Here is a 114,544-nt window from a genome sequence, read left to right as displayed (position 1 = left end):
AAGGTAACGCGGAACAGTAGTTTCGGCTCGCCGGTGCGCGACCGTGTCGACGACAGCTTTGGCCACGACCTCGGGTTCAACCGTCGGCATGCCCTTTCCGAGTGGCACACCGGAGGAGAGCCCGGTGCGCACCGCGCTGGGCAGGATGGCGCTGACGCTGACGCCGGAATCTGCGAATTCGACACGAGCAGAGGCGGAAAGGCCCACCGCACCGAACTTGCTTGCGTTGTACACGGCCATTCCTGGCACCGGTAGCTTGCCTGCCATGGATGCGATGTTGACGACGTGGCCGCGTCGCCGATCCACCATGCCGGGCAGCACGGTGCGCATCCCGTGAATCGGGCCCCAGACATTGACGTCGAGGGTTACTCGACTGGTGGCGTCGGACTCGTCGAGGAAGCTGCCGAGCGGCATCACGCCCGCATTGTTGACCAGAATGTCGATGTGACCGAATCCGCCGATCACTGTGGAGACGAACACATCCCAGGATTCGCGTGAGGTGACGTCCAGAGCGTACCCGCGGGCCCGTGCGCCGATGGATGCGGCGGTGTCGACGGCCGTCTCCTCGTCGAGGTCGCCGACGCAGACGAGTGCGCCGCGAGCTGCGAACAACTCCGCTGTGGCCCGGCCGATTCCGCGGCCACCTCCGGAGATGACGACGACTGCTCCGTCGAGATCGATCGGCGGGTAGGTGGTGCCGAAAAGGCTCATGTGGTGTACTCCGGTTCGGGGGTGGTGGTGGGCTCAGCGGCGGTGTCGTCTGACGCAGGGTTGTCGGACAGCGTGTGGTTGTAGGCGTATGGATCGAAGGCCCGTAGCCGTCGACGCATGGCTCCTGACGACCACGGCCAGTTGAAGCTGTTGCGGCCGTTGACGTCGAAGAAATAGCTTTCGCAACCACCGGCGTTGTAGACCGTGGTACCCAATGCCTCCTGAACTTGAGAGTTGAAGGCTGCCTGTACTTCCGGGCGCACGTCGATGGTTTTCCAGCCGTGCCGACGAGCGTGGCCGATCGCCTGTGCCACATAGTTCAGTTGGGCTTCCAGAATCATGAAGGCCGACGTGTGTCCGGTGCCGAGGCTCGGGCCCAGCAGAAAGAACGCGTTGGGGAATCCGCTGACGGCGGAACCGAAGTACGCCCGCGGGCTTCCCTGCCAATGATCGTCGAGTGATCGACCTTCTCCGTCGAATACCTTTGATGCAATGGGCATGTCGAGGATGTGGAAGCCCGTTCCGAAGATGATCGCGTCCACTTCCGATTCCACTCCGTCGGCTCCGATCACGGTGTTGCCGTGGATCTCTTCGACTGCGTTGGCATGGACGGTCACGTTGGGTCTGCCGAGGGCCGGGTAGTACGAGTTCGACATGAGTAGTCGCTTGCAACCGAGGGTGTAGTCGGGAGTCAGCGCCTTGCGTAGCTTCGGATCGCGCACCTGCAAGCGCAATTGGGCCGACCCGAGTTTCTGCACGATACGCAGGATCCACGGATTGCGGAACCCCAATCCAAGCGCTTCCATGATTCCGTATTCGATGCTGCGTAGAGCCTTGTGCGCTCCCGGTACGAATCGCATGACGGACCTTTCGATCCGCGGTACGTAGTGATCGGGTTTGGGAAGGACCCATTGAGCGGTGCGTTGGTAAAGGTGAAGGGCGGACACGTCGGAGACGATGCGCGGCACGAATTGGACTGCGGAAGCGCCGGTACCTACGACGGCGACGCGCTTTCCGATCAAGTCGTAGTCGTGATTCCACTGCGAGGAATGAAACACCTCGCCCTCGAACGTTTCCAGCCCGGGGATCGCCGGCGTCAAGGGTTCGTTCCACGGGCCGGCGGCGGCTATCACGAAACGAGCAGTGAGTTCACCGCTGGAAGTTGTGATTTTCCAGAGTGATTGCGATGCGTCCCACTGTGCGGAGAGCATTTCGACCCCGAAGCGAACGTGCTTGTCGACCCCGTGGCGGACGGCCGTGTCCTCGATGTACTCGCGGATCTCCGGCTGCTCCGCGAACAGTCGGGTCCAATCCGGATTGGCGGCAAAGGAATACGAGTACAGGCCGGACGGGACGTCGCAGGCGCAACCGGGATAGGTGTTGGCGCGCCAGGTGCCGCCGAGGGAGTCCGCTTTCTCGAGCAGGACAAAATTGTCGATCCCGAGGCGCTGCAGGTGAATTGCTGCACCGATCCCGGAGATCCCGCCACCGATGATCACGACCTCGAAGTGGTCAGTTCTGTTGTTCACTGAGTCTGCGCTTTCACTGGTGGGACGGGGTGGAGTGGAACGGGCGCGCATCGAGTTCGCGTTTCACGCTCGCAGGTGTTGTACGTAGGGATGATTCGAAGGTGGCGAGCCGCCGTCGGCCGTCCATGAAGTTGGCGCCCATGACGGCGAGATCGTCGTCGGTGGCGTCTATGCGCAAGACCCTGGTTCCCGCAGCGCGCACCAGTTCGATTTCCCGGTCGAGGCCCTTGGACATGGAGTTCCGCAGGGCGCCGCGTTCGATACGGGCGGCGCCGCGCGCCGGCTTCAGTGTTCGAGATGCCATGGGCGCCAGTACAACCAGCTCGTCGAGTTCGAGGGGGAGCAGGAGGTCTACCGATGCCGTGGACGCCGCGCCGCCGTCGATGTACCTGACGCCGTCGATGGTGACAGGTGGGAACCAGCCGGGAATCGCCCAAGACGCTCGAAGCGCTTCACCGACTGTCGCTTTCGGAGCCCCCTGTGCCCCGAACGCGACCCGTCGCCCGGTTCTGTAGTCCATGGATACCATGTACGCGCACGGATGTGGGAGCCACGAATCGCCAGGGGCAAGAGATTCGGCGAGCGTGGTGAGCCAGGACGGGTCGCCGCCACCAGGCGGTGCGATACCGCTCATCCGGCTCAGAACGGGAAGATCTCGACGCGTCACCAGTCGTGGATTGCCGATCCCCAAACTCGGAAGTGGCGGGATTCTTCCGGGCGCCGATGCTGTGTGGGCGAGGAGTTCGGGACGTGCGGCGGGCTCTCCGAGTTGCATGGCTACCAACTCGTCGACGCCGACTCCGCTGCCGAGCATTGTCACGAACTCGGCTCCGGCGGACGTGCCGATGATGGCGGTGGCTTCGCGGGGATCCCAGTCGAGGGCGTCCCGAACCGAGGCGAGGGCAGCAACGGTCCAGGCGAAGCCGAGGGTGCCGCCGCATCCGATTGCCAATCCCCGTCTAGGCGCGCTGTGTCGTCCGGACCCGGGCGCGGTGGTGCCGGTCACTTCTGAAGTCATATTTCGGAGACTATCAGTATCTGAATAACGTGGGTACCCCAAATTGGGGTTTCGGGAGTGCGCCTGCGATGCGCTTCCGGTATTCGGCTACCGTTGGAATCTCGATACTCAGAACCGCGAGGAGGTTCCGATGGCGCGATTGACCAGGCAGGAAGCGCAGGCGATGACCCGCGAGACCTTGTTGGCGACGGCCGTCGAACATTTCCTCGATCGCGGGTACGCCGCCGCGTCGCTCGATCAGATCGCTGAGGATGCCGGTTATTCCAAAGGTGCGGTGTACTCGAACTTCAAGAACAAGGACGAGTTGTGCGCCGAGGTGCTCGGCCGAATCAGGTTGACCAAGGTCGGCGAGATCACCTCACAGCTCGGAGCCAATTCGACGCTCGACGACGCGGTGGCCGAGTTCGCGCGATGGGCCGAGCGAACCATCGGGGACAAGAGATGGACGTTGCTCGAAGTCGAGTTCTCGGTGCGATCGCGGCACAGCGAAGAGATCCGCGAAAAGATCGCGACGGGTGCCGATCAGGTGCGCGGATTGATTGCCGGAGTGGTGCAACATCTTGCCGAGTCCAACGGCGTGACGCCGGCACTGGACCCGAACGCCGCGGCACTGCGCATACTCAGCGTCGGAATCGGTTTGGGGCTACAGCGTGCGATCAGCCCTGAGCTGCCGGTTGATCCGCTGGTGGATACGTTGCGGGAGATTTTGCTGGGTGGGTGAGTAGAACGCGGAGCATTCCGCCGATCTCGGCGACGGCGGTGCGCGAACCCACGCTCGGTCCCAGAACGTTGACGAAGCCGTGGATGAACCCGCGATAGCGTCGATCGGTCACGTGAACACCGTTGTCGCGCAATCGAGCTGCGTAGGCTTCGCCTTCGTCCCGGAGTGGATCGAATCCCGCCGTGATCACGATGGCCGGCGGCAGTCCGGTCGCGTCGGGGGCGCGTAGCGGCGACACCATCGGATCGAGTCGATCGGCATTGCTGCCGAGGAAGCTGGACTCGTAGAAGTTCATGTTGGCCTCGGTCAGGAAGAAACCTTCACCGAACGTCGTTCGCGAGGGGGCCTTCTCGTGAAAGTCGGTCGCGGGGTAGATCAACAGCTGCGCCGCCGGTGGGGTCTTGCCGTCGTCGCGGGCACGCAGCGCGACCGTTGCGGAAAGATGCCCGCCCGCGCTGTCGCCCCCGACAGCGATGCGCGTCGGGTCTGCGCAGAACTCGTCGGCGCGGTCGACGATATCGAGGTAGGCGGCGTAGGCATCGTGTACCGGTGTGGGGAAAGCGAATTCGGGTGAGAGCCGGTAGTCGACCGAGATGACCCGTGCGCCGGAGGTTTCGGCCAACAGGCGGCACGGGGCATCGTGGGATTCGATGCTGCCCTGTACCCACCCGCCGCCGTGGAAGTAGACGAGCAGAGCGCCGGTGTCGGCTGTCGGGACGTAGAGCCGGGCGCGAAGCGGGCCGTCGGCACCCGAAACGGAGATCTCCTCGGTGTGGACGGGCGTGGGCCTGCCGCCCATCATGATCGCGGTTCGGGTGAGATTGGCGCGAGCAGCGGCGAGTGACTGGGGATCGGTTGAATGCGAGGGGAGTGGCCGCGTCTTCGCGAGCGTGAGCAGAAGGTGTGCGTCGGCGTCGAGCGTGTTGCCCTCGATGACGACGGGTGGTCCGGTGATTCGACGTTTCACCGCGCTGGGCAGTGCGAATGCGGCTGCCACCAAGGATGCTTCGGCGCGATCTCGAATGCTGCGGCTGCTGGCCTGCTTCACGGATTCCGACACGTGGCGCAGACTACCAAGCATGACTACTGCGGCACTGTCGATCACGCAGATCGAGAACACACATCTGGTTCGGTGCGGTCACGTCAATTGGGTCCTGGTCGAAGAGGGGTCCGATCTGACCTTGATCGACGGCGGATATCCGGCCAACGGCACCGACGTCGAACGCTCGATCGAACAGATCGGTCACCAGCTCGGGGATGTTCGGGCAATTCTCGTCACTCACGCGCACATCGATCACATCGGTGGGATCGCGGACATCGTGACTCGGCTCGAGGTTCCGGTCCTGATGGATCCGTTGGAAGTGCCGCATGCGAAGAGGGAGTATCTGCAACAGTTGTCGCCGGCCGGAGTTCCGTTGCTGTTGTGGCGGCGAGGTGCTCCGAAATGGCTTCGCGACGTGATCGGAGTCGGCGCGTTGAAAGGTGCGGAACTGCCTCGGGCACAGTCCTTTGCGTCCGGTGGTGCGCTGGACGTTCCCGGTCGGATCGTGCCGATTCCCACTCATGGGCATACCGACGGCCACAGCGCTTACCTTGTTCCCGACGCAGGAGTGATCGCGTCGGGTGACGCTCTGGTGACCGGACACGCGACGTCGAGTGTCGCCGGACCACAATTTCTGGTGTGCCCCTTCAATCATGACCGTGAAGCGACCGACCAGGCGTTGGACAATATCGCCGGTGCACCTGCCGGCGTGCTGTTTCCCGGACACGGTCCGGTTTACGAGGGCAGCATGACTGCCGCGGTCGAACAGGCCCGAGCGGGTCGGACAAGGATGCGTCCATGACTACTGTCGAAACGGTCGACGAAGGTGCGGTGCACGGTTTCCTTCATCGACCTGCTTCTGTGTCCTTCGCGTCGCCCGTCGCCACGCTTGCACTGACTCACGGCGCAGGAAGTAACTGCGACACCGTGCTGTTGCGTGCTGTTGCCGACGGCTTTGCTGCGGCAGGAGTGCAAGTTCTGCGCTTCGATCTCGCGTTTCGGGTGCGTCGAGCTTCGGGGCCTCCGCATCCGTCGCGTGCTGCGGAGGATCGCGCGGGCATTGCCGAGGTGATTGCTGCTGTTCGCAAGGACTACTCGGTGCCCGGACCCGTTCTGCTCGGCGGACATTCGTACGGCGGTCGGCAGGCGTCGATGCTTGCGGCGGAGAACCCGGGACTTGTCGACGGCCTGGTCCTTCTCTCCTATCCACTGCATCCACCGAAGAAGCCCGAGAAGCTCAGAACCGAACACCTGCCCGAACTGAACACACCGACCGTTGTCGTCCACGGTTCGAAGGACGAGTTCGCGACAACGGAGGAGATGCGGGCAGCACTCGCCTTGATTCCCGCCGCGACGCGTCTGGTGGAGTTCGAAGGAGCTCGACACGACTTGTCCGTGGTGAAATTTCCGGTGGTGGAGGAGACAATCGCGGCCGCATCGGCGGTGTTTGCGTTCTGAACGCCGAGCGGGCGGTTGCCCGTGTCGGTGGTTCCTGGTGAGATCGAACCATGAGTGCCCAGCCGTATCAGCCCAGTGCCCTGTCCGACGTCACGGTGAGCGTCGACGGTGACGACACAGTCGTCAGCTTTCCTCGGGTGCTGCCGTATTCCGTCGAGAAGATGTGGGAGGCGATCACCGACCCGGAGATGTTGGCGCAATGGACGCCGTACACCGCCGATCGGAATCTGAGCCGTACCGGTGATGCGGTGATCACCATGCTCACCGAGGACGGCGCCCCCGAAATGTCGCTGCCGGTCACCGTTCACGTCGTGGAGACCACTCGGCGGCTCGAACACGAGTGGGGCCCGGACGAATTGGTGTGGGACCTGACCCCGATCGAAGGCGGTACCCGCGTCGTGCTGACGCAGAGGTCGCGCGCCGAGGGGATGGCGTCGGCGCTCGCTGCGGGGTGGCATCTGTGCTTCGACGTACTCGATGCCCTTCTGGCAGGCGAGCCCTTCGGGCCGATCGTGGGTGAACGGGCGCGCGAGTACGGCTGGGACGCACTCAACTCCGGTTACGCGCGACAGTTGGGCATCGACGAATCTCAGGTCTGGTAGCTGCTCAGAGTTTGTGACTGGCAGGCTTTCTGGTGGAGGCTCGCGCGATCAGTTCGACGGGAAGCTTCACGGATTCGACGTTCTTGCCGGAGATCAGTGCGAGTAGGTGCTCGAGCCCGGTCGCACCGATCTTTCGGGCGGGGGACCTGACCGTCGTCAGGGGCACCGGGAGTTGGGAGACAACCGGAATGTCGTTGTAGCCGACCAACGCAAGATCGTCGGGAATGCTCAACCCGAGATCACGGGCCACACCGAGTACGCCGATCGCGATGGTGTCGCTCACCGTGAAAACGGCGTCAGGGCGCGTGTTCCCGCTGAGCAGTGTGGCAGCCGCATCGACACCCCCTTGAACTTCGAACTCGGAGGCCACTATTCGGTTCGGCGGCAGTTCCAGACCGGCTTCGGCCAGGGCATCGCGGAAACCCGCGACGCGTTCCCGCGACGTGCTGGCGTGATCCGGCCCCGCGATCACTCCGAGATCGCGATAGCCGCAGTCCAGTAGATGCTTCCCCGCGAGGTAGCCGCCGAGGCGGTCGTCGCCGCTGACAAAGGGAAGGCTTCGGTTGACGGATGACGTCGCCGAGTCGATGTGCCGGTTCAGCAGCAGGATCGGCAGTGAGCGCAGGGGGAGCGAGTCGACGAAATCGGTACCCGGCAGGTGGATGCTGCTCAGCATGAGACCGTCGACCTGTCGGCTCACCAGGAACTCGACCGCTTTGCGTTGCGCTTCCAGATCGTCGGGCGGGCTGGAGAGCAAGACGGAGTACCCGGCTGCGGTGGCGGCTTCCTCGATGCCTTGGAACATGGTGGCCACTACAACGTCTGTCAGTCTCGGCATCACGACGCCGATAGTGGTGGTCTTGCGGGTACGCAGGCTGGCCGCCCACAGGTTCGGTTGGTAACCGAGTTCCTCGGCAACCTGACGAACTCGGAGTGCGGAGTCGGACCAACCGTCGGCGGGCTCGGGCTGACGGAGGACCCGCGACGCCGTCGAGATGTGGACCCCGGCCTGGTCGGCGATTTCGCGCAGCGTCGGCGGACGGCCGTTGCTGCGGTTCGACGGATCGGGCGTCATCTGCGTCGTGGCTCCTGGTCTGCGTCGGTTCTGAGTTGGTTCGGTGTCGGTCGGCAGTTCGGGGATTGACGGGTGCGCAACCGGGCTCTATTCTAGGCGATGCAAACGATTGCGCAATCGTTCTCGCAAAGGATTGCGCCCGAGAACACTGGAGGCCCCGTGACCACGCCGCAGTCCCTGTCCGAGCTTTTTGCCATCGACACCCTGCTGGACGCCGAGGAGATCGCGATCCGCGACACGGTCCGCAAGATGGTCGACGATCGCATTCGCCCGCACGTAGGTGAATGGTTCGAAGCGGCAGCACTGCCGGCTCGTGAGCTGGCCAAGGAACTGGGCGCGCTCGGCGTACTGGGCATGCACCTCGAGGGCTACGGCTGTGCCGGGATGAGCGCCACGGCGTACGGGTTGGCCTGCCAGGAACTCGAAGCTGTCGATTCGGGCATTCGCAGCCTCGTCTCGGTCCAGGGCTCGCTCGCCATGTTCGCGATCCACCACAACGGAAGTGAAGAGCAGAAGGAAGAATGGCTCCCGCGAATGGCGGCGGGTGAAGCCATCGGCTGCTTCGGTCTCACGGAACCCGATTTCGGATCCAACCCCGGCGGTATGCGAACCAACGCCAAGCGCGACGGCGACGACTGGATCCTCAACGGCACCAAGATGTGGATCACCAACGGCTCCATCGCGGACGTCGCCGTGGTCTGGGCTCGAACCGACGACGGCGTGCGCGGATTTGTCGTTCCCACCGACACTCCGGGATTCTCCGCCCCCGAGATCAAGAACAAGATGTCGCTCCGGGCGTCGGTCACCTCGGAACTGGTGCTCGAGGACGTGCGTCTGCCTGCCTCGGCGATGCTGCCCAAGGCTCGCGGACTGTCCGGCCCGCTCGGCTGCCTCAACGAGGCACGCTTCGGCATCATCTTCGGGGCAATGGGTGCAGCACGTGACTGCCTCGAGACTGCGATCTCATATGCACGTGATCGCAAGGTCTTCGACAAGTCGCTCGCCGCGTATCAGATCACCCAGGCCAAGATCGCCGACATGGCAGTCGAATTGGGCAAGGGGCAGTTGCTCGCCATCCACCTCGGGCGCCTCAAGGACGCCGGGACGGTTCGCCCCGAGCAGGTCAGCACCGGCAAGCTCAACAATGTCCGCGAGGCCATCAAGATCGCCCGTGAATGCCGAACCATTCTGGGCGCCAACGGCATCACGCTCGAGTACCCCGTGATCCGGCACGCCAACAACCTCGAATCCGTTCTCACCTACGAGGGCACGTCCGAGGTTCACCAGCTCGTGATCGGCCGCGCTCTCACCGGTGAAGAAGCTTTCCGGTGACGGCAGACGCTGTCGGAGCGCTCGACGGGTTGGTGATCGCTGATTTCGGCCGCGTCCTCGCCGGTCCGTACGCCACGATGATTCTCGCCGACCTGGGTGCCGAGGTCGTCAAGATCGAGCGGCCGGGTGTCGGGGACGACACTCGCAGCTGGGGCCCACCGTGGGTGGGGGACGAGTCGAGCTACTTTCTGTCGGTGAACCGTAACAAGAAGTCGGTCACTCTGGACCTGCGCGAGCGCGAGGATCTGGAGAGTGCACGCGAGCTGGTTCGCAATGCGGACGTCGTGGTGCAGAACTTCCTGCCGGGAACGATGGACCGTCTGGGGCTGGGCTACGACGCTGTCCGAGAAATGAATCCGCGTGCGGTCTACTGCTCGATCAGCGGCTTCGGTGGCAACAACTCTCTGCCGGGATACGACCTGTTGATTCAGGCGGTCGGCGGATTGATGAGTATCACCGGACCCGATCCCAAGACTCCCACCAAGGTCGGTGTCGCGGTGGTCGACGTCATCACCGGCCTGCATGCCAGCGTGGGAATCCTTGCAGCGCTGCGCCATCGCGATCGCACAGGCGAAGGGCAGCACGTCGAGGTCAATCTGTTGTCCTCGTTGCTGTCCGCACTGGCCAACCAGTCGTCCGGCTACGTGGCCGCGGGCGTGGTGCCGCAGGCAATGGGCAACCGGCATCCGAGCATCGCACCATACGAGGTATTCGACACCGCGGACCGTCCGCTGGTCCTCGCGGTCGGCAATGATCGGCAATTCAGTTCGTTGACAGAGGTTCTCGGAGTTTCCGAACTTGCCGCTGATGCGCGTTTCGCGTCCAACAGCGACAGGGTTGCGCATCGAGAAGAACTGTTCGACGCCGTCACTGCTGCATTGGCCAAGTGCTCTGCGGACTCGTGGTTCGAGGCACTGACCGAGCGAGGTGTTCCGTGTGGGCCTCTCAACGACATCGCCGACGCGATAGCGCTGGCGGAACGGCTGAATCTCGATCCGGTGGTGTCCATCGACGATCCGCGTCGCGATGCACCGACTCGGCAGGTAGCCAATCCGATTCGGATGAGCGGTACGCCGGCAACCTATCGGTCGGCCCCGCCGCGGTTGGGTGAGGACAGCGTTCCCACTCCGTCCGGAGTCAGTTGACCCAAGCGAATCGGCCACCGGAATACCGGTGGCCGATCTGCGTGTGTGGCCGACTCAGCTGACCTTCAGGACCAGCTTTCCGGTGTTCGCTCCGGCGAAGAGAAGATTGAGGCTGTTGCCGAACTCGTCGATACCGCCGTCGACGACGTGCTCGCGAGCAGTCAATTCGCCACTCTCGATCCACTTTCCGATCTGCTCTTGTGCTTCTGCGTAGCGGTCGAGGTAGTCGAAGACCACGAAGCCGGCCATCGTGGCGCGGTTGACGAGAAGTGACAGGTAGTGAGCAGGGCCTGGCTGAGGTTCGGTGGCGTTGTAGCCCGCGATGGCGCCGCAGATGACCACCCGAGCGCCGAGGCGCAGACGGGAGAGAGCGGCGTCGAGAATTTCTCCGCCGACGTTGTCGAAGTACACGTCGATACCGTCGGGAGCGTTGGACTTGAGCGCCTTGTATACGGATTCGTTCTTGTAGTCGATGGCGACATCGAAGCCGAGGTCCTCGGTGAGCCACGCGCACTTCTCCGGACCGCCGGCGATGCCGATGACCTTGCATCCGTGAAGCTTTGCGATCTGGCCGACCAGACTGCCGACCGCACCCGCGGCACCGGACACGACGACGGTGTCACCGTCTTTCAGCTTTCCGACGTCGAGTAATCCGAAATACGCAGTGACGCCGGGGAAACCGAGAGCGCCGAGCCAGGTCGGTAGGGGAGCGATCGATTCGTCGACCCGAGTGACGTCTGTACCGTCGGAAACGCCGTACTCGGAAGCGCCGAAGGATCCGGCCACGATGTCCCCGACCTGGTAATCGGGGTGCTGTGATTCGGTGATGCGTCCGACGCCGTGGGCGCGCATGACGGAACCGAGCTTGACCGGCGGAACGTACGACTTGACGTCGTTGAGCCAACCGCGCATCGCGGGGTCGAGGGAGAGGTATTCGACCTTGACGACAAACTCGCCCGGTCCGGCGGACGGGATCTCGGCATCGACGTATTCCCAGGTGGAAGCGTCGGGAAGTCCTGTCGGGCGGGCGGCGAGGCGTACTTGGCGGTTGGTCATCTCTCCCCTTCGGCGAAACGAATTGAACTTGAGGCCGGATTCAATATAGGTGATGGATCACGAACTGGGAAGAGTTGGATGAACCGATTGACGACTATGTATGTTCGATCGATGAGCAATGTGGTCGAAGACGCGCCTGGTTGGTTCACTCGGGCGTTGGCAGCGCCGGTCGAGACGGGGTCGGTGGAGGTCGAGGGTGCCTCGGTGCACTTTCGGGCTTGGGGGCCGGCGGGGCCGGGAATCGTGCTGATTCACGGCGGCGCCGCCCACAGTCGCTGGTGGGATCACATTGCGCCGCAGTTCGCCGAGGGGCGCCGCGTCGTCGCTCTCGACTTGACGGGCCACGGCGACAGTCACACTCGCGACGCCTACGCGATGTCCCAGTGGGCTCGCGAGGTGCTGGCGGCGGCCGAGGCAGGGGGAATCGACGGCAAGCCGATTCTGGTGGGGCACAGTATGGGTGGGATTGTTTCTTTCGTGGCCTCGCATCTGCATGGCGAACTGTTGGACGGGGTTGTCATCATCGATTCTCCGCTCAAGGCGCGTACGCCCGAAGAGGAGGCAGCTCGACGCCAGAATGCGTTCGGCCCCAAGAAGGTTTATCCCACCAGGGAAGACGCGATGGGCCGGTTCCGCTTCGTTCCGCCGCAGGATTCGGGTCTGGCTGCGGTGCGTGACCATGTGGCGGCCACGTCGATGGAGGAAGTCGAGGGCGGTTGGTCCTGGAAGTTCGATCCGAATTTCTTTCTCCGAGTAGGCGCCGAAGATGTTCTCGACAGTGAACCACGTTGCCGCGCAGCCTATTTCCGAGCCGAGAACGGTATCGTGTCCGATCGACTCATGGAGCACATGCGCGGATTGTTCGGGCCGGAGGCCATCGTGGCGGAGATTCCCGAAGCCGGACATCACGTCATGATCGATCAGCCGTTGCAACTCGTGACCGGGGTGCGAACTGTGTTGAGTGCGTGGTCCGTCGCAAGTCAAGTGCCGGTAGAACAAGCGGCAGGTAACGTCGAGGGAAGGGTAGAAGCATGAGCACGGAATTGACGCTCGAACCGAAAGTCGAAGCTGCACTGAAGTTGTGGCACACCATGATCGAAACCGGCGATCTGTCGGCGCTACCGACGATCGTCGCGCCCGACGCGCAGTTCCGATCGCCCACGGGATTCAAGCCGTACCAGTCCGCGGATGCCGTTGTGCTCATTCTCGATACGGTGATCCAGGTGTTCGAGAACTTCGAGTACCACCGTCAGTTCGCCGGAGCCAACGGTCGGCAGGTCGTGCTCGAATTCAGTGCGAACATCGGCGACAAGAGTCTCAAGGGAATCGACATGGTCGAATTCGACGAGGACGGCAAGATCGTCGATTTCGAGGTCATGGTGCGTCCGGCCAGCGGGCTCGCGGCTTTGGCTGCCGAAATGGGTAAGAGGCTCGGGCAGACGCTACCGACCTACAAAGCCTGAACTGAGTCCGGCCAAGGCTCAGTTCGTACTGAATCCGCCGTTGGAGTGAAGGAGTTGTCCCGTAATCCAGCCTCCGGCGTCGGACATCAGAAACCGAACGAGGTTTGCAGTGTCGCCGGGAGTACCCAGCCGGCCGGCAGGAGTCTGGAGGGTTGTGGCCTGTCTGATCTCGGGTGTCATCCATCCTGTGTCGATAGGTCCTGGGTTGACGACGTTGGCTCGTATGCCGCGTGATCCAAGTTCGACTGCGGCGGCGATGACGATGCGGTCGAGAGCGCCCTTGCTGGCCCCGTACGGAAGATTGTGGGCCGCATGGTCGCTGGTGAGTGCGATGATCCGCCCGGCCACCTGACTGACGTCGCGCTGTTCCGGAAGCCGTTCAGCGAACGCTTTGATCAGCAGCCAGGAGGCGCGAGTGTTGACGGCGAAATGTCGTTCCCAGCTCTCGACGGTGGTATCGAGGATCGAGCTGTCGACGCTTTCGCAATGTGAGAGCACCAGCCCACGGAGGTCGTTCCGCGCTGCGGCAGCGTCAACGAGCTGATCGGCCACGTCGGGCGAGGCCAGATCTCCGGGAACGAGGTCGACACGGCTTCCGAGTGCGCGACACTTCTCGGCAATGTCTTGCGGATCGTGCGCTCCGCGCCCGAACCCGACGCGTTCGTCGTAAGGCTCCCAGTAGCCGATAGCCAGATCCCAACCATCCTCGGCAAGGCCCAATGCGAGGCCCGCTCCGATCGACTTGCTCCGACCGACACCGGTGATCAATACGGTCCCGCGCTTGTCAGACACTGCTCGCCTCCAGAGATGTCCTGCAATTCAAATGGGGTGAGGTCACTTCAGATGGAAGCATCACTGTAGCGGGCGAGCTGTCGCCTGTATCGAGCGAGCTGTCGCCGTGCCTCGACCTGACCTGTGTCTTGACACGGCGCTGTTCACAGCGTTTGACTGAGATGCAAGCTCGAGTTGATTCGCCCGACTGCGTTCCGGGAGGTTGACCTATGCGCGGCAATGGAATTGCAGGCAAGGCTTTCTCAGGCGAGGGCTGTAGACGTGGAGCACGGTCTCATCGCGGGACCGTCTCGGTTCTGGCTTTGGTTGGGGTGTGCGTACTTTCGTTTGCCACCACTCAGATGGCCGGCGCGCAACCGGTTGCAGAGAATGTCGATACCGGGTTCGTGATCCCTTTTGCCGGGGCACCGGTCTACGAGAGCGTCGCGCCCACGCAGATGACTACTCCGGATCAACTCAACCAGCCACTCGGTCAGCAGACTGCGGAAGAGATTGCCGCGCAGATCGGACTCGAGCCAGCCGACGCTTTGACCGAGGAGCAGTATCGCGACCTCATGGCCGGTGGTGGGGTCGGTGGCAATCTCGAGGATGCCGAGGTGATCGACGAATGCGCCCGGATTCTCACCAATACGAACGGGCGGCCCCTCTATTCCGGCACTACGCCGTCGGTTCTGGCCAGTTACGGGTTGTACGTGAATCCCGACGGATTGCTGGAGAGTCCGGCCAACGCGGATGCGCCGACGCGACAGGTGAATACGCTGATCGCCCCTGGCGGTTTCGTGGGCACCTGGTTGCGCAACAACGGTGCAACGCACACTCTGATTGCGCTCTATCAGTCGGCATACACGGTGCAGGCAGTCTACGGATTTGCAGCGCAACAGATTTCGGGAGCAGCGCAGCTGGTGGCCAACACCAAAGGCGATGTGAATTCGGAAGTCGGCATGTCGATGGCACCGCCGCTCTGGATAGTGAACTTCGCACTGCTCTACATCTTGAAGCCGTCACTGGCGGCGGCCATGCCTGCGCACTGGGCTCCCATTCCGCCTGCCGTTGCCGACGCCGTGAAAGCGAGTCCCACCGGTCAAGTCGCTTTCAGTGACTACGCGTCCTATTTCGAGTGATCGGTCTGGCGGACAGCGCTCACGAACTTCTCGATCAACGCGTGGTCCTTGACGCCGCGGGAGGATTCGACGCCGCTGGAGACGTCGACGCCCCAGGCTCCGGTGGCATCGAGTGCGTCGCGAACGTTGTCCGGGGACAGTCCGCCCGCCAGGATCCACTTGCCTTGCGGGCGCGATTGCTGTTGGGCCCAGTTCCACGGCACCCCTGATCCGGCGTCTGCGCCGTCGATCAGGAGTTCGTCCTCGCCGAGGTCGAGATTGTAACCGTCGCGGATGTTGCTGGAGACGACCGCGCGGATGACGGTGAGGCCGGCATCGTGCAGCCGCTGCACTTGCTCGGCGTCGACAAGATCGTGAACCTGTACGGTGCGAAGCCCGGTGATCTTCGCGATCTCGAGGATCTGTCCGATCGGGTTGCCGAGAAAGACTCCGATTGCACGGATGTGATCGGGAACTCGCGCGAGCAGAGCGACTGCGAGTGTGGGGTCGACTTTGCGGACGCTCTCGGCGAAGACGAAACCGATGGCGTCGACGCCCAGGCCCACCGTGAGGTCGACCGTGTCAACGTCGCGTAGGCCACAGACCTTGATGAATGTCACCTGATACAGAGTACTAGCGTCGTCGTCTAGCCTCGTGCGTGCGACATTTCTACGCGCGAGAGGTTTGACGTGGACTGGCTCTACCGAATCAGTTTGATCTCGGGACCGCTGCCGGTGATCCTGACTGTCCTTGGGGTCCTGGGTGGCGTGTGGCTGCTCGGTTCGAACGTGCGCTGGTACTACCGCAGAGCGGTGCCGATCGCGGGGCTGATTGCGCTGGTGATCATGATCGCCGTGTGGATCACCGTCGAAAAGGTGATCGTGCCGTTCCCCGATCCCATCGAGATGTCGATCTACGTGTGGATCGGTCTCGGTATCTACGCGCTGCTACTTCTCGGGCCGCGAATCAAGGCGGGCGGAACCGTCGCGAAAGCGCTCCTGTCCGTGATCGCGACGGTTCTGGTCGTCATCACTGCCGCGACGCAGATCAATCTGGTTTTCGCCGCGTATCCGACTGTGGGAATTGCGTTCGGACACGACGATTTCGACCGCATCTCACTCAGTGAAGTTCCCGGTCCGACCGATCCTGTTGTCACCGGCGATCCCACCGACACTGTGTGGAAAGCGCCGGAGGGCATGCCGATTCGCGGACGGGTCACGACTTTGCCTGTCCCCGGGACGATTTCAGGATTCTCCGCGCGCGACGCGCAGGTGTATCTGCCGCCGTCGTACTTCACCAATCCGCGTCCGCTTCTTCCCGTGCTCGTGCTCATGGCAGGTCAGCCTGGCAAGCCCGAGGACTGGCTCCAGGGCGGAAAGCTGACCGCGACAATGGATGCCTTTGCACGAGATCACGAGGGGTTGGCTCCAGTCGTCGTGATAGCCGATGGAACAGGGTCGCAGATGGCCAATCCGCTGTGCACCGACTCGTCACAGGGCAAGGTCGGCACGTATCTGGCAAAGGACTTGCCCGCTGCGGTGGCGAATGCGTTCCAGATCGACACGAATCCGCGAGCGTGGGCAATCGGCGGGCTCTCCTACGGTGGCACCTGCTCACTGCAGATGGCGACCAATTACCCCGAGGTGTACCCGACATTCCTCGATCTGTCCGGTCAATTGGAGCCTTCGCTCGGTGACCGACAGCGAACCGTCGACGAGATATTCGGCGGCGACGAAGCGGCGTTCGTGAAGGTGAATCCGATGGACCTGCTGGCGACTCGGAAGTTCCCGAACTCGGGCGGAGTGTTCGTCGTCGGAACAGATGACAATGAGTTCAAGCCCGGTCAGCAAAAGGTGTACGAAGCGGCCAAAGCGGCCGGAATGGACGCCAGGTATCTCGAGCTTCCCGGTGGTCACAGCTTTTCGGTGTGGTCGGCCGGCGTCGAGCAGGAGCTGACGTGGATCTCGCAGCGAATGGGACTGATCAGCTGAATCCTGTTCCGGTTTTGGAACGTGTTCTATATTCGGTGTGTGGCTGTCGTTCGGCAGTCTCTCGATCGTTCACCGACTGGAGTTCAGGCACATGTACGAGTGGTCCGACACCGACCTGATGTTCCGCGACGCCTTGCGGGGCTTTATCGACAAAGAGGTGCGACCTCACGTCGACGAGCTCGAAAGCGGTGCGCTGCCGCCGTTCGACATCATTCGCAAGCTGTACTCGACCTTCGGTCTGGCGGACATGGCACGCGAGGGCCTCGAGAAGTCGCTGGCACGCGAGCGCGGCGATGCGCCCTCCGGTGACGGTGAGAAGTCGAGCGCCTTCAGCGGCGCCGGCAGCATGGGCGTCGTGCTCAACAGCGAATTGGCCGGAGTCAGCCTCGGCCTGGTCGCATCGTTGGGTGTCAGCCTCGGATTGGCCGCCGGAACTATCCGCAGCCGCGGCACACTCGCGCAGAAGGAACGCTGGCTCCCCGGCCTGGTGACATTCGAGACCGTCGGCGCCTGGGCGATCACCGAACCGGACTCCGGCTCGGATGCCTTCGGCGGCATGAAGTCCTACGTACGCCGCGACGGCGACGACTACATTCTCAACGGCAACAAGACCTTCATCACCAACGGTCCGTACGCCGACGTGATGATCGTGTACGCAAAGCTCGACGAGGGCGATGCGTCGGTTGATCGTCGCGATCGCAAGGTGCTCGCCTTCATCCTCGACAAGGGCATGGAGGGTCTCACCCAGAGCCCGCCGTTCAAGAAGATGGGCATGAACTCCTCACCCACAGGTGAGCTGTTCTTCGACAACGTCCGCATCACCAAGGACCGTCTGCTCGGCGAGACCGAGGACAGCGGAAAGTCGGACGGCAAATCCAGCGCCAAGGAGAGCTTTGCCGCCGAACGCATCGGCATCGCGTCCCTGTCTCTCGGCATCATCAACGAATGCCACCGTCTGAGTATCGAATACGCGAAGTCCCGCAAACTGTGGGGACGCGAGATCGGGCAGTTCCAGCTCATCCAGCTCAAGCTCGCCGAGATGGAGGTCGCTCGAATCAACGTGCAGAACATGGTCTTCAATGCGATCGAGCGCACCGCAGCCGGAGACAAAGTGAGCCTGGCGGAGGCGTCGGCGATGAAGCTGTACTCCTCGCGCGCAGCGACCGAGGTCGCGATGGAAGCCGTGCAGCTGTTCGGTGGAAACGGCTACATGGCCGAGTACCGAGTCGAGCAGTTGGCGCGTGATGCCAAGTCGCTCATGATCTATGCGGGCAGCAACGAAATTCAGGTCACCCATATCGCCAAGGGCCTCCTGGGCTGACACCGGTACGTTTTCGCTTGTCGGTCGATCGCAGCAGGAACCAGATAGTCTTGCTGCGGTCGGCGACACCGCGCCGACGGATCGGAGTAAGCAGTGAACGCGCCGGATCCCACAAATGTTCATCCGATGGCCGGGCAACCGCGTGTGGTGTTGCTGAGGCCGTTGATCGACAACCCGTTGATCGAGGTAGGGGAGTACACCTACTACGATGATCCGGAGTTCGCCGAAGAGTTCGAGACTCGAAACGTGTTGCATCACTACGGTCCCGACAAACTGGTGATCGGAAAGTTCTGCGCCCTGGCCACCGGTGTCACCTTCATCATGAACGGCGCGAACCATCGTATGAACGGTGTCTCCACCTACCCGTTTCCGATCATGGGCGGTGATTGGGCCAGGCACATGGATTTGGTGCAGGATCTGCCGTCACGCGGTGACACCGTCGTCGGGAACGACGTGTGGTTCGGCGGGAACGTGACAGTCATGCCCGGTGTCCGGATCGGTCACGGGGCGATCGTGTCCACTGGCGCCGTCGTAACGCGCGACGTCCCGGACTACGCAATTGTCGGCGGCAACCCGGCAACGGAGATCAAGCGCCGCTTCAGTGCCGAAGACATCGAGAAGTTGGTGCGAATTGCATGGTGGGACTGGCCGATCGAGAAGATCACCCGCCACGTCCGGGTGATCTCGGACGGGAGTGTCGCGGAACTCGAAGCGGTCGAGTGATCTCCGCGCCCGCTAGTTCGTTCGTGTGAGCGAGTAGTTCCGGACATAAAGCAGGGCGGCCGCGAGAAGGCCGACGGCAAGACCTGTTGCGGTGAAGGTGATCAGGTTCGGCTCGAGGTCGAAGTGGATGATGGCCGATTCGGGGTAGGGCTTCTGCGGGTCACGAGGTTCGGGAAGGACCACCGAATAGAAGGTGGGCGGCCAGATTCGTCCGACAACGGCGACCGCGAGTCCGTAGGCTGTGCCGAAAGCTGAAAGTGCAAACGGAAGAGCAAATTTTCTACCGCGTGTGTCACGGGCCAGCCGCCATCCCGTCGCGTTCAGTATCGCCGAGACGGCAACGGCGACAGCGGTTCCGACTGTCAGAAACCACGCAGTTGCGGGGAACCAATGTGGCGCGTCAGAGTAGCTGTAGCCGTCGATCACCCACATGTATCCGGTCTTGCCGTCCTCCATCGGCGGCGGTGGTGGGGGTTGGATTCCGACATGTTCTGTTCGCGTGGATGGCGTGGCAAATCGCCAGGCGAGCACTCCGAGGATGCTCAGGAGCAAGCCGGTCGCGATGAAAACTGCGAAGAGTAGTTCTGCAACACGGTCGCGCAGCGTTGTGAGTCGCATTCGACGATCGTCTCATCTCAGCCCGAGATCGAGAGTCTTTGTCGGTGGCTTCCATTAGCGTGTGCGCATGACTCTCACACTCGGCATGATCACCTTCGACAGTCTCGATCCCGGTCCGCTCGCAACGTGGTGGGCAGCGCAGTTGGGCGGAAACATCGTCGAGGAAAACGACGGTTGGTTCTACATCGTCGCGGTCCCTGACAGCGCCACCAACTTCGCATTCCAGAAGGTCCCGGATCCCACCGCCGGCAAGAATCGCATCCATCTCGATTTGGGGAGTCCGGATCTCGACGCCGAGGTGGCGCGGCTCGTCGAGGCCGGAGCTACCGAGCACCACCGCGAGAACATGGACGGTTTCCGCTGGGTGACGCTCCTCGATCCTGATGGGAATCAGTTCTGCGTATCCGGTCCTCACGCCTGAGCTAACCGATTCTGTGCCCACCTGATTCGTGGCCACTGATATCCCGGACACCTGTTCGGGCATGATGAGAGGCATGACTTCTCAGACTTCTCGGACGGCTCGGGCCGGGGCGGCTTCTCCGACCGGGGCCGACGCAGACGGCTTGTGCAGCTTCGTCGATTCGTCACCGTCGCCGTTCCATGTGTGCGCGACGGTGGCGACCGAGCTGACGGCCGGCGGGTTCGTCGAAGTCCACGAAACGCAGTCGTGGCCAGCCGAGCCCGGACGGTACTTCCTCATGCGAGGCGGTTCGCTGATCGCCTGGAGCACCGAGGGCGTGGGAAGTACCGCTCCGTTCCGGATTGTCGGAGGTCATACCGACAGCCCCAACCTGCGGGTCAAACAGCATCCCGACCTCACTTCGGCCGGGTGGCAGATGGTGGGCCTCGAACCGTATGGCGGTGCGTGGCTGAACTCCTGGCTCGACCGCGATCTCGGTATCTCCGGACGATTGAGTGTCCGGGTGGGAAACACTGTGGAGCAGAAGCTGGTTCGCATCGACGACCCGATTCTTCGTGTTCCGCAGCTGGCTATCCACCTGTCCGAAGATCGCAAGGGTGTGACGCTGGATCCGCAGAGGCACGTCAACGGAATCTGGGGCGTGGGTTCGAAGCCCAAGTCGTTCATCGGCTTTGTCGCCGAGCGTGCGGGTGTAGCCGCGTCGTCGGTTCTCGGCTGGGAATTGATGACACACGACCTTGCGCCCAGCGCAGTCGTGGGGGTGGACAAGGAATTGGTCAGCGCCCCCAGGCTCGACAATCAGGGCACGTGTTATGCAGGGACACAAGCACTTTTGGCCGCGGCTGAGTCGCCCGGTCAGCAGGTCCCAGTGCTTGCTCTCTTCGATCATGAAGAGGTCGGCAGCATGTCCGATCGCGGAGCTTTCTCGGACCTGCTGAACACCGTGCTCGAGCGGATCGTGTTGGGACGCGGTGGTGGCCGCGAAGAATTCCTGCAGGCGATGGCCGGCTCGGTATGCGCGTCGGGCGACATGGCACACGCGACGCACCCCAATTACCCGGACCGCCACGAGCCCGCTCATCGGATCGAGATCAACGGTGGGCCGGTACTCAAGGTGAACCAGAACCTGCGCTACGCCACCGATGCGGCCGGTGCCGGCGAATTCGCGCTCGCGTGCGATCAGGCGGGAGTGCCGATGCAGCGCTACGTCCACCGCGCTGATCTGCCGTGCGGCTCCACCATCGGACCGATCACGGCATCACGCACCGGACTGTCCACCGTCGACGTCGGCGCGCCTCAGCTCGCGATGCACTCTGCCCGCGAGCTGATGGGCGCGGCAGATGTCCGCATGTATGCCGACGCGCTCGGTGCGTTCCTCACGCCGCGTAGTTAGAGGGTGGGTAGCTGGGAGCGGGCAGTCAAACGGCTGAGAGCCCAGCGGGTGTAGCCGGTAGATCCTCGAAGAAGTCGGCGCTCGGAGTGAAGAACATCGAGCCCGTCACGGCCGTCGAGAAATCGAGCAGACGGTCGTAATTGCCGCGAGGGTTGCCGAGAAACATGTTCTCGAGCATCCGTTCGGTGATCGCCGGCGTGCGGCAGTAGCCGATGAAAAAGGTGCCGATCTCGTCGTCGCCGAGGCGCCCGTACGGCATGTTGGCACGCAGGATCTCGAGAGCCTTGCCGTTCTCGTCCTTGATTGCGTTGAGGGCTACGTGCGAGTTGGCCGGCTTCACTTCGGACGTCATCTCGATGTCTTCGAGCTTGCTGCGTCCGATCACACGTTCCTGCTCGTCGACGGTGATTGCTTCCCAGTCCCGCATCTTGTGGATGTAGCGCTGGATATGGACGTAGCTTCCTCCGGTGAACGCAGGATCTTCGTCTCCGACAGTCACGGCGGCGACGGCGTCGCGGCCCACCGGATTCTCGGTGCCGTCGACGAAGCCGATGAGGTCGCGGTTCTCGAAGTACTGGAAGCCGTGAACCTCGTCGACCACCGTGGCTGCGCCGTGCAGTCGCTTCGTGATCTGCCGAGCCACCTCGAAACACGCATCCATGCTCATCGCGCGGATGTGGAAGAGCAGATCGCCGGGAGTCGACGGCGCCCAGTGAACGTCGCCCTGCAAAGCGGTGAACGGGTGCAGTAGCGCGGGGCGCGGACCGGCGAACAGTCGATCCCAAACCGACGAACCGATGCTTGTCACCACATCCAAACCTGATCCGGGGACGCGCAGCCCCACGGCGCGCTGTAGGCCGGCGACGTCGGCGAGTAGTTCTCGTGTGGTGTTCTCGCCACCCGGATTCACGGTCGCGACCAGGAAAATCGCAGCCGGAGTGAGGGGAGTGGTCACCGACTGGGACTGTGCCGTGAGGTCGGACTGACGAACATCCTGGGGCATGCGAGACCTTTCGAGGGAGAGAGTGGACCGGCCCTGACTTTAGGAAAACCGACCGGATCACCCAACCGGGGCGGGTGTGACCGGCGATACTTCGCAGGCCCGGAGGTGTTGCGGGTGCTGCCGTCTGCGGAAGTCGTCGGCCCACACCGATAGACTGTCCCCCGGCACGTTCTTTCGTTGGGCACATTCGTGGTGTCCCGCTCCGCGCCGGCTTGCCTCTTGACTCCCGTAGGGAAGGGACCACTCTCCAGTGTCTGCTCACCAGGTCGATACCGTCACGCACGCATCGGCTGATCCCGATGCCGCTCAGCCGTTCAAGGAGCTCGGTCTCAAGGACGACGAATACGCACGCATCAAGGAGATCCTGGGCCGCCGTCCCACGGACGCCGAACTGGCGATGTACTCGGTGATGTGGAGCGAGCACTGCTCGTACAAGTCCTCCAAGGTCCACCTCGGATACTTCGGCAAGACCACCACCGACGAGATGCGCGCCAACATGCTGGCCGGTATCGGTGAGAACGCCGGCGTCGTCGACATCGGTGACGGCTGGGCAGTCACGTTCAAGGTCGAGAGCCACAACCACCCGTCGTACGTCGAGCCTTACCAGGGTGCGGCGACCGGTGTCGGCGGCATCGTCCGCGACATCATGGCCATGGGTGCTCGTCCGATCGCCGTCATGGATCAGCTTCGGTTCGGTGCTGCTGACGCCCCTGATACCCGTCGCGTCGTCGACGGTGTCGTGCGCGGTGTCGGTGGATACGGAAACTCCCTCGGCCTGCCGAACATCGGCGGCGAGACGGTGTTCGACGAGTCCTATGCAGGTAACCCGCTGGTCAACGCCCTCGCTGCCGGCGTCATGCGCGTCGAGGATCTGCATCTGGCCTTCGCTTCTGGCGCGGGCAACAAGATCATCCTGTTCGGCGCACGCACCGGTCTCGACGGAATCGGCGGCGTGTCGGTCCTCGCGTCGGCGACGTTCGACGACGAGGGTGGAGACACCGGCGGACGTAAGAAGCTGCCCGCGGTTCAGGTCGGCGACCCGTTCACCGAGAAGGTGCTCATCGAGTGCTGTCTCGACCTCTACAAGGCCGGCCTCGTCGTCGGCATCCAGGACCTCGGCGGCGCCGGGCTGTCCTGCGCCACCTCCGAGCTGGCTGCGGCCGGCGACGGCGGCATGCACATCAACCTCGAGAAGGTTCCGATGCGCGCCACCGGAATGACCCCGGCCGAGGTGCTCTCGAGCGAATCGCAGGAGCGCATGTGCGCCGTGGTCACGCCCGAGAACGTCGATGCGTTCATGGAGGTCTGCAAGAAGTGGGACGTCCTGGCCACCGACATCGGCGAGGTCACCGACGGTGAGCACCTCACCATCTCCTGGCACGGCGAGACCGTCGTCGACGTTCCCCCGCGCACCGTCGCGCACGAGGGTCCCGTTTACCACCGCCCCGTCGAGCGTCCGGCAACGCAGGATGCCTTGATCGCGAATACGACCGCCGGACTGAAGCGTCCCGAAACCGACGCCGAGCTCGAAGCGACCCTGCTGAAGATGATCGCCTCGCCTGCCCTGTGCAGCCGCAAGTGGATCACCGAGCAGTACGACCGCTACGTCCGCGGAAACACCGTCCTGGCCGAGAACGCCGACGGCGGTGTCATCCGCATCGACGAGAAGACCGGACGCGGGATCGCACTGTCCACCGACGCTTCGGGCCGCTACACCGCGCTCGACCCGTACACCGGTGCGCAGCTCGCGTTGGCCGAGGCTTTCCGCAACGTGGCAGTCACGGGCGCAACGCCCAAGGCCGTCTCCAACTGCCTGAACTTCGGTTCTCCCGAGGACCCGGGTGTCATGTGGCAGTTCCAGCAGGCCGTTCGCGGCCTTGCCGACGGCTGCGCCACCCTCGGCATCCCCGTCACCGGCGGCAACGTCAGCTTCTACAACCAGACCGGATCCACGGCAATCCTGCCGACGCCGGTGGTTGCCGTCCTCGGTGTGATCGACGACGTTCACCGCCGCATCCCGACGGGCCTCGGACTCGAGCCCGGCGAGACGCTGATCCTGCTCGGCGACACCCACGACGAGTTCGACGGCTCCATCTGGTCGCAGGTCGAGCACGGTCACCTCGGTGGCGTGCCACCGAAGGTCGACCTCGCCCGTGAGCAACTGCTCGCCGACATTCTGCTCGCCTCTTCGCGTGACGGTCTCGTCACCGCAGCCCACGACCTCTCCGAGGGTGGACTGGCCCAGGCTGTCGTCGAAGCCGCGCTGGCCGGCGAAACCGGTTGCCGCATCCTGATTCCCGAGGGCGCCGATCCGTTCGTGACCTTGTTCTCGGAATCGTCGGGACGCGTCCTCGTTGCAGTTCCGCGTACCGAGGAGACTCGCTTCACCGGTATGTGCACCGCCCGCGGCTTGCCGTGGACGCGTATCGGGGTCGTCGACGAGGGCAGCGACTCCGTCGAGGTCCAGGGACACTTCTCCGTCACGATGGCCAAGCTCCGTGAGGCCTTCGAGGGAACGCTGCCCGCACTGTTCGGGTGATAGATGGTCGATTCCGGAGAACTGACTTCTTCTGACAGCCAGCCGCAGGAACACCACCTGCGGCTGGCTGTTCCCGCACCCCTCGAGAAGCTCGACAACCGCTTCACCGAGTGGGCGTGGGGGCTCCTCAAACTCGACTTCACCGGCATCGCGTTTGCCGCGTTCTTCTTCTGCTGGTCGTTGACCCCTTCGCTGTTGCCGCGCGATTGGCTTTTCCAAGGTCTGATCGGCGGAATCAACTCGGCCATCGGCTACGGCGTCGGTACTGCGATCGGTTGGGCTGTCGAGCGATACCTGCTCAGCGGGCGACGGTGGTGGCCACTGCCCGAGCCGGTGCCTTCCGCGATCAAGGTCTTCGTTCCGGTCGCGTCCATCGTCGCGGCGATCATCATGCTGGTCTACGCGGCCGGGTGGCAACGTGAAATCGCGGCACTGACCGATGCCGAAGGCACGACCACTTCCGGCTACATCCGAACCCTCGGACTGAGCCTGCTCGTCGGTGGCCTGCTCATCTCGATCTGGCGGGTCCTCCACGATCTGGTGAAACTGATTGCCCGACAGCTGATGCGGCGGTTCCACTGGTCACGGTCGGTGGCCAATGGCGTCGGTGTCCTGGTTGTCACCGTCCTGTTCTTCATGCTGGTCGACGGCGTCCTGGTCCGCGGAATCTATGCAGCGACCAACTCGATCTTCAGTCTGCAGAACTCGACCACTCGCGACGGCGTCGTCGAACCGCAGGATCCGATGAAATCGGGTAGCCCCGAATCAGCCGCTCCCTGGGACACATTGGGGTTCGAGGGACGAAACTTCGTCTCGCGCGGACTCGACGCGCAGGAACTCGAAGCGGCAACCGGTAAGCCTGCGATGGATCCGATTCGCGTATATGCCGGACTTGAAAGCGCCGAAGATCCCGAAGAGCGTATGGATCTGGTCATCAAGGAGCTGGAGCGAACCGGCGCCTTCCAACGCAAGGTCCTCGTGGTCATTCCGACGACGGGTACGGGGTGGGTCAATCCCACTGCGGCACAGGCAATCGAACTTGTGCATGACGGCGACACTGCTCTTGTCGCCAGCCAGTACTCGTACCTGCCGAGTTGGATCTCGTTCCTCGCCGACCAGGAGAAGGCGCAAGCTGCCGGACGCCTGTTGATCGAGCGGGTACACGAAAGATGGCTCCAGGAACCGGAAGCCACCAGGCCGAAGTTGATGGTCTACGGCGAGAGCCTCGGCGTCATGGCCGGCGCCGGAGCCTTCGACACACTGCAGGCGGCACGCGATACCGCCGACGGAATTCTGTGGGTTGGCCCACCGAACGCGACGCAGTTGTGGCGTTCGATCGAGAAGAGGCGCGATCCAGGCACTCCCGAAGTAGCTCCTGTCTACGCGGACGGCTTGGCCGGTGTGCGGTTCGCGGATCGCTCCGAAGACATTCCGACCGACGGGATGACGTGGCCGCAGCCGCGGGTTCTGTTTGTCCAGCACCCTTCCGATCCAGTGGTGTGGTGGTCACCCGACCTCATGTTCAATCGGCCCGAGTGGCTCAAGGAAGTACCGGGATTCGACCGCTCGCCGTCGATGAAGTGGTTCCCGGTCGTGACGTTCTGGCAGGTGTCTGCAGACCTCGGTAACGCCGCGGGAGTTCCGGACGGCCATGGTCACAATTACGGAACCTCCGTTCTGGACGCCTGGATCAGCGTTGCCCAGCCCGAGGGATGGACGGCCGCAGAAACCGAGCGGGTGCGATCGGCTTTGGTTGTCGCCGTGAAATCAGAGGGCCCCGAGAAGTGAGGGGAGTCGCCTCGATCGCGCTCTCCGCTACCGCGATCACCTGGAGCAACGTCGTGCTTCCGGCATTCGGTCTTTCGCCTCGTGCCCGCGCCGTGGTCAACACCGCGGCCGGTCTGTCGGCGATCGGAGTCCTACTCGCACGTGGTTACACCCGCGAGGAACTCGGCTTGGCGCACACCGGCATTCGTGGTGGTGCTCAGTTCGGCGGAGCCGCGGCGGGGGCGGTCCTCACCGGCTACAGCGTCGCTTTGGCCGTTCCGTCCTTGCGCGCGACTCTCGCTGCCGACGAGCGAGCAGACGGCCGCGAAGACTTCCTCGAATGGATCATCCTGCACATCCCGTTCGGGACGGTGCTCTCCGAGGAACTGTTGTTCCGTAGCGCGATGTCGGCCGTCTGGAGCCGCGAACTGAACAGGCCGACCGCGCAGGCTGTTCACGCACTGACCTTCGGGCTGTGGCACGTCGCCCCCGCCCGCGGTGCCGGCGACAACGTTCCCGCAGCCGTGGCGTTCACCGGCGCTTCGGCATTGCTGTTCGAGTGGCTGCACCGCCGTGGCGGCAGCGTACTTGCCCCCGCCCTGCTGCACCTGGCCACGAATGCCGGTGGCGCACTTGCCGTTCGTATCGCTACTCGCAGACAGGGAGTGAACTGATGCCGCCCCGCCGCGCCGTCGACCCCGCCGAATTTCGTGCCGCCGTCCTGGCCGTCGGCCCGTGGCTTCGAGATCCGGAACTGCCGAAGCCTTCGCGCAGTGAACTCGGTGCGGCAGTGAAGATGAGTGCGCGCACTCTCGAACAGATCGCCCCCGGATCGAGCGTCGAGGTGCGGGTCCCACCGTTTGTTGCGGTGCAATGCATCGAAGGTCCGCGTCACACGCGCGGAACCCCGCCCAACGTCGTCGAGACGGACGCTCGGACGTGGTTGCAGATGGTCACCGGATTGCTCGAGTTCTCCGACGCCTCCGGTGACGGAAGAGTCGACGCCTCAGGTAGCCGCGCTCCCGAAATTGCGCACTGGCTCCCACTGCTGCGGTTGACCTAGCAACAGAGGGGTTGGCGCAGCAACAGAGTGGTTGACGCAGTAACAGTGAGAGACCATCCGGTTCGCTTCGGCGTGATCTGAGAGCCAAGGCAGCCCTCAGGGGAAGTGAGTCCCAAAATGGCCGTAGACTGTGGATGCCCCCCAACCCCTGCCCACAAAGGGAGCGCCCGGTGACTCGTGCCGATCTGTCGGTCAACAGTCCAAATCTCCTCGCTTCGAACCCGTCCGACGAGGACGAGAACGAGCCCCGCGAAGAATGCGGTGTATTCGGCGTCTGGGCGCCGGGAGAGGATGTGGCGAAGCTCACTTATTACGGCCTGTACGCACTTCAGCACCGTGGTCAAGAAGCTGCCGGCATTGCGGTAGCCGACGGCTCCCAGGTGCTGGTGTTCAAGGATCTCGGCCTGGTCAGTCAGGTATTCGACGAGCAGACCCTCGCAGCGATGCCAGGTCACGTCGCCGTCGGACATTGCCGTTACTCCACCACCGGTTCCACGACGTGGGAGAACGCGCAGCCCATCTTCCGTACGACCACTGCCGGCACCGGCATCGCGCTCGGCCACAACGGCAACCTGGTCAACACCGCTGAACTCGCGAGCCGCACCCGTGCAGCCGGCCTGGTCAACGACAAGCGCCCCAATGCCGCGACTTCCGACTCCGACCTCATCGGTGGTCTCCTGGCACACGCTGCCGGCGACAGCACCATCGAACAGGCCGCGATGGAATTGCTTCCCACGTTGGAGGGCGCGTTCTGCCTCACCTTCATGGACGAGCACACGCTGTACGCAGCGCGGGATCCGCACGGCATCCGCCCGCTCTGCCTCGGTCGACTCGACCGCGGTTGGGTAGTCGCCAGCGAGACCGCAGCACTCGACATCGTCGGTGCGTCGTTCGTTCGCGACATCGAACCCGGTGAGCTACTCGCGATCGACGCCGACGGTGTCCGCTCCTCACGTTTCGCGAATCCGACGCCCAAGGGATGTGTCTTCGAGTACGTCTACCTTGCCCGTCCCGACAGCGTCATCGGTGGCCGTTCGGTCCACTCGACCCGCGTCGAGATCGGCCGTCTGCTCGCCAGCGAGCATCCCGCCGAAGGTGACTTGGTCATCCCCGTTCCCGAGTCCGGCACCCCCGCAGCAGTCGGGTACGCACAGGGCTCAGGCATTCCTTACGGCCAGGGTTTGATGAAGAACGCCTACGTGGGCCGTACCTTCATCCAGCCGTCGCAGACGATCCGTCAGCTCGGTATCAGGCTCAAGCTCAACCCGCTCAAGGAAGTCATCCGCGGCAAGCGCCTTGTGGTGGTGGACGATTCGATCGTCCGCGGTAACACCCAGCGTGCGCTCATCCGGATGCTCCGCGAAGCCGGCGCCCTTGAAATTCACGTCCGTATCGCCTCGCCGCCGGTCAAGTGGCCCTGCTTCTACGGCATCGACTTCGCCTCACCGGCCGAATTGATTGCCAACGGCGCGGGCGGACAGGATGCGACGTTCGAGGAGATGCTCGACGGTGTGCGTCGTTCCATCGGAGCGGACACCCTCGGATACATCTCCACCGAGGGCATGATCGCCGCCACCGAGCAGCCGGCCAGCCGTCTGTGCGCCGCGTGCTTCGACGGGACCTACCCGATCGCGCTTCCCAAGGAAACGTCGATCGGCAAGAACGTCCTCGAGGGGATGCTCGAGAGCACCGCAGGTTCGACGGCCACTCGCGACAACGACAATGCGAGCGCGCTCAGCCGCCCCTGAACATCAGAATCGTTGAAATTCGACAGCCGAGAATCTGCCGTCCACAGCATGTGGGCGGCAGATTTTCTGTTCACGACTTTCTGTTCCACGACACGGCATACGTCGCGAGCATCTGGCATAGTGCCCTCCGTGGCGCAACTGAGAATGGATGGGCACCGGGTACTGGTCGCAGACCTGGTGGGGGACACCATCAAAGCGATCAACGGCTCGATGGTGGCGTACGAGGGTGCGATCACCTTCAAGAACGCCGGAATGGGCGGTGGTGGCGGGCTGCGTGCTGCGCTGAAACAGAAGGCGGCAGGTGAATCACTGTCCCTGATGGAAGTCAGTGGTCAAGGCACCGTCTATTTCGCGGTCGATGCCCAGGACATCACGATCATCGAGCTCAACAACGACGCTCTGCACGTGGAAGCGTCACAGTTGCTCGCATTGGTCGGCCAACTGCGAACCGACGTGAAATTTGCCGGTCTCCGCGGCGCAGGTTCCGGACAGGGCTTGTTCACGACGGTCGTCAGCGGCACCGGTCTGGTGGCGGTGCTGTCGAAGGGCGGACCGATCATCGCGCTCGAAGTCAGCCCGCAGTATCCGCTGGTTGCCGATCCCGACGCCTTCGTCGCTCACCGTGGCCAGCTGAACCAGAGCTTCGTCACCGACGTCACCTGGCGCTCTGCGATCGGCGGTGGCAGCGGTGAAGCGTTCTCGCTGCGATTCGACGGATCCGGAGTCGTCTACATCCAGCCTGAGGAGCGCTGACCCATGCCGTTGGAATTGGTGAACAGCAAGGTCGTCAAGTCGACCCTCGCACCGGGACAGAACGTGCTCGCCCGCACCGGGTCGATGCTCTACTACACCGGTGACGTCCGCTTCATCCCGCACAGCATGGGCGGTGGGCCCGGCGCCATGCCGAACATGGGCGGTATCGCCGGGATGGCCGGCCGCATGATGTCCGGCGAACACGCACGCATGATGGCCGCCGAGGGAAACGGTGAGGTTTTCTACGGGCACGCCGGTCTTTACGTCGAGGTCATCCACCTCGACGGTTCCTCGATGCTCACGGTCGAAGCCGACCGGCTCCTCGCACACGACGGTTACCTGCAGAGTTCGATAGTCGCTCTCACGTCGCAGGGCGGTGTGCGCGGAGCGGTACGTGGCGCCATGACCGGTCAAGGCCTGTTCACGACGCAGTTGCACGGACAGGGAAGCGTCGCGGTTCTCTCGCACGGGGGCGCGATTCCGTTGCAGGTCGGTCCGAACAATCCTCAGGTCGTCGTCGACCCGCAGGCATACGTGTGCCACATCGGTCAGATCAACGTCGACATCTCCGCGAACGTCGGCTGGCGCGAGGCCGTCGGCAAGGGCTCGGGGGAGTCCATCCAGCTGAAGATGACCGGCGCCGGCACCGTCTGGGTCCAGGCGTCCGAGCAGAAGTTCTGAGAGGGCACAGAGCATGGGTATCGAAATTCACAATCCGGCAACTCTGCCCGCCAACGACAACGTCCCGGGTAACGATTACGCCTTCTGCGTCGAGATGGCCGGGCAGCCGTGGTTCACGTCCAAGGGCGCGATGATCGCGTACTACGGAAACATCAACTTCGAGCCGCTCGGGCACACGAGCATGACGGCGATCGTCGCGGCCAGGTTTTCTTCACCGCTCTACGCGGACGACTGGGTGCTCGCTCAGGGACAGGGCAAGTTGATCCTCGGGGACCGCGGATTCAACATCAACTCCTACGACCTCGACGACGGCAACCTCACGATTCGCGCGGCCAATCTCCTCGCCTTCGAGACCAGCCTGGACCTCAAACAGTCCATCGTCCCAGGCTTTTTGACGCTACTGGGGACAGGCAAGTTCCTGGCGTCGTCCAATGGCCCGGTCATGTTCGCGGAGCCGCCGCTGCGCATCGACCCGCAGGCGTTGGTGGGTTGGGCCGACTGCCCGTCGCCGTCCCACCACTTCGATGCCGACTGGATGCAGAGCTTCCTGGGCGCGGTTCGCGGAAGCATGTTCGGCGCGAACACCGGTGAAGAACGCCAGTTCGATTTCACCGGAGCCGGGACGGTACTGATCCAGTCGAGCGAGAAGGTCGTCCACGACGGACACCTCCTCAAACACATCGAATCCGAGACGGTCGCACTCGGGCAGAACAGTCTGCGCGCACTGCACGCCTCGATCGGTGCGCGGCTGCAGAACTGACGTCTCGGGGTACGCGAGGTCTCACCGAGGGGGCCGGTCCGGTAGCGTATGGGCGTAATCGTCGGTATTTGTGTGCGCGCTCTGGGTCTCGAGTCGAACGATCCATCTCGCGTCACGAGGATTGCAAACACTTCACATTGCAAGACCACTTACCTGTGCACGAGCAATACGTGCTCGCGAGAAATACAAGGCTGGAGTAGTAACCCGATGACCGAGGACAGTCACCGCACCGCAGGCGCCTCCTACGCGGCAGCAGGAGTCGATATCGCCGCAGGCGACCGGGCGGTGGAACTCTTCGCCCCTCTGGCCAAGAAGGCCAGCCGCCCCGAGGTCATGGGTGGCCTCGGTGGTTTCGCCGGCTTGTTCTCCCTCAAGGGTGACTACAAGGAGCCGTTGCTCGCCGCATCGACCGACGGCGTCGGAACCAAGCTCGCTGTCGCGCAGGCGATGGACAAGCACGACACGGTCGGACTCGACCTCGTCGCCATGGTTGTCGACGACCTCGTCGTCTGTGGCGCCGAGCCGCTGTTCCTCCAGGACTACATCGCTGTCGGCCGGGTCATCCCCGAGCGCGTCGCGGAATTGGTCAGCGGTATCGCCGAGGGCTGCATCCAGGCCGGTTGCGCTCTCCTCGGTGGCGAGACCGCCGAGCACCCCGGCATCATGGCTGACGGTGACTACGACCTCTCCGCCACCGGCGTCGGTGTCGTGGAGGCCGAGAAGCTGCTCGGACCGGATCGCGTTCGCCCCGGCGACGTCGTCATCGCGATGGGTTCTTCGGGACTGCACTCCAACGGTTACTCACTGGCCCGCAAGGTCCTGCTCGAGATCGACCGCATGAACCTGAGCGCACACGTCGACGAGTTCGGCCGCACGCTCGGTGAAGAGCTGCTCGAGCCCACCAGGATCTACGCCAAGGACTGCCTGGCACTCGCTGCCGAGACCGACGTGCGCACGTTCTGCCACGTCACCGGTGGCGGCCTCGCCAACAACCTCGCGCGCGTCATGCCCAAGGGCTTGGTCGCCGAACTCGATCGCGGAACCTGGAGCCCCGCTCCGGTCTTCGCCATGATCGCGCAGCGCGGACGCGTCGAGCGCGCCGAGATGGAGCAGACGTTCAACATGGGCGTCGGCATGGTCGCCGTCGTCGCACCCGAGGACGTCGACCGCGCACTTGCCGTCCTCACCGCACGCCACATCGACTGCTGGACGCTCGGTAGCGTCAAGAAGGCGTCGGACGCCGCTGCAGAGCGTGCGTTCCTGGCCGGAGACCACCCGCGCTTCTAGACCGCAACGTCAGCTGCCCCATCGGAGAGATCCGGTGGGGCAGTTTTGTGTGTCCGTGCAAGCAGACGCGAGGCGGAAAATGGAACGCAAAAATGAGGAAGAGCGATCAGCTCTTCCTCATTTCACAGTCTGCGCGGTGGCAGTGCGCGGTCAACGCCGCCAGTCGTCGTAGTCGTCCTCTCGCGCATGCCCTTCCCTATCGGAAGTCTGGTCCGATCGGACACTGCTCCGATGCGAGTTGGTCGATCCACCTGCGAGCTCTCTTTGCAGGCTGTCGAAATCCGTGGTCGGTACGCTGTATTTCAATTCGCGTGCAACCTTGGTCTGCTTTGCCTTAGCCCGGCCGCGGCCCATGGCTGACCCCCTCGCGCTTTCGCGGGGCGGCCTGGGGAATTTGGCGGCCCCGTTTGAGTGTGTAAGTTTCCTGACACACACTCTAGCGTGGAAAAGTCGCTTCCGCTTCCACGAAGGCCTCACCGCCGTGTCTGATTGCTCTCACTATGGCCGCGAGCTGCCAGGATGCTGAAAGAACTCGTCAGAACTTTGTGAGAACTGCTCAGAAGTTTCCGGGAATTGCGCGAATCGTCCCCACTCGGGCGTCGCCGCCGAAGACCGGAGCGGATGCGAGAGCCGCCAACTCCTCGGTCCACTCGGTGTTCATCCGCTTGAGCAGAGCTGCCGCCAAGGGCAGGAGCGCCCGCTCGTGACCGTCGTCGATCTTGAGGGCGAAAGCGGACCCGTCGGGAAGCGCTCCGGCGTAGATGCCGTCGTATCCGGTCTTGGAGAACAGACCCGGCACTGCGGACATCAGGCGCTGATCGTTGCGGCCGGTGCCCGAGACGAGGAAGGGGTTCTCGCGGACCGCGTCGGCCACAGCTCGTTCGGGTGAGTCGGGCTCAGCCGAGGGCAGGCGTCCGAATGCCCGAGCCAGGTTCGTGAGCGAAAGCGGGACGATCGGGAGACCACAACCGTCGATGCCGAGTTCCTGCTCTTCCTCGCCGCTGAGATCGAAGATCGTCTCCTGGATCGCGAGTTGGAGGGGATGAGTCGGCTCCATGTACGTCTCGAGCGGCCAGTCGTTCACGACGCACGTGGCGAGCATCGCGGAGTGCTTGCCCGAGCAGGTCATGTAGATCGGGCTGGGAAGCTCGCCCGCTGCGATCAGTTCGGCTCGGGCCAGTTCGTTGCCCGGCAGATCGGAGGGGCACTGCAACTGGTCGACACCGAGTTGGTAGCGAGCGAGAAGCGCTGCGACCAGTTCGATGTGATCGGCCTCGCCCGCATGTGAGGACGACGCGACGGCCAGCTCTTCCGGGCTGGTGGGTGCAAAGCCGTTACGAAGCGCAGCGACGGCTTGCAGCGGCTTGTTCGCCGAGCGCGGGTAGATGGGTGTGTGAATTTCCCCGAGTCCGACAACGACCTCGCCGTCGGCGCCGAGAATGACGGCCGATCCGCGATGCACGCATTCGCGGAATCCGGAGCGGACCACTTCCACCAATTCGATACTCACGAGTGCACCTGCGCTTCTGCTTGTTCGATGAACCTCTGGACGCGCGCGGTGACGTTCGGTGCAAGGTCGGTGTGTTCTGCGAGCAGCCGTCGAAGCCGCTCAGGGTCCGTTCCGGCGAAGACCTCTCGAACAGTCACTCCGTGATCCGGTACGTGGACTCGGGTGACCGAATCGCCCGCGGCGATCGTGCCGGTCCGGTTGACGCGAAGGTAGGCGCCGACGTCGGTCCGCTCGGTGAATCTTTTGACCCAGCCCTTTTCCGCGGCCCAGATGCCGAAGGTGCCGCACGGGACGCGGGGAGCAGTCACCTCGAGTTCGAGAACGTCCGACGCCTCGGCTCCGGTGATGTGCCAACGCTCGCCGATCACGGCGTCCGTGACGAGCATCCCGATGATGTGAAGATTCTCGCCGAACCATCCGGGGCCGAGAGGTCGGCCCAATTCGTCCGACCAGCGCTGCGCTTCGTCGCGCTGATACGCGTAGACAGCTTGGAAGGCGCCGCCGTGGAACTCGGTGTCGCAGACGTAGTCGCCACCCAGACCGAGTCGGCCGACCGCGACGCGGCCGTCGACGGGACGCTTGTCGATCGCGGTACGGGGGACTCGCCTGACGCCACTGTCACGTTCGGTGTGGACGACGCAGACCGCGTCGACCGTGCCCGTCACTTTCCGCGCAATCGGTTGACAGCCTCACGTCCGGCCTGGGGTGCGTCGTCCGCCACGATCGAATCCGGATCGATGGACGCAGCGCTGGGGCCGGCCATCAGTTCGGTGTCGACCGGGATGTTGCGCTTGATCAGAGCGAGTGCGATGGGGCCGAGCTCGTGATGATTGACGACGGTCCCGACGCGTCCGACGGCCCGTCCGCCCGCCGTGATCGGGTCACCCGGTTCCGGGACGGCTTCGGCGCTGCCGTCGAGGTGCAACATGACGAGATGGCGCGGGGGCTTGCCGAGATTGTGAACTCGGGCGACGGTTTCCTGACCGCGGTAGCACCCCTTGTCGAGGTGGACGGCGCCGTGCTCGGCCGGCCCACCGATCCAGTGGACCTCGTGCGGGATGGTCCGTTCGTCGGTGTCCAGTCCGAGGCGAGGCCTCGTCGCTTCGACGCGCAGTGCCTCGAAGGCCCAACTGCCGGCGGGCTTGGCGCCGGCATCGGTCAGCCTGGTCCACCACGCTGCCAGTTGCTCACGTGGGACGAGAAGATCGAAAGAGTTCTCGGTAGGCCACGGCATGCGGCGGACAAATCCGCCGTCGGCCAAGGCGTGAGCGTCGTAGGCCTCGGTGGGTGTCTGAACCTCGAGTGCGGCGAGGACAGTTGACGCTTCGGGTCCGATCAGGCTCAGGACCGCGAGTTCGTTGCCGTCTCGAGGTTCGGCCTTGGACCAGAACACCATCTTCTTCAAGAAGGAGAGAAGGTCGGGTCCGCGGTTCGCCTCGGTGTCGATCCAGGTGACACCTGCCAGGTCCGTCTGCACGAAGTGGTGCTCGACGCGTCCGTTGACGTCCAGGCTCAAGTTCTCGGCACTCTTGCCGTCGGGGAGCGCGGCGATGTGCTGGCTCGAAATCGTGTGCAGCCACGTGAGGCGTTCGTCGCCGGGAATGGCGATCACGAATCTGTGACTGCGGTCGACCACCACTGCTGCGCGCTGCGCGGTTCGCTGTTCGCCGAGAGGATCGCCGTAGTGCCACGCGACACCGATGTCGGCCGAACCGTCCGGTGCGGTGACCGCGCCGGGGGAAGTCAGAAGTGGGCTGTTGGGCACAAGAGCGTTGTCGACCACGAGACCAGTCTAGGAGTGTGGGCGGGATCGCGGTTACAGGGCGGCCCCGGCGGCTTGGCGGATCGTTAGGGTTGATGGCATGCCTGATCGCGTATTGGTGACTCTCGACCATGAGGTGCTCGATGCTGACGCACCGTTTCTGCACGCCGACGACCTGGCGGTGGTGCGCGGCGACGGAGTCTTCGAGACGCTGTTGGTACGCGACGGCCGCGCCCGGGTGGTCGAGGGACACCTGAGTCGACTGGTTCTGAGCGCGCGGGCACTCGGTCTGCCCGCTCCCGTTCTCGATGATTGGCGTCTGGCGATCGAGATGGCTGCCGAGGAGTGGGGGACCGAGAAGGAAGGCGCTCTTCGTCTTGTTCTGACCCGCGGCCGTGAGAGCGGTGACAAGCCGACAGCCTTCGTGATGGTCGGTCCGGTGGCCGATCGGGTCAGACAGGTCCGCGAATCGGGGTTGTCGGTGATGACTCTCGAGCGAGGTTTCTCTGTCGATCTCTCTGCCCGGGCACCCTGGCAGCTACTGGGCGCGAAGACGTTGTCGTACGCAACCAACATGGCAGCGCTTCGATATGCGGCGAATTTGGGTGCTGACGATGTGATCTTCGTCAGTTCCGAGGGCAATGTGTTGGAGGGGCCACGCTCGACGGTGGTGATCGTTCGGGACAGGACTTTGATCACACCGCCTCCCGCACAGGGCATTTTGATGGGCACTACGCAGCGCGCCCTGTTCGACGTTGCCGGCAGTGCTCGCTTCGATTGCCGATACGAAACCCTCCGACCTGCGGATTTGATTGCGGCCGACGGAGTGTGGATGGTTTCGAGCGTCACGCTGGCCGCACGCGTCCATACACTCGACGGGCTCACATTGCCAGAGCCGAAGGTCTCCGGGGAATTCGCGGAATTGGTTGAACGTGCAATTGATTCGGATTCAGCAGGGCGATAGGCGAATAGGATTCGCGACAGGTCTCTACTACATTTGGTAGTAGCAAAGTCCTGCGGTCCAAACCGGACAGCAGTACCGTGTCCGCAGGGGCCGAGCGACTGCCCGCGTCTCGAACCCCGAAGCCTGTCCCAGGGCCCTACTCTCGGAGTAGCCAATGGATACTTTGGACGTCTCCAGGTGGCAGTTCGGTATCACTACCGTCTACCACTTCATCCTTGTTCCGCTGACCATCGGACTTGCGCCGATGATCGCGATCATGCAGACGATGTGGGTGGTCACCAAAAAGGACCACTGGTATCGGCTCACCAAGTTCTTCGGCAAGCTTTTCCTCATCAACTTCGCACTCGGTGTAGCCACCGGCATCGTGCAGGAGTTCCAGTTCGGCATGAACTGGAGCGAGTACTCGCGATTCGTCGGTGACGTCTTCGGAGCTCCGCTCGCATTGGAAGGCCTCGTCGCCTTCTTCATGGAGTCCGTCTTCATCGGACTCTGGATCTTCGGTTGGGGCAGGCTGCCCAAACTTGTACACCTGGCGTGCATTTGGCTCGTGGCGATCGGCGTCAACGCGTCGGCATTCTTCATCATCGCGGCCAACTCGTTCATGCAGCATCCGGTCGGTGCGACGTACAACCCTGAAACGGGTCGTGCCGAGCTCACCAGTATCTGGGAGCTGCTGACCAACAACACCGCTCTCGCTGCCTTCCCGCACGCGGTTGCCGGCGCCTTCCTGACAGCGGCGACGTTCGTCGCCGGCATCAGTGGTTGGTGGATGGTGCGGAACATGCGCCGCGCCAAGCAGGCTGAGGCCGCCGAAGCCGAGCGCCTCGAAGCCGACGCACGGACGATGTACCGCCCGGCAACACGATTCGCGTTGCTCGTCATGATCGTGGCCGGAATCGGCATCATCTATACCGGTGACGTCCAAGGCAAGCTCATGTTCCAGCAGCAACCCATGAAGATGGCGTCGGCGGAATCGCTGTGCGACACCGAGATGGATCCGGACTTCTCGATCCTCACTATCGGCACTCACAACAACTGTGACAGCGTGACGCACGTTCTGAAGGTGCCGTTCGTTCTTCCATGGTTGGCCGAGGGCAAGTTCACCGGCGTCGAACTGCAAGGCGTGAACCAACTGCAGGAGCAGGCGGAGCAGGACTTCGGACCGGGTAACTACCGACCGAATCTCTTTGTCACGTACTGGTCTTTCCGCGCCATGATCGGCCTCGCCGCCGGTTCGGCAGCACTGGCTCTCGCGGGACTGTGGGTCACTCGTAAGGGGCGGGTCCCGGACCAGAAGTGGTTCGGAATACTCAGCCTGGTCGCGATCCCCACTCCGTTCATGGCGAACAGCGCCGGTTGGATCTTCACCGAGATGGGCCGTCAGCCCTGGGTGGTGCATCCCAACCCGACCGGCGTCGACATGATCAGACTTACTGTCGACCAAGGTGTTTCGGACCACGCGTCGGCTACCGTCTGGGCTTCGCTGATCACCTTCACCCTGCTGTACGGAGCGCTGGGAGTCGTCTGGTTCAAGCTGATCGTGCGGTACGCGAAGGAAGGCCCGTTGGAGCACGACATGCATCCGCCGGGCGATACAGATCATGACGAGCCGGAAGATCCGGACAAGCCCAAACAACTGTCGTTCGCGTACTAGGAGGCGATCATGGGACTTCAAGAAGTATGGTTCGTGCTCGTCGCAGTACTGTTCATCGGTTACTTCGTCCTCGAAGGGTTCGACTTCGGTGTCGGGATGCTCATGCCGATCGTCGGCAGAGGCAGTGACCTCCCGGCCGATACGCGTCGACGGGTGGCGCTCAACACGATCGGCCCGGTGTGGGACGGCAACGAAGTGTGGCTGATCACCGCAGGTGGCGCGATGTTCGCGGCATTCCCGGAGTGGTACGCGACGTTGTTCTCCGGGTTCTATCTACCGCTGCTGATCATCCTGGTGGCCTTGATCGTTCGTATCTGTGCCATCGAATGGCGAAGCAAGATCGACGACGACAAATGGCGTCAGCGTTGCGACTGGGGCATCATCTTCGGCTCCTGGGTCCCGGCAGTTCTCTGGGGCGTGGCTTTCGCGAACATCGTTCGGGGCGTGGCGATCAACGCAGACAAGCAGGTCGAGTCGGGATTCTTCGATCTGCTCAATCCGTACGCGCTGCTCGGCGGTCTGACCACCGCGCTGGTGTTCGCTCTCCACGGTGCAGTGTTCCTGGCACTCAAGAGTGCCGACGAGGTTCGTGAAGATGCCGTGAAGATTGCTGCACGACTGGCAATTCCGGCTATTCCGGTCGCCGGCGGATTCGTCCTGTGGACGCAACTCGCCTACGGCAAGGGATGGACGTGGATTCTGGTAGCTGCCGCTGCTGCGGCACTGATCGGCGTCGTCTTCCTGACGCGGGCCGAGCGCGAAGGCTGGGCTTTCGTTCTCACCTGTGTGGCCGTCATCGCCACTGTCGTGCTGCTGTTCGCCTCGCTGTTCCCGAACGTCATGCCGTCGACGCTGGATCCGGCGTACAGCCTGACCATCGAGAACGCGTCGTCGAGTCCGTACACGCTCAAGGTGATGACGTGGGCCGCGGCATTCATGACACCGGTGGTGATCATCTACCAGGGCTGGACGTACTGGGTGTTCCGACAGCGCATCTCCTCCAAGCAGATTCCGGCGTCGATCGGTCTCCGATTCAAGGAGAAGACTTGGTAGTCACGAACCCTGAATCACGACACATTCGAAACACGAAAGAACTGACGGTCGAATTCACGTGACAATCGAAGTAGGCGACGCTCCCACCACTCGGGAGCGTCGCCGGGGGCCGATCGACCCGCGGCTGTGGCGACATTCCGCTTCTGCGCGCGGCTACCTGATCCTGACTGTTGCTCTGTCGATGGTGAACGTCGTGATGGTCATCGTCGCGGCGCTCATGATCGGCCGGGTGCTGGCCGGAGTGATCACCACTCGAACTGTGGATGTTTCCTCGTGGACAACCGAATTGGTTGTTCTCGCCGCAGCTGTGGCGGTCCGAGTTCTGGGGACTTGGCTGCAGACCAGGTATGCGCACCGGGCGTCGACTCGCGTCGTTGCCGAGATCAAGAACGGCGTGCTGACGTCGGCGACGGCGATGAGTCCTCGCGATCTGGATCCGCGGCGTGACGAGATCGCGACCGTGGTCACCCGAGGTGTCGACGGCCTTGGTCCGTACCTGACGGGATACCTTCCGGCCCTGGTCTTGTCGGTGACGCTGACACCCATCACCCTGATAGTCATTGCGGTGCAGGACATGACGTCTGCGGTCATCATCTTCGTGACGCTGCCGCTGATCCCCATCTTCATGATTCTGATCGGCCTGCTGACAAAGGGTAAGTCGGAGAAGACGCTGGCAGCGATGACCACGTTGTCTTCGCAACTGCTCGATCTCCTTGCCGGTTTGCCGACGCTGCGGGCGCTCGGTCGTCAGCAGGGTCCTGCCGAGCGCGTCCGTGAACTCGGTGACGCTCATCGGCGAACGACGATGTCCGCCCTCCGCGTTGCGTTCCTGTCCTCGATGGTGCTTGAACTGCTCGCAACGCTCTGCGTCGCGTTGGTGGCCGTGAGTATCGGCTTGCGACTGGTGTACGGCGACATGTCACTCGAGCCGGGGATAGTCGCGTTGATCCTCGCCCCCGAGGTGTACCTGCCACTTCGGATGGTGGGAACCCAGTTCCACGCCGCCGAGGACGGAATGGCGGCAGCCAACAAGGCATTCGAGGTTATCGAGGCGGATTCTGCCGCACCGGAGGGTGGTAGCACGACGGTGGTCGCTCGCGGTGCCGACATCGTCTTCGACGGACTCGGCGTGACCTCTCGTGGGGGAGTCGCACCGTCTCGACTTTCCGCCGTGGCATCGCCAGGGGCGATCACCGTGCTCACCGGTCCCAACGGCTGCGGCAAGTCGACGGCAGTGCACGCGCTGCTCGGGTTGATCGAACCGAGCAGTGGGCGCGTGACGGTCGCCGGCGTCGATGTCCGAGACCTGGACGAGCACGCGTGGTGGAGTCAGTTGGCCTGGCTTCCCCAGCATCCGGTCCTCCTACCCGGCACCGTTCGTGAAAATCTCGATCTCACCGGGGTCGTCGATGCGCAAGCATTGGCTCGCGCCGCTGCTGCGACGGGATTCGACGCGGTACTGGCCGAGCTGCCTGCGGGCGTCGAGACCGTGATCGGCGTCGGCGGTACAGGTCTGTCTTTGGGGCAGCGGCAACGGCTGGCACTGACACGCGTGCTTGCCTCGGACCGCGCAGTTCTTGTCCTGGACGAACCCACCGCTCACCTCGACTCGGATTCGGAAGGGACAGTGTTGGCTTCTCTGAGAGCACGGGCGGAGCGTGGCGACACCGTTGTCGTGATCGGCCACCGTCCGAGTGTGCTTGCCGCAGCTGACCGGATCGTCGAGGTGCGCGCTCATGAGAAGTGACGCTCACGATCCGCTTCTGCGTGCTCTGCGGCTACTGGAACTTCGGCCACGACGCGTACTGACGGCGGTAGCGGCGGGTGTGGCAACACTCGGTAGCGCACTCGCCTTGGCCGCGCTGTCCGCATGGTTGATCACGCGTGCTTGGGAGATGCCCCCCGTTCTCGATCTCAGTGTTGCGGTAGTTGCCGTACGCGCATTGGGAATCTCACGTGGTGTCTTCCGCTATCTCGAACGATTGACGACGCACGACGTCGCGTTGCGCGGAACCACCGCGGCGCGATCGAGGATCTACCAGCAGTTGGCCGCAGGAGATCCCGCGGCAGCAGCCGGACTACGACGCGGTGACCTGCTCTCACGTACGGGCGCCGACGTGGATGCACTGGGCGACGTCGTCGTCAAAGCACTGATCCCGATTGCGGTTTCTATTGTCCTCGCGTTTGCTGCAGTGGGAATCCTGTTGTTCATCTCGGTTCCGGCCGCGCTCATCCTGGCTGTTGCGCTGGCGGTGTCCGGGATCGCGGCACCCTGGCTTTCGGCTCGTGCTGCTCGTCTCGCCGAGGCCGACAGTTCTGCTGCCGCAGCGCGATTCAGTGAGTCCGCGGTGACCGCCCTCGACCATTCCGCCGAGCTCCGGGTATCGGGTCGCTTGGATCAGGCGGTGAGCGAGGCGGTCTCTGCCGAGAACGATGTGGTAGAGGCAACCGATCGCGCGGCGATCCCGAGTGCCTTTGCCGCAGCTGCCACGCCCCTGGCAATCGGAGTGAGCGTCCTCGGTGCCCTGCTGATCGGAATTACGCTGTACGGAACCACCGAGATGTCACCGATGTCCATGGGAATCCTTGTACTGCTTCCGCTGTCGGCTTTCGAGGGAACCGCGATACTGCCCAGCGCGGCGGTGGCATTGACCAAGGCGCGGCTGGCGTCGGCACGCATCATGGCGGTACTCGATCGAGCCGACGCCGAACACGTTGAAGGAAATCGTGCGTGGCCGGAGGACGGGGTCCTGAGTGTGCACGCGTTGCGGGCGGGTTGGCCCGGGGGAAAGGTGACCGAACCGCTGTCGGTGGATCTTCCTCGCGGTGCTCGTGTTGCCGTCGTCGGCGAGAGCGGATCCGGAAAGACCACCGCACTGATGACGACGGCGGGACTGCTGCCGCCCGTCGCGGGAACAGTTCGTGTTGACTCGGTGGACGTTTCGGATATCGATCCGGCCGAGCTGCGTCGGCACGTGGGGTACTTCGCCGAGGACGCACACCTCTTCGAGACGTCGGTACTCGAGAACCTGCGCGTTGCGCGGGGTGACCTCACCGCCGAGGACGCGGAGAAGGCACTTGCCGCAGTTGGTCTCGGCGACTGGCTGTCGGAACTGCCGGACGGGCTCGACACCTACCTGGTCGGCGGCATGCGAGCGGTTTCGGGCGGTGAGCGTCGTCGGTTGCTGTTGGCGCGCGCGATCGTCTCGCCCGCGGAGGTGCTGCTGCTCGACGAGCCGACCGAGCACATGGACGCGGAGGCGGGCGATCAGTTGCTCCGCGAGTTGCTCAGTCGCGACGCAACGCTGGTCGATTCTTCGCGAACCGTTGTTGTCGTCACCCACCAACTTCCGGACGGCACACCAGCTGACCAGGTGATATGCGTCGGAAAAGTTTCTGTGGAAAATACGTTGCCGTCATCGTGAAGTGGGCGTACTTTCTCCTGTACACAAGGAAGGAGGTGGTCTGAAATTGAAGTACAGACGGACGCGTGAGGTGGCTGCCAGCTAGCCGCAATCGCTGATGGAATTCACTTACCGCGTGAGCGGCCTGCGAATCCCAGGCAGCCACCCGACCCCCGAGCCCCCGATCAGTCCGACCGGGATCCGCGCGAAAGCGTGGGTGTGGCTCGGGGGTCGCTTCGTGCCGTGCGCCTTTATCAACCCCCGGCGGTTGATAAAGGCGCACAGCGTGGACAAGGATTAGGCCCCCACCATCCACCGCGCTCGAGGATCGCTCTGACCTCGGCTGCAGTTCGGCACGAGGCCCCCTCCACCTCCTCCCAACCGAAGACCAGTGTGGCGTTGCCTGACAGTTCGGATGCGTTTCCTCGCCGACGATCCCGCAGCGCAGTCGCCCGAGAAGAGTGGAAGGCAAATCCGTCGAGTCGAACGATCAGTGCGACACCGCAATTGCGGTAGTCGACGTCCTCGTAGAAAGTTCTCCCATCGACGAGGACCGGCGATTGCCGTCGTGCTTCCGGCAAACCGTGTGCTCGCTCGACCTCGATTGCGTAGCGATGCTCGAGTACCGACTGGACACCGCGATCCAACAGGTCCAATGTCGAGGACAGCGCTTTGACATATCGCCTCGGCCGTCGGCATTCCATTCGGGTGCGCAATTCCATCCGTGACACTTTGCACGCCGTGGCCGAGCGAACCAGAGAACGAGCGGCGTCGCGAGCCGACGGCTCTGCAACCGCCAGGTCAATTGCGGTGTCGGCCAGCGAAGTACGAGCAGGCTGAGTGGCAACGCCGATGTGGGCCTGAGCGCGTGAACGATGAACGATCACTCCGGGATGGGCAGTGGACCACCCCAACGGAACGGGGCGCGCCGGGGAGCGTTCGGGTCTGACCGTCGGACTCTGACAGCGCGAGGATCTGCCGTATCGGACCGTGATGTGGACCGGCAGTTCGGACTCGATGTGCGTGAGTCCCCACTCTTCAGCTGCCGTCCGGTGACTCAGGTAGGTCTCTCCGCCGCCGAACAGAAGGGCGGCCTCGAGAATCATTGCTCGGTTGAGCGGGCCGTTGGTGCTGGATTGAACGCCGTGGAGGACGGAAGTCCATTGACCCGATTCGACCAGATGTTGGATGCGCCGCGGTGAATAGCCGAAAGGGCGTAGTTGTTTATTGGTCGCGAGTCCGTGTTGGAAGTCGAAGAGTCTTCGGAGATCAGGATCGATGTAGTCGCAGCTCATGCGAATACCGTCAGATCGCGGACCGACAAGAATCGGTCGAAGATGCCGCTCCGAAGCCCGCCTGTGGAATTTGTCGGTGCCTGTGGATAAATCTGCTGTGCGCCTTTATTAACCGCCGGGGGTTAATAAAGGCGCACAGCAGAGCTAGCCGATGTAGCGCGTCAGGCGGGCCGAGAGACGCGGTTCCAGGCCACCGTCAGACATGATCCGCTCTTCGACGTACGCAAGGTCGCCGCCTTCGACGATGCCGTACAGACGCTTCGCGCCGCCGTACAGTGCACCGGACTGGCTGCGGATCACCACGTCGGTGGCAAGTTCCCACGACGCTTGGGTGAGTGCGCGCCCGTAGTACATTTCGACGACACCGGAGCTGTGGCTGAGCAGGAGTTCGACCACTTCCTGGTTGACGCTGCCCGGGATGCCGTCGCCGCCCATGCGCCAGTAACCGCTCTCGCGCAGATCGGGGCTCACGTACTTGCCCTCGGCGTCGAGGCGCCAGGACCGGGACTCCCAATTGAGGTACGGGCCGCCGTCGTGCGAGATGACGATCTGCTGACCGAAGGCGTAGTCGCCGTTCTCGTCGTGTCCTTCACCTTCGCCGCGCCAGACACCGACGAGGGGGAGAAGCGCGAGGAGTTCGGGATTGATATCCGGGCCGAGGCGCAGGTTTGCGGTGTCCTCCGGCAACGGAAGGTCCGGCAGGGTCGGAATGTTGAGCGACGCCGTCGACTTGGAGCGCTCGACGGCGATGGCGACAGCTTCGTCCCCGCTGCCGCGCCTCACGGCACCTGCAGCGGCGGAATCGTCAGCGGTCGCGTCGGACCCTGAATCCGGAGCCTGACTCACGACTCGTCGGTGACCAAGCGGTACACGACGTACACGGAGAACCAAGCGATCATGACGGATGCGAGTGCGAGGAGTACCTCGAAGAAAATGACCACGGGTACATCTTAGACCGCGGCGACCGACCGGAAAAATCGGGAGCCGGAATGCAGAAGGCCCCGCACCGGAGGGGTGCGGGGCCGCCTGACAAAGCAGGAATTACTTGCTGACGGTCACGTCCACGTTGTGCACGCCCGAGCCCTCGGGAGCGACGGTGGAGGTGCCGTTGCCCGAGCTGGACAGTGCACGCACGGTCCACTCGCCCGGAGCGGCGAAGAAGCGGAAATCGCCGGTTCCCGATGCCACGACCTCGGCCGTGAACTCTCCGGAGCCGTCGAGCAGACGCACGAATGCGCCGCCGATGGGCTGGCCGTCAGCTGCGAGAACGCGGCCGGTGATGACCGTTTCCTTCTCGACGTCGACGCCGGCAGGCAGGGTCTGGCCCTGGGTAGGTGCTCCACACATGATCAGGCTCCCAATTCGATCGGTGCGCCGACGAGTGAGCCGTATTCGACCCAGCTGCCGTCGTAGTTCTTGACGTTGTTCTTGCCGAGGATCTCCTGCAGGACGAACCAGGTGTGGCTCGAACGCTCGCCGATGCGGCAGTAGGCGATCGTTTCCTTGGTGTCGTCGAAGCCCTTTTCCGCGTACAGCTTGGCGAGGTCGTCGTCCGACTTGAAGGTGCCGTCCTCGTTGGCGGTGGTGCTCCACGGGATGTTGATGGCTCCGGGGACGTGGCCACGCTGCTGCGCCTGCTCCTGCGGAAGGTGGGCGGGAGCGAGGATCTTGCCGGAGAACTCGTCAGGGCTACGAACGTCGACGAGGTTCTTGCTGCCGATGGCGTCGATGACCTCGTCGCGGAATGCGCGGATCGAGAAGTCGGGGGTCTCGGCCTTGTACTGCGTGGCTTCGCGGTTGACTGCGTCCTTGGAGAGCGGGCGTCCGTCGAGTTCCCACTTCTTGCGGCCGCCGTCGATCAGCTTGATGTCCTGGTGGCCGTACAGCTTGAAGTACCAGTACGCGTAAGCGGCGAACCAGTTGTTGTTGCCACCGTAGAGAACGACGGTGTCGTCGTTCGCAATGCCTTTGGCGGAGAGCAGATCCGAGAACTGCTCCTGGTTCAGGAAGTCGCGTCGGACGCCGTCCTGGAGGTCCTTGCGCCAGTCGAGCTTGACTGCACCCTCGATGTGGCCGCCGTCGTATGCGCTGGTGTCCTCGTCCACCTCGACAAAAACGGTCTTGGGGGTGTTGAGGTTCTGCTCAGCCCAGTCAGCGGAGACTAGGACGTCGGAGCGAGCCATGGTGTTCCTTTCGATATGGTCTTGCATCGGTCGTTATCTAGCAGGGGTTCAGCAGGGTTGTGGGGCAAGCGTTTTCACGCGGTGGTAGCGCGGCCGGTATTTCGCAGCCTTGCGACGAGTGGATAGATCTGGCAGCCGAGGCAGATGCCGAACGCGGCGTTGAGCAGGGCCGCGAACAAGGCGAAGCCGGTGGCAACGGTGCCGACGATCGTCGACCCGGCCAGGAAACCGACCGTGCCGGCGAGTGCGAAGACGAAGCCGACGAACTGCGCGAAGCGCAGCGGCGCCACGGGTTCGCGTTCGCTGACCGGCGAGAGTCGCGGGGCGACGAGCTTGCCGAAGATCTGGCCGTACGGGCTGCGCTTGGGGCCGAGTACCGCTCCGACCGCGAAGACTATGGCCTGCAGTGCGAGAACGACGGTGGCGGCGGGCAGTGAGAAGGTCGAGAGGATGAGCGTGAGTACGAGAACGCCGGTGGTGACCCACGCGGCGAATCGAGGTCCGCGGACGTCGACCTGCTCGAGCTGGGGTGTGGTTGTGGACATCGGGAGTGCTCCTGCGCTGGATTGCATGATGCTGTGCCTGGGCCGAGAAAACGGGACGTCAAAGTCCCACTCGGTGGATTGATCACGTGAGCGAAAGCTCGAAGGTCAGAGAGATCTGACGGATGTGGTGATCAGCAACAGGTACAGCAACAGCCCCCGAGGCGGCACAGGTCTACTGCGCGGCGTCGGGTGAGCATCAGCTCGTGGCGGGTTTGCACGTCGGCGAGTTTACCCCGAATTCTCGGATTTTGGCTCGTGGGGTCCGGATAGTGGTACGAGTGCAGCTTTCAGATCGGCTGCGGATGGCACTCCGGACACCCGGAACTGTTCCTCCAGGCCACCGTCGAGGATGAAGGTGGTGGGCAGCGAGAGGACACTCATCTCGCGTGCCAGAGCCGGTTCCTTGTCGATGTCGAGCTCGATCTCCACCGGCGGACGGGGAGCGTCGGCCATCGAGATCACGACCTGACCGACGACGCGGCGTACTGCCGCGCACGGTCCGCACCAGTCGGCAGAGAAATGCAGTACGACGGGTCCGCCGTTCGGCGAAGAGACTCCAGCGGCGCGGAGCAGTTCGAGGCGACTGTCCGCCGCGCCGGTCGCGGCCGGCGTGGTGACTCGGACCTTTCCGTTGCGCGACTTGAGAAAGAGCCCGACCGCGACGACGGCGACCAGCGCGACCAGCAGAATTGTGATCCCGGTCATCGGTTCTGCAGCTCTGCGAGATCGATCGTCGTGTTTTCGGCGCTGCCTTCGATCACGATTCTTCCGCCTTCCGCGTAGACCAGGCTCGGCTGAATTCCGTAGGGGAGTGCCTGCGGATCGATCGTGTAGCTGAACAGTCCGAGGACGACGGGTTCGAGTGCTGCGGGGATCGAGAAATCGGCTTTGCCCTCCGGACCGAAGTACAGATTGCTGGCGACGATCTTGACCTGCCCACCTTCCAGAACCAGGTTGGCCTGCACACTCACTGCAGTCTCGACCGGGCCGACGGCAACCGTTCCCGTCAGCACGACGGCGCCCGCGGTGCTCGCTCCGGTTCCGCCGCTGCCCCCGGTGCCATCCGACTTGTTGGCCGGCGGCGAAGATACCTGCAGGTCAGGGATATTGAGCAGCTTTCCGAGGTCGGTGGCGTTGATTCCCATCCGGCCGTCGAGTTTGTCGACGGGGAGTTGGGTGACATTGCCGTTCACGATGTCGGAGAAGGGAACGGTGACCCCACGCAGATCGGCCTCGACGGTCACTTCGCCCACCACGTCGCTCTGGACGCCGGTAGCTCTGACGTAGACGTCCTTGTATTTCCCGCCGAGTGCCTGGGTGAGGAAGGGGAACCCGTTGAAGGTGACCTCCGGATCCGACTCGAGTGATGCGCCGGTTCGGAGCTCGCGGGAAACCCGGTACTCGGCGTACGCGGCCGCGCCGAAATCGGCCACCAGTCCGAGGCCGAGGAGAAAGACGATGCCGATGATCAGTTTGCGCACCGCACCATTGTGACGGACTCCGGTCGGGGTTCGATGCGACGGCCCCGGTACCAGGCACGCTAATGTAGGGACCGACCAAAAGCGTCGAACTACTCGAGCGTTGCCCTCACGGGTTGCGCGGGCTACTAGATAGGAGGCCGTGTGGAACTGCTCCTCCTCACCTCCGACCCCAACCCGGAAGCTGTACTACCGGCGTTGGCGTTGCTGGCGCACTCGGTTCGGCCTGCCCCCACAGAGGTTTCCTCGCTACTCGAGGCAAGTTCCGCGGACGTGGCATTGGTGGATGCGCGCACCGATCTGGCTGCCGCACGCGGGTTGTGTCGATTGCTCGGAAGCACAGGATCCGCAGTACCTGTGGTCGCCGTCCTCACCGAAGGCGGACTCGTTGCCGTCAACGCCGACTGGGGGTTGGACGACATCCTGCTTCCCGGTACCGGTCCGGCTGAGGTGGACGCCCGATTGCGGTTGTTGGTCGCCCGCAGCGGCGGTGTGGCCAGTCCGGAAGCGTCGGGAAAGATCACGCTGGGCGAACTGGTTATCGACGAGGGGACGTACACGGCACGACTGCGTGGACGGCCCCTTGATTTGACTTACAAGGAATTCGAGCTGCTCAAGTACCTCGCGCAGCACGCCGGACGGGTATTCACCCGGGCGCAGCTGCTGCAGGAAGTGTGGGGCTACGACTTCTTCGGCGGCACCAGGACGGTCGACGTCCACGTGCGTCGTCTGCGGGCGAAACTCGGCACCGAATACGAGTCCTTGATCGGTACAGTCCGAAATGTCGGATATAAGGCAGTGCGTCCGACCAGGGCCAAGGGTGGCGCAGCTGCTCCCGTTCAGTTCGAGGACGACGAGGACGTCGACTACGACGCGGCCGACGGATCGGTGGTCTGACGTGGGTTGGACAGATTCACTGCCGGCTGGATTCGCCGAGCAGGTTTCCGCGCTTCTCGATCGCGCAACCGAGTTCGACGGCAAGGCGCCCGTGTCGGAACAGGGGCGCCATGCCGTTGCCGGGCGCGGCGGCGCGCGACACTTCCTCGAACTCGACGGCGATGCAGTCGTCGGTTATGCGCAGCTGCAAGCCGGTTCGGACGAGCATCCCGACATGGCGGAGTTGGTGGTCGACCCGCAGGCGCGGCGCCGCGGCATCGGAACCAGGCTTGCCGCAGCGGTATTCGACGAGGGCCGGCCGGGCACGCGTGTCTGGGCGCACGGAAACGTCGACGCCGCAGTCGAATTCGCCAAGAGCCTCGATCTGGTCAGCGTTCGTGAACTCCTGCAGCTGCGTCGACCACTCGATGCTCCGCAGCTTCCGGAAATCGTTGTGCCCGAAGGTGTGACGATTCGGACGTATGGTGGACCCGAAGACGATTCCGAGATCCTTCGCGTCAACAATGCGGCCTTCTCCTGGCATCCCGAGCAGGGTGGCTGGACCCAGGCGGAGATCGACGAGAGAACGGCCGAAGGTTGGTTCGACCCTGCTGGTCTGTTCATGGCGTTCGCGGACACCGATCCCGATACTCTTCTCGGCTTTCACTGGACCAAGGTGCACGCACCCGAAGGTGACGATCCGGAGCTGGGGGAGGTGTACGTCGTGGGGATCGATCCCGCGGCGCAGGGACGAGGTCTCGGCCGAGTGCTGACTCTCGCGGGCATGCATTACCTGCGTGATCGCGGCCTCGGAACCGTCCTTCTGTACGTCGAAGGCGACAACACGGCCGCCCTCCACACGTACGAACGACTCGGCTTCGATCGGTTCCACGTGGACATGGCTTACGCCCGCGCGCTCTGACGTCACAGTCGGACACGCAGAAATGTCCAGTCTGTTCATTCTGCGTTAACCATGTGTGGTCCAGCCGGACACCGCGCCCGCCTACTTTTCTCTGTGGGCAGCGCCGTGTTGCCTGATGCAGATTTCAATCATTCTGCGTCTCATGTCGCCGCCCGATCGTGGGCGTGGCGGTAGCGATTTCCGGAGGATCTTGGTGAATCTCAAGCGCAGTGGTGCCCTGCTTGGTGTAGTGGCCGTGGGCGCCATGACCTTGGCCGCATGTGGCAGCGACAACAACTCGTCGTCGACGGGTGTGGACGCGTCCGCATCGAACGCAACGTGCGAAGGCAAGAGCAACCTCTCTGCCGCTGGTTCCTCGGCACAGAAGAACGCCATGGACCAGTTCGTCGCCACTTACATCTCCGTGTGCCAGGAAAAGGGCAAGACGGTCAACGTCGCGTACAACCCCAGCGGTTCGGGCGACGGTCGTACACAGTTCATCGCCGGCCAGATCGACTTCGCCGGCTCCGACTCGGCCATCAAGGACGAGCAGGCCGACAAGGCCAAGGAGCGTTGCGTCGGCGGCGAAGCCTGGAACCTTCCCCTCGTCTTCGGCCCGATCGCAGTTGCATACAACCTCGACGGCGTCGACAAGCTCGTTCTCAACGCAGAGGTTCTCGCGAAGATCTTCAACGGCGGCATCACCAAGTGGAACGATCCGGCAATCGCCGCGCTCAACTCCGGTGCATCGCTTCCCGACGAGAAGATCACCACCGTGATCCGCTCCGATTCCTCGGGTACCACCGACAACTTCCAGAAGTACCTCGACGCGGCATCGAACGGTGCTTGGACGTCGGGCGCAGGGTCCGACTTCACCGGTGGCGTCGGTGAGGGCGCCAAGGGTTCGGCGGGCGTTGCACAGGCAGTTGCCACGGCACCGGGTTCGATCACCTACGTCGAGAAGTCGTTCGCCGATCAGAACAAGCTCTCGGTTGCCGAAATCAACACCGGCTCCGAGGCAGTCGCACTGACCAACGACACGGCCGCGAAGTCGATCGCAGGCGCGAAGTTCAAGTCCGACGCAACCGGCGACCTGACGCTCGACCTCGCGTCGATCTTCAAGACCAACGAAGCCGGCGCCTACCCGCTGGTTCTCGCCACGTACTCGATCGTCTGCTCCAAGGGCTACGACGCGGACACCTCCGCAGCAGTGAAGTCGTTCCTGACGAGCGCGGCCAACGAGGGTCAGGCCAACCTGGCCGAGCAGGGTTACGTCCCGCTGCCGTCCAACGTCCAGGATCGCCTCAACGCGTCCATCACGGCAATCAGCTGACCTAGAGACTCGTGCGGACAAGCTCATGGATCTACATTCAGACGTGAAGGAAGTGAGCGCGCATGAGTGACGCGCCCATCACCTCGACATCTCGTTCTCCCGGCCCCGCAACCAGCGGGGCCGGGGTGGGCGGTCCGAACGGCACCACGGAGGACACGATTACTTCCACCAAGGCTCCAGAAACCGAGCATCCTCCGAAGGGTGACGGTCCGGGTAGCGGCAACAGCAAGACGGTGACCCGTCCGGGTGACCGCATCTTCAGCTCGCTCGCCTCCGGTTCGGCAATCTTCATCACGGTTGTCATCGCGGCGATCGGCGCGTTCCTGATCTGGCGTGCTGTTCCTGCTTTGAGCCGGAACCAGGTCAACTTCCTGACCAGCCGTGAATGGGTCACGCAGAACATCAACGCGATGGCGTTCGGTGTCCTCGATCTTTTCCAGGTCACGGTGTTGGTCTCGCTGTTCGCACTGGTGCTCGCGATGCCGATCGCACTGGGCATTGCGATCTTCCTGACTTCGTACTCACCCAAGTGGCTCACGCGGCCACTGTCGTACACGATCGACCTTCTGGCAGCTGTGCCGTCCATCGTCTACGGCCTGTGGGGACTTCTCGTCTTCGCTCCGGCGATCACCCCGGTCGCGGTGTGGCTCAACGACACTCTCGGCTGGTTCCCGCTCTTCGCCGACGGCAGCGGATCGATCACCGGCGGCGGCACCATCTTCACCGCAGGCATCGTCCTCGCCGTGATGATCCTTCCGGTCATCACCGCAGTGACCCGCGAGGTGTTCATCCAGACCCCGCGATCACAGATCGAAGCCGCACTCGCCCTCGGCGCCACGCGCTGGGAAGTTGTGCGCACCACGGTCATCCCGTTCGGTAAGTCCGGCTACATCAGCGGCTCGATGCTCGGTCTCGGACGCGCACTCGGTGAGACGATGGCGCTCTACCTGATCCTGCGCACCACCTCTCAGGCCTTCGGCTGGTCGCTGTTCGACGGCGGCTCGACCATCGCCTCCAAGATCGCCCTCGGCTACGCGGAGTTCAACAACGACATCCAGGCAGGCGCGTACATCGCGGCCGGACTGGTGCTGTTCGTACTGACCTTCGTCGTCAACGCGGCTGCCCGCGCAGTGATCGCCGGAAAGAAGGACTGACCCATGACCTCCACTCTGGACCGGCCGGTCAAGGCCCCCACTTTCCAAGGCGTCGGCGCTCGTCGTCGTGCCAAGGACGTCATCGCGACCATCCTGGTGAGCCTGGCAGTCGTCATCGCGCTCATCCCGTTGGTCTGGGTGCTCTTCACGGTCATCGCCAAGGGCCTGCCCGCTCTGACGTCGCCTACCTGGTTCACCAACTCGCTGAGCGGATTGACGGCGTCGGCCGACGGCGGCGGTATCTATCACGCATTGATCGGCACCCTGCTGCAAGGCATCGTGTGCGCGGTCTTCTCCATCCCGCTCGGTATCTTCGTCGCGATCTACCTGGTGGAGTACGCCGACCGGAAGTCGAAGCTGGGCAAGCTGACCACGTTCATGGTCGACATCCTCAGCGGTGTTCCGTCGATCGTGGCCGCGCTGTTCATCTACGCCCTGTGGATCGCGACCTTCGGCTTCCCCAAGTCCGCGTTTGCGGTGTCATTGGCTCTGGTCCTTCTGATGGTCCCGGTCGTCATCCGCTCCACCGAGGAAATGCTGCGCATCGTCCCGATGGATCTGCGAGAGGCGTCGTACGCGCTCGGTGTGCCGAAGTGGAAGACCATCTCGAAAATCGTTCTGCCGACGGCACTTCCCGGCATCATCACCGGCGTCATGCTGGCCCTGGCCCGCGTGCTCGGTGAGACCGCACCGCTGCTGATCCTCGTCGGCTACGCACCGTTCATCAACTTCGACCTGTTCAACGGCGAAATGGGCACACTGCCTTCCGTCATGGTCGCCGAGATGAACAACCCCACCGACGCCGGCACCAACCGCATCTGGGGCGCAGCACTGACCCTGATCCTGCTGATCGCGATCCTCAACATCGTCGCGAAGCTGATCGGTCACTTCTCACAGGTCAGAAGTAAGTGATGCGGCCTCGGAACATGTTCGTACTCAACAGCGTCAACAACTCAGTAGGGAGCCGGTAATGGCCAAGCGTCTGGATCTCAAGGACGTCAACATCTACTACGGCAAGTTCCACGCCGTTGCCGATGTGGGCCTGTCCGTCCCGCCCCGGAGCGTCACCGCCTTCATCGGCCCGTCCGGTTGCGGCAAGTCCACCGTTCTCCGTTCACTCAATCGCATGCACGAAGTGATTCCCGGTGCGCGCGTCGAGGGTTCGGTGCTGCTCGACGGCGAGGACATCTACGGCTCGAACGTCGATCCGGTCGGTGTTCGCAAGACCATCGGCATGGTGTTCCAGCGACCCAACCCCTTCCCGACCATGTCCATCAAGGACAACGTCGTCGCGGGCTTGAAGTTGCAGGGCGAGCGCAGCAAGAAGAAGCTCGACGAGGTGGCCGAGCGTTCGCTGCGCGGTGCCAACCTGTGGAACGAGGTCAAGGATCGCCTCGACAAGCCCGGTGGCGGCCTCTCAGGCGGTCAGCAGCAGCGTCTGTGCATCGCGCGTGCCATCGCGGTCTCGCCCGACGTCCTGCTCATGGACGAGCCGTGCTCCGCGCTCGACCCGATCTCGACTCTCGCGATCGAAGACCTGATCACCGAGCTGAAGAAGGACTTCACGATCGTCATCGTCACGCACAACATGCAGCAGGCTGCGCGTGTGAGTGACCAGACGGCATTCTTCAACCTCGAGGCAACCGGCAAGCCCGGTCAGCTCGTCGAGATCGACGACACCGAGAAGATCTTCTCGAACCCGACGCAGAAGGCCACCGAGGACTACATCTCCGGCCGCTTCGGATAGGTCCCGGGATCAACCCTGCACGATCATGTTTCACCCCCGTTTCCAACAGGAGACGGGGGTGAAACTTTTTGGTTGTGGTGATAGTTCCCACTCCGGTGCGCAGAGCTGAGCGTCGTTGGGCGCCCGAATAATTCGATGAGCAGCGCAAGTGCGCCGAGTGGGCGCTGAAGTAGCCGACGACGTGAATCTCGTGGATACTGACGACGCTTCGGACAATGCTAATCTCGGCCCGACAGCACGCTGTCGATCGATGTCGTTTCACAACCGGAAGGGCTTGTCAGTGCACCTCACCCCTTCAGATACCGAAAAGCTGCTCCTGAGCGTCGCGGGCATGGTCGCCCGTGACCGCCGCGAGCGCGGGGTACTGCTGAACTACCCCGAAGCGATGGCACTGATCTCGTGCTGGATTCTCGAGCGCGCGCGTGACGGAATGACGGTTGCGGAACTGATGAACGCCGGTCGGCAAGTGCTCACCCGCGACGACGTGATGGAAGGGGTACCCGAGATGATTGCAAACGTCCAGGTGGAGGCCACTTTCCCGGACGGTCGCAAACTGGTCACCGTGACGGAGCCCATTCGATGATTCCCGGCGAAGTACGTGTGTCCACAGAACCGCTCGAGTTCGGCACGGACGCGGAGAAGATCACGATGGTCGTCGTCAACGACGGCGATCGCCCCATTCAGATCGGTTCACATCTCCACCTTCCCGCGGCCAACCCGGCGTTGACCTTCGATCGCGAAGCGGCAGACGGCTTCCGGCTCGACATCCCCTCGGGAACGTCGGTTCGGTTCGAACCCGGGGTCAGCAGAACGGTGACACTGATCGCGCTCGGCGGACTCAAAAGGGTTCCGGGCCTGCAGATCGTGCCGGACGAAGACCTACCGACACATGCGCGCGAGCCCAAGACCGTCATGCCCTTCGGCACGCCCGGCGTCGAGGTCGAAGAACCTTTGCGAGCGTCCTCGGTGAACGTGCGTGTGAGTGATGTTCCAGTCGAGGCGGATTCACCGGACGACGCCGCGACGACAGTTGAGAGGACAGCCGAATGAGCAGGATCGATCGACGCGGCTACGCCTCCCTGTACGGCCCGACCGCAGGCGACCAGATCCGTTTGGCCGACACCGATCTGTGGATCGAGATCGAGCACGACTACACCGCGACCGGCGACGAGATGGTCTTCGGCGGCGGTAAGAGCATCCGCGAGTCGATGGGCCAGGGCCTGACCACTCGCGACCAGGGTGCTCTCGACGTCGTCATCACCAACACGGTGATTCTCGATCACTGGGGAATCGTCCGGGCAGACGTCGGAATTCGCGACGGACGCATCGTTGCGATCGGCAAGTCCGGTAACCCCGACATCATGGATGGCGTGCACCCCAAGTTGCTCATCGGGCCGAGCACCGACGTGATCGCCGGTGAGGGAAAGATCCTCACCGCGGGTGCGATCGACACTCACGTGCACTTCCTCAGTGAAGTCGAGATGATGGAAGCACTCGCCACTGGTACGACGACCGTGGCGGGCGGCGGAACGGGCCCCACCGAAGGAAGCAAGGCAACCACTGTCACACCCGGCGCCTGGTCCTTGACGATGATGCACCGCGCCCTCGACCACATCCCGCTCAACGTTCTTCTCCTCGGCAAGGGCAGCACCGTCAGTCATGAGGCCATGCGTCAGGAAGCTCTCGCCGGCGCAGGCGGATTCAAGGTTCACGAGGACTGGGGTTCCACTCCGGCCGCGATCGACGCCGCTCTGCGCGCAGCCGACGAGTTCGGCCTTCAGGTAGCGCTGCACGCCGACAGCCTCAACGAAACCGGTTACGTACAGCACACTTTGGATGCGATCGCCGGACGCGGGATCCACGTGTTCCATGCGGAAGGCGCCGGCGGCGGGCACGCACCGGACATCATCGTGACGGCAGGTGAGCCGAACGTTCTTCCGGCATCGACCAATCCGACGTTGCCGCATACCGTCAACACGGTTGCCGAGCACCTCGACATGCTCATCGTGTGTCATGCGCTCAATCCCCGGGTTCCGGAGGATCTTGCCTTTGCCGAGTCCCGGATCCGTCCGACAACGATTGCAGCAGAAGACTTTCTGCACGACATCGGAGCCATCTCGATCACCTCGTCCGACGCCCAGGCGATGGGCCGTATCGGTGAGGTGACCCTGCGGACATGGCAGGTGGCTCACGTCATGAAGGCCCAGTACGGCAAGCTGGGCACCAGCATGCCGGCCGACAACGAGCGTGCGCGGCGTTACGTCGCCAAGTACACGATCTGCCCCGCGGTGGCGCACGGTATCGATCACGAGATCGGCTCGGTCGAGGCCGGGAAGATGGCGGACCTGGTGCTGTGGGATCCCGCGTTCTTCGGAGTCCGTCCTTCTGCCGTGATCAAGGGCGGGGCGATAGTTGCTGCGCCGCTTGGTGATCCGAATGCTGCTATCCCGACCCCGCAGCCGGTGTTCGTTCGCCCGGCCATCGCGGCGACTCCGGGATCGGCCCCGCACCTGTCCACGACGTTCGTCTCTCCGATGGCCATCGAGGACGGTCTGGCCGACCGTCTCGGTCTCACGCGCACCCTTACCGGTGTTCGTCCGACGAGGCACCTCACCAAGGCGGATATGCCGAACAACACGGCGCTGCCGTCCATCGACGTCGATCCGGAGACGTTTGCCATCAAGGTCAACGGCGACCTGATCGCGCCCAACCCCGTTGACGTAGTGCCGATGGCTCAGCGCTACATGCTGTTCTGAAACCATGTCGATCGAGACGGCGTCTGCCGAGATAGCATCGATGCTCTTGGCAGACGGGCGTCTGCCTACCGGCGGTCACGCGCACTCGTCGGGGTTGGAACCGGCACTGGCGGGCGGACTCCTGCAGAGTCAGGTCCCTGACTTCATTCGCGGTCGACTCGAAACAGTCGGACTTGTCGAGGCCGCTGCAACGGTGGTCACGCGCCGCTGGGCCGTAAGTGAGGGTAGTGCAGGCGAACTCGAGGACATCTCGAGGGAACTGCTCGCTCGGACTCCCAGCGCACCGCTGCGTGAGGCGTCGATTCAGCTCGGCCGTGGGCTGGCGAGACTGGCGTCGCGATTGTGGCCGCAGCACCCCGCGGTGCAGATGCTCATGGCGCTGCCTGGGCATCCGATGCGTCCGCTCGCGTTGGGCGTCTTCACGGCGGTCTCCGGGATGGACGACCTACAGGCAGCCAGATCTTGTTTGTACGACGACGCCCAAACGGTGGCGTCGGCGGCACTGAAGCTACTGCCGGTGGATCCGGCAGAACCGGTCGAATGGTTGCTCCGAGCGGCCCCGACCATCGAAACCGTCGCCGCGGCTGCCGTAGCCGTCGAGGGCGTCGCAGATATACCCGCAACAACAGGGCCGTTGGTCGAACAATGGTCACTCGAACACCACGCTCGATCCAGGAGGATTTTCCGTGCTTGACAACCTGAACAACACCACCACTGCTGCAAGAGGTTTGAGGCTCGGCGTTGCCGGCCCCGTCGGCACCGGCAAAAGCACCCTCATCGCCACCATCTGCCGCGAACTCGCGGCGGAGTACGAGATCGCGGTGGTCACCAACGACATCTACACCGACGAGGACGCGCGACTGTTGCGCGCGGCCAACGTTCTGCCGATCGAGCGCATCGTCGCAGTCGAGACCGGAGCGTGCCCGCACACGGCTATTCGTGACGACGTCACGCCGAACCTCATTGCGGTCGAAGACCTCGAGCGTCAGTTCCATCCCCTCGACATGGTGATCGTGGAAAGCGGCGGTGACAATCTGACCGCCACGTTCAGCCCGGCACTGGTCGACGCCCAGATCTTCTGCATCGACGTCGCGGGCGGCGGAGACGTCGCACGTAAGGGTGGTCCCGGCATCGAGCGGGCAGATCTGTTGGTGGTCAACAAGATCGACCTGGCCCCATACGTCGACGTCGACGCGGTCCAGATGGTGGCCGATGCCACGGCCGCGCGAGACGGACTTCCCGTTCTCGCGCTCAGCCAGAAGGATCACGCGACGATCGACCAACTCAGTGCGTGGCTTCGCCAGGTCATCGCAGCTCACCGTGCGGGTAGTCACACCCCGCAGGATCCGGGGCCGATGGCGCCGCACTTCCATGCCGATGAAGAAGACCACGGTCACGGTCACGGGCACAGCCACTCTCACGCTCACTGATGCGCACTGGAGCTACGCGGGTCGTCGTCGAGAGAGTGGGTGACACCGCTGTTGCGCGAGAGCTGATCTCGGGCGACTTCCTGGCCCCGCGGTTCGTCGACGCTCGCGGGCTCACCGTGCGAATTGCCCTGGTAGGGCACAGCGCAACGCTGTTGGCCGGCGACGACCTGCGTATCGACTTCGTGGTCGCACCCGGTACGTGTCTCGAGGTGATCGAGCCGTCCGGGACCGTCGCGTACAACGCACGCGGTGGCCGGGCGTCGTGGTCGGCTTCGGCGAGCGTCGGTGCCGGTGCGGCGCTGATCTGGCGTGCGGCACCGTTTGTCGTCGCCGGCGGCGCGGATGTGACCAGGCGCGTGGATATTTCACTGGAATCCGATGCGGTTGCGCTGCTCGACGAGATGATCGTATTCGGCCGGACCGGCGAAACCGGCGGTGCGCTTCGCTCGGATCAGCGCATTACCGTCGACGGCGACGCGCTGCTCGTGGAAACTCTCGACCTGCGTAGCGTGCCGGGCCGTTCGCTGCCGGGGATTCTCGGTGGCCATCGCGTGCTCGGTACGACCATGCTGTTGGGGATGAAGACTACCGACGACGTCGAAGGGCACGTGACGCCGCTGGCGGGAGCAGGGATGCTGGCACGGGCCGTTGCCGACCACGCACATGAGGCGAGCGCAGCGTTGGATCCGATCTGGTCGCAGTGGCGTGGGCGAGTTTCGCAGAAGTACACCGACTGATTCGCCCTACCGTCACACTTCGGGAGGCTGCGTCGTCCAGTATGTGACCAGGCCGAAGAGAGCCGGGCGCACAGGTTTGACGGAGGCATCATGCGAATTGTTGTTCTGGGCGGAACCGGCCAGATGGGAAAGCTGGTCGTCGAGCAGGCAAAGGCAGGGGGCCACGACGTGGTCGCTGCCGCTCGATCGACGGGAGTCGACATCTCTACGGGTGCCGGGTTGGACGAAGCATTTTCCGGCGCCGACGTGGTCGTCGACGTGAGTGATCATGTCACCAACAGTGCGAGGAAGGCGATCGAGTTCTTCGAGTCGGCAGCGAGGAACATTGTCGCGGCCGAAGCCAGGGCCGGCGTGAAGCACCACGTGTTGCTCTCGATCGTGAACTGCGACGATCCGCGATTGAAGTCCTTCGGTTACTACCAGGGGAAGGCTGCGCAGGAACGCGCGGTGGAAGCGTCGAGTATTCCTTTCACGATCCTGCGATCCACTCAGTGGTTCGAGTTCGGCGAGAAGACGATCGCGCTGTTCGGACTGGGGCCGATCGCGATGGTTCCTCGGATGCGGTCACAACCGGTGGCAGCGAAGACCGTTGGCGAGGCGCTCGTGACCTGCGCTCAGAACGGTCCGACCGGGAGGGCTCCGGACCTGGCCGGGCCCGAGGTCCTCGAGATCCCGGCCATGACGCGCGAGATCTTGAAATACCGTGGCCGACGTAAGTGGCTGATCCCGATCTCGATGCCGGGAGCGGGTAAGGCGATGAAGGGTGGGGCGTTGCTGCCCGCGCCGGGATCCACAACTGCAGGACCCACGTTGGAAACCTGGTTGCACGAGAACTGAATAGGAAAGGCGGCCGCGCAAGTGCGCGGCCGCCTTTTACTCACGTGGACGGTTGGGTTCAGAGATCCGGGTACGAGGTGAGGTTGTCGACCTTCTCGGTGGTTTCGGGCTCTTCGGGCAGCTTGCCGGTCACCAGGAAGATGACACGTCGGCCGACCTCGACGGCGTGGTCGGCGAATCGCTCGTAGAAGCGGCCGAGCAGCGTGACGTCGACTGCGGCGGCAACGCCGTGCTTCCACTCACGGTCCATGAGGACGGTGAAGAGGTGGCGGTGGAGGTCGTCCATCGCTTCGTCTTCTTCGCGCAGACGGGCAGCGCGCTCGGGGTCGCGGGTCTCGAGGACGACCTTGGCGGCCGCACCGATGGAGACAGCGATGCGTCCCATCTCGGCGAAGTAGCCGTTGACCTCTTCAGGAAGCACGTGGTTGGGATGTCGGCGGCGCGCGATCTTGGCGACGTGCAGGGCGAGTGCGCCCATGCGGTCGATGTCGGCGACGATCTGGATTCCGCTGACCACCGAGCGCAGATCTCCGGCAACGGGAGCCTGCAAGGCGAGCAACGCAAACGCGCGCTCCTCGCAGATGGTGCTGAGTTCGGTGATCTTGTCGTGTTCGCCGATTACTTGTTCTGCCAGGGACAGGTCTGCCTGGAGCAGGGACTGGGTGGCGCGCTCCATAGCGGCACCTGCCAGTCCTGCCATCTCGCCGAGCGTGTCTGCAAGCTCGGTCATCTGTTCGTTGTAAGCCACGCGCATGAGGTCAGAGCCTACGTGCCGTGAAAGACCAAGTCACAAGCACCAGGTGAACGCAAGGTGAATGAACGCGTGTCAGTCGCAGGTGGTGTCGCCGGCGTTGACGCTGGCGATGTCGGCGGGCAGAGCCGTCGAGGTGCTGGTGTCGACCGACGTCGGATTAGCCGCCAGGATGGTTCCCGGGTCCGCGGGGGCGACGACGGTGCCGGCGAAATTGCTTCCGACGACGACCTCGATCATGTCTCCCATGCTCGGAGCGAGAACCAGAACCGCGCCGGGAATCGACGACGCGACCGTCACCGCTTCAGCCTCGTAACCTGCGGCGTAGCGCACGACGGTGGTCGACGCTTGAGCATTCGCCAGGCCGGTGGCTGCGCTGAAGTTACCGACCGTGGAGATCTGGAAACCGTAAGCCGCGAGGCTGTCGGCGATTGTCGCGGCCTGCCCGGCGATTCCCGAGGCGTTGGAGACGTCGACCGAGATGTTGTAGGCGCTCATTGCCTCGACGGAAGTGGCGGCCGGCGGCGTGCTGGACGTAGGAGCGGTTGTCGTGGAACTGGTGGACGACGGTGTGGTGTCCTCGCGCTCTTCACCCGGAAGCGGATCGTCGTCGATGATCGCCTGGAAGAGGGACTTGATCTCGTCCGTGCGAGGAATCTCGTTGCCCCAGTCGTTGGTGCCGTCCGTGGGGACCGTCAAGAACGTGACCGCGCCTGCGTCGACGTTCTGGAGCGAGCGACCGAGGGTGACCAGTGACTTGGTGTCGATGTTTTCGACGAACGTGTCGCTGGTGAAGGCGTTGATGAATCCGTTGAGCTTGCTCGGATTCAGGAGGACCTGGTTGGACAGGGCCGAGCGGAGCAGCGCAGACAGGAACTTCTGCTGACGGGTGATGCGCCCGTAGTCGCCGTTGCCCTCGGCTTCGACGTGGCGAGCACGCACGTAGTTGAGGGCGGTACGGCCGTCGAGCATCTGCGTGCCGCCGGAGGCGAGGACGGTTCCGAGGATGCCGTCTTCGATCGGTCCGGGGGAGCAGACGTTCACACCGCCGACGGTGTCGACCATGCGCTCGAAACCGGCGAAGTCCATTCCGACGAAGTGCCCGATTTTCAGGCCGGACATCTTCTGGATGACCTTGACCAGGCATTTGGGGCCACCGAGTGCGTACGTCGCATTGAGTTTGTCCCCGCTCGCTGCCGGGAAGGTTTCGCTGGTGTACTTGCCGGCGTCGTTGTCCCATCCCTGACAGATCGGACGTTCGACGTCGAGGTCACGCGGGAAGGAGACGGCGACGACGCGGCTTCGGTCGGCGGGAATGTTCACCAGCATGACCGTGTCGGCTCGGGCGCCTTCGGCGTCTTCGACGGTTCCGGCGCCGATCTCACCGCTCGCACCGGCGCGGGTATCGGTGCCGATGATCAGGTACGTCTCGTCGCCGAGTTGACCACCGGCGTCGATGATGTCGTCGGACTCGGTGTCGAGTGCCGCAATCTGATCGAATCCGCCTTCGACCGAGCGCAGATAGCCCCACACGACGCCGGTCAATGCGAGAGACATGACGGCCAGGAACGCTACTGCCGATCGGCCGATCACTTTTGCGCGATGGCGGCGGCGAATCTTGCTTTGCGCCAGACGAGTGGCGCCGGTGTCACCGACTACCCGCGGCACTGCGGAGGTGACGGGATGTTCTTCGGTGATCCAGTCCGCAGCGGCGGGCGGAACGGTCGGACGGGCGGGAATCGGCCGGGCGGGGGGCGGCGACGACGCTGCTGAAGATTGAGTCTTGGGTGTTACGGATTTGTTCGGCGCCGGCTTGGGCGGCGTAGCCGGGGCTGGTGGCGGCTTCTTGTCGCCTACCCGACGGACCAACTCGGCGACCGAAACAGAGTCGTCGGTCGGAGGCGAGTCCCGTCGCCCGGTACGTCCACTGCTGCGACGCTCCGGGGGACTGGGTGGTTGCGGTGTTGGTCGCTGGGGTGTGGCAGGGCGCTGGGGCGTTGCCGGTTGGTCCGGTCGGGCGTTGCGGAAGCGCTTGTCTGCGAGCGGACGTTCCCAGGGGGCGCGGCTCTCGGGCGGAGGTGGGCCCGAATCGTGATCATCACCCACCGATGCAACCTGTCCCGTCGTCGACTGTCAGTAACTCGTCATTCAGATGCCGGCGTCAACCGGTTGTCGACGAAGCTGGAGCCATATTACTGGTGAATCCTGAGTGCTTCACTCAGAAAGTGATGTGAGTAATCCGACGGCGTGTTTTCGCTAGCCACCCGAGTGCATCATGTCAGCTCCCACCGGCACAAGGTCGTCTTCGGGATCGTCGAGCCAACCTTCCGGGAGTGCTACCTGACCGGGTGAGCCTTGGCGTCCGCGCGGGCCTTCGGCGTCCTTGGGGAACGGGACGTCGTGGTCGAGCTGTCCGAGCAGATCGTCCAGTTCGGACAACGTGCTGACCAGAGCCATCGAGACCCGCAGATCCGATCCGACCGGGAACCCACGCATGTACCAGGAGACGTGCTTGCGAAGTTCGCGCAGACCCTTCATTTCACCGTGATGTGCGGCGAGCAGTTGGGCGTGACGGGCGATGATCTTGGTGACTTCGCCGAGCGTCGGCGGCGTGGCGATCTGTTGTCCGTTGAGAGCTGCGCTGAGTTCCGCGAACAGCCATGGCCGTCCGAGGCAGCCGCGTCCGACGACGACGCCGTCGCAGCCGGTCTCGTTCATCATGCGGGCAGCATCCGAGGCGTCGAAGATGTCGCCGTTGCCGAGGATCGGCACGTCGGTGACGTGTTCCTTGAGGCGCGTGATCTCGTTCCAGTCAGCAGTGCCGGAGTAGCGCTGCGACGCGGTACGTGCGTGAAGTGCGACGGCAGCGGCGCCTTCAGCTGCGGCGATCCGGCCTGCGTCGAGGTGCGTGTGATGTTCGGGGTCGATGCCGACGCGCATCTTGACGGTGACCGGAATGTCGGTGCCTTCGGTGGCGCGCACGGCTGCCGCGACGATCTGACCGAACAGTCGACGCTTGTACGGTAGCGCCGATCCGCCGCCCTTGCGGGTCACCTTGGGTACCGGGCAGCCGAAGTTCATGTCGATGTGATCGGCCATGTTCTCGTCGACGATCATCTTGGCCGCGGCGTAAGTCGTATCCGGGTCGACGGTGTACAGCTGCAGCGACCTGGGCGTTTCGGTCGGACCGAACGTGGTCATGTGCATCGTGGCGGGTTGGCGTTCGACGAGCGCGCGGGCGGTGACCATCTCGCAGACGTAGAGCCCGGACGTGCTGCCTGCACGTTCGAGTTCGAGTTCACGGCACAGCGTGCGGAAGGCGACGTTGGTGACGCCCGCCATGGGTGCGAGGACCACGGGGCTGTGCAGCTCGAGTGAACCGATACGAAGGGATGACATGTCTACCTCTGAACAAATACTTGTGACAATTGGAAGTGCCCGGTACCGAATCCGGTACCGGGCACAGAATAGCTGGTGAAACTAAGAAGCCTGCTGTTCGCGCTTGGCGGCTTCGCGTGCGAGCATGCGATCGCGCTGTTCCTCGAACTTCGTCGCGTTGGCGGCGAGTGTCTCGAGGAAGGCCGCCAACTCTTCGCGCGTGTTCTCGCCTTCGGCGCTGAAATCGTTGCGCTCGAAGATGTTCCACTTACGCAGGACAGGCCAGACGACCTCGTCGAGGTGCTGGCGAAGGTCGTAGATGCCGTGCTTGGCCATGAGGGCGCCGTTGCGGCGGAAGTTCGGCATGCCGGCACCGGGCATCTGGAAGTTCTGGACGATGTTCGCCACAGCCTTGAGCGCCTGATCGGGAGCAAGATCGAGCGCGGCGGCGCAGATGTTGCGGTAGAAAATCATGTGCAGGTTCTCGTCGGCGGCGATGCGCTGAAGCATCTTGTCGGCAATCGGCTCGTCGCAGGCCTTGCCGGTGTTGCGGTGGCTGACGCGCGTCGCGAGTTCCTGGAAGGTCACGTAGGCGACCGAGTGCAGCAGGCCGGCGTCGCCCTCGTCGATGGGTGCGCTGTAACCGTTTGTCATGTGTTCCATGCGGAAGCGCTCGAGCTCGACGGGGTCGACTGCGCGCGTGACGACGAGGTAGTCACGCATCACGATGCCGTGGCGGTTCTCCTCGGCGGTCCACCGGCCGACCCACGTTCCCCAGGCACCGTCCTGCGAAAAGTTCTCGGCGATCTCACGGTGGTACGACGGCAGGTTGTCCTCGGTGAGCAGGTTGGTGATCATCGCGGCGCGAGCTACCTCGCCGAGTTGTGACTGTTCGAGACTCCAGTCTTCGCCACCCATGGCTGCGAAGTTACGGCCCTCGTCCCACGGAACGTAGTCGTGTGGATGCCATTCCTTGGCCATGGAGATGTGGCGGTTGACGTTCTCCTCGGCAACCGGCTGCAGCTCTTGTAGCAGCTCCAGCTGCGTCAGAATCCTCGTCATTTCTTGCCTCCATGTTGAGTGAATGCGCGACTTCGCCCCAGCCTACGGCACCGTAGGTTTGAAAAGAATGGCATGAAAATTGCTCCCCTCGAGGGATGTTACCGATCCGTAGTTATCCGGGGGCACTTTCACTACCAAGTCGTTCTTTCGACGTAGTCGCGGAACGTCCGGGCGGGATCGGACAGCTTGCGACTCTTCGACCAGATCAGCCCTATTTTTCGCTGTGCTCCTTCGATCGGTACATAGACGACTCCTTCGGCCCAGATCGGTGGATCCTGAACCGGCATGACCGAGACACCGAAGGACGCGGAGACCAGTCCGCCGACCGTTGCCAGCTCGCTGCTCTCGAAGACGAAATTCGGAGTGAATCCTGCGGCCGCGCACAGTTCATCGAGAATTCTTCGCATCCCGAAGTTCGGATGCATACCGATGAACGGTTCGTCGGCCGCGTCCGCAAGCTCGACCGAATGCAACTTCGCAAAGCGATGATCAGCCGGAACAGCCAATGCCAGTGACTGCTGGGCGATCTGCATCCACGCCACCTGCGGATCGCGCGGCTGAGGCGAGACGACGGCCAGGTCGGACGTGCCGGCGGCGATTCTGTCGACCAGGAACTGCGCGCTGTCCTGATGCAGTTCGAATCGCACTCCGGGATACTCGACGCGGTATCCGCGCAGCATGTGCGGCACCAACCAGGTGCCGAACGAGTGGAGGAAGTCGAGTCGGACCGTGCCGCTCTCGGGGCTCGCCAGCGACTGGATTTCGGTCTGCGCGGCGTCGAGGGCACGCAGTGCGATGCGAGCATGTCGATAGAGGATCTCGCCGTACCGGTTCAGTTCGAGTCGGCGTCCCTGACGGTCGAAGAGTGTCACGCCGATCTGTCGTTCGAGGCGAGCGAGTTTGCGCGAAAGGGTCGGCTGCGACAGGTGAGTCAGATCCGCGGTAGCGGTCACCTGTTGGGTTTCGGCGAGCACGACAAACCATTCGAGGTCTTCGGTCAGCATCACGAACCCAATCTATATACCCCCAGAGCATATAGAACACCAAGTTTATGCATTTTCTTTTGCCAAGTCGGGGCGGGAGGATTCTTGCCGGAGGTAAGTGATGCCTGGAGGTACGTGGTGACTGTCGAGAATGTGATCGAATCCGAAGTGATGCCGCTTCGCCGCGGAACATCGGGATATCGAACCGTGACCGTTGCGTTGTTCGCGGCCGGGCTGTCGACGTTCATCTCGATGTACGCGGCACAGGCGTTGCTGCCTGCGTTCGCCGAAGACTTCCACGTCTCGCCTGCGGTGTCTGCGCTGTCCGTCTCGGCGACGACGGGCATGTTGGCGTTGGCAATCATTCCGGCCAGTGCGCTCTCCGAGCGCTTCGGTCGCACGCGGGTGATGATCGCGTCGGCGTCGGCGTCCTGTGTGATCGGTTTACTTCTGCCGCTGAGTCCGACGATCGAGGTTCTGCTGGTCGGACGCGCAGCACAAGGATTGGCTCTGGCCGGTGTCCCGGCGGTGGCGATGGCCTATCTGGCCGAGGAGGTCGATCGGAAGAACCTCGGTGCAGCGATGGGAAGGTACGTCGCCGGCACAACGATCGGTGGGCTGATCGGACGGCTCGTGCCGTCGGCCGTCGTCGATTTCAGTACGTGGCGTTGGGCGCTGTTGACTGCGTCCGCGCTGTCGGCATTGTTCGCGCTCAACATGATCCGGCGGCTTCCCGCGTCGAAGTTCTTTCGCCCGCAACCGATATCGGCGCGCACGATCGCGTCGAATCTACGACGCCACCTTGCGAACCCGTCGCTGCGAACACTCTTCGCTTTGGGATTCATCCTGATGGGCGGCTTCGTGTCGATTTACAACTTCCTCGGGTTTCGGCTCACAGCAGCGCCTTTCGGCCTTCCTGAAGCGCTTGTGGGCCTGGTGTTCCTTTTCTACCTTGCCGGAACTTTCACCTCGGCGGTAGCCGGCGGGGCCTCTGACCGACTGGGTAGGCGCAGCGTGCTGCTCGGGTCGGTTGTCGTCATCGGTATCGGCCTGGCACTGACCGTTCCGGACAATCTGGCGTTGACGCTCGTGGGGATGCTGCTCTTCACCGGAGGATTCTTCGCCGCACATTCGGTGGCCAGCGGTTGGGTGGGGCTGATCGCTACCGATCACCGGGCCGAGGCGTCGGCGTTGTATCTGTTTGCCTACTACGCGGGTTCGTCCGTGGCGGGCGCCCTCGCGGGTCTTGCATACGCGGGTGGCGGTTGGGTCGGGGTCAGTGCTTTTGTGGGCGCGCTGCTGTTGGTTGCGTTTGCATTGTCACTGAGGATGTTTCGATCTTCGACGGTTGACTGAACCGAGCACTGCGGCGATCCCGAACGGGATCGCCGCAGTGCGAATCTGTCGAGCGTCTTACTTCTTGCCGCCGCCGAGGAGGCCGCCGAGCAGGTCTCCGAGGCCGCCGCCACCGGATCCACCCAGGATGCCGCCGAGTGCTCCGCCGATGCCGCCGCCGGAATTGCCGCCGCCGCCGAGAATTCCGCCGAGGAGATCCCCGAGCCCGCCGCCACCGGAGGCCTGAGTCTGCGCGCCGGCACCGCCACCGGTGAACTGCTTGGCGAGGTAAGCCAGGACGATGGGAGCGAGGATCGGCAGCAACTGCTTCACCAGATCGTTTCCACCGCCGCCACCGACACCGCCCAGTGCGCTGGCGACCTGATCGGTGTTGCCGCCGAAGATGTTCGAGACGATCTTCTGACCGTCAGCGGTGTCGACTTTGCTGATGTCGACGCCGTCGTCGAGAAGGCTGGTGTCGGCGTGAGACTGCAACGCGCTTTCCAGCGAGGCTGCACCGGCGGGATCCTGCGCGTTGGCGCCGAGGCCACCGACGAGGGTCGGAAGTGCAGTCTTGACCGCCGATTCGGCAGTTGCCTGGTCGACGCCGAGTTGCTGCGCGATCTGGTCGATGGGGATCTGGGATAGAAGGTCGTCAAGCGATGCCATTGATGCCCTACCTCTTCTGGGGTACTACTCGTCAGTACCCGGCTGTTGCAGACACTAGTGAATGTCGGCGTCGACGGTAACCCTCCGGTTGCCGAGCGGTCAGGCTCGGGTCTTCTCGCGGGGGACCAGGCACGCTAGGAGAGCGAGAATCAGTCCGCCGGCCGTCAGAATGAATCCTGTCTGATTTGTCAGGATCGTGGAGTAGTTTTCCCTGATGACATTGTCGAACTGATCGTTCACGCGGTAGTAGAACGTGCCAAGAGTCCCCAATCCCACGATAATTCCGATCCATGCTGCGATGCGAGAACCGAACAATGCGGCGATCAGAATCAATACGGCGGCGGCGAGCAGAAGTATCGCCATCGACCGGTAGAAGGTCACGGACTGATCGCCGAGTTGCTCGATTGCCCACCCGGCCGGAAAGCCGTCCCGCAGGTCCTCGAGGCGAACGTTGTCGGGTTTGACCCCGGCCAGTACGTACATGAACGAGCCGACGGCAACGGCGATTCCACAAATGAGCAGAACGAGATGAACTAACGTGCGCATGCCAGTCTCCCTGTGTTCGGAGTTCGGTGACGCGGTCGTCGCCGAGCCTAGCTGTGTCGCGGGTGTCAAGCTCGGTATCGAGCGTGCAGAATCGTCTCCATGCCCGACAACATGCGTCGACTCGAAGAGATCTCGCTGTCGCTGCCGGAAGCGGAGCGCGTCGACATCGAAGCGTGGGACGGCCACCCGACGTTCCGGGTCCGCGGCAAGAACTTCGTGTTCTGCAACGTCGAAGCCACCTCCTTGACCGTCAAGCTGAGCAAGGAGGAAGCCGAAGCGGTGGTGGCCACCGAACCAGGCGCAAGTGCTGCGGGCTATGGACTCGGTCGACACGGGTGGGTTGCACTCGACATCGGCACCGACGTTTCCGAGGAGAAATGGTCGCAACTGGAGGAGTGGATCTACACCTCGTTCACCCTCGTTGCGCCGAAGCGGCTTGCCCGGATCGTTCTCGATGCGGATGAGGAACGCCCGTAACGGATAGATTCGTCAGTACAGACGCCGACTAGACGAGGAATTGTCATGACGACACCGGAAACTTCACCGGCCACCGCAAAACCGGGCATGCCGCCGTGGGCGAAGAAGGCCATCGGGATCGCAGTGATGGCGGTGGTCCTGGTCATCGCTTACTTCATCCTTGCCGCCTTCCTTCCGCGTTGGTGGGCGCAGCGCATTGCGTCGTTGGCGAACGGCAGTTTCAGCGCCGGAATCGCGTGGGGGCTGCTGTTCGGTCTCGTGTGCACCCTGGTCCCGCTCATCTTCTTCCGGGCGGTCTGGCAGGTGCGCAAGCGCAAGCATGCTCGAATCATGCAGATCACGGCTCTCGCGTTGGGTGTGATCTTCGCGCTGCCGAATCTGCTCTCTCTGACAGTTGTTCTCGGCAACAACAACGCTGCGCATGCGGGCGAGCGGATCCTCGACGTCGACGGCCCGGGATTCCGCGGAGCATCCGTTGTCGGTGCCGTCCTGGGCGTTGCGTTGTTCCTTGGACTTGTCGCGCTCGGCTACATGTACAAAAAGCGTGGAAAGGATCTCGACAAGATGCGCGGTGAGCTCAAGCAGCACGAGCCGCAGAGCAAGGGCGAGGCTCCGGCTCCGGAAATCTGAGTCAGCTCTTCGACCGAGTACTCAGGCCGACACCGACTCCGACGGTTCCCGCCGCCACCAGTCCAGCGAGCGGGACAGCCCAGTGTCCGGCAAATGTGCAGGCGAGAACCAGGATTGCACTCACCGGTAGAACGGCCTGCTCGATCCTGTCGCGCTTGAAGTGGCGTGAATGCATGAGCCACACGAAGATCAGGAACATCGCGGCCGGAATCGTGACCGCGGCAGATGCTGCGAACGTCGAAATGTGCGCTTCGCCAACTGCTTCCTCGACGGCTACTTCGATGCCGGCGCCGATGGCCGCAGCGGATCCGAATACGAAGTAGTGCCCGTATCCCCACAACAGGACGGCGCGATTGCCTTGGTCTGCGAGGTACTCGTGGATCGGGACGGCGAAGTAGATCCACAACGCGGAGAACACGATCAGAACTCCGCCGACGGCAATCGGAATCAGTAGATCGGCGGCGTCGAAATCCCGGATGCCGGATTGGACCGCGATGGTGGCGGCAGCGATGGTTTCGCCGAGCATGATGATGGTGAAGAGGCCGTAGCGTTCGGCGATGTGATGCGGGTGCCACGGCGTCTGGTGGTTGCGTTCGGCGATCGCCGGCACCGCGAGTTCGGCGATCATGAGAACGAAGAAGCCCGGAATCCACGCCGACGCCGGCATCAGGAGCAGCACGATCCAGCCGGCCTGGACGATCACGAGCCCGGCGGCATATTGCAGAGCAGTCGTTCGCGCTGCACCGGATTCACCGCTGGCGGCTCGAAGCCATTGGCAGGTGAGCGCAATTCGCATGATGAGGTAGCCGACGATGGCCGTCGTACGGTCGGTTCCGTCGAATGCGTCGGGGATTCCGGCGGCGAAGACGAGCACGCCACAAATCTGTACGAAGGTCGCGACCCGGTAGGGGACGTCGTCCGTGTCGTAGGCAGACGCGAACCAGGTGAAGTTCACCCACGCCCACCACAGCGCGAAGAAGACGAACATATAGCCGGCGATGCCGTCGGCGTAGTGGCCCTCGGCAACAGCATGCACCAGTTGAACTCCGGCCTGTGCGGCTGCAACCACGAAACACAGGTCGAAGAACAGTTCGAGTGGTGTCGATGCGCGATGGTTCTCGTCGCGGCTGCGTGCGCGCATCCGGATGATCGGCATAACGGCCCGGCCGTGGCCCGCGCCCGTACTGGTGTGTTCTGTCATCGTCCCCACCTTGCTCCGACGTCTAGTGCAGGAGCGCAGTCTAGGGCGAATTCCGTCGGGTCGACGAATGAGACATTTCGCCCCTCACCACACGAGAACGGGTTTGATGACGCGCCCCGACGCTTGATCTTCGACGGCTTTGTTGATGTCGGAGAAGGCGTAGCGCGTCACCAAGCGGTCGATCGGAAACCGGCCACCAGTGAAGAGTTCGACGAGTTCGGGGATGAACGTCGAGACTTCCGACTCTCCTTCGATGCATCCTCGAATTGTCTTTCCGCTCAGCATGATGTCGGCCATGTTCATCTCGACCGTGGACGCTCCGAGTCCGACTACCGCCAGTGTTCCCCGTGCTCGAAGTGATGTGACGGCTTGATTGATCACGGAGCCGATTCCGGTGGTGTCGAGGGAATGTGTCGAACCTCCGTCGGTGGCGGCGCGGACCGCGTCGGTCGCATCTTCATTCGAGGGATCGACAGTGACGGCGCCGAATTCCTCGGCGAGTTCGCGCCGCTGCGCAACGGGGTCCACGGCGACCAGGGTGGAAACGCCGGCAGCCCTCGCCGCCAGCAGCGCTGCGAGTCCGACGCTGCCTGCCCCGAAAACGGCAAACGTCGAGTCGGGCTCGGGGCGAAGTAGATTCAGCACGGCACCCGCGCCGGTTTGAAACCCGCAGCCGAGCGGAGCCGCGACGGTCAGGTCCACCGCAGGATCGACGACGACGGTGTTGTCGGCAGAGGCGATGACGTATTCCGCGAAGCTGGACTGGCCGAAGAAGGCGGACCGTATCGGAGTTCCGCTTCGCCGGATCGGCGTCGAGCCGTCGGTGCGTGCGCCAGAGCTGTTGAGCGCGTGTGAGCTTTCGCAGTACGCCCGATGGCCGCTGAGACACTGCCTGCACACACCGCAACTGCGGTAGCTCAGCAACACGTGATCACCGGGCGCAATGCTGTCGATCGACGAGCCGACGGCCTCGACCACCCCCGCCCCTTCGTGCCCGAACACGCAGGGGCCGAGCCTTTCCGGTACCACCGACTTCGTGAACAAATCTGTGTGGCACAGGCCTGTAGCGACGATGTGAACCAGGATCTCGTCTGCGCGGGGTTCGTCGATTTCAACGGTGTCGAGTGTGAAGGGGGAGTGCGGGCCGTGTGAGAGCGCCGCTGTCATCTGCATGGCGGACGTCGAATTCTGTTCGGCGCGAATCACGCTCGCTCGAGCAGGAAGTAGTAGTGCTGTCCGCCGTCGAGAACCAACGCCGATTTGCCGTTCATGATGCCCATGAGCGTCGAATCGTCGACTTTCTTGAAGTGGTCGAAGATCGGCGCACCGTCGTAGACCATCGTTGCCGTGACTTCGCCACGAAACTCGATGTTCCACAGACTTGCCTCGCCATTGCCGCTCTTGACGTCGGAATAGAGATTTCCGTCTTCGTCTCGGCAGATCAACGGCTTGGCATCCTCGACGGAATTGAAAGTCTTGCCGTACCAGCGGCTCGCGGACAGCTTTTCGTGAAGACGGTGACCGGTGGCGAAGTCGTCACCCTTCCACTCGCCGAGGATTTCTTCGGCGGCGACGGTTTCCAGCGCGGCCCACACTTCGTCGAGTTCTGCTGGTGATACACCACTTTCCGCAGCACGGAGCCGGGCGAAAGCAGTTCGGGCTTCGTCGAGATTCATGTCTCTCCTCGAGTTGACGGTAAGTGGCACGACTTGTTCGCGAACCAAATTGTTCGTCAACTCTGCACGCTACGCCGAACCGGATGGTTCGGCAACGGTCGATTCGTTCTAGGCTGTGAACATGCGCTCAGCAGGGGAAGCTACGAGGGACCGCATTCTGGCGGCCGCAAAGGACGAATTTGCCACGTACGGGCTGGCCGGCGCGCGGATCAATCGGATCGCCGCGCAAGCGCGTGCCAGCAAAGACCGTCTCTATGCGTACTTCGCAAGCAAGGAAGAGTTGTTCGCTGCCGTGACCGAACAGTGGACGTCCGAAACAACAGCGGAGACAGCACTTCGAGGTGACGACTTGCCGGGCTATGCAGGTCGCCTCTTCGACAACTACGTTGCCCATCCCGAGAACGCCCGATTGCAGCAATGGGCGGATCTCGAAGCGCCGGACGTCATGAGCGAGGACGACATACGAAGCAAGACCTTCCGGCCTAAAGTTGCGGAAATCCGCAAGGGGCAGCTCGAGGGGCACATCGACCCCGCGTGGAATCCCACGGAGTTGATCCTGCTGATCACGGATATCGCCCGGATGCTCGCGCTCAAGTCGTCTCGTTCCATCCCTCGACGTCGGGAGGCGGCAGTCGAGGCGGTTCGGCGTTTGATTGTGGCTTAGCGAGTCCAAACGCGAACGTCCACGCCCGTCGCTGTGTGGTTGCCCGGATTTACGGATTTCTCAGTAACGGTGCGTACGTTGGGCGTCGGCTCGTTGACGCCCTCGGGATGTTGACGTGCCGCCAAAACTTTTGTCGTCGACTGTTCAGATGCTGGTGAGCAAAAGGATCGCGGCCGGCCACCCTGACTGAATATCGTCGACGCCGAGCGTGTTCCTTCGGTGCGCGCACCCGTTCAGCATCTGGAGTGGACCCGTGTCGAAGTGGCCGTGCATATGAAGATCTCGAAGAAGGTAGCGCTGGTCGTTGTGGCTGCTTGCGCCCTGACGTTGGGATCGGCGCAAGTCGGAACCGCCCGCGCGGACGCGCCGGTCAAGGTCAGCGTGGCCGGTCATGTGGTGAGCGCCGGGCACTTCGAGCAGGTGCGGCGCCCCAACCGGTGTGTGAAGGCCGGGACGGGGAAGTCGAAACCGAGCAAGCAGAAGTCCACGAATCGCAGTGGGCGTCGAGGCAGCGGGGGATGCTTCTGACGGTGGTTGCGAAGTTCCGCAATCAGCCGTCCTGGATCTGTAACACGTTCTAATCTTGCGTGATGGACGTGACCTATGAGGGGACCAAACGCGAAGTCGCTACTGACAAGGGGACTTTGCGCTATCACGAGGCGGGCGATGGTCCGCCGTTGATCCTGTTGCACGGCTCAGGGATCGGTGTGAGTGGTTGGCGGAACTATCGGGGGAACCTCGAGGTGTTCGCAAAGCACTTCCACTGCTACCTCCTGGAGTTCCCGGGGTTCGGCGTGAGCGATGCCGTCGACGGTCATCCAGTTCTCACGGCAACCTCGGCGGTGGTTCGATTCATGGATGCGCTGGGAATCGAATCCGCTGCGATGATCGGCAATTCGATGGGCGGAGTTGTCGGGGTCAACGTCGCGATGAGGTTCCCTGACCGCGTCCGCAGATTGGTCACCATCGGAGGCGTGGGCCCGAACATCTTCAGTCAGAACCCGAGCGAAGGTACGCGTCTCCTCCAGGAATTCGCCGACGCTCCCAGCCGTGAGAAGTTGGTTCGCTGGCTCGAGTGCATGGTTTACGACAGATCCGTGATCACCGAGGAGCGGATCGAGGAACGATGGCAAACGGCCAACGATCCGGCCTCGCACCAGGCATTGACCGCGATGTACGGATCCAAAGCCTTTGCCGCTCAGCAGCAGATGTCCAACTCGGATGTGCCGCCGTACTGGTCGATGATGCACAAGGTGCAATGCCCGACCTTGCTGACATGGGGGCTCGATGATCGGCAGTGTCCACCGGACATGCCGATGATTCCGATGCGACTGATTCCGAACGCCGAACTGCATGTATTTCCGAACTGCGGGCACTGGGTGATGATCGAAGCCAAGGAGGCATTCGAGCGCGTGACCCTCGAGTTCCTGCTTCGATGACCTGCTGTTGCATTCATGTGGCACGAATCGATGTGGCACGAATGCACAAGACCCGGCGCCTCTGAATGAGGCGCCGGGTCTGTGTTTGTGCCCCCAGTAGGACTCGAACCTACGACCTGCGGATTAAAAGTCCGTAGCTCTACCAACTGAGCTATAGGGGCGCGGCGCAGAGTCTAACGGGACCGCAGAGTCCGTGAAAACACCACCCCCACCAGAAGGGCGATTCCGATGACGGCGATGGTCCCGCCCGTGCGATGCAGACCCGCGTCGTCGATGGTTCCGCGCATGGTCAGCTCGATGACGACGGCCGCAAGGTTGGCGCCGATGTACTGGATTGTTCGGTACAGACCGATCGCAGTTCCGACGTCGGCGGAGGTGGTCACCGAGTTGATCAGGTTCTGGTTTCCCATGTTGTTGAAGCCGTTGGGAATGCCCAGGATCGCCGCAATCAGCAGGAGTGCCACAAGGGGAGTCGAACTCGATTCGACAAAGGCGATCAGAATCCCGCCGACAGCCAACGCGGCGGTGCCGATCAGGAGGGTGATCCGTGCGCCGAATTTCCCGTACACCCTGGACGCGGACATGGTCGCGAAGATCCCGACCGCAGCGACGGGCAGCATGAAGAGCCCGGCGCTGATCGGTGACATTCCGCGGGCTACCTGTAGCCACTGGGGGAGTCCGAAGAAGATGCAGTAGAACGCTGTGTAAGTCAGCAGGGTCCGGCCGAGAGTCATGCTCAGTGCGCGGTTTCGGACGACGGCGCGGACGTCGATGAACGCCGAGGCCGTTCGACGTTCCCACCAGACGAACAGGAACGCGAAGAGGGCCGTCGACGGGACGAGGTACCACTTCGCGTGCTCGGCGAGAGAGAGGAGAAAGAGCATCGTCGATGTCGTCAGAGCCAGAAACAGGGTGATACCGAGTGGGTCGAGAGACTTGAACAACGCAGCGGCGCCGGCCCGGTCGGGCAGGGCGGAGTCGCTAGGGGCGGCGAAGAAGACCCATACGGCAGTGACGACGACAAGTGGGAGGTTCACCCACATGATCGATTGCCAACCGAGTGTGCCGACCAACAACCCGCCGAGAGTGGGCCCCAGCGCGACGACCGATTGAGCGCAAATGGTGAGTGTTGCTATAGCTGAACGGGTTTGAGTCCGGTGGCGGTCAGCGTATTCGCGGATGACGGTCATCGCGTTCGGATACTGTGTCGCCGTGCCGATTCCGAGCAGGATTCGTGCGGCGATCAGCCAGCCCAGCGACGGGGCGAGCGAGCCGAGGATCGATCCGGCAGCGATCAGGCCCAATCCGGCGAGGTAGACGCGTTTGGCGCCGAGGATCGATCCGAGTCGACCAGCCGCCGGCGCCGTGACCGCAGTCGCGATGTAGAGGGCCGAGATGACCCACGCTGTGCCTGAACTGGAACCGAAGTATGTGGCGATCGGGACGATTGCCACGGCAATCATCGACGAGTTCAGCGCTTGAAGAACGGTTCCGGAGCCGAGAGCAAGACTCAGTTTCAGTGGAACGGGAGTTTGGGGGGTCGGCGTTTCGACGACGGTGGTCACGAGTTCATCAGTGACTCCTCTGATATCGATGTCGATGCTGGGGACTCGCCCTGGCCTAGTCTGCGCAGGATTCGGCCGGCGATCAGAAGCAAGTCACGCTCGGCTTCGGTGCACTCGGCGTCGATGACCTCAGCCAGCCACTCTGTTCGTTTCGTTCGGTCTTCGTGAAGGGTCGATGTGCCGAGTTCGGTCATCGTGACCAAGACCGCGCGGCCGTCCGATGGATCCGCCCTTCGCGTCACCATGCCCTGTTCTTCGAGCGCGGCCACGGTCTTTGCGATTGATTGCGGTGTGACGCGCTCGAATTTTGCCAACTCTTTGGCGGTCGACGGACCTTGTCGGTCGAGGTGGCCGAGGGCCTGGATCTGGCTCGGCGTGAGCTTGTGGTCGTTGCGTTTGGTGCGTAGACGTCGGACGAAGGCACCCAGATCGTCCCAAAGTACGTCGATCTCGTCTCGAGCCTTGCTGCGACCCTCTCCAACTTTCATTTAGACAGTCTAACTGTGTTGTTTCGATGCTGCCAGCACGGTTTCGACGGAAAAGGGGGAATAAACAATTGCACTAGTTGTTTAAAACCTTGGGACTGCTGTCCATCGGTCGGCGAAGCAGTTCCGTCTGCGAGGTCGAATTATCAGAATCTCGGGCACGAAAAAGCTCGGATGCGCACCCCCTGCGGCGCACCCGAGCGGCCAAAACCATACCACTTGGTGTCTTTTGGGCATAAAGTCGGTTCTTGTCCCCTGAACAGCCGATTGCGTCTAGTACTTTTGGCGGGTATGGCTCTAGTCCTTACGTAGGGTGTGTTGGAGGGGATATTGTGAAGTTTCGGGGGATGACAGGCGCCGATCACGGCGGCTCTGCGTACCAACTCTGCGAGAGGCACAACACCGTAAATGGCACGTCAACAAGAGCGTGCGCGGCGTACCCGCGCCGCCCTGGTCGAAGCGGCTGCAGTCGAATTCGCCAAGCGCGGCTATGCAGCTGCGTCGGTGAACACGATCCTCGAGGGCTCCCGCGCCACCAAAGGCGCCATGTATTTCCATTTCCAGTCCAAGGAAGAGTTGGCGCGAGCGGTTCTGACCTCGGCTATCGAAACCTTCACTGGAATTACTGATCGTTGGGCCAAGAGAACAGACCTCGATCCATTCGTCGCTTTGCACGGTCTCGTGCTCGACATTGCCGAGGTCTTCCGTGCCGAGGTAATCGTGCAGGCGGAATTCCGGCTGATCATCGAGCCCGAGTTCTACAAGGATGTGCAGTCCGGTGGTGGGCAGGTCTGGGGAAAGACCGCCTATGAGTTGGCATTGCGTGCCAAGGACGACGGTTTGCTCCGAGAGGACGCCGACCCGGACAAATTCACGCGTGTACTGGCAGCGAGCCTTGCCGGTCAGCGGTACATGGCAGACCTGATTGCCTCCAGTGGAGATCTGGGCGAGTGGTTCGAGGAGTCTCTCGAAGTAGTCCTCGAAGCCATGGCTACGCCGCAGTGGTTGGAGACGTTCCATCGTGACGGGTGGCCCCAAGTCGAGTTCCCTGACACTGAATAGTGCACTTTTCTGCCCGTGAACAGGCGATTTGTGATTTCCGAATGCCGTGCCATAAGCTATCCAAGCTCCCAACGGAACGCCGTTGGGGTACTAGTTCGGAGAGATCCGGCGGGCCCCCTTCGTCTAGCGGCCTAGGACGCCGCCCTTTCAAGGCGGTAGCGCGGGTTCGAATCCCGTAGGGGGTACGTTTTGCGAAAGCGAAACGATGCAGTATGGTTTGACCCGCACGACACGCTTTGAGATGCACAAATGCCAGGCCAGGACAGTGGTTTGGGAGCGGCTCGAAGATGTAGTACGGTTTCACAGCAAGGAAAAAGCAAGGCCCTGTGGCGCAGTTGGTTAGCGCGCCGCCCTGTCACGGCGGAGGTCGCGGGTTCGAGTCCCGTCAGGGTCGCAAAGCTTTGTTCTCAATCAATCGGTTGAGAACAAAGCAATGCGATAGGCATTCGGTTCGGGTGCCGTCCGGCCAGGTAGCTCAGTTGGTACGAGCGTCCGCCTGAAAAGCGGAAGGTCGCCGGTTCGATCCCGGCCCTGGCCACCATAATTCTTATCGACAAGCTCCAATCTCATGTTCTTCGAACATAAGGTTGGAGCTTTTTCGTATTCGGATGTCAGTCGCCGTCAACCACTCGGCCCGATCATCTCAGTTATGCGCATCCTTTGTCTCCGTGAATGTTTCCGGTCACCGGGAACGTGCTGGGCGTCACTCCACAGAGGACATCACTATTAGCCGATTGCGGCCGATCCGTGGCTGCGTCTACTGAAAGTGAGGTGGAATCTCCGTGTCGCACTCGAGATCTTGGCGCATCGGGAAAGTCAGCCGGGTCGCCGTCGCATTGTTCGGTACCGGGGTTCTATTGGTGGGCTGCTCGAGCAATGGTGACGACAGCGGGACCGATACGACGACCGCGTCGGCGGACGTCGTGACCGGCATGGTCAACGAGCAGCCTGATCCGGGAACTGCGGTGGCCGGCGGGACCATGACGTACGGCGTACAGGTGCTCGTTCCCTCACTCGACCCGACGAAGACGGCCGCGCGCGGCGGTTCCGGCGGTGAGGCCTTCGCTGCTGTGTACGACGTCCTGATGAGTTACGACACTGCGAGCGGCGAGTTCGAGCCCAAGTTGGCTGAATCGCTCGAGACAGCTGACGACGGAGCCACCTGGACGCTGAAACTTCGCGACGGTGTGAAGTTCAGTGACGGCACCACCCTCGACGCCAACGCCGTGATCGCGAGCATCGATCGGTACAACGCGGGCAAGGGCAATGGCGCCGAACTGTGGCTGGCTTCGGTGGAATCGGCGCAGGCAAGCGGTCCGACGACGGTGGAATTCAAGCTGAAGACGCCGTGGATGCGTTTTCCGTCGATGCTCGCTCTCGGGCACGGGATGATCGTCGCCCCGAGTTCGCAGCAGGGCGACAAGTTCACCGCCGTCGGAGCCGGACCCTTCACCGAAGATGTCTTCACACCGAGCGTCGAGCGAATCTTCAAGGCCAACCCGTCCTACTACGGCGGCGCCCCCAAGCTGGACAAGTTGCGGATGGTTGCGCTCAACGGCCCGCAGGCCAATCTCGAATCATTGAACAGCGGTCAGCTCGATGTCGCCTACATTCGCGGCCTCACGTCGGCGATCAATTCCGCCAAGTCCGCTGGCTACCCCGGCTACATCGACGTGCTCAATGCCGGTAGTGCCGAGATTATCAACAACCGTGAGGGCCGACCGGGCTCGGATGTTCGCGTCCGTCAGGCTATCGGCTACGCGCTGGACACCACGTTGATCGATCAGCGAGTGGAAAACGGTGAGGGACTGCCGGGCTCGGAGTTGTTCGGTCCGACGTCTCAATGGCATGTAGACACACCGGGTATTGCCTATGACCCCGAAAAGTCGAAGGAACTTCTGAATCAGGCGAAGGCAGACGGGTACGACGGCAGCCTCGACTACGTCGTTCTCAGTGAGCCGAAGGACCACGCGATCGGCCTCGCCGTGCAGTCACTGTTGCAGGCCGTCGGGTTCGAGGTGAACTTGATCTTGGCCAACAACGCCGGCGACATCGTGCAGAACGTCTACGTCAAGCACGATTTCGACCTCGCGCACGCGGGCATCGGAATGTACGAGTCGATTCTCGATCTCGGATTGTTCTCCACGACCAACAGCACCTCGATGGCGAATACTGCTGGATATGCGAACCCGGCGATGGATCAGCTGATCGCAGATCTACAACAAGCCAAGGACAATTCGTCGACCCTGGCGATCATCGGCAAGATTCAGACGCTGTGGAACGAGACGGTTCCGTCGGCGCCGATCGGCGGGCTCACGTCGTTCTGGGCTTGGCAGAAGAACGTGCACGGTGTGGTTCCGACTGCAACCGGCATCATGCTGTTCGATCAGGCATGGATGGGTGCGAAGTAGCGTTCCAGCGCACACCGAGAGCTCCGTCCGGCGCGAGTCGGGCGGAGCTCTTTCGTGTCTACGTCGGCTAGCGTTGCGCAACCCTTTCGATCAGGATGATTGTATTGAAATATGTTGTAGGTCAATATGATTCGACAAGCGTGATTTGACTTGCCCAGCGTGGCCCGCATAGATTGCATCCACCATCCAGAGTGGCTGAGAGACCTGGCTCGATGATGCCGCAGCAACCCGCTACCTAACCGCAGTGTGGGTGCTACCGCCAGGACCGATGGAGGACACATGACTGTATTTGCCGTGGGTATCGAACTGGACGGCGAGGGCACTCACCCCGCTGCCTGGCGCCGAAGCTCACACCGCCCGGACCAGCTGCTCACGGGCAAAGCCGTGCGCGATCGCGTCGCGGCTGCCGAGAATGCCGGCTTCACGTTCGCGACGTTCGACGATTCCATCCTCCCCCCGAGTGGTGACGTCGTCGGCCGCATCGATGCCGTCTCTAGGGCGTCGTACGTGGCGGCGACAACCAGCACGATCGGGCTGGTCCCCGTCGTCGGGACCACGTACGCCGAACCGTTTCATACGTCCTCGCAATTGGCGACGTTGGACTACTCCTCGCGTGGGCGTGGCGGCTGGCTTGCTGTTCCGGTCGAAGACGATGCCGCGGCGAGGGCGTGGGGGAGGGCTCCGGTAACAACGGAGTCGGCGCGTCAGCAAGAGCAGCGGGATTCGGTCACCGTTGTGACCGATCTCTGGGACTCGTGGGAGGACGACGCCGTCGTTCGTGACTATCTCAGTGGGCGTTTCCTCGAACGTGATCGTCTGCATTACGTCAATTTCGAGGGCGACACGTTCTCGGTGAAGGGGCCGGCAATCGTTCCGCGGCCGCCTCAAGGCCAGTTGGTGGTGTTCGGCCGCTACGGCGAAATCGATCCACGCCAGCCGGATGTTGTTCTCGTTTCGGGTGATTCGGTGGAGACCATTGCACAGTCGGCTGCCAAGGCGCGCGATGAGGGCGCGTCATTGGTGGTCGCCGAGGTCGATGTGGCATTCGATACGCCGAATCTGTCTGCGGCGCAGCGGAGGACCGAGCTGAACTCGTACGGGAATGCCGTCGTCACCGGCCGACTGCTCCTGGCTGCAGATCCGGGGGAAGCGGCCGTGGTTCTGAAGGAATTGGCCGGACACCTCGACGGTGTTCATTTCCATGCTCTCGTGATCGACGAGGACCTTCCGGTGCTGGCCAAATTCGTGCTTCCGACGCTGTCCAAGGCCGGGTTGACGCGACGCCCGGTTCCGGGATCGACCCTGAGGGGCAACCTCGGTCTGCAGCGGCCCGCAAATCGATTCGCCCACTCCTCCTGACTTGACTTCGCGCTAAGGATATTTCGGCCATGACTGCATCACGCTCCGCCGTACCTCGACCCGACGCTCACGTTCACTTCGGTGTCTTCTTCCAGGGGGTCAACCACACCACCATCTGGTCCGATTCCGCGAGCGGATCCCAGATCGACTTCGAGACGTTTCGGCGGTTGGTACTCACCGCCGAGCGAGGTCTGTTCGACGCCTTCTTCCTCGGTGAAGGCCTGCGGCTTCGTGAACAGAACGGCAAGATTCTCGATCTGGATATCGCCGGCCGACCCGACGCCATTGCGCAGTTGGCCGCCCTCGCCGGTATCACCGACAAGATCGGGTTGGTCGCGACACAGAACACCACGTACAACGAACCGGCCGACCTTGCGCGTCGACTCTCCGGCCTCGACCTACTTTCCGACGGACGGGCCGGCTGGAATGCGGTGACCACCGACAACGCGTGGACGGGAGAGAACTTCCGTCGCGGTGGTTTCCTCGACCACTCCCTGCGCTACGAGCGTGCCGGGCAGTTCATCGAAACCGCGCGGGCACTGTGGGATTCGTGGGCCGACGACGCGATCTCGGATTCTCGTACGTCCGAGAACTGGTCTACCCCGGGTGCCGTCGGCGACGTGCGCAGACAGACTTCACAGTTCGACATCTCCGTGACGCCGACGCTTCCCCGAAGCCGCCAGGGGCATCCGGTCATCTTCCAAGCGGGTGATTCCCCGAGTGGACGCGATTTCGCGGCGACCCATGCCGACGTCATCTTCTCGCGACACGGGACTCATTTCGACGGCGCACTCGACTTCGCCGACGACATTCGGGCTCGGTTGCGTAAAGCCGGGCGACCGGAGGACGACGTCAAGATCTTGCCCAGCACGCAGATCGTGTTGGCGGAGAACGAGCCCGAAGTCGAGGAGAAGGCACGGTGGGTCCTCGAAGGCCAGTTCACCGGTCAGACTGCCCTCTCTCTCGTCGGACTGGTGTGGGGTAAGGACCTTTCCGATCGAGACCCCGACGGTCCACTCCCCGAGGAAGATCCGGTTGCCCGCCCGGTTTCGGAGACGCGCGGTTCCGCACGGGACGGCAACGACCCCATTGCGATCGCGCGTGAATGGCGTGCCCTTGCCGAGGCAAAGAATCTGTCCCTACGTCAGGTCGCCATCGAGACCTCGCAGCGTTCGGGTTTTGCGGGCACTCCGGGGCAGGTCGCAGATCAGTTGGTCCATTGGGTGCGCAACGGAGCTTCGGACGGCTTCAACATCTCGCCGTACCTGGTGCCGACCGGGCTCGACGAGATCGTCGACTGGTTGATCCCGGAACTGCAGGAGCGTGGGGCGTACCGCACCGAGTACTCCACGTCGACGCTGCGAGAGCACTTGGGGTTGCGACCGCCGCTCACGCGTCGGACCACGTCTGAAGCTGCGGGGTAACGGGTCCTGTCCCACACAGTCACAGCGACGGCCGAATCCACCAAGCTCGGTTCGGCCGTCCGCTGGGAAATCGTCGTCTGCGTAGCTGCGGGTTTCACCACCCTTCTCGATTCGGCGGTGCTCGGAATCGGGGTTCCGTCGATCCGGGCGTCGCTGGGCGCGTCGACCTCGGAGGTGCAGTGGATCCTTGCGAGCTATTCGCTGACTTTCGGCTTGGCCCTGGTGCCGGCGGGCCGACTCGGTGACGTCGTCGGGCGTCGACGCTTGTTCTTGGCGGGCCTGAGCATTTTCGCGGTGATGGGAATCCTCGGAGCGTGTGCGTCGGATCCGTCGATGATCGTGTTGGCTCGTCTTGGGCAGGGGATCGGCGCAGGCACCATCAGTTCGCAGGTGCTCGGCATCATCACCGACCGGGTGTCCGGAAAGGCTCGGGCGAAGGCGTTGGGCGCGTACAGCACCGCGGGTGGTCTGGCCGGCGTTTCCGGACCGATCCTCGGTGGCGTTCTGCTGAAGTATTCTGACGCCGACTTCGGATGGCGGTTGCTTCTCGTTCTCAACGTGCCGTTTGCCGTGATCACTCTGATTTTGGCGTTTCGCTTTCTGCGCCGTGATCGAACTACCCGATCGGGCGCGTCGATCGATCCGGTTGGGCTGTGTCTGCTGGCGACTACGACCGGGCTCCTGTTGTGGCCCATCGTGACCCGGACCAGTGTCACTGTGGCTGCGGCTTTCCTGATCGGTGCGTTCGGCGCTGCCGTTGCCTTCTGGTTCTGGGAACGTCGGTACGCCGAGCGCGGCGGGACGCCGGTACTGCTTCCGTCGTTGATCGCCTCGCGGGGCTTCCGGTTGGGTACGACGGTTGCACTCTTCTGGTTCGGATCCATCCTCGCCGTCAACGCGGTGCTCAGCCTCTATCTGATCGAGGGTTTGGGCTTCGCCCCGCTGAGTGCGGCGTTGATCATGACCGGTAGCTCACTCGCGATGGCATTGACGTCGGCTTTCGGATGGCGGCTGGTTGCCGGGTTCGGCCGAAGTGCAGTGGTTTTTGCCATCGTCGGCGAGATCCTTGTCATCCTCGGCTACATCGCAGCGGTCAATCTGATTCCGCGGGAACATCTGATCCCGGTGCTGGTGGTCCTGGCGGTGTTGTCGGGAGTTGCCAGCGGTTTGGTCGACGCGCCCAATCGGGTACTGACTCTCGAATATGCACCGCCGGGCGCGAACGGTGTTGCGGCGGGTTTCCTTCAACTGTCTCAGCGCCTGTCAGCGACCATCTCGCTGGCCGCGGTATCGGGGTTGTATCTCGGTGTACTCGGATGCTCGCCCGACGGATACGGACGTGCGTTCGGGATCGCGCTTGCCGTCTGCGTGGTCATGTTGACGCTCTCGTTGGCGGGAGCGGTGGCAGACCGACGCCGGCGAAGGACGTGACCTGGTATTTCGTGGGTCTACATGGACCTCGGAAGGCCGAGCCGGTGTGACTCATGGGACTTGTGTTACCCATGGGTTAGGAGTCGTGGGACGATACTTGTGTGGTGACCGGTCGCAGTGAAGACAAGCCCAACGGTCGCGGGAGTGGAGAGCCAGTTAACTCACCCCGTGGAGCGTCGGACAAACGTGACCGCACATCGACACCCTTCCGCGCTCGAACGGCGATGTGGACCAATCGGCCACTGTTCGATTTCCATATGATCGTCGGTCTGGTCGTGCTGATCGTCGCGTTCGGACTGCTGATGGTGCTGTCGTCTTCGGGCGTCGAATCCTATGTGTTGTCCGGGACGTCCTATGCCAGATTCTGGCCCCAGTGCATGTTCGCGGCGATCGGCTTGGTGATGTTCGTGGCAGTCGTGCGGTTGCCGACCGAAACAATGCGTAGAGCCTCCCCGTGGCTGCTGATCCTGTGTCTTGTTCTGCTTGTCCTGGTGCTGATTCCAGGTATCGGCTCGGAACAAATGGGTGCTCGCAGCTGGTTCGTGATCGCGGGCATTTCCTTCCAGCCGTCGGAGCTGGCCAAACTTGCTCTGGCGATCTGGTCCGCAGCGACGGTTGCGTCGTTCATGAAGGCGCGGATGGACGTCAACCGCGCGCTGCCGGTGATCGGCGGTACGACGTTGCTGGTTCTGGTTCTGGTGGTGTTGGAGAAGGACCTCGGAACCACCATCACCATCGGCATCATTTTCATGTCGGTGCTGTGGTTCGGGCTGTTCCGGATGAAGACATTCATCAGCCTCACACTCGGTTCCGCAGTCGCATTTCTCGTGCTCGGGCTTACTGCTGGTTACCGCTCGGATCGCATCAAGGCTTTCCTCAATCCTGATCTCGACCCGCAGGGTTTGAACTTCCAGAGCACTCAGGCCAAGTACGCACTGGCGAACGGAGGCATCTTCGGGCGCGGTCTAGGACAGTCCGACGCCAAATGGAGCTATCTCCCGCAGGCGCACAACGACTTCATTTTTGCCGTGATCGGTGAAGAGTTGGGTCTGGTCGGCGCGCTGATCGTCGTCGCTCTCTTTGCCGCGGTTCTGATCGTCGGGCTGCGGATCGCGAAACGGTCCACTGATCCGTTCCTCAAAGTCATGACAGCGACGGCAACGACGTTGATCGTCGTGCAGGCGTTCATCAACATCGCCTACGTCGTCGGCCTGATTCCGGTGACCGGTCTGCAACTACCGCTCATCTCGGCGGGCGGAACGTCGATGATCACCACCCTGCTGATGTTCGGGCTCATCGCGCACGCAGCCTTCCGTGAGCCCGAGGCTGTCGCCTCGGCCGAGAGCAGCGGTCGCGGTTGGATACCGCTGGTCTTCGGCAAGCCTCGGTTCGGCATTGCCAAGAAGCCACAGACCGATCGACGGAGGCCGCCAGCTCGCCGCGCCCAGCCTGCTCCAACTGGGCAACGCCGACCGGAACGACGGGCACCACAACCCGACAGACGCCGGGCTCCAGCTCCGGGCCGACGCGCACCCTCTCGCGACTGGTCGGAAGATCCACGTAGACGCGGCCGATCCGATCGGCCGCGGCGCGCTTCCTGATCTGGGCCAGTTCCACTGGCGGGCAGTTTCGGAAGCGGGCAGTCATGCACCCGACAATTGCGTTGGGCGGCTACATTGGGAGTCGGCAAAACGACGTCTAAAAAGGGTTGTGGACATGGCAGGTGGCGACAAGGCAGACCAGTCGGTGGTCGAACGTAGCTCGGTGACCGGACGTCGTACGACGCCGTCGCAGCGAGCGCGTTTTCGCCGGATTGTCGACGCCGCAATGGAATCCGCCTCCGAAGGCGGCTACGACGCGGTGCAGATGCGATCGGTGGCCGATCGCGCCGGCGTCGCGATCGGCACTGTTTACCGGTATTTCCCGTCCAAGAACCACATGCTTGTCGTCGCATTGTTGTGGATGTTCGAGGGTTTGCGTGACAGATTCCAAGACTTTGTAATCCCGGGCGAGACTCCGTCGGACCGGATTCTGTTTGTGCTGCGCAAGAATACGGAGGTCCTCGAGACCGATCACCTCCGTTACGAAGCGTTGGTTCGGGCGTACATGTTCGCGGACGCGTCGGCGACCCCGGAACTCAACGCGCTCGGTGGGGTCGTGACCGAGATGTTCGCGAAGGCGATCGGTGTCGAGGAAGTCTCGCAGCAGCAGTTGGACGCGGTGAAGGTGATCGACGACGTCTGGATGTCGAGTCTCGTCTCGTGGGTTGCGGGCCGGATGACGACGGACGAGGTGATGGCGCACCTGGAACTTGCCGTGCGACTGGTCTTTCGCAAGTTGGGCGGATAGCGCTCAGACGGTGTAGCCACCGTCGACGTTGAGCTTCTGACCGCTGATGAATCCGGCCGCGTCGCTTGCGAGGAAACATACTGCTTCGGCGATGTCGGCAGCTGATCCGAAGCGCTTCAACGGGATTCGGCTCATCGTCACGTCGAGCGCGCCTTGGTCGAGTTCGGCGGAGCTGATCAGGCGCTCCGCCATTCCGTCCGTCAACATGCCTGGTCCTACAGCGTTGAACCGGACGCCGTAGCGTCCTTCCTCTGCGGCGAATCCGCGAACAAGTTGTTCGACAGCCCCTTTGGTGCCAGCGGAGAGTCCGTCGCGCACGGGAAAGCGATCCGTTGCCGCGGTTGTCACCGCCACCACCGAACCCGAGGATGCACGCAGCGCAGGCAGGGCGGTGTGGACGAGGGTGAAGAACGCCGCGGCCTCCTGGTTGAGTTGTTCGGTGAAGAACGCCGGCGTCACACGTGAGAGGTGCGTCATCGGGACGTGCGGTCCCGCAGCGTGGACCAGCGTCGTCAATGTGCCCAGATCATCGACCGCATCGTTGACGGCGGCGCTGATCGACAACTCGTCGGTCAAGTCGAGAGAGTACGAGTGGGCGCGCACGCCATGCGCTCGAATCTGCTCGCTCAGTTGCTCGGCAGCGCCCTTGTTGTTTCGGTAGGTGAAGGCGACGTCGTGTCCGCGTTCGGCAAGGGTCAGGGCTATCGCCGACCCGATTCCACCGGTTCCGCCGCTGACAAAAGCGGTGCGTACTGCGCTCACAATGCCTCCAGATGTCTGCCGATTTCAAACCTAACAAATGCTTGGTTGGGGTGCCAATCGGAATATATCAGTGCGCGAAGGACAGGCTCAGATTGCTATCGCAACCGGACTGATCGTCCTAATCTGTTGCCATGTCCGGAGACAGTGTGCAGTTGACCGACGGGGCGCCCGGTGGGGAATCGGAACCTCACGCACCGAGTTTGAACAATCGCCTCAACTGGCTGCGTGCAGGTGTTCTGGGTGCAAACGACGGAATCGTCTCGACCGCAGGTCTCGTGGTCGGTGTTGCGGCAGCCACGACCGAGCGCTCCGCGATCTTCACAGCAGGTTTTGCTGGACTGGTTGCCGGCGCTGTGTCCATGGCGTTGGGCGAGTACGTCTCGGTCAGCGCTCAGCGGGATACCGAACGCGCACTCCTGCAGAAGGAGAAGAAGGAACTCCTCGAGACCCCGGAGGCTGAACTTCAGGAACTGACCGAGATCTACGAGAACAAGGGATTGAGTCCGGAGACGGCCCGCCGCGTCGCCGAAGAATTAACCGAGCACGACGCCTTCGCGGCGCACGTAGAAGTCGAATTGGGTATCGATCCAGACGATCTCACCAATCCGTGGCACGCGGCGATTTCGTCGGCAATCTCGTTCACGATCGGCGCGGCGATCCCGTTGGTCGCAATTCTGGTGCCGCCGACAGGCATCCGCGTCCCTATCGCATTTTTCGCGGTGCTGATCGCACTTGCGCTGACCGGGACGATCAGCGCGACGCTCGGCGGAGCTCGCAAGACCAGAGCGGTGCTACGCGTGGTGATCGGCGGCGCGCTGGCGATGGCCGTGACGTACGGAGTAGGTCAGTTGGTGGGCACGGGTCTCGCCTGACCCCTGCTGTGCGCCTTTATTAACCGCGGGGGGTTAATAAAGGCGCACAGCAATTCAGGCGCGACAGATCATGACCGGCCCTGGCGCATGGTGCAGCAGATTCTGGCTGGTGGAGCCCATCACGGCGCCCGCCATCGCACTGCGGCCGTGACTTCCGACAACTATCAACTGTGCGTCGTCGGCGTATTTGAGCATGACGGGAGCAGCGGCACCGGGTTCACTGATGCGGGTGACCGGCACGTCCGGGTACTGGTCGGCCATACCGGCTAGATTTTCCGCCAGTAGCGCCGATTCCTCCTGCTCGACAGCCTCCCAGTCGATCAGGATTCCCGCTCCGCCTTCGCGGAAGGTGGACGAGCCCTGCCAGGTGTGGACCGCGATGAGCGGCGCGTCGAACTGATCGGCATAACGAAACGCGTACTCGACGGCCTTCTTGCTCAACGCGCTTCCGTCGACTCCGACGATGACGGGACGCTGATCCGGACCGGGATTCTCCGCCGAACCACGCCACACGGTGACCGGACAGGTTGCATGATTGGCCACCTTCAGTGCGGTCGATCCGAGCAGCCGTGAGCGCAGTGCACCCGATCCGGTCGACCCCATCACGATCAGGCGTGCGGTACCCGAGGATTCGAGGATATGCGTCGACGCCGGCCCTGGCGCGATCTCGGATTCGATGGTCAGTTCGGGGAATTCGGCCGAAATCACCGCGGCGGCGGCATCGACGATCGCTTCGCCGTCTTCGCGGATCTGGCTGAGGAACTGTGACTGCAACATCACTGCAGCGGGACTGTAGATCGGGCCCTCTTGCGGCAGGGCGTGCGCCAGAATCAGTCGTGAGTTCACCGCGTTCGCGACGGAGGCTGCCCACCGGGCCGCCGCCGTCGAGGCCTCGGATCCGTCGATACCGGCGACGACATCCTGGTGTCCTGCAAGTGTGTTCATGTCTACTCCCTCTGAAATGATCGAGATCGGTCGACTGTTTACAGCGAAGTCACCAGAGTGACGATGCTGATTTCACGGCTTCCTTCCACGTCTTGCGTAGCAGGGTCGATTGCCCGTCGGCTATTTCCAGTTCTCGTCGGTAGGCCATGCCCAATCCGAAACTGGTGAGCGAGGTATGCTCCTGCTCGGCTGCCATTGCAAGTAGATGATGTTGGGCGACAACGGAATCCTGGTGCTCGCCGAGAACATCCTGGAAGTGGCTGAAATGCTTCAGTGCGCGCTTCGCTCGGCTCTTCGACACGGGTTCCATGACCTCGATCGCGTACTTCATCCGCTTGGCTCCCTTGCGGGCGCGGTGCATTCGCTCGTCACGCTCGGTGCGGGTATCGGCATCGAAGACGTGATCGACCCGCTTACCGACCTTGTGTGCCAGGTGCCGCAGGGTATGGGCCAACTCTCGTGCCGATGCCTTCTTTCCGACGCGGTGGGTGGCGGTGTCGAATTCGAGGTCGCCGACGTACTCGTCGAGGCGATCGAGCAGCGTGGTGTATCGCTCGGAATCGAGCGCCTCGAGGGCTGTTTCCTGGGCGGTTTCACCACGTGCAGAGAAGAACTCGTCGATTCGAGCTCGCACAGCTTCTCGCTCGGGCATCTCGTCGATTTCGCCGAGGCGTTCCACAAGACGCTCCCACTGGACCTCGACGTCGCGGGCGTCACCGAACTTTCCACCGATCCACCGCAGATCCGTGATGAGATCGTCGGTCTTGGGGGAGTGGCCGGCGTACGACTGCAGAGCGCTGCGGATGCGACGTGCCGCAACCCGGAAGTCGTGAACGGCTTCGTCGTCGGCCCGACGCGTGCCGAGATCCGCGGCGACCAGTGCGCGCAATTGTTCGATGAGGTAATTACGCAACAAGATCCGCGGATTCGACGCCTTGCCCGAGGTGACCTCGTGACCGGCGTACGGTGTGACCGACGTGCCCAGTGCTCGTTTGAGTTTGGACGGACTCGCAGAGCGCTCCAGCCCGGCGTCCAGTAGAACCGACTCGATTGCATCGGCCAGCTCTTGCCCGCCTGCGCCTTGTTCGACCTCGACTTCCTGCCACGTGGACTCTCCGGAACCGTCTGCCTTGCAGGCGATGACGGTGTCGGAGACCACTTCGGCAAGCAGCACACCGTTTTCGCCGTTGAGCCTGGTGCGCTCCCGATCGGTGATGATCAGGGCGACCGGCACCAGATCGTGACCGCGAATGATCGCCCGGATCAGACTCGACAGCGGCGAGGGCACATCGGTGCTCTCGTCCGGGGGAAGTTGGATTTCGGTTCGAGTGTCCTGGCCTGCGGGAAGTTTCATGTGCCACCCCGCGTCGTCGCCACCCTCACGCTTGCGCAGCGTGATCTTCTCGGCCAGCAACCGGTAGTCCGCGGTGTCGAAGTAGGTGGCAGAGAGCTGTATCGAGTCGTGGACCGGTTCGCCGACAACACCGGGAAGTCCGCCCAAGGCGGGAACTTCCTGCTCGGCCGGCGCCTCGTACTTGCGCTCGATCTCCCGTACGGCTTCGGGTACGACGGCGGTCTTGCTCATCTGGTCTCCTCTTGCGGTGCGGTCTGCGCTTCCATCCTCCCGGTATCGGAGGCGCAGTGGAAGGGTCCGGGGTCCCTACGGCGAGTCGCCACGGCCTGATTCGTCCGGCCAGGACAGGGTCCGCCGACTTTCGAACCGTTGCAGCCGGCCGGTCTTCGGATCCTCGAACTCGAGAACCTTCGACAGCAGGCGCAGCGGGTTCGAATAATCTTCTGCGGCAACGTCGTAGAAGTCGGGATAGAAGTTGTCGCCGTGGATCGGGAGCCCGAGCGAGGTCATGTGCAGCCGAAGTTGATGGGTCTTGCCGGTATGGGGAGTCAACCGGTACCGCGCGAAGCCGTCTCGCGTTTCGATCAGTTCGATCCGCGACTCGCTGTTGGGTTCGCCCTCGATCTCCGCGGCCTTGAGCACGCCGCGTTCTTTCACGATGCGACTACGCACGACCACGGGGGTGCTCACCTGAGCGTCGTGACGCGCGATGGCCTCGTACTCCTTGGCGACGCGGCGCTCGGCGAACATGGTCTGGTAGTCGCGCCGGGCCGCCTGATGCACGGTGAACAGCAGCAGTCCCGCCGTGACGCGGTCGAGGCGATGAGCTGGACTCAGCTCCGGTAGTTCGAGGTCCCGACGCAAGCGGACCAACGCCGATTCGGCGATGTATCGCCCGCGCGGGGTGCTCGCCAGGAAATGCGGTTTGTCCACGACCAAGATGTTCTCGTCCCGGTAGAGGATGTCGATCTCGAACGGCACCCGCGTTTCGACGGGAGGGTCGCGGTACAGGTAGACGAACCGCCGGGGAGCAAAAGCGCTCGTCTCGGTGATTCCGACACCCTTCTCGTCGACGACCTCCCCGGCTGCGACCTTCTCCCGCAATCGGACGGCGTCCTGGGGGAACCGTTCGAGCAGGTAGTCGAGCGTCGTCGTCCACATGCCGTCGTCTGGCTGACGGATGCGACTGGGGTTCAGGCCGTCGCGGACGGGAAGCGGTGATCGTGACACATCTTCAAAGCTAGCCGTCCGGTCGGCATTCAGACCTATTGACGACATATGGGACGGAAGTTACTATCCGGTAAGTTCGTGACACCGGTCACTGTCGTGGGGGCAGGGCTGGGTCATCACAACAGAAAATTGGAGTTTTCGTGAGGACACGACTTCTACGTCGAAGGTCGACAACGATTGCGGTGGGGCTGTGCGTCGTGGGATTGGCGGTGCCGAGCGCCGTCGCTTCTGCGGATCCGACGGGAGGGTCGGACGGGCAGGCCTGGCTCGCGGCAACGGAGGCGACGCCGCAGTATCCGGGGGTCTCGATCGAGTGGGACGTGCCCATCACGATGAGTGACGGCACAGTTCTGCAAGCGAATGTGTACCGACCGGCGGATGCATCCGGGCGGGCCGTGGAATCGAAGACGCCATCGGTCCTCAACATCACGCCGTACACGAAACTGCTGGACACACTGGTGGATTCAGCTCTGTCGATCCCGCAGGTCGGTGAGACGCTGATGGACGTTGCGAACTCGCTCGACCTCGCGGCGCCGTTCGACGGCGTGTCGGAGTTGACGGGCGTCATCGCCGGCGGAGGCGCCAGGGTTCTCGGCGTCAACCGTGATCTGGTCCAGAACGGATACACGCAGGTAGTGGTCGACGCTCGTGGAACCGGCTTCTCCCAAGGTAATTGGGACGTGCTCGGTAAGCGCGAGCAACAGGATTCGGTCGAGGTCATCGACTGGATGAGCAAGCAGGGATGGTCCGACGGGAAAGTAGGGATGGCGGGCATCTCGTACTCCGCGATCAACTCGGTGCAGGCGGCGAGCAACAATCCATCTGCACTGAAGGCGATCTTCCCGGTCGAACCTGGCAACGATCTGCTGCGCGACATCGTCGGAACCGGTGGCGGCCTCGGAGTCGGGTTCATGCCGTTGTGGTTGACCGCGGTCAACGGGCTCAAACTCATCCCGAACGTTCAGGACATCCTGCAAGGAAACTTCGATCCCCTGTGGTTGGCGAGCCGCCTCGAGGATCCCGGTACGCTGATTCCCGAACTGGTGCAAGCGATGACGGCTCAGAGAATCGAGGACGTGTCGCCGTCGACTCTGCAAGTCGCGCAAGACGGGCAGTTCTATCAGGACCGAGCCGCTGACGTCGGCAACATCGCCGTTCCGACGATGGTCTACGGCGGTTGGCACGACATCTTCGCCAACAGTGAGCCGCGGATCTACAACGGAATCGATCTGCCGCCCGGGCAGAAGCAGTTGATCATGGGGAACGGCTATCACGTCACTCCCGGTGGAGGATTCGGCAAGGACGGTGCGCCGCCGCGCCTCGACGTACTCGAACGTGCGTGGTTCGACAAGTGGCTCAAGGGCATCGACAACGGAATCGATCGTTACGGTCCGGTGACGATGTTCCAGCAAGGCGGCGGATGGATCACGGACGATCAGTTCCCGCGAGCCGGTGCGAGCTACGAACGTATGTATCTGAACTCTGCGCCCAGCGGTACTGCCGCCCACGCAGCGTACGACGGTTCGCTGACGAATGACCCGCCCAGTGCCGCAGCGCGATTGACAGTCGCACCAGGACTGCGAGGCTTCTGCTCCGGTGACGGAACTCAGGGAACTGCCGGGATCTCCGTGGTGCTCGGTGCGACGTGTTCCAAGGATTCCCGATTCCAGGAAGCGGAGGGCCTGACGTTCACCGGTGAGGCAGTGACGGAGCCGACCTCACTCTCGGGCCCGATCAACGTCCACCTCGAGACCGTCCTGGACGCGACGGACGGATTCTGGGCAGCGACGGTCAACGACGTAGCACCGGACGGAACATCGACACCGATCACGAACGGCGCTCTGACTGCGTCGCTGCGGGCAGTCGACGATTCGAAGAGCACTCGCTCGGCCAACGGTGACTACAGTGAACCGCACCACTATCTGACGATCGACACGCGTCAGCCGGTGGTTCCCGGTGAGGTCACCACCGTCGACATCAACATGCTCCCGACGGACGCAGTGCTGCAACCGGGGCACCGGCTCCGCGTCGACGTCTACGCTGCCAGCGTGCCGCGATACCTGGCGCTCGGCCCGATGCTCGCCGACAGCCAACTCAAACCGCAGCACATCGAGTTGGCTGCAGACCGGCCGAGCTTCGTCAACGTTCCGTTCGTCGGGGGCCGCTGACTCGGATTGGATCGGCGGCGTGAGAACCTGCGGGCTCGCGGACGTTCTGAGAAGATCGTCCGATGACAGAATCCCGACTCTCCGCCGCCGTCCACGATCGTCTGGACGGACTTCTGGATCCGGTGGACGAGCGGCTCGCGGCGCAGTACCCGGGAAACCGTGACGAGATCCAACCCGTGCACACGATTTACGTCAGTGCCGCGGATGCAACCGTCGACACCCCTCGACTCTGGGGTGAGCAGGCGATCGCGCTTCTCGATTCCCATGCTCATGTGTTCGCCGATCTCGACACGGAGAATGCGCTCGCTGATGTGCGAGTTCAACTCGGCCGCAAGCCGGTCCAAGACTTTCGGATCGATTTCGAGGACGGGTACGGACGCCGCAGCGACGAAGAAGAAGACGATGCAGCGACGTCGGCCGGACAGACGCTTGCCGCGCTCAGCGCTGATCCTGCCGGGCCGAACTGGAGTGGAATCAGGTTCAAGGGGTTGCCGGCCGGTGAGCGTCGGCGCTCGATCAGGACGCTCGAGCTTGTGCTCGACGCGGCCGGCGGAGTGCCGGACGGATTTGTCTTCACCGTTCCCAAACTGCGCGCGGTGGAGCAGGTCACGGCGACGGTGTTGCTCTGCGAAGAGCTGGAGAAGGCGCACGGACTCGAGCTCGGTTCGCTTCGGTTCGAGTTGCAGATCGAGAGCCCGCAGGCGGTCATCGCGGCCGACGGAACGGTGGCAGTTGCTCAGGCGATCCATCGCGGTGCCGGTCGTCTGACCGGTTTGCATTACGGCACTTACGATTACAGTGCAGCTTGCGGAATTGCATCGCGTCATCAGTCGCTCGAACATCCGGTGGCAGACCACGCAAAGGCTGTCATGTTGGCTGCTGCCGCGCAGACCGGTGTCTGGGTGTGCGACGGGTCGACTCAGGTCGCGCCTGTCGGGAGCGCCACGGCGATCCGCGACGCGATCACTCGGCACCATCGCCTCGTCACGCGGTCCCTGGAACGCGGTTACTACCAGGGGTGGGACATGCACCCCGGGCATCTGGTCACCCGCTGGCTCGCCACGTTCGGCTTCTATCGCAACGCGCTCGGCGCCGCTGCCCCGCGCATCCAGTCGTACTTGGGGCGCCAAGGTGGCGACGTGATGGACGAACCTGCAACCGCCCAGGCGCTCGCAGCGGTGGTACTGCGCGGGCTCGACGCGGGGGCTTATCCGGAATCCGAAGTTCTCCGGCTCGCCCCGAGCGCCGACACCAACGCACTCCGTCACCTCGTAGGACGCACCACACCGATCACAGGAGAACACTGACCGATGAGCACCACCGAATTCACCTTGCTGCCCGATCTGGCACTGCGCACCCTCGGCGGAGCCGTCATCTGGGCGAACGACGAGGCGTTTGCCGAGCGTGAGGCCCTGATCCGCCCAGGAAAGGCCGGGTACCAGCCGGCGACGTTCGGTCACAAGGGGCAGGTGTACGACGGTTGGGAGACGCGTCGCCGCCGGGTGGCAGGCCATGACGAGGCGATCGTCCGACTCGGTGTTCCCGGAGTGGTGCGAGGCGTCGTGGTCGACACCGCGTGGTTCAAGGGCAATTACCCGCCCGAGATCTCGGTGGAAGCAATCTCGGTCGACGGGTATCCGGATCCCGCCGACCTGGCCGTATCCGGTGAGTGGACAACCATCGTCGAGCGCTCGACCGTGCATGGTGACTCGGAGAATCCGTTCTCGGTGACGTCGGAGGAGCGGTGGACGCACGTCAAGCTGACCATTTACCCGGACGGCGGCGTGGCGAGATTCCGTGTTCACGGCGAAGCGCGCCCGGACCCGCGTTTCCTCGATGCCGGGCCGTTGGACCTCGCAGCACTCGAAAACGGTGGCCGCGTGACCGATTGCTCCAACATGTTTTACAGCTCACCGCAGAACATCCTGTTTCCCGGACGCGCTGCTTCGATGGGTGACGGGTGGGAGACCGCCAGGCGCCGCGACAACGGAAACGACTGGGTGCAAGTACAACTCGCGGGTGAAGGCGTGCTGAGTTTCGTCGAGATCGACACCTCGTACTTCCTCGGAAACAGTCCAGGTGAGGGCGCTCTGACCGGGCGGACGTCGGAGGGGGAGTGGATCGAACTGTTGCCGCGCACGACGCTGCGTCCGGATACGCGCCATCGCTTTCCGATCGATTCCGAAGTCCAGGTCACCGATGTTCGCCTGGACATCTTCCCGGACGGTGGCCTGGCGCGGCTGAGAGTCTTCGGCGTACTCACCGACGCTGCTCGCGCTGTGATCTCCGGGCGCTGACGGTAAAGTTGTTGGCATGAGCGACTATCCGCGCGACGACTATCCCCGGGACATGGTGGGGTACGGCCCTCATCCGCCGCATCCGCACTGGCCCGGCGACGCGCGGATAGCGGTTCAGTTCGTGCTCAACTACGAAGAGGGAGCCGAGAACAACGTCCTGGACGGGGACGCGGCTTCGGAAACATTTCTGTCGGAAATGACTCCGGCAGAGGCATTTCCGAATCGACACATGAGCATGGAATCGCTGTACGAGTACGGCTCCCGGGCCGGGTTGTGGCGTGTACTGCGAACCTTCGAGCGGCGAAACCTGCCTCTCACAGTCTTTGCGGTGGCGCGGGCGATGCAGCGGAACCCCGAAGCAGTCAGTGCTTTTCAGGAGTTGGGCCACGAGATCGCGTGCCACGGATTACGTTGGAAGTCTTACCAATCCGTGGACATCGAGCGCGAACGCGCAGACATGGCCGAGGCAGTGCAGATTCTGCGAGATCTGACGGGTTCGGCGCCCCTCGGTTGGTACACCGGGCGCGATTCACCGAACACCCGCGAATTGGTGGTCGAGCACGGCGGCTTCGTCTACGACTCCGATTCGTACGCCGACGATCTGCCGTACTGGGTCGACGTTCCGCGTGGCGCAGAATCGGTGAAGCACCTGGTCGTTCCGTACACCCTTGACACCAACGACATGCGTTTCGCCTCTCCCGCAGGATTTCCCAGCGGTGATCAGTTCTTTGCGCACCTACGCGATGCCTTCGACGTGCTGTATGCGGAGGGGACGGCCGGATCGCCCAAGATGCTCTCGATCGGGTTGCACTGCCGCATAGTCGGCCGCCCTGCCCGTGCGGCCGCTCTCGAGCGATTTCTGGACCACGTGCAGTCACGCGAGAAGGTCTGGATCGCGCGGCGCATCGACATCGCCGAGCACTGGAAGACCGCGCACCCCGTTTAGATCACGGTCGGTCGACAAAAGACTTCATTCGAGCAGTCCGGGTACTGGTTCGACTGCCGCGTATTCCGCCATCGAATTCTAGGCCATTGACAACTGGCACGGTTGTGGATGACTCTTTGGAGATGGAGAAACACACAGCAGTCGAAGCGTCTTCAAGGTGAGCCGACCGGTGCCGACCAAGAAACCGACCAAGAACCGCGGATCGAAGTTGTCCCACAATGCCCGCGCAGTGGTGACCGGCGCCGGCAGCGGAATCGGCCGTGCCTTTTCGTTGGAGTTGGCGCGCAGAGGCGGTGAGGTGATCTGCGCGGATATCTCGCTGGAACGGGCCAAGGAAACAGTGGCACTCATCGATGAGATCGGTGGTACCGCGCACGCCGTCAAATGCGATGTGTCAATTCGTGAGCAGGTTCAGGACCTGGCGTTGTTCGCGGAACTCGAACTTGCGGGTCCGCTTTCGCTGGTGATCAACAATGCCGGGGTGGGTATCGGTGGAAAACCGGTGGGCGAGATCGGTTTCGACGATTGGGAGTGGGCACTCGGGATCAATCTGTGGGGTGTCGTGCACGGCTGTGAGATATTCGCTCCACAACTGCGTGCGAGCGGCGCCGGGGGATTCATCAACGTGGCCTCGGCTGCTGGGTTTGCGGCTGCGCCGCTGATGGCGCCCTACAACGTCGGTAAAGCCGCCGTGATGTCGCTCTCGGAGACCTTGTCCGCTGAACTTGCCGGTACGGGAGTGCGGGTGACGGTGCTGTGTCCGACCTTCGTCAAGACAAATGTTGCTCTCGACGGCCGAATCACCGCGGAAGCAACACAATTGGCGCAAGCGTTGATGCGGCGAACCGGCTTTTCGCCGGAGCGCATCGCCGTCACCACTCTCGACGCCTACGACAAGGGTCGACTCTACGTGGTGCCGCAGTTCGATGCGAAGGTGATCTGGCGACTCAAACGGTATCTACCCGTTGCATACACGTGGGGCTGTGGAGTTCTCAATCGCTTTGCACCGAAACAGAAGTCGGGATCATCTGGAACTTCGGCGGCGCCGGAGACGAACTCGCCGAGCACGAAAGGAGCGTGACATGTCCTTCGATTTCGACGGCATGCTGCACAAGATCAAGGACCGCCAGTGGGCTCTGGTGGACATCGACTGGGATGCTCCGGGCGCCGAGACGATCAGTCCAGAGCTTCATGCGAAGCTGAAACCGTTCATGTCGGACCTGATGTGGATCGAGAACGTTGGTGCCCGTGGCTTCGCTGCGATGGCTCTCAAGGCGCCGACTGGAACTCTCCGAGACATCTATCGGCATTTCCACGCCGAGGAACAGAAGCACGCCAACGCCGAACTCGCGCTGATGCGTCGGTGGGGAATGCTCGACGGCGACGAGATGCCCGAGCCCAACATCAACGTCAAGCTCGTCATCGACTGGCTGGACAAGCATTCCGACGGTTTGTCGCTCTCGATTCTCGGGACCGTCATACCGATGCTCGAGGTGGCGCTCGACGGAGCCCTGGTCAAGTTCATCATGGACGAGATCGAGGATCCGGTCTGTCAGGCTGTGTTCAAGAAGATCAATGCAGACGAGTCCAGGCATCTGGCGGTCGATTTTGCGGTGATCGAGATGCTCGGGCACTCGACGACGCGCAAGCTCGTTGTCGAAACCGTCGGCGCCTGGATGAATCCGGCGTTGATCATCGGGACACTTCGCTACATCCCGCTGCTGAACAAGATGCGCGACAACATCGTCGACATGGGAGTGAACGAGGAACGGCTCTACACCGCGATGAAGCGATTCAGGAACGTAGGCGAACGGAGTCCGGCCGCGCTCCGCGTCCCGATGTATCGGGTGGTGAAGTGGCACGGCAACATGGTCATCAATCGCAACCATCCCTACCATCTGCTTGCCGATCGGATGGTCAAGGTCACTGGCCGACTTTCCGGCAGCAGGCTCAATTCCGAGCCGACCTGGGCCAAGGAACTTACGTACGAGCCACTCGCATGAGTACTGCCGAGCCACTGTCAGTGGCGATCATCGGTGGAGGTTTCGCAGGAATCGGAGCGGCGATTCGGTTGAAGCAGAACGGTATCGAGGACTTCGTCGTTCTCGAACGCGGCACGGAGGTCGGCGGGACGTGGCGCGACAACACGTATCCGGGAGCTGCGTGCGACATTCCGTCCCGTCTGTACTCGTACAGTTTCGCCCCGAACCCGGACTGGTCGCACACCTACTCGGCCAGCGCGGAGATCCTCGGCTACATCCGAACGATGGTGAAAGAGTTCGGCCTCGAGCCGAAGATTCGGTTTCGGTGCAACGTCACGGGCGTCGAGTGGGACGAGCAGACAGGTGTCTGGGCGATCGCGCTCGAGGGCCGTGAAGCGGTCATTGCCCGGACCGTCGTCATGGCGTCCGGTCCGCTGGCGAACGTCAGCTTTCCTGCTGTTCCGGGTTTGGAGAGCTACGAAGGACACAAGATTCACAGTGCTCGCTGGGACCATGACTACGACTTCACCGACAAGCGGGTCGCAGTGATCGGAACCGGGGCCAGTGGCGTCCAGATCGTCCCTGAACTCGTGAAAACTGCACGATCAGTGAAGGTTTTCCAACGAACACCGGGATGGGCATTGCCGCGAGCAAACCTACGCACCCGATCTCGCACGAAGGATCTGTACCGTCGTCATCCGGTCGTCCAGACTCTGGCGCGTCGGGCTTGGTACTGGGGACACGAATCGGTAGCTCTCGGGGTGGTGTGGGAATCCCCGTTGACGAGGGTGGTGGAAACAGTCGGGCGTCTTCATCTGCGCATGCAGGTGAAGGACCCGTGGTTGCGGCGACAACTCACTCCCGACTTTCGGGCAGGGTGCAAGCGGTTGCTGATGACCAGCGAGTATTACCCGGCTCTCCAGCAAGACAATTGCACACTCGTGACCTGGCCGATCGCGAGATTGGCGCCACATGGCATTCGCACGGTCGAAGGGATCGAGCATCAATTCGACTGCATCGTCTTCGCCACCGGCTTCGACGTTTGCAAGACCGGAACACCGGTCCCGATCATCGGCCGGGACGGACGTGTGCTCGCTCAGGAGTGGAAATCCGGGGCGCGTGCGTACAAGAGCATTGCGGTATCCGGTTATCCCAACCTGTATTTCACCTTCGGACCCAACTCGGGTCCGGGGCACAGTTCCGCCCTTGTGTACATGGAAGCGCAACTCGACTATCTCGCCCAAGCGATCAAAATCGTTCTCGAGCGCGACCTCAAGGCACTCGATGTTCGTCAAGATGTCGAAGATGCGTACAACGTCGAGTTGCAGCGTCGGCTGTCGAAGACCACGTGGAACTCGGGATGTTCGAGTTGGTATCTCACCGACGAAGGATTCAATGCCACTATGTTTCCCGGTTTCGCGACCCAGTACGTGAACCAATTGAAATCGGTGGATCTTCGGGACTACACGACCACGGTGCGCGAGAAAGACACCGCGCAGACCTGATCCCGGGTTCTGATCGGCCTGGTGTTGCCACTAAGTTGGAATCGTGACGACCGACGCGGCAGAGGAGACGAGGCGGTGACCGAGTACCGCATCGACGATCTAGCGCGCGCTGCGGGCACCACCTCGCGGAATGTACGGGCATATCAGGAACGTGGATTGCTTCCTCCGCCGGAGAAGCGTGGGCGGGTAGGCATCTACGGCGACGCGCACCTCGAACGCCTCAAGCTGATCGACACGCTTCTTCAACGAGGTTTCACCACTGCGCATATCGACGACTTCATCACCGGGTGGGAAAGCGGGAAAGACCTGACAGAGGTGCTGGGTCTGCAGCACGCGGTCACCGAACCATGGTCCCGCAGCGACACCGTGAGTATCGAGATGGCCGTCGTACGCGAGTTTCTCGGGGGAGATGCAGATGGTCAACTGGATCGTCTCGTAGATCTCGGACTGGTACAGATCGAAGGAGAGAACTGCGTTTTCACCGATCCTGCTTTGCTCAGCGGATTTTCGAGTCTCCTCGACTACGGTTTCACTCTCGATCAACTGGTCGATGTGCACGAAAAGCTTCACAACGCTGTGGACGGGATCGCCAAAGACCTGATTCAGGCGGCGAAGGATCGCATCGTCGATCAGCACGGGGTCGGTTGGCTCCCGGAGGGCGACGAGGTTGCCGGAACAGCCGAGATGCTCCAGACGATGCGTGAACTCGGTGTGGCGTCGGTACATTCGGCACTGGCCCGGGCACTCGACGCGAACCTTCAGCGTGAACTCGGCGACTATCTTGCCGCTGCGATCGGCTCGCGGAGCGACGCCGACGAGTCCGACTAGCAGCATCGATCACGTTCGGGATGTGCGGCCCGTCGCGGTGCGCTCAGCTCTTGCGTGCCTCGATCAGGAATCGACTCGAGTGCGCGACAAAAGATCCGTCGCGACGGATCTGCTGATCGAGTTCGCGGAGCCGGTCCCGATACTGCGCGACGGTGAATCCCGGAACCATCCAGATCACCTTGCGTAAGAAGTAGACAACGGCGCCGATGTCGAAGAATTCCATGCGCAGACGCTCGAAACGAAGGTCGACGACGGTGAGCCCGGCCGCAATCGCGTCGGCAGTTTCGTCCTCGTGGTGCCGTCCGCGACGAGCCTGCGGCTGAGGACCGAGAAAGTACTCGACCAGTTCGAACACGCTGGCGTGACCCACATGTTGAGCGAAGTACGTTCCTCCCGGTTCGAGTACCCGCGCGATTTCGGTCCACCACACCGTCGCTGGGTGTCGGCTGGTCACCAGGTCGAAAGCCGAATCGGCGAACGGTAGCGGCGGCTCGTCCTGATCCGCGACCACCACCACACCTCGGGGACGCAGAAGGGCGGTGGCCTTGGCGATGTTCGGTGGCCAGGATTCGGTTGCTGCCATCACCGGCGGGAGTGACGGTGCAGCGGCGAGGACTTCGCCGCCGCCGGTCTGGATGTCCAATGCGGCGCCGGCGCGGCCGAGACGTTCACCCATCAGCCTCTGGTACCCCCACGACGGACGCTGCTCCGTGGCGCGTCCGTCGAGCCACGAGAAATCCCACCCGTCGACGGAGGCGGATTCCGCTTCGGCGACAAGTTCGTCGAAACCTCGTGACATGCTCTGTGACTCGCCTTCAGGCGTTCCTTCCGACATCACATCATCATCGTCGCGGAGGGTCGACGGTGCCAGTTGTTTACGGCTACTTCGGGGTGGCGCCGAGCATCGGTGCGAGTTGAGTGGCAATCGGGTTCAGGTTGAGCTTGTCCGGGTCCACCTTGGGCTTGCCGTCCCACGGTTGCGAGGTGTTCGGGTCGGCGAACGCGATGCGGTTGGCGCTACGAACCCCCGTTTCGCTGCCCTGAGGTGCCTGGCAGTTGGCGGCAGTGTTCAACGGGAAGTTCTGCGTCGTGTCGTCGAAGTTCGGGTCCTTGCGCTTCATCTCGTCGAGGATCGCCATGGTCCCTTCGTAACCGACGGTGCACGAGAGCGGGTTGTTGGTCTCGAGTACCAAGCCCAGATGTACTGTGCCGTCTCCCGGTGCAACGGTGGGCGCCGCCCCGGCGAGCGCAGGCAGGAAGAGCAGGAAGGGCTGCAGCGAGGGCAGTGTCGGTGCGGCTGCCGCTGCAACGGCGGAGAGGTTGGAGAGGTTGGTCGTGAGCGCGGGGCCGGCTTCGGTGACGAGAGAGCCGACTTGTTCGCTGGCCGGTATGCCGTTGTCGATCACGCGTCGGATGTCGGGGTCGCTGGTGCGCAATTGCGCCGTCAGTGCGTCGAGGTCGGTGCTGAACTGCTTGATCGCCGACGATTGATCGGACTGGGTCGTGAGCACCGTCTGGCTGTCGCGGATCAGTCCGAGGGTCTGGGGAAGGGTGTCGAGGCCCGACTGGGAGATCCCCGACAGCGAGTCGGCAAGTACCTGCAGATCTTCGCCCTTGCCGTTGAATGCCGCGCCGAGTTCTTTCGCGACGGTGTGGAGTGCGTCGACCGGAACGGAGTGCACCAGACCGTTGGCGCTGGTCAAGACATTCTCGATCGGGATCGGCGTGGTTGTGTCGCCCACGGCGATCACCGAGCCGTCTTCGAGGAACGGGCCCTGGTCGGTATCGGGCTGAAGGTCGACGTACTGCTCGCCGATGGCTGAGCGATTGGCCACCACGGCCCGCGCGGATGCGGGAATCTGAGGAGCACTGCTGTCGATCAACAGGTCGACTTCGATTCCGTCGGACGTGAGCGACATGTCACCGACGCGTCCGACGGGTACACCGCGATAGGTCACTTCGGCGTTGGTGAAGATGCCACCGGACGTCGCCAGTTCGGTTTTGACCGTGTATTGGCCGAATCCCAGAAGATTGTCCAGCCGTACGTATTTCGCTCCGACATAGATCAAGCCCAGGAGTGCAACCACGACGAGAGCGACCAGCTGCCATTTGGCGAGCTTCGACATCACCATGAGGTGACGACCCTGAACTGATGCGGTGTGTTCATGGTTCGACTCCCGAATGACAAGCCGGGTACGGCTGGTGTTGAGCGAATTGTGTTCACCCACGGACGTTCTGAGGTGAACCGGAAACTTCCGGCAATTCGTTGTTGGCGATAACTATAAACAAGTCGTCACAGATAGAAAGTCGGCGCTGAGATTTCCGCAGGTCGTCGAAACGTAAGTGTCACAGCTCACTTCGAATGCGCAGATGTGACGCAGACGGCTTTCGGTCCGGATCGGGCTTGACTTCGCCAAACATATCCACAAAAGTAGATGCGTTCCGGTTGTCGTGCAGAGGGGTGTGGTCCATGGATGCTTTGGCGATCTTCAAGGCGCTGTCCAACCCGACTCGCCTGCAGATCATGGAGTGGCTCGCGCACCCGGCGAAGTATTTCGACGAGGACTCGTATACGCAGCAGGATCTCGGGTTTCACATCGGAGTCTGTGTCGGTGACATTCAGGGGCGATCGGGACTTGCCCAGTCGGTGATCTCGGGGTATCTGCAGGGCATGAAAGACGTGGGTCTGCTCGAGTCCGAGCGCATCGGGAAGTGGACGTATTACCGACGAAACGAATCCGTGATCGGCGAGTTCAGGGAATTCGTTCGCGAAAAGCTGTAGCGGCCGAATTGCCCTCGTCGGTCGGGTTGTTCAACCAGATATATCTACATATATAGATATGTAACTGTCTTGTGTGGCGAAGTAGTGAGGAGTGTGTCGTGAAGTCGAAATTGTTGATACCGGTTCTGGCGTTGGGTGTATTCGGAATCATCACTACGGAGATGGGCATTATAGGGGTTCTGCCTCAGATCAGCGAAAAGTTCGGTATCACCGCGTCGACTGCCGGATGGTTGGTCGGTGTGTTTGCACTCGTCGTGGCGGTGACCGGTCCGTTCACAACGCTGATCACCTCGGGAATCAACAGGAGAACCGTTCTGTTGGTGGCGATTGCAGTCTTTGCGGTCTCCAATGTGGTGTATGCGACCACATCGAGTTTCGAGGTGATGTTTGCATTTCGGATCATCCCCGCCGTGGTTCATCCGGTCTTCTTCGCTGTCGCGCTTGCAAGTGCGGTTCGTCTGGTATCGCCGGAACAGGCGACCGCCGCGGTGACCAAGGTATTTGCAGGCGTCACAGTCGGATTCGCGTTCGGCGTGCCCTTGACGTCCTATTTGGCCGAGAACTTTTCGGTGTCGACAGCATTCGTGTTCGGCGCCGTGGTCAACGTTCTCGCGTTTCTCGGGATTGTCGTACTTCTGCCCTCGGCTCCTGTGACACAACGCCTGTCGTACGGTGCACAGGTCGGGATACTTCGCCGGCCGCGCGTGTGGTTGACCATTCTTTCCGTCACCTTCGTCTTCGCAGCCATGTTCTCGGTGTACGGATACTTTGCCGAATACCTCGGCGAAGTGACCGGCATGAGCGGATCGTGGATCAGCGCGATGCTCTTGGCTTTCGGTGTCGTGATGATCTTCGGCAACTTCGTCTTCGGGGCTCTGCTCGCCAAGGGGGTGGTGCGCACGGTTGTGGCATTTCCCTTGCTGTACATCGTCGTCTACGTGATGCTCTATCTGGCGGGCCCGTACTTCGGCGCGATGGTTGTAGCCGTGTTGGTTTGGGGTGTAGTGCATTCCGGTGGACTGGTGGTTTCGCAGAGCTGGATGGGGCGAGACGCAGTCGACGCGCCTGAATTCGGCAACAGCCTTTTCATCTCGTTCTCCAACCTGGGGATCACGCTCGGCACTGCGGTCGGTGGACTGTTTCTCGCGCATTTCGAAACCCGCCAATTAGTCTGGGCTGGAGTATTGTTCGCGATCCTGGCGCTGCTGGTGACAGGTGTTCGACTCTCGCTCAGGCACGCTCACAGCGAGAACGGTGTCAGTGTACCGGTGTAGTTCTTGGGAAGTGGGCGTGCGAACTCGCCGCGCGAACTGGTCGACAGCCCGAGGGTGACCAACGACTGAACCATCGTGACCCCAGCGGCAACGCCGTCGACTACCGGGACACCCAGTTCGTCGGACAAGTCCTGGCACAGGTCCGCCATGCCGGCGCAACCCAGCACGAGGACGTCCGAGTCGTCTTGCTCCAATGCGTCGAAACAGGCTTCCAAGATCACCTTTCGCGCGTCGGGATCACGATCGAGTTCCAGAACCGGAATCTCGCAGGAGTGGATACCCCGGCACCGAGCCTGCATGCCGTACCGGTCCACCAGATCGGCTGCGCGGCCGCGGGTTCGACCGAGAGTGGTCACGATGCTGAATCCGCGACCCAGGAAACTTGCGTAGTTCATGGCCGCTTCGGCAACAGCTACGACGGGGCCCTTGGCCAACTCTCGGGCTGCATCAAGACCTGGGTCACCGAAGCAAGCGATGACGTAGCCGTCGACTTCGTTCTTTTCTCCGGCGGCGATCTCGGTCAGGATTCCGGGGACGCTGAGAGCTTCGTCGTAGTGGCTTTCGATCGACGCGGGACCCATGGCAGGGCTGACAGCCTCGACGAATGTGCCCGAGCCTGCGACGGTCCGGGCACATTCCTCGATCTTGGCGGTCATCGCCCACGTGGTGTTGGGGTTGATCACCTTGATTCTCATGACGATCAGTCGACCGTCACAGTGTCGGGAGAGGAAGCATTCCGGACAGCTGAGGAAGAGCGCGCGGCGAGTAGGTAATAGACGGTGAATCCGAGCCCACAACCGATGAACCAGCTGTACTGCGCTGCGGTGTACATCCCGGTGAGGTCCTTGCCCAGGACCGGGACCATCGCGACGACGGCTCCCACCACGGTGGCGATCACTGCAGCAGGGTTGTATCCCTTGCTGTACCAGTAGGTTCCGGTCGGCGACATGCTGAACAGTTCGTCGACGATGACCTTCTGCTTGCGCACGAGGTAGTAGTCGGCAATCAGAATTCCGAACAGCGGACCGATGAAGGCTCCGAGGGTTTCGAGTGTGTAGTGAATGACGTCCGGATTGTTGTACAAGTTCCACGGCGTGATGAGGATCGAGCCGATCGCTGCGATCATTCCGCCGGCGCGCCAGCTGATCTTCTGCGGACTCACGTTGGAGAAGTCGAAGGCCGGGGAAATGAAGTTGGCCACGATGTTGATGCCGATCGTGGCGATGGTGAAGGTGAGTGCGCCGAGAACGATGGCGAAGGTGCTGTCGATTCGTGCAACGGTCGCAACGGGATCGGTGATCAGTTCGCCGTACACCGGCAGCGTCAACGATGCAGTGACGACGACCAACACCGAGAATACGAGGAAGTTCAACGGCAAACCGAGGAAGTTGCCCTTCTTGACGGCAGCGAACGACTTTCCGTAGCGGGAGAAGTCGCCGAAATTGAGCATCGGTCCGGAGAAGTACGAGACAACCAGAGCGATCGCACCGAGCATGACCGGCACGGCGTCGAAACCCGAGTACTTGACGTCGCCGAGCGTGAGATCGATGGCGCTCCAGCCTGCCTTGTAGATCAGGTAGCCGCACAGCATGAACATCACGACATACACAGCCGGCCCGCAGAAGTCGATGAAGCGGCGGATCGATTCCATGCCTCGCCAGAAGACACAGGCCTGAAGTACCCACAGGAGCATGAAACTTCCCCAGCCCAGTGCGGAGAGTCCGGCGAATCCGTAGTCTTCGACGACGGCATAGGGCGCGAGTGACGGAAAGAGTTTGATCAGTACGACATCGAGGGCTGCTGAAGCGAGGAAGGTTTGAATTCCATACCAAGCCACGGCAATCAGGCCACGAATGATTGCCGGGATGTTCGCGCCGAGGACGCCGAACACGCTGCGGCAGATCACCGGATACGGCACGCCGGTAACTTGGCTGGGCTTGGCGACGAGATTGCAGAAGAAGTAGACGATCGTGATACCGACCAGCAGGGCGACGAGTACTTGCCAGCTGGCCAATCCCAGTGCGAAAAGACTACCGGCAGTGACATATCCGCCGACGCTGTGTACGTCGGACATCCAGAAGGCGAAGATGTTGTACGACGACCAGGTCTGCTTGCGAAGCGGCGCCAAGTCCTCGTTGGTCAAACGAGGGTCGTAGCCCGGCTTGATCAGGCCGCTTCCGACAGGGTGACCCGCGGCTTCGACAAGGTCACCCGATCCGCTTTCCTTTGGGGGAGTGGGGGTAGTGGTCGTTCGGGACGGAAGAATGTCGGTCATGACAGCTCCTGTGCATCAGTGCAGGAAATCAGCGGACGGTGCCACGAGCTCTCAGCGTCAGTGATGAAAACTGTGTTGAGAGAAAGGTATCGATGCTGTGTTGCACGACTATTGCGCGATCGGTATATCTTTTTCGGCCAATAGACCGGTGTCTGTCGGTAGAGTCGCGATCACGGTATCGAGTCGGCGATGATGGATTTCGGAAGCGCTCAGAAGTGCGGATGCGTCCCGACGCAGGAATGCGTCCAGCATCGCGGTGTGATCGGAGTGCAGAACCTGGCGATCGACGCCGGCAACATGGACCATCGGCTGTACTGGTTCGGTGATGTTCCAGGCAGCTTCGAACATGTGCAGAAGTCGAAGCATCTGAGACGGTCGGGTCAGTGCGAGATGAAAGTTTCGGCTCTCGCAGTGATAGGACTGAGAGTCGTCGTAGCGCAATGCGATCTCCAAACGGGAGTTCACCTCGACGGCGTGTTCGTGATCCTCTTCGGTTGCCTGCTCGACGGCGACGGCCAATGCAGCTGATTCGAGAGTTTCGCGGACGATGTACATCTCTCGCAGTTCTGCCGGCGTCAGCTGAGCAACGGTGTAGCCGAATTGATGTCGATGGTCGACCAAGGACTCTCCGACCAGTGTTTTCAGTGATTCCCGCACAGGTATTCGACTGACACCGAACACATCAGCCACGTCGCCGAGAGGAATCGGGGTACCCGGAGGCGCCGAACCCGACAGAATCACTCGCCGCAGTTCGTCGAGGATCGTTTGTTGTGGACTTCCGGGAGCATCGATTACCAGTTGCGTCAGCAGTACCGATCTACGGCGCGGCGGCATGTCGCTCTCCCTTCGTCTGTCTGCCAGAGTAGGAATACGTTGTTTCGTCTGCGTGACACCGGTGTGGCCGTCGTGCATCTCGCACTCGGGGGAGAACAAGTGGGCTCCGATCACATGCTCGCGTGAGTGCTGCTCGGGAGGCCGATCGTGGGGGTAGCGTTGTTGTGTAGTGGTATGGCAGAAAGCGAGTCGGTCGATGGCATCCGCTGTGCGCTCAGAAGCCGACCAGCGAGTTGTCGGCAACCTGCCCTTGGAGCTGACGAGTTTCGTCGGTCGTCGGCGTGAGTTGGCCGACGCCAGGAGATTGTTCGAGACGTCCCGTTTGTTGACACTCACCGGGATCGGTGGCGTGGGCAAGACACGGCTCGCGATCCGACTTGCGGGCGCGTTGCAAAGGGTGTTTCGAGACGGTGCCTGGTTGGTGGAACTGGGGGAGCAGACAGATTCGGATCTCCTCGAAGATCATGTCGCCGTGACCCTTGGTGTCCGGTCGGTCTCGTCGGCGGACCCGCTGCAGGCATTGATCGACTACTGCGCCGATCGGAGTCTGCTGTTGGTGCTCGACAACTGTGAACATCTGGTCGATGCCGTCGCTGTGTTCGTAGGCGCGATCCTACGGCGATGTGCCGGCGTCAAGATCCTGGCGACGAGCCGCGAATCGCTGGGCCTGGGCGGTGAGGTGACGATGCGCGTTCCCTCACTCACCACACCGCAGCAACAGCCGCCCGAATTCGAGGGAATTGCCCAGTACGAATCGGTGTCGTTGTTCACCGAGCGTGCGGCTTCCGTCGTACCTGGTTTCACCCTCACCGAGGAGAACAAGCGCGCCGTTGCGCATATCTGTCACGACTTGGATGGACTCCCACTTCCGATCGAACTGGCGGCAGCTCGCCTGCGTGGTATGTCTGCTGAGCAGATCATGAACAGGCTCTCGGATCGATACCGACTTCTTACAACGGGTGGACGTGACGTTCCGAGTCGTCAACAGACGCTGCGATTGTCGATCGATTGGAGTTACGACCTCTGCTCGCCAACCGAACAGCAGTTGTGGGGGAGGTTGTCGGTGTTCTCGGGTGGGTTCGACCTCGACGCCGCTGAGGGCGTGTGTGGGCAGGACATGAATTCGACCGAAGTGCTCGATCTCGTCACCGCGTTGGTCGAGAAGTCCATCCTGATTCGTGAGGAAACCGACGGGGATGTTCGGTACCACCTCCTCGACCTACTCCGGGAGTACGGACATGAAAAGTTGGAGTCCGCCGGTGAGTATTCCGCTCTGCGTCGAAGCCATCGTGATTGGTTCGAGGCACTGGTCGTTCATGCGGAAGCCGAGTGGATCAGTGGCCGGCAAGCTGCCTGGATCGCAAGGCTCGGTCGTGAACAGCGCAACGTCAACGATGCGTTGGAGTACTCGATTTCCACTGCCGGAGAGGCGCGATCTGCAACGCGAATGGTCGGTGCGTTGTACAGATTCTGGCTTGCAGGTGGATTACTTGTGCAGGCGCGTTACTGGACGGATCGAGCCTTGAATGCAGAGGATCGAGAGCTGGATCCGTTCCGAGTGGATGTCTTGGCCATCGACGCCGTGAATCACGCGATGCAGGGGGAACTCGAACGGGCAGAAGAGTTGGTCGACGAGAGTTGGCGCCTGGCAAACGACTTGGCGGATGTGCGCTCGCGCGGCTTGGCGACGTGGGGAGACGGATACGTCGATACCTTCAGAGGTAACTTCGATACCGCTACGGCCAAGCTGGAATCCGCGTTGACGCTGTTTCGACTCGACAAGAATCTGCTGCATGTGGTGGTCGGCCTGGACACCTTGGGAGTCGCGTACTTCCTGTCCGGCGCTCTTGATCGCTCTGTGGAGTGCAACGAAGAGATTCTCGCGATCACCGTGCCCGCCGACGAGATGATGTTCCAGGCATTTGCGCTGGGAACTCTCGGGCTCGTGAGCTGGCTCCGAGGTGAATTGGATGCCGCAAGTGACTATTTGACTCGAAGTCTGAGAATTCTCGATGCCCCGATGAACTCGGCGTGGTGTATCGAGCCGTTGGCGTGGATTGCTGCAGCGCAACGTGATTGGAAGCATGCAGCGGTTCTGCTCGGCGCGGCAGCCATGTATTGGCAGAAGGTCGGGGGACGGCTGGCGGGCCTGCCGGGTTTGTCAGCTCATCACGACACTGCTGCAGAGACTGCTCGCAAAGCCATGGGTGACGATGCTTTCGACAAGTCGTTTCGCAGCGGGTTTGCGATGTCCGAGGGTGAAGCTGTCGCATATGCGCTCGACAAGCGCTCCAGTGTCACGACTGCGTCGTCGGCTGAAGGGCCTCACCTCACTCCTCGTGAGCAGCAAGTTGCGGAACTGGTTGCCCAAGGGTTGACCAATCGCGCGATTGCGGAGCACTTGGTAATCTCGCTGCGCACCGCTCAGGGACACGTGGAACACGTACTGACAAAACTGGGATTCAGTTCCAGAGCGCAGATCGCAGCGTGGTACGTCTCGACCGCGCAGGAGCGTGACTCGCGTGAGGTCAATGGTTCAGCAGGCCGGAGTTGACGTCCGATAGCAGTTCACCACGGTCGTCGCCGCACAAGCAGAACACCGGGTAGCGCTTACCTTCTTCACGCCCCTGAAAGAACACTCGTAGCGGTCCAGGCGCATCCGCGCGAGGGGATTCGGTGAGGAAAGTGTACAGCCACGGCCCCTCGTCCAATTCCACGATGGCGAGAACGGTCGAGGGGTCGCCGTGAACCGTTCGCCAGGACACGACAGTGCCGTCTCCGCAACACCGCGTCACGTCCAACCGCGCCCCACGACACCTGGCGCAGACCGCGCTCGCGGGCGAGAGGATGACATCACATTCCGCGCAATGGGGGAGTGTCAATCGTTCGGCTCGCGACGAGCGATTCGAATATCGCCGCGATACACGCTGTTTCATCGAGCTTGTGGGATTCATGTCAGTAACGTCGGGCGAGGTAGTACGGCATCGAGTCCACGGGTGCGCGTTCGACCGACTCCCCGGACGTCGGGGCGTGAACGACCTCACCGCCTCCGGCGTAGATCCCCACATGCTCCCCGCCGTAGTACAGGACCACGTCACCCGGCTGTAGATCGTCCCGGGAAACTGGAGTGCCGCCAACCGCCTGGTCGTAGCTGGTTCGCGGAATCGAAACGCCCGCTTGTGCATAGGCCCATTGAACGAGACCGGAGCAGTCGAACGAGTCCGGCCCGGTCGCGCCCCAGACGTACGGAGCGCCGATCTTGGACTCTGCGGCTGCCAATACGCGGCCTGTATCCGAGGAAGCGAAAGCTGACACCTTCGCCGGATTCGTGTCGACGGAAACTGCGGCGATGTTCCAGTCCCGAAGCACGGGGGCCTGAGCGTTCGCGGTGTCGATACTCACGGCAAGGGTTGTCAGGGAAAGAACACCGACGACAAGCGCCCTTCCGAGTGCATGCTTCTTCGTGCGGGGGTCGGTGAATCGGTGGTGCGACATTTCGCGTGTTGCCTTTGCGTCGATGCGTCCCGAAGCAGGTGTCCAGCTGGGTGTGATCGGGCTTCGGCTTGCGACACTCAGCCTGGTTGCGCCTCGACGTGTTCGCACCGGTCAGTTGGACGGGGTGTATACCTGTTTCGAGCGGCATTGTGGGTGCAAGGCCTGTTGATCGATCGCGAGAACTTCGACGGACTTTCGTGATCCGAATCAAGGAGGGCACGGCGGCCGGCCTCACCCCGGCTCCGGTCAGGCGATTCGCAGCGGGAGCGCCGAACGCTCAACAGTGGCACGGTCGGATGGACCACGATCCTGCGCACAAATGGCTGCGCGAACAAGTACGTGAGGCAAGCGTCTGGCTGGATTCGGCAGACGTTCTGTACTCTCGCAGTCATGCAACAGCGGAGCACAGGAACGGTGACACGGTCACTGTTGCTGCTTCTGCTGCCGTTCATCGCTCTTCTCGCAGTGCCTCCGCTTGGTTCCTCGGGTAGCGCCGCGGTGCTGGGAACTGCGATTGCCGTCTTCGTGGTCGCTGCGCTCGCAACTTCCTCGAAGTACGAACTTCTGCAACTGTGCGCGGTTTCGGCCACTGGCCCGTCTGATGACGAACGCTGCCTGCGTGGTGCTTTCCGCAGGCAGAGCAGCCCGGACGCGCCCGGTCGTCCGCAACCTCGAGCTCCGGGAATCGGTCTGTAGATCGGCAGTCGGCGGGTGTGAACTCGTCGTAGGTCGGTCAGACGTCTTGCGTCCACGACCATTCCCGCGCTCTCATCTCTCTGAGCGTGCCTTTCGGTGAGGTTCATTCGTCATGCTCGATTTTGTCTACTACCCCGTGTCCGGAATCCTCTGGTTCTGGCACAAGGTCTTCTCACTGGTCTCCGGATCACCCGACAACGGCGTCGTGTGGGCGTTGTCGGTCGTATTTCTCGTCTTCACGCTCAAAGCCCTGCTGTTCAAACCCTTCGTCAAGCAGGTCCGCACTCAACTGGTGATGCAGAAGCTGCAACCTCAGATCAAGGCGTTGCAGAAGAAGTATTCGGGTGACCGGCAGAAACTCACTGTAGAGATGGCCAAGCTGCAGAAAGAACATAATTACAGTCCGTTGCTCGGCTGTCTGCCGATGCTGGTTCAGGCACCGGTGTTCATTGGTCTCTATCACGTCCTGCGATCGTTCAATCGGACCGGAGCGGCATCGCACGTCCCGTTTCTGAGCCCGACCGAACCGATGTCGGTGGCGGACAACGCGAACACGGCCAACTACTTCTTCAGTGCCTCGGATGTGCAGTCTTTTCTCGACGCCAAACTGTTCGGCGCACCGTTGTCCGCCATGATTTCGAGCCCGGCAGCACAACTGGAAGCATTCGGCG

The 114,544-nt window shown here is 62.6% G+C and carries 113 protein-coding genes, 4 tRNA genes and 1 riboswitch (2 of these 118 only partly in view); of the genes, 71 read left to right on the top strand and 46 right to left on the bottom strand.

Going from position 1 to position 114,544, the window contains the following annotated elements; genetic code table 11:
* The 3 genes in view from M0639_RS23735 to M0639_RS23725 are tightly spaced (at most 13 nt apart) and all read right to left on the bottom strand, a layout consistent with a single transcriptional unit that may run on beyond the window.
* Nucleotides 1-711 carry the 5' portion of an SDR family oxidoreductase gene (locus M0639_RS23735; protein ID WP_064073441.1) on the bottom strand. Its footprint begins 168 nt before the window's first position, so only the first 711 of its 879 coding nucleotides appear in the window; the start codon lies at nt 709-711; its stop codon lies beyond the left edge, outside the window.
* Nucleotides 708-2,240, bottom strand: coding sequence for a flavin-containing monooxygenase (locus M0639_RS23730; RefSeq protein ID WP_064073440.1), 1,533 nt, complete (start codon nt 2,238-2,240; stop codon nt 708-710). The genes M0639_RS23735 and M0639_RS23730 overlap by 4 nt, the downstream gene beginning before the upstream one ends.
* Before the next feature lie 13 nt (nt 2,241-2,253).
* Nucleotides 2,254-3,258, bottom strand: a complete 1,005-nt coding sequence (locus tag M0639_RS23725) for a patatin-like phospholipase family protein (RefSeq protein WP_064073439.1) — start codon at nt 3,256-3,258, stop codon at nt 2,254-2,256.
* 130 nt (nt 3,259-3,388) lie between these two features.
* Between M0639_RS23725 and M0639_RS23720 the strand changes: the two genes are divergently transcribed.
* Entirely contained in the window at nt 3,389-3,979 is a 591-nt protein-coding gene (locus M0639_RS23720) for a TetR/AcrR family transcriptional regulator (RefSeq protein WP_030535226.1), read from the top strand.
* Here M0639_RS23720 and M0639_RS23715 read toward each other — a convergent pair.
* A complete protein-coding gene (locus M0639_RS23715; protein WP_228232235.1) occupies nt 3,915-5,039 on the bottom strand; it encodes an alpha/beta hydrolase in 1,125 nt (374 codons plus the stop codon). The two genes, M0639_RS23720 and M0639_RS23715, sit on opposite strands and share 65 nt — an antisense overlap.
* Before the next feature lie 19 nt (nt 5,040-5,058).
* Between M0639_RS23715 and M0639_RS23710 the strand changes: the two genes are divergently transcribed.
* From M0639_RS23710 to M0639_RS23700, 3 genes are read left to right on the top strand one after another with little or no spacing between them, the layout of a single operon-like run.
* Nucleotides 5,059-5,823: an MBL fold metallo-hydrolase gene (locus M0639_RS23710; RefSeq protein WP_064073438.1), complete on the top strand. Its 765-nt coding sequence runs from the start codon at nt 5,059-5,061 to the stop codon at nt 5,821-5,823.
* Nucleotides 5,820-6,479, top strand: coding sequence for an alpha/beta hydrolase family protein (locus M0639_RS23705; RefSeq protein WP_007733800.1), 660 nt, complete (start codon nt 5,820-5,822; stop codon nt 6,477-6,479). The genes M0639_RS23710 and M0639_RS23705 overlap by 4 nt, the downstream gene beginning before the upstream one ends.
* 50 nt (nt 6,480-6,529) lie before the next feature.
* The gene (locus M0639_RS23700; protein WP_064073437.1) at nt 6,530-7,081 is read left to right on the top strand and encodes an SRPBCC family protein; all 552 of its coding nucleotides are present in this window, start codon (nt 6,530-6,532) and stop codon (nt 7,079-7,081) included.
* Nucleotides 7,082-7,085: 4 nt separating this feature from the next.
* On the opposite strand, the gene M0639_RS23695 is transcribed toward M0639_RS23700, so the two are convergent.
* Entirely contained in the window at nt 7,086-8,156 is a 1,071-nt protein-coding gene (locus M0639_RS23695) for a LacI family DNA-binding transcriptional regulator (protein ID WP_064073436.1), read from the bottom strand.
* A 159-nt stretch (nt 8,157-8,315) separates the two neighbouring features.
* Between M0639_RS23695 and M0639_RS23690 the strand changes: the two genes are divergently transcribed.
* On the top strand, nt 8,316-9,488 hold the full coding sequence (locus M0639_RS23690) for an acyl-CoA dehydrogenase family protein (protein ID WP_003939770.1): 1,173 nt from the start codon (nt 8,316-8,318) through the stop codon (nt 9,486-9,488).
* A complete protein-coding gene (locus tag M0639_RS23685; RefSeq protein ID WP_064073435.1) occupies nt 9,485-10,633 on the top strand; it encodes a CaiB/BaiF CoA transferase family protein in 1,149 nt (382 codons plus the stop codon). Before M0639_RS23690 ends, M0639_RS23685 begins: the two co-directional genes overlap by 4 nt.
* A 54-nt stretch (nt 10,634-10,687) precedes the next feature.
* Here the strand turns inward: M0639_RS23685 and M0639_RS23680 are convergent, their stop codons facing one another.
* The gene (locus M0639_RS23680; RefSeq protein WP_064073434.1) at nt 10,688-11,689 is read right to left on the bottom strand and encodes an NADP-dependent oxidoreductase; all 1,002 of its coding nucleotides are present in this window, start codon (nt 11,687-11,689) and stop codon (nt 10,688-10,690) included.
* Nucleotides 11,690-11,800: 111 nt separating this feature from the next.
* On the opposite strand from M0639_RS23680, the gene M0639_RS23675 reads away from it, so the two are divergent.
* Nucleotides 11,801-12,724: an alpha/beta fold hydrolase gene (locus tag M0639_RS23675; protein WP_082893091.1), complete on the top strand. Its 924-nt coding sequence runs from the start codon at nt 11,801-11,803 to the stop codon at nt 12,722-12,724.
* Nucleotides 12,721-13,152 carry a nuclear transport factor 2 family protein gene (locus M0639_RS23670; RefSeq protein WP_054801481.1) on the top strand — a complete coding sequence of 144 codons (432 nt, stop codon included), beginning with the start codon at nt 12,721-12,723 and terminating at the stop codon, nt 13,150-13,152. The genes M0639_RS23675 and M0639_RS23670 overlap by 4 nt, the downstream gene beginning before the upstream one ends.
* A gap of 18 nt (nt 13,153-13,170) precedes the next feature.
* Here M0639_RS23670 and M0639_RS23665 read toward each other — a convergent pair whose 3' ends face one another.
* Complete coding sequence (locus M0639_RS23665; protein ID WP_058037742.1) at nt 13,171-13,944, bottom strand: SDR family oxidoreductase; 774 nt, start codon at nt 13,942-13,944, stop codon at nt 13,171-13,173.
* Nucleotides 13,945-14,153: 209 nt separating this feature from the next.
* Between M0639_RS23665 and M0639_RS23660 the strand changes: the two genes are divergently transcribed.
* Nucleotides 14,154-15,065 carry a hypothetical protein gene (locus M0639_RS23660; RefSeq protein ID WP_058037743.1) on the top strand — a complete coding sequence of 304 codons (912 nt, stop codon included), beginning with the start codon at nt 14,154-14,156 and terminating at the stop codon, nt 15,063-15,065.
* Here the strand turns inward: M0639_RS23660 and M0639_RS23655 are convergent.
* Nucleotides 15,053-15,664 carry a phosphoribosylanthranilate isomerase gene (locus M0639_RS23655; RefSeq protein ID WP_064073432.1) on the bottom strand — a complete coding sequence of 204 codons (612 nt, stop codon included), beginning with the start codon at nt 15,662-15,664 and terminating at the stop codon, nt 15,053-15,055. The two genes, M0639_RS23660 and M0639_RS23655, sit on opposite strands and share 13 nt — an antisense overlap.
* Before the next feature lie 69 nt (nt 15,665-15,733).
* On the opposite strand from M0639_RS23655, the gene M0639_RS23650 reads away from it, so the two are divergent.
* The 3 genes from M0639_RS23650 (at nt 15,734) to M0639_RS23640 (ending at nt 19,079) form a co-directional block, all read left to right on the top strand.
* Nucleotides 15,734-17,035, top strand: coding sequence for an alpha/beta hydrolase (locus M0639_RS23650; RefSeq protein ID WP_030535234.1), 1,302 nt, complete (start codon nt 15,734-15,736; stop codon nt 17,033-17,035).
* Between the two features lie 91 nt (nt 17,036-17,126).
* Entirely contained in the window at nt 17,127-18,356 is a 1,230-nt protein-coding gene (locus M0639_RS23645) for an acyl-CoA dehydrogenase family protein (RefSeq protein ID WP_007733810.1), read from the top strand.
* Nucleotides 18,357-18,482: 126 nt separating this feature from the next.
* On the top strand, nt 18,483-19,079 hold the full coding sequence (locus tag M0639_RS23640; RefSeq protein WP_042451521.1) for a CatB-related O-acetyltransferase: 597 nt from the start codon (nt 18,483-18,485) through the stop codon (nt 19,077-19,079).
* A 12-nt stretch (nt 19,080-19,091) separates the two neighbouring features.
* On the opposite strand, the gene M0639_RS23635 is transcribed toward M0639_RS23640, so the two are convergent.
* Nucleotides 19,092-19,697: a hypothetical protein gene (locus M0639_RS23635; protein WP_064073431.1), complete on the bottom strand. Its 606-nt coding sequence runs from the start codon at nt 19,695-19,697 to the stop codon at nt 19,092-19,094.
* A gap of 67 nt (nt 19,698-19,764) precedes the next feature.
* Between M0639_RS23635 and M0639_RS23630 the strand changes: the two genes are divergently transcribed.
* A complete protein-coding gene (locus M0639_RS23630) occupies nt 19,765-20,118 on the top strand; it encodes a VOC family protein (protein ID WP_020970627.1) in 354 nt (117 codons plus the stop codon).
* Between the two features lie 73 nt (nt 20,119-20,191).
* Nucleotides 20,192-21,511 carry a M18 family aminopeptidase gene (locus M0639_RS23625; RefSeq protein ID WP_063315841.1) on the top strand — a complete coding sequence of 440 codons (1,320 nt, stop codon included), beginning with the start codon at nt 20,192-20,194 and terminating at the stop codon, nt 21,509-21,511.
* Between the two features lie 25 nt (nt 21,512-21,536).
* Here the strand turns inward: M0639_RS23625 and M0639_RS23620 are convergent, their stop codons facing one another.
* Nucleotides 21,537-22,514: a Dyp-type peroxidase gene (locus M0639_RS23620; protein WP_064073430.1), complete on the bottom strand. Its 978-nt coding sequence runs from the start codon at nt 22,512-22,514 to the stop codon at nt 21,537-21,539.
* 250 nt (nt 22,515-22,764) lie between these two features.
* Between M0639_RS23620 and purL the strand changes: the two genes are divergently transcribed.
* The 9 genes from purL to purM all read left to right on the top strand — a co-directional run bounded on the left by purL (nt 22,765) and on the right by purM (nt 33,112).
* Nucleotides 22,765-25,053: a phosphoribosylformylglycinamidine synthase subunit PurL gene (gene purL / locus M0639_RS23615; RefSeq protein WP_003940379.1), complete on the top strand. Its 2,289-nt coding sequence runs from the start codon at nt 22,765-22,767 to the stop codon at nt 25,051-25,053.
* A 3-nt stretch (nt 25,054-25,056) separates the two neighbouring features.
* Nucleotides 25,057-26,841, top strand: a complete 1,785-nt coding sequence (locus M0639_RS23610) for an alpha/beta hydrolase (protein WP_064073429.1) — start codon at nt 25,057-25,059, stop codon at nt 26,839-26,841.
* A complete protein-coding gene (locus M0639_RS23605) occupies nt 26,838-27,494 on the top strand; it encodes a CPBP family intramembrane glutamic endopeptidase (protein ID WP_007733821.1) in 657 nt (218 codons plus the stop codon). Before M0639_RS23610 ends, M0639_RS23605 begins: the two co-directional genes overlap by 4 nt.
* The gene (locus tag M0639_RS23600; protein WP_064073428.1) at nt 27,494-27,883 is read left to right on the top strand and encodes a sterol carrier family protein; all 390 of its coding nucleotides are present in this window, start codon (nt 27,494-27,496) and stop codon (nt 27,881-27,883) included. The genes M0639_RS23605 and M0639_RS23600 overlap by 1 nt, the downstream gene beginning before the upstream one ends.
* A 170-nt stretch (nt 27,884-28,053) precedes the next feature.
* Complete coding sequence (purF, locus tag M0639_RS23595) at nt 28,054-29,631, top strand: amidophosphoribosyltransferase (protein WP_003940541.1); 1,578 nt, start codon at nt 28,054-28,056, stop codon at nt 29,629-29,631.
* A 144-nt stretch (nt 29,632-29,775) separates the two neighbouring features.
* Complete coding sequence (locus M0639_RS23590) at nt 29,776-30,384, top strand: AIM24 family protein (RefSeq protein ID WP_003940441.1); 609 nt, start codon at nt 29,776-29,778, stop codon at nt 30,382-30,384.
* A gap of 3 nt (nt 30,385-30,387) precedes the next feature.
* Nucleotides 30,388-31,065, top strand: coding sequence for an AIM24 family protein (locus M0639_RS23585; RefSeq protein ID WP_003939918.1), 678 nt, complete (start codon nt 30,388-30,390; stop codon nt 31,063-31,065).
* A gap of 13 nt (nt 31,066-31,078) precedes the next feature.
* Nucleotides 31,079-31,825, top strand: coding sequence for an AIM24 family protein (locus tag M0639_RS23580; protein ID WP_064073427.1), 747 nt, complete (start codon nt 31,079-31,081; stop codon nt 31,823-31,825).
* A gap of 207 nt (nt 31,826-32,032) precedes the next feature.
* A complete protein-coding gene (purM, locus tag M0639_RS23575; protein ID WP_064073426.1) occupies nt 32,033-33,112 on the top strand; it encodes a phosphoribosylformylglycinamidine cyclo-ligase in 1,080 nt (359 codons plus the stop codon).
* A 150-nt stretch (nt 33,113-33,262) separates the two neighbouring features.
* Here the strand turns inward: purM and M0639_RS23570 are convergent, their stop codons facing one another.
* The 4 genes from M0639_RS23570 to ygfZ form a co-directional block, all read right to left on the bottom strand.
* Nucleotides 33,263-33,466, bottom strand: coding sequence for a DUF3073 domain-containing protein (locus tag M0639_RS23570; RefSeq protein WP_003940337.1), 204 nt, complete (start codon nt 33,464-33,466; stop codon nt 33,263-33,265).
* Nucleotides 33,467-33,668: 202 nt separating this feature from the next.
* Nucleotides 33,669-34,622: an asparaginase gene (locus tag M0639_RS23565; protein WP_003940365.1), complete on the bottom strand. Its 954-nt coding sequence runs from the start codon at nt 34,620-34,622 to the stop codon at nt 33,669-33,671.
* Entirely contained in the window at nt 34,619-35,287 is a 669-nt protein-coding gene (locus tag M0639_RS23560; RefSeq protein ID WP_064073425.1) for an MOSC domain-containing protein, read from the bottom strand. Before M0639_RS23560 ends, M0639_RS23565 begins: the two co-directional genes overlap by 4 nt.
* Nucleotides 35,284-36,405, bottom strand: coding sequence for a CAF17-like 4Fe-4S cluster assembly/insertion protein YgfZ (ygfZ, locus tag M0639_RS23555; RefSeq protein ID WP_007733828.1), 1,122 nt, complete (start codon nt 36,403-36,405; stop codon nt 35,284-35,286). The genes M0639_RS23560 and ygfZ overlap by 4 nt, the downstream gene beginning before the upstream one ends.
* A 79-nt stretch (nt 36,406-36,484) precedes the next feature.
* On the opposite strand from ygfZ, the gene M0639_RS23550 reads away from it, so the two are divergent.
* The 5 genes from M0639_RS23550 (at nt 36,485) to cydC (ending at nt 43,480) form a co-directional block, all read left to right on the top strand.
* Nucleotides 36,485-37,348: an aminodeoxychorismate lyase gene (locus tag M0639_RS23550; RefSeq protein ID WP_007733829.1), complete on the top strand. Its 864-nt coding sequence runs from the start codon at nt 36,485-36,487 to the stop codon at nt 37,346-37,348.
* Between the two features lie 154 nt (nt 37,349-37,502).
* Nucleotides 37,503-39,002 carry a cytochrome ubiquinol oxidase subunit I gene (locus M0639_RS23545; RefSeq protein WP_007733830.1) on the top strand — a complete coding sequence of 500 codons (1,500 nt, stop codon included), beginning with the start codon at nt 37,503-37,505 and terminating at the stop codon, nt 39,000-39,002.
* Between the two features lie 9 nt (nt 39,003-39,011).
* Nucleotides 39,012-40,055, top strand: coding sequence for a cytochrome d ubiquinol oxidase subunit II (cydB, locus tag M0639_RS23540; RefSeq protein ID WP_003939727.1), 1,044 nt, complete (start codon nt 39,012-39,014; stop codon nt 40,053-40,055).
* A 58-nt stretch (nt 40,056-40,113) separates the two neighbouring features.
* Nucleotides 40,114-41,802, top strand: coding sequence for a thiol reductant ABC exporter subunit CydD (cydD, locus tag M0639_RS23535; RefSeq protein ID WP_058037750.1), 1,689 nt, complete (start codon nt 40,114-40,116; stop codon nt 41,800-41,802).
* Nucleotides 41,792-43,480, top strand: coding sequence for a thiol reductant ABC exporter subunit CydC (gene cydC / locus M0639_RS23530; protein WP_064073424.1), 1,689 nt, complete (start codon nt 41,792-41,794; stop codon nt 43,478-43,480). The genes cydD and cydC overlap by 11 nt, the downstream gene beginning before the upstream one ends.
* Before the next feature lie 233 nt (nt 43,481-43,713).
* On the opposite strand, the gene M0639_RS23525 is transcribed toward cydC, so the two are convergent.
* From M0639_RS23525 to M0639_RS23495, 8 genes are all read right to left on the bottom strand, one after another.
* Entirely contained in the window at nt 43,714-44,754 is a 1,041-nt protein-coding gene (locus tag M0639_RS23525) for a type IV toxin-antitoxin system AbiEi family antitoxin domain-containing protein (RefSeq protein ID WP_064073423.1), read from the bottom strand.
* Between the two features lie 144 nt (nt 44,755-44,898).
* Nucleotides 44,899-45,537 carry a heme-binding beta-barrel domain-containing protein gene (locus tag M0639_RS23520; RefSeq protein ID WP_039973378.1) on the bottom strand — a complete coding sequence of 213 codons (639 nt, stop codon included), beginning with the start codon at nt 45,535-45,537 and terminating at the stop codon, nt 44,899-44,901.
* A gap of 258 nt (nt 45,538-45,795) precedes the next feature.
* Nucleotides 45,796-46,101, bottom strand: a complete 306-nt coding sequence (locus M0639_RS23515; RefSeq protein WP_003939797.1) for a DUF1416 domain-containing protein — start codon at nt 46,099-46,101, stop codon at nt 45,796-45,798.
* 2 nt (nt 46,102-46,103) lie between these two features.
* On the bottom strand, nt 46,104-46,937 hold the full coding sequence (locus M0639_RS23510) for a sulfurtransferase (protein WP_003939859.1): 834 nt from the start codon (nt 46,935-46,937) through the stop codon (nt 46,104-46,106).
* Between the two features lie 74 nt (nt 46,938-47,011).
* Nucleotides 47,012-47,482 carry a DUF4395 domain-containing protein gene (locus M0639_RS23505; protein ID WP_003940408.1) on the bottom strand — a complete coding sequence of 157 codons (471 nt, stop codon included), beginning with the start codon at nt 47,480-47,482 and terminating at the stop codon, nt 47,012-47,014.
* A 131-nt stretch (nt 47,483-47,613) separates the two neighbouring features.
* Nucleotides 47,614-47,700 (bottom strand): putative leader peptide, encoded by an 87-nt coding sequence (locus tag M0639_RS35220; protein ID WP_350318872.1) that lies wholly within the window; start codon nt 47,698-47,700, stop codon nt 47,614-47,616.
* A gap of 10 nt (nt 47,701-47,710) precedes the next feature.
* Nucleotides 47,711-48,187, bottom strand: coding sequence for a thioredoxin family protein (locus M0639_RS23500; protein ID WP_003939684.1), 477 nt, complete (start codon nt 48,185-48,187; stop codon nt 47,711-47,713).
* The gene (locus M0639_RS23495) at nt 48,184-48,963 is read right to left on the bottom strand and encodes an LmeA family phospholipid-binding protein (protein ID WP_003939847.1); all 780 of its coding nucleotides are present in this window, start codon (nt 48,961-48,963) and stop codon (nt 48,184-48,186) included. Before M0639_RS23495 ends, M0639_RS23500 begins: the two co-directional genes overlap by 4 nt.
* 141 nt (nt 48,964-49,104) lie before the next feature.
* Here M0639_RS23495 and M0639_RS23490 point away from each other — a divergent pair, with 141 nt between their 5' ends.
* From M0639_RS23490 to M0639_RS23430, 13 genes are all read left to right on the top strand, one after another.
* Entirely contained in the window at nt 49,105-49,857 is a 753-nt protein-coding gene (locus tag M0639_RS23490) for a winged helix-turn-helix transcriptional regulator (protein WP_003939728.1), read from the top strand.
* 1 nt (nt 49,858) lies between these two features.
* The gene (gene mshD / locus M0639_RS23485) at nt 49,859-50,758 is read left to right on the top strand and encodes a mycothiol synthase (protein WP_007733842.1); all 900 of its coding nucleotides are present in this window, start codon (nt 49,859-49,861) and stop codon (nt 50,756-50,758) included.
* Nucleotides 50,759-50,951: 193 nt separating this feature from the next.
* Nucleotides 50,952-52,070 carry a phosphate ABC transporter substrate-binding protein PstS gene (gene pstS / locus M0639_RS23480; protein ID WP_003940482.1) on the top strand — a complete coding sequence of 373 codons (1,119 nt, stop codon included), beginning with the start codon at nt 50,952-50,954 and terminating at the stop codon, nt 52,068-52,070.
* Between the two features lie 62 nt (nt 52,071-52,132).
* Entirely contained in the window at nt 52,133-53,224 is a 1,092-nt protein-coding gene (gene pstC / locus M0639_RS23475; protein WP_007733846.1) for a phosphate ABC transporter permease subunit PstC, read from the top strand.
* 3 nt (nt 53,225-53,227) lie between these two features.
* On the top strand, nt 53,228-54,136 hold the full coding sequence (gene pstA / locus M0639_RS23470) for a phosphate ABC transporter permease PstA (protein WP_003940100.1): 909 nt from the start codon (nt 53,228-53,230) through the stop codon (nt 54,134-54,136).
* 58 nt (nt 54,137-54,194) lie between these two features.
* On the top strand, nt 54,195-54,971 hold the full coding sequence (gene pstB, locus M0639_RS23465; RefSeq protein ID WP_003939968.1) for a phosphate ABC transporter ATP-binding protein PstB: 777 nt from the start codon (nt 54,195-54,197) through the stop codon (nt 54,969-54,971).
* Nucleotides 54,972-55,251: 280 nt separating this feature from the next.
* Entirely contained in the window at nt 55,252-55,554 is a 303-nt protein-coding gene (ureA, locus tag M0639_RS23460; protein ID WP_003939800.1) for an urease subunit gamma, read from the top strand.
* Nucleotides 55,551-56,021, top strand: a complete 471-nt coding sequence (gene ureB, locus M0639_RS35095; protein ID WP_007733849.1) for an urease subunit beta — start codon at nt 55,551-55,553, stop codon at nt 56,019-56,021. Before ureA ends, ureB begins: the two co-directional genes overlap by 4 nt.
* The gene (locus tag M0639_RS23450) at nt 56,018-57,727 is read left to right on the top strand and encodes an urease subunit alpha (RefSeq protein ID WP_007733854.1); all 1,710 of its coding nucleotides are present in this window, start codon (nt 56,018-56,020) and stop codon (nt 57,725-57,727) included. Before ureB ends, M0639_RS23450 begins: the two co-directional genes overlap by 4 nt.
* A gap of 4 nt (nt 57,728-57,731) precedes the next feature.
* Complete coding sequence (locus tag M0639_RS23445) at nt 57,732-58,421, top strand: urease accessory protein UreF (protein ID WP_042451391.1); 690 nt, start codon at nt 57,732-57,734, stop codon at nt 58,419-58,421.
* Nucleotides 58,414-59,157, top strand: a complete 744-nt coding sequence (gene ureG, locus M0639_RS23440; RefSeq protein WP_030535251.1) for an urease accessory protein UreG — start codon at nt 58,414-58,416, stop codon at nt 59,155-59,157. Before M0639_RS23445 ends, ureG begins: the two co-directional genes overlap by 8 nt.
* Nucleotides 59,157-59,894: an urease accessory protein UreD gene (locus M0639_RS23435; RefSeq protein ID WP_064073422.1), complete on the top strand. Its 738-nt coding sequence runs from the start codon at nt 59,157-59,159 to the stop codon at nt 59,892-59,894. The genes ureG and M0639_RS23435 overlap by 1 nt, the downstream gene beginning before the upstream one ends.
* A 90-nt stretch (nt 59,895-59,984) precedes the next feature.
* On the top strand, nt 59,985-60,731 hold the full coding sequence (locus M0639_RS23430) for an SDR family oxidoreductase (RefSeq protein WP_064073421.1): 747 nt from the start codon (nt 59,985-59,987) through the stop codon (nt 60,729-60,731).
* A 58-nt stretch (nt 60,732-60,789) separates the two neighbouring features.
* Here the strand turns inward: M0639_RS23430 and phoU are convergent, their stop codons facing one another.
* The 5 genes from phoU to M0639_RS23405 all read right to left on the bottom strand — a co-directional run bounded on the left by phoU (nt 60,790) and on the right by M0639_RS23405 (nt 66,929).
* Nucleotides 60,790-61,485: a phosphate signaling complex protein PhoU gene (phoU, locus tag M0639_RS23425; protein ID WP_003940130.1), complete on the bottom strand. Its 696-nt coding sequence runs from the start codon at nt 61,483-61,485 to the stop codon at nt 60,790-60,792.
* 72 nt (nt 61,486-61,557) lie between these two features.
* A complete protein-coding gene (locus M0639_RS23420; protein ID WP_064073420.1) occupies nt 61,558-63,588 on the bottom strand; it encodes an LCP family protein in 2,031 nt (676 codons plus the stop codon).
* Between the two features lie 150 nt (nt 63,589-63,738).
* Nucleotides 63,739-64,881, bottom strand: a complete 1,143-nt coding sequence (dusB, locus tag M0639_RS23415) for a tRNA dihydrouridine synthase DusB (protein ID WP_003939756.1) — start codon at nt 64,879-64,881, stop codon at nt 63,739-63,741.
* Nucleotides 64,882-64,962: 81 nt separating this feature from the next.
* The gene (locus tag M0639_RS23410) at nt 64,963-65,922 is read right to left on the bottom strand and encodes an acyl-ACP desaturase (protein WP_003940492.1); all 960 of its coding nucleotides are present in this window, start codon (nt 65,920-65,922) and stop codon (nt 64,963-64,965) included.
* A gap of 131 nt (nt 65,923-66,053) precedes the next feature.
* Entirely contained in the window at nt 66,054-66,929 is an 876-nt protein-coding gene (locus M0639_RS23405; RefSeq protein WP_080726688.1) for a LysR family transcriptional regulator, read from the bottom strand.
* Between the two features lie 147 nt (nt 66,930-67,076).
* Here M0639_RS23405 and M0639_RS23400 point away from each other — a divergent pair, with 147 nt between their 5' ends.
* The gene (locus tag M0639_RS23400; RefSeq protein WP_197486135.1) at nt 67,077-68,261 is read left to right on the top strand and encodes an MFS transporter; all 1,185 of its coding nucleotides are present in this window, start codon (nt 67,077-67,079) and stop codon (nt 68,259-68,261) included.
* A 57-nt stretch (nt 68,262-68,318) separates the two neighbouring features.
* Here M0639_RS23400 and M0639_RS23395 read toward each other — a convergent pair whose 3' ends face one another.
* On the bottom strand, nt 68,319-68,909 hold the full coding sequence (locus M0639_RS23395; protein ID WP_003940105.1) for a DUF937 domain-containing protein: 591 nt from the start codon (nt 68,907-68,909) through the stop codon (nt 68,319-68,321).
* 99 nt (nt 68,910-69,008) lie between these two features.
* Nucleotides 69,009-69,455 carry a hypothetical protein gene (locus tag M0639_RS23390; RefSeq protein ID WP_003939955.1) on the bottom strand — a complete coding sequence of 149 codons (447 nt, stop codon included), beginning with the start codon at nt 69,453-69,455 and terminating at the stop codon, nt 69,009-69,011.
* Between the two features lie 99 nt (nt 69,456-69,554).
* Here M0639_RS23390 and M0639_RS23385 point away from each other — a divergent pair, with 99 nt between their 5' ends.
* Both M0639_RS23385 and M0639_RS23380 read left to right on the top strand, forming a co-directional pair.
* Nucleotides 69,555-69,932, top strand: coding sequence for an MmcQ/YjbR family DNA-binding protein (locus tag M0639_RS23385; protein WP_007733864.1), 378 nt, complete (start codon nt 69,555-69,557; stop codon nt 69,930-69,932).
* Between the two features lie 45 nt (nt 69,933-69,977).
* Entirely contained in the window at nt 69,978-70,562 is a 585-nt protein-coding gene (locus M0639_RS23380) for a hypothetical protein (RefSeq protein ID WP_003940111.1), read from the top strand.
* A 1-nt stretch (nt 70,563) separates the two neighbouring features.
* On the opposite strand, the gene M0639_RS23375 is transcribed toward M0639_RS23380, so the two are convergent.
* The 3 genes from M0639_RS23375 to M0639_RS23365 all read right to left on the bottom strand — a co-directional run bounded on the left by M0639_RS23375 (nt 70,564) and on the right by M0639_RS23365 (nt 73,439).
* Entirely contained in the window at nt 70,564-71,763 is a 1,200-nt protein-coding gene (locus M0639_RS23375) for a low temperature requirement protein A (protein WP_007733865.1), read from the bottom strand.
* Between the two features lie 84 nt (nt 71,764-71,847).
* Entirely contained in the window at nt 71,848-72,936 is a 1,089-nt protein-coding gene (locus M0639_RS23370; RefSeq protein ID WP_064073483.1) for an NAD(P)-dependent alcohol dehydrogenase, read from the bottom strand.
* A gap of 29 nt (nt 72,937-72,965) precedes the next feature.
* Nucleotides 72,966-73,439, bottom strand: coding sequence for a DUF4334 domain-containing protein (locus M0639_RS23365; protein WP_054800842.1), 474 nt, complete (start codon nt 73,437-73,439; stop codon nt 72,966-72,968).
* 121 nt (nt 73,440-73,560) lie between these two features.
* On the opposite strand from M0639_RS23365, the gene M0639_RS23360 reads away from it, so the two are divergent.
* The 3 genes from M0639_RS23360 (at nt 73,561) to M0639_RS23350 (ending at nt 75,542) form a co-directional block, all read left to right on the top strand.
* Complete coding sequence (locus tag M0639_RS23360; RefSeq protein ID WP_030535258.1) at nt 73,561-74,103, top strand: TetR/AcrR family transcriptional regulator; 543 nt, start codon at nt 73,561-73,563, stop codon at nt 74,101-74,103.
* 219 nt (nt 74,104-74,322) lie between these two features.
* A complete protein-coding gene (locus M0639_RS23355; protein ID WP_156524989.1) occupies nt 74,323-74,631 on the top strand; it encodes a hypothetical protein in 309 nt (102 codons plus the stop codon).
* A gap of 62 nt (nt 74,632-74,693) precedes the next feature.
* A complete protein-coding gene (locus tag M0639_RS23350) occupies nt 74,694-75,542 on the top strand; it encodes an alpha/beta fold hydrolase (RefSeq protein ID WP_064073418.1) in 849 nt (282 codons plus the stop codon).
* Between the two features lie 88 nt (nt 75,543-75,630).
* Here M0639_RS23350 and M0639_RS23345 read toward each other — a convergent pair.
* The 3 genes from M0639_RS23345 to M0639_RS23335 all read right to left on the bottom strand — a co-directional run bounded on the left by M0639_RS23345 (nt 75,631) and on the right by M0639_RS23335 (nt 77,595).
* Nucleotides 75,631-75,703 (bottom strand) — tRNA-Lys (locus M0639_RS23345).
* A 12-nt stretch (nt 75,704-75,715) separates the two neighbouring features.
* The gene (locus M0639_RS23340) at nt 75,716-77,107 is read right to left on the bottom strand and encodes an MFS transporter (protein ID WP_030535260.1); all 1,392 of its coding nucleotides are present in this window, start codon (nt 77,105-77,107) and stop codon (nt 75,716-75,718) included.
* Complete coding sequence (locus tag M0639_RS23335) at nt 77,104-77,595, bottom strand: MarR family winged helix-turn-helix transcriptional regulator (protein ID WP_064073417.1); 492 nt, start codon at nt 77,593-77,595, stop codon at nt 77,104-77,106. The genes M0639_RS23340 and M0639_RS23335 overlap by 4 nt, the downstream gene beginning before the upstream one ends.
* Nucleotides 77,596-78,000: 405 nt before the next feature.
* Here M0639_RS23335 and M0639_RS23330 point away from each other — a divergent pair, with 405 nt between their 5' ends.
* The 10 genes from M0639_RS23330 to M0639_RS23285 all read left to right on the top strand — a co-directional run bounded on the left by M0639_RS23330 (nt 78,001) and on the right by M0639_RS23285 (nt 87,628).
* The gene (locus M0639_RS23330; RefSeq protein ID WP_003940323.1) at nt 78,001-78,654 is read left to right on the top strand and encodes a TetR/AcrR family transcriptional regulator; all 654 of its coding nucleotides are present in this window, start codon (nt 78,001-78,003) and stop codon (nt 78,652-78,654) included.
* Nucleotides 78,655-78,766: 112 nt separating this feature from the next.
* A tRNA-Glu gene (locus tag M0639_RS23325) sits at nt 78,767-78,839 on the top strand.
* Nucleotides 78,840-78,974: 135 nt separating this feature from the next.
* Nucleotides 78,975-79,048: transfer RNA gene (locus M0639_RS23320), tRNA-Asp, on the top strand.
* A gap of 70 nt (nt 79,049-79,118) precedes the next feature.
* Nucleotides 79,119-79,195, top strand: a tRNA-Phe gene (locus M0639_RS23315).
* Between the two features lie 241 nt (nt 79,196-79,436).
* Nucleotides 79,437-81,065: an ABC transporter substrate-binding protein gene (locus M0639_RS23310; protein WP_064073416.1), complete on the top strand. Its 1,629-nt coding sequence runs from the start codon at nt 79,437-79,439 to the stop codon at nt 81,063-81,065.
* A gap of 179 nt (nt 81,066-81,244) precedes the next feature.
* Nucleotides 81,245-81,340, top strand: a riboswitch (SAM riboswitch).
* A gap of 4 nt (nt 81,341-81,344) precedes the next feature.
* Nucleotides 81,345-82,424 (top strand): LLM class flavin-dependent oxidoreductase, encoded by a 1,080-nt coding sequence (locus M0639_RS23305; RefSeq protein WP_030535262.1) that lies wholly within the window; start codon nt 81,345-81,347, stop codon nt 82,422-82,424.
* 29 nt (nt 82,425-82,453) lie between these two features.
* Nucleotides 82,454-83,848, top strand: coding sequence for an NtaA/DmoA family FMN-dependent monooxygenase (locus M0639_RS23300; RefSeq protein WP_030535263.1), 1,395 nt, complete (start codon nt 82,454-82,456; stop codon nt 83,846-83,848).
* A gap of 69 nt (nt 83,849-83,917) precedes the next feature.
* Entirely contained in the window at nt 83,918-85,279 is a 1,362-nt protein-coding gene (locus M0639_RS23295) for an MFS transporter (protein ID WP_082893089.1), read from the top strand.
* A gap of 257 nt (nt 85,280-85,536) precedes the next feature.
* On the top strand, nt 85,537-86,880 hold the full coding sequence (ftsW, locus tag M0639_RS23290) for a putative lipid II flippase FtsW (protein WP_223304427.1): 1,344 nt from the start codon (nt 85,537-85,539) through the stop codon (nt 86,878-86,880).
* 115 nt (nt 86,881-86,995) lie between these two features.
* Nucleotides 86,996-87,628 carry a TetR family transcriptional regulator gene (locus M0639_RS23285; protein ID WP_007733896.1) on the top strand — a complete coding sequence of 211 codons (633 nt, stop codon included), beginning with the start codon at nt 86,996-86,998 and terminating at the stop codon, nt 87,626-87,628.
* 3 nt (nt 87,629-87,631) lie between these two features.
* Here M0639_RS23285 and M0639_RS23280 read toward each other — a convergent pair whose 3' ends face one another.
* A complete protein-coding gene (locus tag M0639_RS23280; RefSeq protein ID WP_007733899.1) occupies nt 87,632-88,390 on the bottom strand; it encodes an SDR family NAD(P)-dependent oxidoreductase in 759 nt (252 codons plus the stop codon).
* Nucleotides 88,391-88,521: 131 nt separating this feature from the next.
* Here M0639_RS23280 and M0639_RS23275 point away from each other — a divergent pair, with 131 nt between their 5' ends.
* Nucleotides 88,522-89,262: a VIT1/CCC1 transporter family protein gene (locus M0639_RS23275; protein ID WP_007733901.1), complete on the top strand. Its 741-nt coding sequence runs from the start codon at nt 88,522-88,524 to the stop codon at nt 89,260-89,262.
* A 54-nt stretch (nt 89,263-89,316) separates the two neighbouring features.
* Here M0639_RS23275 and M0639_RS23270 read toward each other — a convergent pair whose 3' ends face one another.
* The 3 genes from M0639_RS23270 to M0639_RS23260 form a co-directional block, all read right to left on the bottom strand.
* Nucleotides 89,317-90,207 (bottom strand): universal stress protein, encoded by an 891-nt coding sequence (locus tag M0639_RS23270; RefSeq protein ID WP_063315860.1) that lies wholly within the window; start codon nt 90,205-90,207, stop codon nt 89,317-89,319.
* 49 nt (nt 90,208-90,256) lie between these two features.
* Complete coding sequence (locus tag M0639_RS23265) at nt 90,257-91,792, bottom strand: CYTH and CHAD domain-containing protein (protein WP_064073414.1); 1,536 nt, start codon at nt 91,790-91,792, stop codon at nt 90,257-90,259.
* Nucleotides 91,793-91,867: 75 nt separating this feature from the next.
* Nucleotides 91,868-92,791, bottom strand: a complete 924-nt coding sequence (locus M0639_RS23260) for a pseudouridine synthase (RefSeq protein ID WP_081377549.1) — start codon at nt 92,789-92,791, stop codon at nt 91,868-91,870.
* Nucleotides 92,792-92,931: 140 nt separating this feature from the next.
* On the opposite strand from M0639_RS23260, the gene M0639_RS23255 reads away from it, so the two are divergent.
* The 8 genes from M0639_RS23255 to M0639_RS23220 all read left to right on the top strand — a co-directional run bounded on the left by M0639_RS23255 (nt 92,932) and on the right by M0639_RS23220 (nt 102,517).
* On the top strand, nt 92,932-94,959 hold the full coding sequence (locus M0639_RS23255) for a CocE/NonD family hydrolase (RefSeq protein ID WP_064073412.1): 2,028 nt from the start codon (nt 92,932-92,934) through the stop codon (nt 94,957-94,959).
* A 62-nt stretch (nt 94,960-95,021) separates the two neighbouring features.
* Nucleotides 95,022-96,266, top strand: coding sequence for a DUF6986 family protein (locus M0639_RS23250; RefSeq protein WP_007733914.1), 1,245 nt, complete (start codon nt 95,022-95,024; stop codon nt 96,264-96,266).
* Nucleotides 96,267-96,269: 3 nt separating this feature from the next.
* Nucleotides 96,270-97,256: an allantoicase gene (gene alc, locus M0639_RS23245; RefSeq protein WP_064073411.1), complete on the top strand. Its 987-nt coding sequence runs from the start codon at nt 96,270-96,272 to the stop codon at nt 97,254-97,256.
* Between the two features lie 16 nt (nt 97,257-97,272).
* The gene (gene puuE / locus M0639_RS23240) at nt 97,273-98,202 is read left to right on the top strand and encodes an allantoinase PuuE (protein WP_064073410.1); all 930 of its coding nucleotides are present in this window, start codon (nt 97,273-97,275) and stop codon (nt 98,200-98,202) included.
* 169 nt (nt 98,203-98,371) lie between these two features.
* A complete protein-coding gene (locus M0639_RS23235; protein WP_064073409.1) occupies nt 98,372-99,283 on the top strand; it encodes an SDR family NAD(P)-dependent oxidoreductase in 912 nt (303 codons plus the stop codon).
* A 1-nt stretch (nt 99,284) separates the two neighbouring features.
* Complete coding sequence (locus M0639_RS23230; RefSeq protein ID WP_064073408.1) at nt 99,285-100,205, top strand: hypothetical protein; 921 nt, start codon at nt 99,285-99,287, stop codon at nt 100,203-100,205.
* Nucleotides 100,202-101,689 (top strand): flavin-containing monooxygenase, encoded by a 1,488-nt coding sequence (locus M0639_RS23225; RefSeq protein ID WP_030535275.1) that lies wholly within the window; start codon nt 100,202-100,204, stop codon nt 101,687-101,689. Before M0639_RS23230 ends, M0639_RS23225 begins: the two co-directional genes overlap by 4 nt.
* 75 nt (nt 101,690-101,764) lie before the next feature.
* Nucleotides 101,765-102,517: a MerR family transcriptional regulator gene (locus tag M0639_RS23220; protein WP_030535276.1), complete on the top strand. Its 753-nt coding sequence runs from the start codon at nt 101,765-101,767 to the stop codon at nt 102,515-102,517.
* A gap of 43 nt (nt 102,518-102,560) precedes the next feature.
* Here the strand turns inward: M0639_RS23220 and M0639_RS23215 are convergent, their stop codons facing one another.
* Nucleotides 102,561-103,316, bottom strand: coding sequence for a class I SAM-dependent methyltransferase (locus M0639_RS23215; protein ID WP_007733927.1), 756 nt, complete (start codon nt 103,314-103,316; stop codon nt 102,561-102,563).
* 82 nt (nt 103,317-103,398) lie between these two features.
* Nucleotides 103,399-104,649 carry an MCE family protein gene (locus M0639_RS23210; protein ID WP_202425829.1) on the bottom strand — a complete coding sequence of 417 codons (1,251 nt, stop codon included), beginning with the start codon at nt 104,647-104,649 and terminating at the stop codon, nt 103,399-103,401.
* A 338-nt stretch (nt 104,650-104,987) separates the two neighbouring features.
* Here M0639_RS23210 and M0639_RS23205 point away from each other — a divergent pair, with 338 nt between their 5' ends.
* Both M0639_RS23205 and M0639_RS23200 read left to right on the top strand, forming a co-directional pair.
* Complete coding sequence (locus M0639_RS23205; RefSeq protein ID WP_007733929.1) at nt 104,988-105,299, top strand: ArsR/SmtB family transcription factor; 312 nt, start codon at nt 104,988-104,990, stop codon at nt 105,297-105,299.
* Nucleotides 105,300-105,397: 98 nt separating this feature from the next.
* Nucleotides 105,398-106,573, top strand: coding sequence for an MFS transporter (locus M0639_RS23200; protein ID WP_003939751.1), 1,176 nt, complete (start codon nt 105,398-105,400; stop codon nt 106,571-106,573).
* Here M0639_RS23200 and M0639_RS23195 read toward each other — a convergent pair.
* The 3 genes from M0639_RS23195 to M0639_RS23185 form a co-directional block, all read right to left on the bottom strand.
* The gene (locus tag M0639_RS23195) at nt 106,540-107,268 is read right to left on the bottom strand and encodes an aspartate/glutamate racemase family protein (protein ID WP_007733934.1); all 729 of its coding nucleotides are present in this window, start codon (nt 107,266-107,268) and stop codon (nt 106,540-106,542) included. The two genes, M0639_RS23200 and M0639_RS23195, sit on opposite strands and share 34 nt — an antisense overlap.
* Before the next feature lie 5 nt (nt 107,269-107,273).
* Nucleotides 107,274-108,848 carry an NCS1 family nucleobase:cation symporter-1 gene (locus M0639_RS23190; protein WP_007733936.1) on the bottom strand — a complete coding sequence of 525 codons (1,575 nt, stop codon included), beginning with the start codon at nt 108,846-108,848 and terminating at the stop codon, nt 107,274-107,276.
* 108 nt (nt 108,849-108,956) lie between these two features.
* Nucleotides 108,957-109,682, bottom strand: a complete 726-nt coding sequence (locus tag M0639_RS23185) for a GntR family transcriptional regulator (RefSeq protein ID WP_007733938.1) — start codon at nt 109,680-109,682, stop codon at nt 108,957-108,959.
* A 196-nt stretch (nt 109,683-109,878) separates the two neighbouring features.
* On the opposite strand from M0639_RS23185, the gene M0639_RS23180 reads away from it, so the two are divergent.
* The gene (locus M0639_RS23180) at nt 109,879-112,236 is read left to right on the top strand and encodes an ATP-binding protein (protein WP_064073407.1); all 2,358 of its coding nucleotides are present in this window, start codon (nt 109,879-109,881) and stop codon (nt 112,234-112,236) included.
* Here the strand turns inward: M0639_RS23180 and M0639_RS23175 are convergent.
* Together M0639_RS23175 and M0639_RS23170 are read right to left on the bottom strand one after the other, a co-directional pair.
* Complete coding sequence (locus M0639_RS23175; protein WP_054780999.1) at nt 112,211-112,447, bottom strand: PhlB family protein; 237 nt, start codon at nt 112,445-112,447, stop codon at nt 112,211-112,213. The two genes, M0639_RS23180 and M0639_RS23175, sit on opposite strands and share 26 nt — an antisense overlap.
* A gap of 190 nt (nt 112,448-112,637) precedes the next feature.
* Entirely contained in the window at nt 112,638-113,177 is a 540-nt protein-coding gene (locus M0639_RS23170; RefSeq protein WP_064073406.1) for a C40 family peptidase, read from the bottom strand.
* Nucleotides 113,178-113,567: 390 nt separating this feature from the next.
* Here M0639_RS23170 and M0639_RS23165 point away from each other — a divergent pair, with 390 nt between their 5' ends.
* Nucleotides 113,568-113,873 (top strand): DUF6412 domain-containing protein, encoded by a 306-nt coding sequence (locus M0639_RS23165; RefSeq protein ID WP_029256089.1) that lies wholly within the window; start codon nt 113,568-113,570, stop codon nt 113,871-113,873.
* Nucleotides 113,874-113,985: 112 nt separating this feature from the next.
* Nucleotides 113,986-114,544, top strand: the 5' portion of a protein-coding gene (gene yidC, locus M0639_RS23160) for a membrane protein insertase YidC (RefSeq protein ID WP_003939695.1). The gene runs 395 nt beyond the window's last position; the window shows 559 of its 954 coding nt (coding positions 1-559); its start codon is at nt 113,986-113,988; its stop codon lies off the right edge, out of view.

This window comes from Rhodococcus qingshengii JCM 15477 (assembly GCF_023221595.1).
Classification (GTDB): Bacteria; Actinomycetota; Actinomycetes; order Mycobacteriales; family Mycobacteriaceae; genus Rhodococcus_F; species Rhodococcus_F qingshengii.
The sequence above is the reverse complement of the archived record's forward strand: the minus strand, read 5'-3'. Positions and strand labels throughout refer to the sequence as shown.

Bases quoted from the DNA above. Each gene is read 5' to 3' on its own strand.
- M0639_RS23500 (WP_003939684.1), bottom strand. From the start codon at position 48,187: ATGACCGGGATCACAATTCTGCTGGTCGCGCTGGTCGCCGTCGTCGCG.
- cydC (WP_064073424.1), top strand. From the start codon at position 41,792: ATGAGAAGTGACGCTCACGATCCGCTTCTGCGTGCTCTGCGGCTACTG.
- M0639_RS23265 (WP_064073414.1), bottom strand. From the start codon at position 91,792: ATGAGCAAGACCGCCGTCGTACCCGAAGCCGTACGGGAGATCGAGCGC.
- M0639_RS23680 (WP_064073434.1), bottom strand. From the start codon at position 11,689: ATGACCAACCGCCAAGTACGCCTCGCCGCCCGCCCGACAGGACTTCCC.
- M0639_RS23725 (WP_064073439.1), bottom strand. From the start codon at position 3,258: ATGACTTCAGAAGTGACCGGCACCACCGCGCCCGGGTCCGGACGACAC.
- M0639_RS23545 (WP_007733830.1), top strand. From the start codon at position 37,503: ATGGATACTTTGGACGTCTCCAGGTGGCAGTTCGGTATCACTACCGTC.
- M0639_RS23580 (WP_064073427.1), top strand. From the start codon at position 31,079: ATGGGTATCGAAATTCACAATCCGGCAACTCTGCCCGCCAACGACAAC.
- M0639_RS23360 (WP_030535258.1), top strand. From the start codon at position 73,561: ATGCGCTCAGCAGGGGAAGCTACGAGGGACCGCATTCTGGCGGCCGCA.
- ureB (WP_007733849.1), top strand. From the start codon at position 55,551: ATGATTCCCGGCGAAGTACGTGTGTCCACAGAACCGCTCGAGTTCGGC.
- M0639_RS23180 (WP_064073407.1), top strand. From the start codon at position 109,879: ATGGCATCCGCTGTGCGCTCAGAAGCCGACCAGCGAGTTGTCGGCAAC.
- M0639_RS23215 (WP_007733927.1), bottom strand. From the start codon at position 103,316: ATGTCACGAGGTTTCGACGAACTTGTCGCCGAAGCGGAATCCGCCTCC.
- pstA (WP_003940100.1), top strand. From the start codon at position 53,228: ATGACCTCCACTCTGGACCGGCCGGTCAAGGCCCCCACTTTCCAAGGC.
- M0639_RS23285 (WP_007733896.1), top strand. From the start codon at position 86,996: ATGGCAGGTGGCGACAAGGCAGACCAGTCGGTGGTCGAACGTAGCTCG.
- M0639_RS23230 (WP_064073408.1), top strand. From the start codon at position 99,285: ATGTCCTTCGATTTCGACGGCATGCTGCACAAGATCAAGGACCGCCAG.
- M0639_RS23620 (WP_064073430.1), bottom strand. From the start codon at position 22,514: ATGCCCCAGGATGTTCGTCAGTCCGACCTCACGGCACAGTCCCAGTCG.
- M0639_RS23450 (WP_007733854.1), top strand. From the start codon at position 56,018: ATGAGCAGGATCGATCGACGCGGCTACGCCTCCCTGTACGGCCCGACC.
- M0639_RS23335 (WP_064073417.1), bottom strand. From the start codon at position 77,595: ATGAAAGTTGGAGAGGGTCGCAGCAAGGCTCGAGACGAGATCGACGTA.
- M0639_RS23410 (WP_003940492.1), bottom strand. From the start codon at position 65,922: ATGACGAGGATTCTGACGCAGCTGGAGCTGCTACAAGAGCTGCAGCCG.
- M0639_RS23705 (WP_007733800.1), top strand. From the start codon at position 5,820: ATGACTACTGTCGAAACGGTCGACGAAGGTGCGGTGCACGGTTTCCTT.
- M0639_RS23300 (WP_030535263.1), top strand. From the start codon at position 82,454: ATGACTGCATCACGCTCCGCCGTACCTCGACCCGACGCTCACGTTCAC.
- M0639_RS23630 (WP_020970627.1), top strand. From the start codon at position 19,765: ATGACTCTCACACTCGGCATGATCACCTTCGACAGTCTCGATCCCGGT.
- M0639_RS23585 (WP_003939918.1), top strand. From the start codon at position 30,388: ATGCCGTTGGAATTGGTGAACAGCAAGGTCGTCAAGTCGACCCTCGCA.
- purM (WP_064073426.1), top strand. From the start codon at position 32,033: ATGACCGAGGACAGTCACCGCACCGCAGGCGCCTCCTACGCGGCAGCA.
- M0639_RS23365 (WP_054800842.1), bottom strand. From the start codon at position 73,439: ATGAATCTCGACGAAGCCCGAACTGCTTTCGCCCGGCTCCGTGCTGCG.
- M0639_RS23625 (WP_063315841.1), top strand. From the start codon at position 20,192: ATGACTTCTCAGACTTCTCGGACGGCTCGGGCCGGGGCGGCTTCTCCG.
- M0639_RS23305 (WP_030535262.1), top strand. From the start codon at position 81,345: ATGACTGTATTTGCCGTGGGTATCGAACTGGACGGCGAGGGCACTCAC.
- cydB (WP_003939727.1), top strand. From the start codon at position 39,012: ATGGGACTTCAAGAAGTATGGTTCGTGCTCGTCGCAGTACTGTTCATC.
- M0639_RS23640 (WP_042451521.1), top strand. From the start codon at position 18,483: ATGGCCGGGCAACCGCGTGTGGTGTTGCTGAGGCCGTTGATCGACAAC.
- M0639_RS23710 (WP_064073438.1), top strand. From the start codon at position 5,059: ATGACTACTGCGGCACTGTCGATCACGCAGATCGAGAACACACATCTG.
- M0639_RS23435 (WP_064073422.1), top strand. From the start codon at position 59,157: ATGCGCACTGGAGCTACGCGGGTCGTCGTCGAGAGAGTGGGTGACACC.
- M0639_RS23330 (WP_003940323.1), top strand. From the start codon at position 78,001: ATGGCACGTCAACAAGAGCGTGCGCGGCGTACCCGCGCCGCCCTGGTC.
- M0639_RS23525 (WP_064073423.1), bottom strand. From the start codon at position 44,754: ATGAGCTGCGACTACATCGATCCTGATCTCCGAAGACTCTTCGACTTC.
- M0639_RS23445 (WP_042451391.1), top strand. From the start codon at position 57,732: ATGTCGATCGAGACGGCGTCTGCCGAGATAGCATCGATGCTCTTGGCA.
- M0639_RS23610 (WP_064073429.1), top strand. From the start codon at position 25,057: ATGGTCGATTCCGGAGAACTGACTTCTTCTGACAGCCAGCCGCAGGAA.
- M0639_RS23395 (WP_003940105.1), bottom strand. From the start codon at position 68,909: ATGGCATCGCTTGACGACCTTCTATCCCAGATCCCCATCGACCAGATC.
- M0639_RS23695 (WP_064073436.1), bottom strand. From the start codon at position 8,156: ATGACGCCCGATCCGTCGAACCGCAGCAACGGCCGTCCGCCGACGCTG.
- pstC (WP_007733846.1), top strand. From the start codon at position 52,133: ATGAGTGACGCGCCCATCACCTCGACATCTCGTTCTCCCGGCCCCGCA.
- M0639_RS23390 (WP_003939955.1), bottom strand. From the start codon at position 69,455: ATGCGCACGTTAGTTCATCTCGTTCTGCTCATTTGTGGAATCGCCGTT.
- ftsW (WP_223304427.1), top strand. From the start codon at position 85,537: ATGATCGTCGGTCTGGTCGTGCTGATCGTCGCGTTCGGACTGCTGATG.
- M0639_RS23210 (WP_202425829.1), bottom strand. From the start codon at position 104,649: ATGGTGATGTCGAAGCTCGCCAAATGGCAGCTGGTCGCTCTCGTCGTG.
- dusB (WP_003939756.1), bottom strand. From the start codon at position 64,881: ATGTCATCCCTTCGTATCGGTTCACTCGAGCTGCACAGCCCCGTGGTC.
- M0639_RS23205 (WP_007733929.1), top strand. From the start codon at position 104,988: ATGGATGCTTTGGCGATCTTCAAGGCGCTGTCCAACCCGACTCGCCTG.
- M0639_RS23185 (WP_007733938.1), bottom strand. From the start codon at position 109,682: ATGCCGCCGCGCCGTAGATCGGTACTGCTGACGCAACTGGTAATCGAT.
- alc (WP_064073411.1), top strand. From the start codon at position 96,270: ATGAGCACCACCGAATTCACCTTGCTGCCCGATCTGGCACTGCGCACC.
- M0639_RS23645 (WP_007733810.1), top strand. From the start codon at position 17,127: ATGTACGAGTGGTCCGACACCGACCTGATGTTCCGCGACGCCTTGCGG.
- M0639_RS23600 (WP_064073428.1), top strand. From the start codon at position 27,494: ATGCCGCCCCGCCGCGCCGTCGACCCCGCCGAATTTCGTGCCGCCGTC.
- M0639_RS23570 (WP_003940337.1), bottom strand. From the start codon at position 33,466: ATGGGCCGCGGCCGGGCTAAGGCAAAGCAGACCAAGGTTGCACGCGAA.
- M0639_RS23400 (WP_197486135.1), top strand. From the start codon at position 67,077: ATGCCGCTTCGCCGCGGAACATCGGGATATCGAACCGTGACCGTTGCG.
- M0639_RS23430 (WP_064073421.1), top strand. From the start codon at position 59,985: ATGCGAATTGTTGTTCTGGGCGGAACCGGCCAGATGGGAAAGCTGGTC.
- M0639_RS23635 (WP_064073431.1), bottom strand. From the start codon at position 19,697: ATGCGACTCACAACGCTGCGCGACCGTGTTGCAGAACTACTCTTCGCA.
- M0639_RS23550 (WP_007733829.1), top strand. From the start codon at position 36,485: ATGCCTGATCGCGTATTGGTGACTCTCGACCATGAGGTGCTCGATGCT.
- M0639_RS23225 (WP_030535275.1), top strand. From the start codon at position 100,202: ATGAGTACTGCCGAGCCACTGTCAGTGGCGATCATCGGTGGAGGTTTC.
- M0639_RS23675 (WP_082893091.1), top strand. From the start codon at position 11,801: ATGAGCAATGTGGTCGAAGACGCGCCTGGTTGGTTCACTCGGGCGTTG.
- M0639_RS23170 (WP_064073406.1), bottom strand. From the start codon at position 113,177: ATGTCGCACCACCGATTCACCGACCCCCGCACGAAGAAGCATGCACTC.
- pstB (WP_003939968.1), top strand. From the start codon at position 54,195: ATGGCCAAGCGTCTGGATCTCAAGGACGTCAACATCTACTACGGCAAG.
- M0639_RS23670 (WP_054801481.1), top strand. From the start codon at position 12,721: ATGAGCACGGAATTGACGCTCGAACCGAAAGTCGAAGCTGCACTGAAG.
- M0639_RS23380 (WP_003940111.1), top strand. From the start codon at position 69,978: ATGACGACACCGGAAACTTCACCGGCCACCGCAAAACCGGGCATGCCG.
- M0639_RS23660 (WP_058037743.1), top strand. From the start codon at position 14,154: ATGCGCGGCAATGGAATTGCAGGCAAGGCTTTCTCAGGCGAGGGCTGT.
- M0639_RS23505 (WP_003940408.1), bottom strand. From the start codon at position 47,482: ATGTCCACAACCACACCCCAGCTCGAGCAGGTCGACGTCCGCGGACCT.
- M0639_RS23385 (WP_007733864.1), top strand. From the start codon at position 69,555: ATGCCCGACAACATGCGTCGACTCGAAGAGATCTCGCTGTCGCTGCCG.
- puuE (WP_064073410.1), top strand. From the start codon at position 97,273: ATGAGCGACTATCCGCGCGACGACTATCCCCGGGACATGGTGGGGTAC.
- phoU (WP_003940130.1), bottom strand. From the start codon at position 61,485: ATGCGCGTGGCTTACAACGAACAGATGACCGAGCTTGCAGACACGCTC.
- M0639_RS23515 (WP_003939797.1), bottom strand. From the start codon at position 46,101: ATGTGTGGAGCACCTACCCAGGGCCAGACCCTGCCTGCCGGCGTCGAC.
- M0639_RS23270 (WP_063315860.1), bottom strand. From the start codon at position 90,207: ATGAACACACTTGCAGGACACCAGGATGTCGTCGCCGGTATCGACGGA.
- M0639_RS23190 (WP_007733936.1), bottom strand. From the start codon at position 108,848: ATGACCGACATTCTTCCGTCCCGAACGACCACTACCCCCACTCCCCCA.
- M0639_RS23350 (WP_064073418.1), top strand. From the start codon at position 74,694: ATGGACGTGACCTATGAGGGGACCAAACGCGAAGTCGCTACTGACAAG.
- M0639_RS23165 (WP_029256089.1), top strand. From the start codon at position 113,568: ATGCAACAGCGGAGCACAGGAACGGTGACACGGTCACTGTTGCTGCTT.
- M0639_RS23370 (WP_064073483.1), bottom strand. From the start codon at position 72,936: ATGCAGATGACAGCGGCGCTCTCACACGGCCCGCACTCCCCCTTCACA.
- M0639_RS23195 (WP_007733934.1), bottom strand. From the start codon at position 107,268: ATGAGAATCAAGGTGATCAACCCCAACACCACGTGGGCGATGACCGCC.
- M0639_RS23375 (WP_007733865.1), bottom strand. From the start codon at position 71,763: ATGACAGAACACACCAGTACGGGCGCGGGCCACGGCCGGGCCGTTATG.
- M0639_RS23590 (WP_003940441.1), top strand. From the start codon at position 29,776: ATGGATGGGCACCGGGTACTGGTCGCAGACCTGGTGGGGGACACCATC.
- M0639_RS23510 (WP_003939859.1), bottom strand. From the start codon at position 46,937: ATGGCTCGCTCCGACGTCCTAGTCTCCGCTGACTGGGCTGAGCAGAAC.
- M0639_RS23720 (WP_030535226.1), top strand. From the start codon at position 3,389: ATGGCGCGATTGACCAGGCAGGAAGCGCAGGCGATGACCCGCGAGACC.
- M0639_RS23275 (WP_007733901.1), top strand. From the start codon at position 88,522: ATGTCCGGAGACAGTGTGCAGTTGACCGACGGGGCGCCCGGTGGGGAA.
- M0639_RS23700 (WP_064073437.1), top strand. From the start codon at position 6,530: ATGAGTGCCCAGCCGTATCAGCCCAGTGCCCTGTCCGACGTCACGGTG.
- M0639_RS23250 (WP_007733914.1), top strand. From the start codon at position 95,022: ATGACAGAATCCCGACTCTCCGCCGCCGTCCACGATCGTCTGGACGGA.